Here is a 115,343-nt window from a genome sequence, read left to right as displayed (position 1 = left end):
GTTCGGAGCTGGCTGATCCGCTCGTATCCGACGCAAGCACGCACGGTGATGTGAAGGGGATCGGTGGACAGGTTCCGCACCGCCGCGTCGTCGGCGAGGCTGACACCGTCTTCAGCCGCCGGAGGTGTCAGAGACGACCTCCGCCCGGCCCGCGCATCCTGGCCGATGCGGGAGGGGACCCCGGCCTCGAGCTGGGCATAGCTGCGCTCGGGATGGACGCTGGTGTACGCAGTCACGGCGCGCGCCTCGGCGTCGAGGGCAATCCGGTAGCCGTCCAGGTCGAGGAACCACCCGTCCTCGGAGCGGAGATGACGTCCCCGGGCCAGCAGCGGCGTGAGCATCGCGTGCAGTTCTACAGCCGCCTCGCCCAGGCTGCCCCTGTGCCGCGCGACGAACGATCCGCAGGCCGCCGAGCTGATGCGAATGTCGGCGATGCGCTCCGGCGAGAGCTCCAGCCGTGCCTCGGTCACGGCGTCCTTGGGCACGCGCAGATAGCTGCCTTTGCCGGGAGGCGTTGGTTCCGCCGTGCGGAAACCGCCGCATCCCGGCTGCCTGCACCAACCGTCTGCCTCCCGCGTCTCGTTGTTGCACCGCGTGCCATCGGCCCGGTACCGGGTGCACAGTCCGGAGCCGCCCTTGGGCGTCTTCCGCCTGCTCACCTGAGTCATGAACTGCTTCGGTGTCGGAACCGAATTCACCGGCCCGCCGATCCACCGGGGCAGAGGCCGATGGTGGACAACCGTCAGCGACTGGGTGCATCGGGTCAGCGCCACGTAGAGGCGGCGCAGCCCCGCCGGATCGTCCCCGACGATCGCGGACGGTTCGACCACGACGACGTGATCGAACTCGAGCCCCTTGGCCTCGTCGGCCGTGAGGACCGTCACCGAGTCGTGCTCCGCGACCGCGTCGGCGACGGTCTCCCGCCAGGGTGCCGCTCCGGGAACGATCACCGCGGTGGTGCGGCCCGCCGCCGCGCCACCGGATCCTGCGGCGAGATCCCCGGCCAGCTCGGCGGCGCGCTCGGCGGGGCGGGCTCCCTTCGCGACGGTCACCTTGAGGCCGGTGCGCCTGACGGAGTCGGGAATGGCGATGCCGGGTGCGCAGTGCGCTCCCAAGGAGCGGACGAAGTCCATGACCTCACCGGGCACGCGGAAGCCGGTCAGCAGTTCCGCCAGCCGCCAGCCGTCCCGGCCGGTGAGCGTGGTGCCGAGTTGTTCCCAGTCCTGGTACGGGAACGGCCCCGTTGCCTGAGCGAGGTCGCCGAGTATCGTCATGGAACCGCCGGGACAGCGACGGGCGAGAGAGCGGGCCTGCATCGGGGTGATGTCCTGGGCCTCGTCGACGACCACGTGGCCATAGGTCTGGTCAGGCCGCCCGGACAGGACGTGCTCCAGCTCATCGAGGCAGACGAGGTCCTCAAGACTGTGCTCGCCTGCGGATCGGGGACGCTCGGCGCGCTCGTGGTGCGCAATGAGTATCGCCTGCTCCGCCGGGGTCAAAATGCCCTGTGCCGCCGCGGCCATCGCGACGCCGCTAGCGAACAGTCTGCGCAGGACGTCACGGGCCGTCAGCTCGGGGGCTATTCGGCGCAGCAGTCTTGTGACAGCGCGCAGTTGACGAATCTCGGTGAAGTAGTCGGTGTCGGCAGGCCCGGGAAGCAGCCCAGTATGCGCCTCAGTGAGGCACTGCACGACCCCCTGGGCGCAACGCTCCCGCCGCACCCGGTAGGGGCTGTCCCCGGCGAGGGCGTCACCAGCGATCTCCGCGATCTCCGCGACGGGCACGACCACCTCGCGGCGGCGGAGCTCAAAGGTGAAGACGGAACCCCCGACGAGTGCTTCGAGCCGTTCGCGAGTGCTCGTCGTCTGGTTGTCGACGGCCCGCTGGAGGACACGGCTCATGCGTGCATCGGACTTGAGGAGGGCGACGTGGTGCGGGTCCCGTGGCGCCGTGCCACCCGACCACAGTGCGGGCAGTTCGAGCATGGTCACACCGCTGCCGCCCAGCTCGACCAGGGCTGTCCCCGCGAAGTCCAGGAATCCTCGGTTCGGGCCAACGACCAGTACGTCGTCGGCCGCCATGTGCTCGTTGTCGAGGAGCCAGCTGACCCGGTGCATGCCCACCGCGGTCTTTCCGGTGCCAGGGCCGCCCTGGATGATCAGCACTCCCCTGGGCTGCTCCGTGACGAGCCGGAGTTGATCGCGCTGGATCGTCTCCACGATGTCGTGCATGGCGCCGTCGCGGGCACGGTCGAGTTCGTCGAGGAGCGGGTCCCGCCACTCCTGCTCTTCGAGCGCAGCGGCCTGCTCATTGCCGTCGGCCTCGGCTTCGACGGCTTGCCCAGTGACTTCGTCCGCCTCGTCGGCGGTCTGCGGCACGACCGCGTTCTCCCGCTCGTCCTGCGCGGCCTCGGCCTGCCCGTCGCCATCGCCGGCTCCGTGCAGGTCGAAGTAGCGTTTGACGAGGCGCTCGTCGCAGACGATCTGACGCAACAGACGCACATCGCCGGGATCATGCTCACTCGTCAGCCGCCATCGGATCGCGGCCGGGGCGCTCCAGGAGATGACGGCGGGTTTGCGGTCGGCGTCGAATACCGCTCGCCGGCCGATGTAGAACGTCTCGCGGCCGGTCCCCTCGTCGATATCGGCTCGCATGAACACCAGGGAGTTCCGGCCGAGGTCCAGGCTGTCGAGCTCGCGCTGCCAGGACCGGTTGACGTCGATCGCGTCCTTGCCACTGGCGGAGGCCGCCACTCCCTTGAGTTCGGATGCCTCGCGTCGGGCGCGCTCGAGCCAGTGATAGGCATCGTCGACCGCGCGCTGTTCCGCGGCAAGCACGTCCGTTCGTCGTGCACGCTTCGGCATGCTTCCCCGCCCCCTCTGTTCGTGCGTGTTTCTACCGCCTCGTACCGCCCCGGAACAGGACGCCGAAGACCGGTTCCCCATTTCGACTTCGCTGGCCCAAGTCTAGTTGTGGTGATCTCCGTCACGTGACGGATCGTCACAACTCCTGGTAGGACGCCTGTCTGCGCCTCCCGCTCAACCGACTTTGCGCCACTCCTGGCACCGGTTGGTCTTGAAGTACTCACCGCTGTTGAGCGTCACCCGGCCCGGGCCTTCCAGGTTGCTGTTGGCGATGATCGAGCCGAACTCCCCACTGGCGTCCTTGGCCCGCTCCGAGTAACAGCCGAACTCGTCCTCGGGACCCGCCGTCTTGTACGTGCCGGGCTTGATGTCCTCGCCCACGACGTACTCGCCCTCCCCGGCGAAGCTGCTGGCCGGGCTGGCTTCTTTCGTCTTCTTCGGCTTGGCGGTGACCGTTTCGGTGACGGTCGGACCCGGCTCGGCCGCCTCGGCTCGCGCCGTCTTGGTGACGGTCACCGTGGGCCGGGCTTGGACTTCGTCCCGTCGGAGCTTCCGGCCGTGGTGTCGCTTCCGCCGCCCGCGCCAATGCCGACGCCGACGAACAGGGAGACAAGGGCGATCGCCCCCCCAGGTGATCCACGCTCTTTGGCGGCTCGGGGTCTTGGAAACGAAGGACGGGGCGGGAGGAATCGGGCCTCAGCCTCCTTGCGGGCTCTGGCCGTACTGAGGATCGGGGTTCGGAGTGGTCATGACGGATCTCCGTTCGAGTCAGGTCGAGTCGAGTTGGTTTGGCGGGGCAGGGGGCGAAGCGTGGGGCCGGGCGTCACCACTTGGTCGGTGACCAGCCACCGGTCACCGATCACCGGAATCAGGGCCGCAGACCGCGGATCTTCCGTCCGGCCTCGGTGGCCGGGTAGAGAATGGCGTCGGCCACGCGGCCGCCGGAGTCCTTGACGCCACCACTGAAGTTGAGGCGGCCCGAGGCGCCGGCCTTGGCGGCGATGCCGTCCCAGTACGCCGCTTCGCGCTCCCAGCGGATGTCGGCGAGGAGCCGGTCCAGGCCGTCGGTGTCCAGCGCGGAGGAAGGATCGCTCCAGGGCATGGCCTGGTGGACGGCGATGCCGACTCCGGCGAGGACTGCGGGCGCGGTAAGGGCGCTGCGGTCGGCGAAGTGCGGGAAGTGGTCGGAGACCAGCCGTGCGAGGAGCGGCACCACGACGGCCTCCACCTGCTCCGGGCGGGTACCCGCGGGCAGTTCGTCCTCGTGGACGGTTTCGGCGGAGCGCGACAGACCGGGGCGCCCGTAGACGGCGGTGACGACGAGCGCGCGCAGCGCCGACAGCGTGATGACCTCGCGGTCGCCGCGCGAGACCTGCCGCTTGCTGGCGTTGACGAGCTGGGAGAATTGCACCCGCTTGCCGTCGACTTCGACCTTGACGGAGTCGGCGACGAGGTGGGCGAGCCGCGTACCGAAGTCCCGCTGGTCCATCGACATGGCGAGGTTCTTGGCGACGGCGACGCCCTGGACGTTGCGGTCGTAGAAGATCTGCCGCGCATCTGCGGGCGCGAGATCGACGTACAGCTCGAACGGAACGCGCACCTGGGCGAGTTCGGCGTACGTCAGCCCGTACGCCTCCGGGTTGTCGTAGAGGTCGTGCCAGGCGGTGGCCTGGGTTTCACCGTCGACGGCAATCACCATCGTGCCCGGCGTGATGGTGACGGTCCGCAGACCGCTGCCCGGCACGAGTTCGTCGCTGATGGCGGCGAGGGCTCCGGCGTGCCACAGGGTGATGGGCGGCGTGGACCAGGCGGCGCCGAGCTCCCCCTTGAGGCCGTCGGCGATGTACTCGGCGTACGGGCCGACGTTCTTGCCCTTCTGCGAGGACTTCAGGGTCCGCTGCACGGTCGAGCGCAGCTCGGCGTGCCGGCGTACGAGACCGGAGGCGGCCTTGAGCTTCTTCGCGTCCTCCTCAGCGCGGGGTGAAGGCACGAGCTGGACGAGCGCGGGGACGGACATGGTGCCGATGACCGCGTCCTCGCGGAACGGCATGACGGTGAGCTGAGTTCCTTCGACGACGGCAGTCGGCATCGTGAGGCGCATAGGGACCCCCCTGGGTCTTGATCAGCTGAGGTGCCTTGCGCCGGGGCAGTTGAGCCGCACCGGCGGCAAGGCATGACGATCGAGCGGCCTCCACGGTCAGCCACTCACCAGCGGAAGCATCACCAGATAAGCACAGCCATGAAAGCATCGTCAAACACGTTGACAGATTTGACGGGTGCTGTAAGTTGTTTACTGTTCGCTACCGAGAGGCCCAGGACTCCCGCCATGCCCCAGCCATCCGCACAGGTGACAGCCGCCGAGATCTCCCGTATCGCGGGGGTCACGCGCGCCACCGTCAGCAACTGGCGTCGCCGGCACGACGACTTCCCGGCCCCGTCCGGCGGCACGGACAGCAGCCCGCTGTACGACCTGGAAGCGGTGCGTGACTGGCTCGCCTCGCGAGGTCACGCCTCCGCGGCCAGCCCCTCGGAGGAGCTGCGCACGACCCTCCGCCTGTACGCACAGGGCAGCGGGGGGACATCGGATCTGCTGCTCCTCGTTCTCGCCGCGGCAAACCGCTCGCCCGATGACCTCACCGCACTCGCGGACCTCGCAGACACGGACCTGGTCGCACACGCGGAGGTTGCCGTGACAGATCTCGCCGACGCGGTACCGGGCGCGGACACCGTCCGCTTCACGGCCGCCGACCCCGCCGTCCTGCGCGCACTGCTGTTGTGCGTACGGGACGAGGGCGGCCAGTCCGCACTGCGTGTGCTCGCCGAGCGGGAGTTGGAGGACAGCGCCGCCAGCGGCACCTACCAGACGCCGGAACCGCTCGCGGATCTCGCGGCCCGCCTGATCCCTGACTCCTGGGCCCGCGTCCTCGATCCGGCCTGCGGCAGCGGCACCCTGCTGGCAGCCGCCGCGCGCCACGGTGCGAGCGAGCTGTACGGTCAGGACTCACTTCCCGTGCAGACGCAGCGCAGTGCGGTCAGTCTGATGCTGACGGCACCGGAGACCACGGTCACCGTGCGCGCCGGTGACAGCCTCCGCGCGGACGCCTTCCCCGACCTCGTCGCCGACGCCGTGTTGTGCAACCCGCCGTACGGCGACCGGGACTGGGGTCATGACGAGCTGGCGTACGACCCCCGCTGGGCATACGGCGTCCCGGCCCGCGCCGAGTCGGAGCTGGCCTGGGTCCAGCACTCGCTCGCGCACCTCACCCCCGGCGGCTACGCCGTCCTGATCCTGCCGCCCGCGACGGCTGGTCGTGCCTCAGGTCGCCGCGTACGAGCGGAACTTGTACGCAGCGGCGCGCTGCGGGCTGTGCTCGCACTGCCGGCCGGCGCGGCGGCGCCGCTTCACATCGGTCTGCAGATCTGGGTGCTTCAGCGGCCCGAACCGGGCGGTGCCGAGCGCAAGTCGGTGTTGTTCGTCGACACGGCGCAGGCGACAACGGAGGCAGGCGCGGACGCCGGACGCTCGGGCGCCCTCCAGACGCGTACGCGCGGTGGTGGGCGGGCAGCCGCCCTGGACTGGACCGAGATCACCGGTCAGGCGCTGGGGGCGTGGGAAGCGTTCACTCAGAGCCCCGACGCGTACGAGGGCGAACCCGGGATCGCTCGCGCGGTCGGCGTTGTCGATCTCCTGGACGACCTGGTGGATCTGACCCCGGCACGTCAGGTACGCGCCTCACGGGCCGATGCGGACCCGGCGGAGTTGTCCGCGGAGGTAACCGCCACGCGCCGGGATCTCGTGAAGGCCGCCAGGTCCCTTGGCAGGGCGGCGGATTCTGCGGTCTGGAGCGCCGCGGGCGCTTCGGCGCGGGCATGGCGTACAGCGACGGCGTCGGACCTCGCGCGCGGCGGCGCGCTGACGCTGTTGCGGACCGTGCCGGACGCATCGCGGCAGGCGGAGAAGGGTGCGGGAGAAGCGGGCACGGAGGGTCTCGCGGTCCTCACCGGCGCGGACATCGCCAGGGGTTCGGGCCCGACCGGCTCTCCGGCGGACCTGCGCAGCGAGTCGGCGCCGGTCATCCTCGCTGGGGACGTCCTCGTACGAGGGGTCGCGGGCGGAAGTGGTCCGGGCCCGGCGGGCGGTCCCATGGCCCGGGTCGCGGGCGAGGAGGACGCGGGCGCGCTGCTCGGCCCTCAGGTTCACCTCTTCCGTCCGGACCCGGCACGGCTGGACGCCTGGTTCCTCGCCGGGTTCCTGGGCACCGACGACAACATCGCAGGCGCGTCCTCGGGCAGCACGATCCTGCAGGTCAGCCCTGGCCGCCTGCGAGTGCCGTTGCTGCCGCTGGAGGAGCAGCGGCGGTACGGGGAGGCGTTCCGGCGCGTGCACGAACTGCGGGCGGAGGCAGGGCGGGCGACGCGGCTGGCGGAGGAGACGGCGAGGCTGCTGTCGGGCGGGCTGACCGGAGGCCAACTGCTCCCGTCGAGGGACGACGACAACACGGCAACACGTTCACGGGGTGGCGATTCGCCCCAGTAAGCATACGGACCTTCACACATCGACCACACTTGGACGCACCCGCGCCGCTGAACGGCGCGGCAGGGGCGGGACACGTTTCGGAAGGAACTCGGGGATCGAATTGAACAGCAACAAGCACACGGAGTTGGCGAACCACGCGTGGTCTGTCGCCGACCTCCTGCGGGGGGACTACAAGCAGTCCGACTACGGCAAGGTCATCCTGCCGTTCACGGTGCTGCGCCGCCTGGAGTGCGTCCTGGAGCCGACGCGTGCCGACGTCGTCGAGACCGTGGCCAAGTTCGAGGGCCAGGACATCGACACCGACCGCTTCCTGCGGCGCGCCTCGGGGCACGCCTTCTACAACAAGAGCGATCTGACGCTGCGCAAGATCGCGGCCGACCCGCAGAACGCGGCGAAGAACCTCCAGATCTACGTCGGCGCCTTCTCCGACAACGCCCGCGAGGTCCTGGACAAGTACGAGTTCAACCAGCAGGTGCGCAAGCTCGACGGCGCGAACCTGCTCTACCAGGTGATCGGCAAGTTCACCGACCTCGACCTGCACCCCGATGTCGTGCCCAACCACAACATGGGCTACATCTTCGAGGAGCTGATCCGCCGCTTCGCCGAGCAGTCGAACGAGACCGCGGGTGAGCACTTCACCCCGCGCGAGGTCATCAAGCTGATGGTCAACCTGCTGGTGGCTCCGGACGCGGACGCCCTCAGCCTGCCGGGTGTCGTTCGCACGGTCATGGACCCGGCCTGCGGCACGGGCGGCATGCTCAGCGCCGCCGACGACCGCATCAAGGCCCTCAACCCGGACGCGACGGTCGAGGTGTACGGGCAGGAGCTCAACCCCGAGTCCTGGGCGATCTGCCGTTCCGACCTCATGATCAAGGGCCAGGATCCGGAGAACATCCGCTTCGGCAACTCCTTCTCCGACGACGGCCACGCCCGCCGCAGGTTCGACTACATCCTCGCAAACCCGCCGTTCGGCGTGGAGTGGAAGAAGGTCAAGGAGGAGGTCGAGTACGAGCACAAGTCGCTCGGCGACGCCGGCCGCTTCGGCGCGGGCCTGCCGCGCATCAACGACGGTTCGCTGCTCTTCCTCCAGCACATGATCTCGAAGATGAAGCCGGTGGACGTGAACGGCGGGGGCGGCTCCCGCATCGCCATCGTCTTCAACGGCTCCCCGCTCTTCACGGGCGCGGCCGAGTCCGGCGAGTCCAACATCCGTCGCTGGATCCTGGAGAACGACTGGCTGGAGGCGGTCGTCGCCCTCCCCGACCAGCTCTTCTACAACACCGGCATCTCCACGTACTTCTGGATCCTCACCAACCGCAAGGACGCCGACCACAAGGGCAAGGTCGTGCTGCTCGACGCGCGCGACCAGTGGCAGAAGATGCGCAAGTCACTCGGCGACAAGCGCAAGGAGCTCGGCGACGGGACGAACGGCCGCCCCGACCACATCGCCGACATCACCCGGCTGTACGCGGAGGCCGTCCAGGTCGCGAAGGACCCCAAGCACTCGCTGCAGGGCAAGGTCAAGGTCTTCGCCAACGCGGACTTCGGCTACCAGCGCATCACCGTGGAGCGGCCGTTGAAGCTGCGGTTTGAGGTGACGGAGGAGACCTTGACGGCGCTGGCCGAGGCCAAGCCGGTCGCCAAGCTGGAGCGGAGCGAGGAGTTCGTCGCGGCGGTGCGTACGCTGCTCGGCTCGTCTTGGATGGCGAGGACCGAGGCGTTCATCGCGCTCAAGGACGCGGTGGTTGCGGCCGGCCTGACCTGGCCGTCGGGAGCGCCGTTCGCGAAGGCGGTACGGGAGACGATCGGCGTCCGGGACCCCGAGGGTGAGGTCCAGAAGGTCAAGGGTGCGCCGGAGTCGGATGCGGACCTGCGGGACTTCGAGAACGTGCCGCTGGGGGAGGACGTTGAGGAGTACCTGAAGCGCGAGGTCCTGCCTCACGTGCCGGATGCGTGGATCGACCACACGAAGACCAAGATCGGCTACGAGATCCCGTTCACGCGGCACTTCTACGTGTACAAGCCGCCGAGGCCGCTGGCGGAGATCGACGCGGAGTTGAAGTCGCTGGAGGCGGAGATTCAGGCGCTGTTGGGTGAGGTGACGGAATGAGCGGTATGCAAGCTACTTCGCTTGGATGGGCACCTGCCATCCCGAGCAGTTGGAAGGTTGTTCCTCTCAACTTCGTTGCAAGAATGGGTACGGGGCACACTCCCGACCGGAATAAGAAAGAGTACTGGGAAAGCTGCACAATCCGGTGGGTTACGACCCCTGATGTCACGCGTCGAGCTGACTCTTTGGCTCCTCTCATGGAGACAGAGCAGCAGATTAGTGAACTCGGTATGGCCAACAGTGCTGCCGTGCTGCACCCCACTGATACGGTCATGCTGTCTCGTACAGCCTCGGTGGGTTACAGCGTCCGAATCGGTCGGCCCATGGCCACCACGCAGGCGTTCGTGACGTGGCATGCCGGACCGGATCTCGATCCACGTTACCTGCTTCTCGTCCTCAGGGCCATGAAGCAAGAGTGGCGGAGGTTGGCCTATGGATCGACTCACCTCACGATCTACATGCCAGATCTCGAGTCCATCCGAATTCCGCTGCCTCCGCTGGAGGAGCAACGCCGTATCGCCGACTTCCTCGACGCCGAGACCGCCCGCATCGACGAGATCCGTCGCTGCAGCCAGCGACAAGTAGAACTCCTTGGGCATCGATTCAAGGAGTTCATGCGCCGGGAGACGACGGTCGGCCAGGGGCCCGCGACAGAAACTGGTGTCCCTTGGATGCCTATGATGCATCATGGATGGAAGCTCCATAAAGTCAGCCAGGAATTTCGCACCGCGAGTGGTACTACGCCAACGTCGAGCGATGCTTCATACTTTGATGGCCCCTATCCTTGGGTTAACAGTGCCGATGTTAGAGATGGCTTGATTGGGCGGGTCGAGAAGAGCGTCACAAAGAAAGCACTGCTTGATTTCTCTGCTTTGACGGTACATCCAGCGGGAGCGCTTGTGGTGGCCTTGTACGGCCAGGGTGCCACAAAGGGAAGAGTGGGCATTCTTGGTATGGATTCAACCCTGAATCAGGCGTGTTGCGCGCTAGTTCCCGTTGGAAGAATCTCGACCGAGTTTGCCTACTATTGGTTCCGCGCGCACAAGGATGGGATCGTGGCCCAAGCCGTTGGTGCCGGTCAGCCCAACCTTAGTCAAGAGTTGGTCCGCCAGTTGCGAATTCCGGCACCAAGTGTGGCAATGCAGCTGCAGATCACGAGTCAACTTCGGGATATTGAGAAATCCACCCGGGTGCAGGTGTCGCAACTTGAAAGGCGAGATGCACTGCTCGCCGAGCGCCGCCAAGCCCTCATCACCGCCACCGTAACCGGCCAGTTTGACGTTTCCACCGCCAGCGGACGCAACGTAACGGACGGAGTGAGCGCGTAGCCATGAGCCCCATCCACACGGAGTCCGTCTTCGGTGATGCCATCGTCCTCGCCATGGTCGAGCGGGGCTGGCGCGAGGCGCGTCCGCAGGACTACCGGGCCGATCTCGGCCTGGACACCAACGAGTTGTTCACCTTCATCGGCGCCACCCAGCCCGACGAGTGGAGCGAGCTGATCACCGTCTACGGCAGCGACGCGAACGAGGCCCAGCGCGGGTTCGCCGGCCGCCTCGACCAGGCCATCGCCACCAACGGCCTCCTTGACGTGCTCCGTAACGGCGTCAAGGACCGGGGCGTCCTCCTCCGCGTCGCGTACTTCAAGCCGAACCTTGTCGCCCACGACTCCGTCCTCGACGGATACCGGGCCAACCGCCTCACCGTCGTCCGCGAACTCGAGTACGCGACGAAGCAGGCCGACTGGGGCAACCGGCTCGATCTCACCCTGTTCCTTAACGGCATCCCCGTTGCCACGGCCGAGTTGAAGAACCCGCTGACCAAGCAGGGCGTGGAGCAGGCCAAGGAGCAGTACCGCACCGACCGCGACCCCACCGAGCTGATCTTCACGCGCCGCGTTGTCGCGAACTTCGCCGTCGACCCGGACCTGGTCTTCGTCGCCACCCAGCTCAAGGGCAAGAACACCCGCTTCCTCCCGTTCAACACCGGCTCCAACGGCCCCGGCCAGCCGGGCGGCGCCGGCAACCCGGCCCCGACCGCCTTCGGCACGTACGCGACCTCCTACCTCTGGGAGCAGGTCTGGCAGCCGGACAACTGGCTGGACCTGCTCCAGCGGTTCGTGCACCTGCACAAGAACAAGACGCCCGGCGGCGGCACGACGAAGACGATGGTCTTCCCGCGGTTCCAGCAGTGGGACGCGGTCAAGAAGCTCACCACGCACGCCGCCACCCACGGCGCCGGCCACGACTACCTCGTCATGGCCTCGGCCGGCTCGGGCAAGTCGAACACCATCGGCTGGCTCGCCCACCGCCTCAGTGACCTGCACACCCCCACCGACCCCAGCGCACTCGACGCCGAGGCCGTCGCCAAGGGCCTCAAGCCGGGCGTGCCGGTCTTCGACAAGGTCATTGTCATCACCGACCGCCGCAACCTGGACGCCCAACTCCGGGAAACAGTTGGCAACTTCGAGCAGACCGCAGGCCTCGTCGTGAAGATCGACGAGAAGCACGGGGCGAAGGGCGAGCAGCTCGCCAAGGCACTCTCCCGCGACACCGGGAAGATTGTCACCGTCACGCTGCACTCCTTCCCGGCACTGCTCGACTACCTTCATCGCAACCCCACCGAGATTCAGGGCAGCCGCTTCGCGATCATCGTGGACGAGGCGCACTCCTCGCAGTCCGGCGACGCCGCCACCGCCGTACGGTCCGCCCTGCGCGACCTCGGCCTGGACTCCGACTCGGACGACGCGGGCGCGACCACGGTCAAGGCCCCGGCCGCCGCCACCCTCGACGAGCAGCTCAAGAAGAGGGCCGAGCAGCGTTCCCGCGCCGCGAACCTCTCCTACTTCGCGTTCACCGCCACGCCGAAGGCCAAGACCCTCGAACTCTTCGGCACGTTGCAGGACATCGACGGCAAGGCGACCTACCGGCCCTTCCACACGTACTCGATGCGGCAGGCGATCGAGGAGGGCTTCATCCTCGACCCGCTGCGCAACTACGTCACGTACAACACGTACTGGAAGCTGGTGAACCAGAACCCCGACGAGCGGGAGGTCGACCCGTCGAAGGCGAACGGCCTGCTCGCCCGGTACGCGCTGACCCATGACTCGACGGTCGCCCAGCACGCCACGGTGATCGTGGAGCACTTCGTGGCGCATAGCCGGGGCCGTCTCGGCGGGCGGGCCAAGTCGATGGTGGTGACCGCCTCCCGGCAGTCCGCCGTGCAGATGGCGCGCGCCATCAAGAGCTACATCAAGGACCGGGACTACGACACCAAGTACCCCGACCTGGGTGTCCTCGTCGCCTTCTCCGGCTCGCTCACCGTCGACGGCGAGGAGACCACCGAGCCGAAGGAGAACGGCGGGCTGTCGGAGAGCGCGCTGCCGAAGGCGTTCGCGTACACGCGTGCCGACGACAAGGCCGCCCGCGCCGGCGGGGCGGGACAGCGGGAGTACAGGATCCTGGTCGTCGCGGAGAAGTACCAGACCGGGTTCGATCAGCCGCTGCTGACGACGATGTACGTCAACAAGACGCTGACCGGCATCTCGGCTGTGCAGACGCTGTCCCGGCTGAACCGGACCGCCGAACGCAAGACGCAGGCTGACCTCGCGGTGCTGGACTTCGTCAACGAGGCCGAGGACATACAGGAGTCCTTCCGCCCGTACTTCGAGGAGGCGAACACCCTCCCCTCCGACCCCAACCTGCTCTACACCGCGCAGAGCCGGGTCATGCAGGCGCCGATCCTGTCCGGGCAGGAGATGGACGAGTTCGCCGCCGCGTACTTCGCCGCCAAGGAGAAGGCGGCAGGCTCACAGTCCAAGTGGGAGAAGCTGCACGCCGAGCTGTACCGGCTGCTCTCCCCCGCCGTCGCCCGCTTCACCGCTCTGCTCGAAAGTGACGACGAGGACGATCAGGAGACGGCGGAGGGCTTCCGCGCCGATCTGAACGACTACGTCAGGAAGTACGGCTTCCTCGCGCAGATCGTCCCCTACCGGGACGCCGAGCTGGAGCGGCTGCACCTCTACGGTCGCTACCTCCTCAACCGGCTGCCGCGCCGCGCGGACGGCGGCGTGGACATAGGCGAGGTCGACCTAAGCCATATGCGGGTGGAGAAGACCGGCGAGTACGACGTCTCCCTCACCGCCGAGGGGTCGACGACGATGCAGGGCTTCGGCGACGGCTCGGGCGGCGCGAAGGAAGCGGAGAAGTCGCTGCTCTCCCAGCTGATCGACAAGTTCAACGAACGCTTCGGCACCGAGTTCACCGAGCAGGACGTCATCCGCCCCTTCGAAGAGGCCAAGGCGGACCCGAAGGTGCGGGCGGCGGCCGTCGTCAACGACGAGGACAACTTCGGCCTCGTCTTCGACAACGTCTTCGCGGACAAGATGGCCGACCACATCGACACTATCGCGGGCATGGGCCGCCAGTACTTCGGCCCCGACAAGGGCTTCAAGTCCAGCCTGGACCGCAGCGCGCGGCGCGCCGCGTGGCGCATGATCCGCAGCGAAGAGGGTCTGGACGACGTGTAGTTCCGGACACACCCGTGATTGGCAGATTTGAGCCACTCCATATTCCATCAGGCCTGGTCAGACCCCTGAACACTTGGCCCAAATCTGCCAATCACGGCTCCCTATGCGTCAGCGGCCGGAGGCCAACGCCACGAACCCGGCCCATGCTTCGGCCCCAACGGCCAGTACGGGCCCGGCGAGCTGCTTCGAGTCCCGTATCAGAACGGCTTTCGGTGTCGCGGCAACCTCGACGCATTCGCCGCCTTCGCCACTGCTGTAGCTGCTCTTGAACCAGGCCGCCTCAGAGACGGTCAGCTCGACATCCCGGTGGATCATTTCTCTCCCAGCAGTCCCTCGACGAAGACCAGCGATTCGCGCGGTGTCAGGGCCTGCGCTCGGAGGATGCCGTACTGCTCCTCGGCATCCCGCACCATCGCCCGCTCTGTGTACAGGCGGCTATTTCGCTGGACCTCAACGTAGGCCATCCTCCGTCCCTCGCGGTTCTCGATCAAGGTGAATGGTCCGCCCAACCCGCAGTGCTCTGTTCGTTCATTGGGCATGACCTGGATCTCCACGTTCCTCCGCTGACCATGCAACAGGACCTGTTCAAGCTGGCCTTGCAGTACTGCCCATCCGCCCACGGGCCGCCGCAGGACCGACTCTTCGATGACGAAGCTGAGCGTCGGCAACGGCCTTCGCATGAAGATCTCTTGCCGCGCCATACGAGCCGTCGTGCGCTGCTCCACGGTCTCCTCATCAAGGAGAGGGCGACGCATCGTGAACACGGCGCGCGCGTACTCCTCGGTCTGCAGCAAACCTGGCACAGCCAACGTCGCGTACACGTGGAGGGACACCGCCTCGGCTTCCAGCCTGGCCACGTCCCGAAAGAATGCCGGATACTGCGCCCGCGCCAGCTCCTCCTTCAGCGCCCTCAACACACCCCCGGCATCAAGCACTTCATCCGCCCGGTCCACAAACTTCGACTGCGGAATCCGCCGCCCCTGCTCGATCGACGCGATCGACTCCGCCGCGTACCCCACCAGCTTCCCGAAGGCCGCCCGGTCCAGCCCCGCCCGCACCCTCAGCAGCTTCAACTGCCGCCCGAACGCGGCCACAACACCCGAGCCGGGTTCGTCCTCCGGCCGCTGCCCCACCTCGTCGTCCCTCACGGTCACCATCTCTCCCCGCACCCGCACGTACACCGCCCACCCCGCCACGTACAACACCCCCGCGACGGCGCGTCACCCCTGGTCACGCTACGCCACCCAGCGTCACCGTGAATGCATGACCAGCAATCCCCCACACACCACAGCCACCACCCAACTCCCCACCCCCACCCACCTCTTCGACATGCGCTTCAGCTCGACCCCACGAGGTGCGCGCCTCGCCCGACGCCTCTGCGGCGAACGGCTCAACACCTGGGGTATCCCGTACGGCAGCGACGCACACGGCGCACTCACCCTCATCGCCGCCGAACTGTGCGCGAACGCCGTCCGGCACGGAAACGTCCCCGGCCGTGACTTCCACCTACGCCTCACCGCCGACGACAGGACCGTACGCGTCGAGGTGACCGACACCCGCGGCGAACGACTCCCCGCACCCGCCGACCCCCCGGGCGACCGTACCGATGGACGGGGCCTGCTCCTCGTCGCCGCGCTCGCGGACCTCTGGGGCTGGTCCCCACGCCCCACCGGCCCGGGCAAAACGGTCTGGGCGCAACTGACGATCTCGGCCACCTCCGACCGGTAACCGGCGTAGAGGGCGTACCCGCTGGACGGAAGATCGCCCCAACCACGAGACTTGTCCCCGAACAGTCGGACCGGCGCCGACCCACCGCACGCCGGCGAGGACACTCGACGGGGGCAGGGGTGCCGCAGAAGCAGGTAGCAGGACGTTACGAACTGCTGGAGGAGCTCAGCCACGGGGGCATGGGCGACGTATGGCGCGGTTACGACGCCGTACTGGACCGGCCGGTCGCGGTGAAGGTGATCAGGGGGCAGTCCGTCACCTCCGCGCACCTCGCAGAGGAGTTCGCCAAGCGCTTCAAGCGGGAGGCGCGGATCACCGCACGCATCCAGCACCCGGGCGTGCCACAGGTCTACGACGCGGTGCTCGACGACACGTACGAGCACCTGTTTCTGGTGATGGAACTGGTCGACGGCGTACCCCTGACCGGCTACATCCACCCCGCCAAGCTGCTGCCCGTCAGCTGGGCCGTGGCCGTCACGGCGCAGGTGGCCACCGTGTTGTCGTACGCGCACGACGTGCCGGTCATCCACCGGGACTTGAAGCCGAGCAACATCCTCGTGGCGCGGGACGGGACGGTGAAGGTCCTCGACTTCGGCATCGCGGCGATCCTGCGGACGGATGTCACCAAGCTGACGGCGACCGGCAGTCCGATCGGCACCTACCAGTACATGTCGCCGGAGCAGGTGCGCGGCGGGCAGATCACGCCGAAGGCCGACCTGTACGCGCTGGGGTGCGTACTGCACGAACTGCTCAGCGGGCAGCTGGTGTTCACGGCGGAGAGCGAGTTCCTGCTGATGTCCCAGCACGTGAACGCGGCTCCGACGCCGCTGCGGCAACTGCGCGCCGACGTACCGGCCGAGTTGGAGGAGCTCGTCATCCACCTGCTGCGCAAGGCGCCCGAGGCGCGTCCCGCGGATGTGCAGGAGGTGTATGAACGGCTGCGGCCCTTCCTTCCGGCCGCGGGTGAGCCGCCCGCCCCGCAGGAGGCGGGGCCCGCCGGGGCGCCCGACCCGACCGGCGTGTTCCGCCGCCCGTTCGCACCCCGGGCGCGGGCCGGGGCGGTCGCGCGACCCTGTTCCGCGTCACCCGAGGCGCCTGCCGCACCGGCGCCGCTGCCGGACACGCTGCGCGCGCAAGTCAGAGAGGTCCGTGCGCACTACGACGCCCTCATGGAGGAGGATCGGTTCGCGCAGGCCGCCGAGGTGGTCGGGGAGATGATCGAGCCCGCGGCGCGCGCCTTGGGCGCAGAGAACAAGGTCGTGCTGGCGCTGCGGATGCGGCGGGCGGGCGCCCGGCTGCTCGGCGGCGACTTCCGGGCGGCTCTGCCGGAGTTCGAGGCCCTGGCCGACGCGTACGGCCGGATCAGCGGGCCCAGCAGCCAGTCGGCCCTCGACTGCCGTGCCCAGGCAGCCCGTTGCCGCGCCGAACTCGGCCAGGTGACCGAGGCGATGGCAACACTGCGGGACGTACTCGACGTCGTACGAACCGTCGACAGTGACGTCAGCGAGGAAGCCGTCATGCTGCGCCGGGACATCGGCATGCTGCTGCTCGCGCAGGGCAGCGCGGAGGAGGCCCGGCACTTCCTCGAGCCGCTCCACGACGACCTGTGCCTGGTGTACGGCCCCGCGGACGAACTGACCGTCGAGGTGGCCGAGGCCCTGGCCCTCATCCGCCTGGGCCTGGACGACTCCGGATCCACCGGATCCTGATGAAATTCCTGGTTCGTTCCGGCAGACATGGAATGATCTCGCTGATCAGGGGGCGCACCGGGGTGTGCGTGATCGCACCCCCTAGGAGGGGCGGAGCATGAACAAGAAGAACACCGGCAACGAGGACCTGATCCTTCAAGTCCGTCAGGTCCAACAGGCACTCCGCACTGTCTACCTGGACCCGGGGCTGATCGATGACAGTGACCTGGAGGGAATGCCGACCGACCAGCAGGAGCCGCGCCTGCTGTCACGGGCACTGACCGCACAGGCCGTGCGGATCGTCACCGGGTTCAGCCCGCAGGAGGCGGCTCTCACCGTCATCGACGGCGAGGCCGACAAGGGCATCGATGCCATAGCCGTGGTGGACGGGCCCGATCCGCACGTCTATCTCGTGCAGGGGAAATGGAGTAAGTACGGCACGGCCAAGGGTGAACGGTCGGCCGTCATGGAGCTGCTGGCGGGGCTGAGGCTCATCGACGACGAGGACTTCGCCGCCTTCAATCCGCGCGGCCGGCAACTGGCCGAGCTGGCGAAGACCGTAATGTCGAGGGGCCCCGTCCCCGTCACCCAGGTCGTGGTCCTGATGCGGGCCGACGACGTGGGCGAGGGGTTCCGGCACGCCCTGATAGACGGCGAGAAGGAGTTCAACCGTCACGGGAAGGTCTTGGACCATCAGATCATCCTGGCGCCCGAGGTGTGGGGCTCGGTCCGCAGCGATCTGGCACCTCAGCCCGTCGAGCTCAAGGCCGACCTGTTCCCGTGGTTCGAGGTCAGCACACCGTACGTGTCGTATCAAGGCGTCGTCGAGGCAGAGCAGGTGGCCGAGTGGGTGGGACACGGCTCAAACCTGTTCAACCTCAACATCCGCAACCCGCTCGGCAGGACCCCTATCAACAACGAGCTGATCGACACGCTGACTTCAACACCAGAGAACTTCCTGTACTTCAACAACGGTGTCACGGTCCTCTGCGAGTCGGTGGAGAAGACGCCTCAGTCGATGCGGATGCCGCACACCCGCCCGCTAAGCCTGACCCTGCACAACGCCAGCGTCGTCAACGGAGCCCAGACCGTCCGGTCCGTGGCGGAGGCGGTCGCCGACGACGAGATCGCCGCATCGGCACAAGTGGGCGTCCGCATCATCGTGACGGGCAAGGCAGCGGACTTCGCCAGGCAGACCACCCAGGCCACCAACCGCCAGAACCGCGTGGAGGCACGGGACTTCATCGCTCTCGACTCGGTCCAGGCAGGCATCCTCGAGGAGATGCGGGCCGAACTCGGACTGGAGTACAGCGTCCGCCGCAGCGAGCTGGACCCCCATCCAGACACCGGCTGCTCGGTCGTCGAAGCCGCTTGTGCCCTGGCCTGCGCCCACCCCGACGCTCAGTACGCGGCCCGCATCGCCACCACCCTGGACGTGCTGTGGGAGCGGGGGACACAGGGCATCTACGACGTGCTGTTCCGCCCCCAGCCGAGCGCCTACCTGCTGTGGAACGCCGTGCAGATCCTCAGGGAAGTCCGGCGCAGCCTGCACGACGTGCGTCCGCGTTACGAGGGCCGTGGCGTCGCCCTGATCGAGCACGGGACCTACCTGCTCACCCACCTGGTGTTCCGTCGGCTCGACACCGAGGCCATCGACGAGCCGGACCCGAAGCTGGAGTGGGCCACTCAGGCGGCTGCGCGGATACCACAGCTAGTGGAGGATTTGCTGCCCGCAGTGGCCTCCACGATTGACGGGCTCTCCGACAAACTACCGCAGATCCGCGCCGTATGTGCGGATGTCGATCGGTGCCGCGAGGTCGCAGACCATGTGCTGAAGGCCGCGGCGACACCGGAGGGCCTTGCGGCGCCGGACAAGTACCGTCGTACACCGGCGAAGGGCAAGCGCCGGCGCCCCAACGCGGTCTCGGTGCTGATCGACAAGGCCGTTCTGCCAGAGGGGGAGCCGCTCACGCTCACGACGGGTTACCCGCTGGAGGCCGAGGCTCTGCGGGAATGGCTCGCCGAGGACGAAAAGCGATCGCGGGCGACGTGGAAGCCGCACCGCAGCAAGCCGATTCTCTGGGCTGCCGACGGCAAGCAGTACTCACCCTCCGGCTTGGTCTCCGCTATGTGGGAGCTCGCACAGTGGGAAAAGCGACCTGTGGCGAACCAGGGAACCGCACGGTGGGCGACCGCTTCAGGCGAGACGCTGGCCGACCTCGCCTGGCGCGTCCTCGGAGAACTCGAAGAGCCGGACGACGGCTCGGAGTCGGTCGACGGGACCTGACCCAACACCGGCGGCCCACAGCGCCCCGGCCCTGAACCCGAGGACTGCAACCGACACCCGCTTCTCGTACGCGACTGAGGAGAACCGCGCCCCATGCCCCACCTCGCCTTCGACATAGGCTTCTGCGCCCAGCTCGGCAAGCTCCAGGGCTCGGTGCGGGAGGGGGTGTTCGCGGCCTGGGAGAAGTTCGAGCGCCTCACCCTGGACCAACTCTTCAAGGACCAGGGGCTGAAACTGGAGTCCTTGAAGCAGGCCAAGGATCCGCACATCCGTACCATCCGCATCGACCAGGGCACTCGCGGCGTCGTCCTCGCGCCGGACAGCGGCGACACGTTCGTCCTGCTGCGGGTGATGCCGCATGACAAAGCGATCGCGTGGGCCAGCAAGCAGAAGGCGAGCATCAACACCGTCACGCAGGCCGTCGAGATCCGCGACATCGCCACTCTCGAAGAGATGACGCCGGCCTACGAACGGATCGCGCCTGCCCCGGACCAGCGGCTGTTCTCGAAGGTCTCCGACGGGGACATGGCAGCGCTCGGCATCGACGAAACCACGCTGCGCCAGGCACGCGCCCTCACCAATCTGGAACAACTGGAGGTGTTCGCACCGTACTTCCCGCAGGATCAGCGGGAGGTATTGGAGTACCTCGCCGCGGGCTTCTCCGTGGAGGAGGTATGGCGCGACGTGGTGGCCGTCAGCCTCGCGGGCGCCTCCTCGACGGAGCCCGTGGACACCACCGACTACGCGACCGCCATCCACCGGACCCGCACCCGCTTCGCCGTCGTCACGGACTCCGACGAGCTGCGCGACATCCTCGACAAGCCCTTCGCGGCCTGGCGGGTCTTCCTCCACCCCTCGCAGCACAAGGTCGCCTACCGCCCCTCGTACTCCGGGCCCGCCCAGGTCACCGGCGGTCCCGGCACCGGAAAAACTGTCGTCGCCCTGCACCGCGTACGCCACCTGCTGCGGCACCTGCGCGACGGCGACCGCATCCTGCTGACGACGTACACGAACGCGCTGGTCGCCGCGTTGCGCGCCGGGCTCGAAGCACTCGTCGAGGACGAGGCGCTGCGCGACCGCGTGGACATCATGACCGTGGACGCGTTCGCGGGGCGGGTGGTGTCCACCTCGCGCAGGCCGCTGCGCGGTGGCGAGGAGGAGTCCCTCTGGGAACAGGCCGCCCGGGCCGCCGGGTTCACGGGCACGGCTCAGTTCTTGGCGCAGGAGTACAAGCATGTCCTCCTCGCCCAGAACGTGCGCACCCAGGAGGCGTACGAGACCTGCGACCGGCGTGGGCGCGGCAGCGCGCTGAACGCGGCGAAGCGGCCGCTGGTGTGGCGCACGGTCCAGGAGTTCACCGACCGGCTCGCCGCGGACGGGCTGCGGACGTACCTCGGCACCTGCGCGGAGGCCGCCGACCGGCTGGAGGCAGAGGGACCGCGCTACCGGCACGTCGTGGTCGACGAGGCCCAGGACCTGCACCCCGCGCAGTGGCGCCTGCTGCGCGCCGCAGCCCCGGCACGCCCCGATGACCTGTTCGTCGCGGGCGACCCGCACCAGCGCATCTACGACTCCAAGGTGTCGCTGAAGGCCGTGGGCATCCAGGTCGCGGGGCGGTCGACGAAGATGCGCAAGAACTACCGCTCCACGCACGAGATCCTCAGCTGGTCCACCGCCCTCCTCATCGGCCGACCCTTCGACGACCTGTCCGACGACTCACGCAACGACACCCTGCTGGGCTACCGCTCGGCACTCCACGGCAGCGGTCCCGACACGCACGGCGCGGCCACAGAGGAGGCCGAACTCGACGCGCTGGTCGAGCGCGTGCGCGGCTGGCTCGAGAGCGGTGTCGCGCCCGGCGAGATCGGAGTCAGCGCCCGGTTCAACAAGACCTGCGACAAGGCGGCCGACCGCCTCAAGTCTGCGGGGATTGCGGCAGCCCGCCTGCGCGGGAACACGGCGCCGAACGCCGACGCGGTGAACGTCGGCACCATGCACTCCTGCAAGGGCCTGGAGTACCGCTGCGTAGCCGTCATCGGCGCCACCGACGCCGCTCTTCCCTACCCCCGAGCGGTCACCCCGGCCGACGTCGACCGTGTGCAGCACGAGGCCGACCTGATGGCGGAACGCTGCTTGCTGTTCGTGGCGTGCACGCGGGCCCGCGACGGGCTGTACGTCTCGTGGTCGGGGGAACCGAGCCCCTTCTTGCTCGACGCCGGATTGTGAGCTGGGCGCACAACGGGGAGCACGGTGTCGACGTGTGCGCCCGTTGCGCCGCATATACCGATGGAAAAGGCGTGCAGCCCTGCTGACAGCTCCTCCATAAGGCCTCAAAAATGGTGCAGTTGAGGCTGACGGCCATCACCTACAGCGGCCTCTTCCTGGGGGGCCTGTGCACAGAGACGAGTACAGCTGGCTGCGCTCTGCCGTGACACGGTTCGGCGCCTCGTGCAAGCTGAAACTGTCGGGCGGAGGCAGTCCGGAGGCCGCGATACGTGGCCCCCTGGAAGTCCTGCTGCAGGCGGTCGGCGAACATCACGAACAGCACGAGGTGACCTGGCACGACGAGTACCGGCTGCCTGACCTGGGAGTACGACCCGATTACGCGGTGCGCGCGGGACAGGACATCATCGGTTACATCGAGCTGAAGCGGCCCGGCCTGTCCGTGGACCCGGAAACCTTCGGCAAGAGCAACCGCGAACAATGGGAGAAACTCCGGGACTTGCCCAACCTGCTGTATTCCAACGGGACGGAGTGGCGGCTCTTCCGGGACGGGCGACAGATCGGCAACGCGGTCTTCTTTTCAGGGTCCCTCAAGGGTTCGGGCGACAAGCTGGCCATGGGTGATCCTGCTGCCTTCGACATCCTGCTCAAGCAGTTCCTGATGTGGAAGCCCCAGCCCATCGCGCAGGTCGCTCGCCTCGTGCAGCACGTCGCGCCGCTGTGCCGGCTGCTGCGGGCCGCCGTGTTGGAACAGCTGGCCGCCGAGGACAGATCGAGCGCTGCGGACGACGACATGCGGGCGCGGCCGTTCACGGGGCTCAAGAACGACTGGCGCAGGTATCTGTTCCCGTCCGCGGACGATGCCACCTTCGCCGACGGCTATGCGCAGACCGTCACCTTTGCTCTCCTCCTGGCCCGCACCGAGGACATCCCTCTCGCACCGGACTCCTTCCACGAGATCGGCCGGCATCTCGACGCCGACCACGCCCTCATGGGCAAGGCGCTCCAACTGCTCACGGACAACGTCAACGCCCGCTTCACCGTCACGCTCGACCTACTGACCCGCACGATCGCCAAGGTGGACTGGCCTGCCATCCGGAGCGGCAACCGGGATGCCTACCTCCACCTGTACGAGCACTTCCTCACGGTCTACGATCCTGCGCTCCGCCAGCAGAGCGGCTCGTACTACACGCCTCGCGAGGTCGTCGCGGAGATGGTCCGCCTCACCGAAGAGGTGCTCCGCACGCGGCTGGATCAGGAGTTGGGCTTCGCGGCGGACGACGTCAGGATCGTCGACCCCGCCATGGGAACCGGCACTTTCCTCCACACGATCATCGAACGGGTCGCCGAGCAGGCCGTCGAGCGGCACGGCCCGGCGATGGCCCGTGATGCCATCTCCCGGCTCGCGTCACGGTTGTTCGGGTTCGAGTTGCAGATGGGGCCCTTCGCCGTATCCGAGTTACGTGCCTCGGATCTGCTGAAGAAGTACAAGGTGCCGTTGCCCGAGGGCGGGCTCAATCTGTTCGTCACCGACACCCTGGACAACCCTTATGCCGAGGAGGAGTACCTGGCCTCGACCTACGGGGCGCTGTCCCTCTCACGCAGACGGGCCAACCAGGTCAAGGCCAACGTCCCCATCACGGCGGTCACCGCGAACCCGCCTTACGACGACAAGGCTGAGGGCCGCGGCGGCTGGATCGAAAAACGGCCGGAGGGGAAAGAGCCTCCCGTTCTGGATGCCTTTCGGTACGAGGGCAACGGCCGCTATGAGCACGTACTCAAGAACATGTACGTGTACTTCTGGCGCTGGGCCACCTGGAAGGTCTTCGACGCCCACGACGAGGACCGGCACGGTGTGGTCTGTCTCATCACCCCCTCCGGGTGGGCCACCGGGCCCGGCGGCCGTGGCATGCGGGACTATCTGCGGCGCACCTGCGACGAGGGCTGGGTCATCAACCTCTCGCCCGAAGGCCAGCGGCCCGACATCGCGACCCGCGTGTTTCCCGGAGTCGCCCAGCCGCTCGCCATCTACATCTTCGTACGCAAGGCGGGCATGGAACGCGGACCGGGACACCGGGCCCACATCCACTACCGGGCCGTGACCGGGACGCGTGCCGACAAGTTCAGGCAGCTCCAGCACATGCATCTCGACGACAGCGAATGGCGTGACACCCATACGCAAGGAGCACGCCCGTTGACTCCGGTCACGGAGTCCGGCTGGGAGGAATTTCCCGAGCTGAACGACCTGTTCCCTTGGGGGAGTCCGGGAACCAAGGCCAACCGTTCATGGGTGAGTGCGCCGTCCGCCGAGATCCTGCGCCGCAGATGGGCACGGCTGATCCGCGAGTCCGACCGGGTGCAGAAGGCCGAGCTGTTCAAAGAGACTCGCGATCTCAAGCTCACCGACAGAAGACAGCCGTTACCCGGCACATTTTCCCCGACCCGCCCTCTCAACGAAGAGACGCACACCACCCCGGATCTCGTACGCATGGCCCTGCGCAGTTTCGACCGCCAGTACCTCATCGCCGACAACCGTGTCATCGACTTCCCGCGCCCAGATCTTTGGGCAGCGCTCCACGAGGGCCAGCTGTTCCTCAACCAACAGTCGTCACACGAGATCAGCTCTGGTCCGGCCGTGGTGGCGACACATCTGATCCCCGATACACACCACTTCAACGGCCGCGGTGGGCGCATCCTGCCGTTGCTGCACCCCGACGGCTCCTCCAACACTCCTCACGGCCTCCTGCCGTACCTCGCCCGAACTCTCGACCGCACGAGCGTCGGCCCAGACGAGCTTGCGGCCTACACCATCGCCGTCGCCGGGCATCCCGGCTTCACCGAACGGTTCACGGAAGAGCTGCTCACCCCCGGCGTACGCCTGCCCCTCACCCGGAGCAGTGGTCTCTGGGACAGGGCAGTGGCACTTGGCCGGGAAGTGCTGTGGATCTCCACCTTCGGCGAGCGGTGCGCCGATCCGGCCGCCGGACGCCCCTCCGGGAACATCACGTTCGCCCCGGGGGACACACGGCAGGTGAAGTACCTGACCCACATCGGTGATGTGCTGCCCTCCCGGATGCGATACGAGCCCGAGTCCGACACGCTTCGCGTCGGTGACGGCGCGTTCGGTCCGGTGCCCGAGGCGGTGTGGACGTACGACGTCGGCGGCATGGAGATCGTCAAGAAGTGGTTCGGCTATCGCAAGGCGTCACCGAACAGCAAGAGGACCAGTCCGCTGGACGACATCCATGTCGAGAGCTGGGATTCCGAGTGGACCGGCGAGCTCATCGAGCTGCTCTCCCTGCTGCGCCGGCTCACCGGTCTCGCCCCGGCTCAGGCCGAGCTGCTCTCCGAGATCCTGGCCGGTCCGACCACGACACAGGAAGACCTGAAGAGCGGAGGGGTCCTGCCGATACGCCCGGCGGCTCGCAAGGCGAGGCTGCGTGCGACCGGCGGGCTGTTCCACGACTCGGATGAAGGAGGCGCCAGCGGCGGATGAGGCCGGCGCGGGTCCAGTTCTACTGGTCCACACTCGCGAGCGCCTGATCGAGCGAGACGTCACCCTGCGCCAACTTCCGCACGGCGCATGCCAGACGAGGGTGGCCGTCCTCAACAGCCTCGGCCAGTCGCACCACATCCGCGAGTCTCAACTCTGCGGCTTCGTGGAGCGCCTCATAGTGGACCGCCGTGCCCAGATCAGTCGCAGCCACCGCACCGTCCTCTTTCACGGCCAGCCCGAGGAAGCCGAGTTCCCGGACGTCCGCAAGAACCTCGGTCACGTCAAGTCCCCGGCCGTAGATCACCGCTCCCGCTTCCTCGCCTTCGGTCGGATCCGGGAGCGGCTGGAGCACCAACTCCGCCAGCAGGCGGCGCTGCGAATCGGTGAGCACAAATCGCGGGAGGGGCATGCACACATGCCTAGCACAGCGCCGCACCCGCTTGGCCTGTGCCGTGCGCGGTGTTGCGAGTCTTGCCCCTCCCCCGTCTCAATCAGTGAGCACCTCCGCCCTGACGGCAGGGACAGAACGTTCTCACGGCTGTCATGGAGTTCCACATAGGTCACCAGCAGGTCGGACACGCGTACCCGGTGCCTCACAGCGATGTCATCACGTGCTTGATGCGCGTGTAGTCCTCGAAGCCGTACGCCGACAGGTCCTTGCCGTAGCCGGACTTCTTGTAGCCGCCGTGCGGCATCTCGGCGACCAGGATCATGTGGGTGTTGATCCATAGGCAGCCGAAGTCGAGGCGCTTGGACATGCGCATCGCGCGGGCGTGGTCCTTCGTCCAGACCGAGGAGGCGAGGGCGTAGTCGACGCCGTTGGCCCACTCCACGGCCTGGTCCTCGTCCGCGAAGGACTGGACCGTGATGACCGGGCCGAAGACCTCGTTCTGGATGATCTCGTCGTTCTGCTTGAGGCCGGAGACGACGGTCGGCGCGTAGAAGTAGCCGATCTCGCCGACGCGGTGGCCACCGGCCTCGACTTTGGCGTGCGAGGGGAGTCGGTCGACGAAGCCGCTCACCTGGGCGAGCTGGTTGACGTTGTTGAGTGGGCCGAAGAGCACGTCCTGCTCGTCGATGCCACCGGTCTTGACGTCGGCGGCGGCCTTGGCCAGCGCGGCGACGAACTCGTCGTGGATGGACTCGTGGACGAGGACGCGGGTGGCGGCCGTGCAGTCCTGGCCGGCGTTGAAGAAGCCCGCCGTCGTGATGCCCTCGACAGCCTGCGCGACGTCCGCGTCGTCGAAGACGACCACGGGTGCCTTGCCGCCGAGCTCCAGGTGGACGCGCTTGACGTCCTTGGCGGCGCTCTCGGCGACCTGGATGCCGGCGCGCACGGAACCGGTGATGGCGGCCATGGCCGGGACCGGGTGCTCGACCATGAGCTGCCCGGTGCTCCGGTCGCCGCACACGACATTGAGCACACCGGCGGGCAGATCCAGCTCCTTCAGTACGCCACCGACGATCCCGGCGAGCAGGACCGTGGACGCGGGGGTGGTGTCCGACGGCTTGAGGACCACGGTGTTGCCCGCGGCGATCGCCGGTGCGAACTTCCACACCGCCGTCATCATCGGGTAGTTCCAGGGCGCGACCTGCGCGCACACACCGATCGGCTCCCGCCGGATGATGGAGGTCAGGCCCTCCGCGTACTCTCCCGCCGCCTTGCCCTCCAGCAGACGCGCCGCGCCCGCGAAGAAGCGCAACTGGTCGACCATGGGGACGATCTCTTCGGTCCTGGTCACGGCGCGAGGCTTGCCGGTGTCGCGGCACTCCGCCTCGACCAGCTCCTCGGCGCGCGCCTCGACGGCGTCCGCGATCTTCAGGAGCAGCTTCTGCCGGGTGCTGGGGGTGGAGTCGCGCCACGCAGGAAAGGCCGCCGCCGCGGCTGCCATCGCCGCGTCCACGTCTGCCGCCCCCGAGAGCGGTGAACTCGCGTACACCTCACCGGTGGTGGGGTTGACGACCGGCAGCGTGCGACCGTCCTTCGCGTCGACGAAATCACCGTCGATGTAATTGCGCAGCGTAAGGATTTCGCTCACGACGTTCCGTGCTCCTCGTGGCTTGAGAATCGTAGGGATACAGGAGATCTGCTGGGGCTGACTTGAGGATGGCGATGACGCAGCGCCCCAGGGGTGGAGGGCGGCCGTGGGATTGCGTTCCGGTCGTGCCGGGTGAGAGGGCCGAACCGAACGGCGCGGAATTGGCGACTTCCGCGCCGACGGGCCATGCCTGAGGGACAGCAGCTGAGGCACGGATGACCTGACCAGGCCAGGTCTCCGTCCCAGGCCAGTGACGCTATCCGCCACCCGAACAGCCAAGAAGTGGTGGATTCATCCACCGTCCCGACGCCGTATGGATGATCTGCACACCAAACGAGGTCATGCGGTCCGGGCAGCGCGAAGCGACATCTGTCTCCTGGACATGGGCGCGTCCGCTGGGAAATCACTCATTGACGCGCAGAGGACATGTCCCTACTGTTGCGCCACGCGGTCGCCGGGCTGAGGCAGACCGCGTGTACCGGATCGTTCCCTTTCCGCGGATCGCCTGATCGTGATGGCGGATGCGAACGAGTTCCGGAATGTCATGGCCGTTGGCGACGGCTATTGGCTCCTCAGGTCATATTTCGACCTGGTCGCTCATGATGCGGATCGCAGATCGCCCATCCCCTGTTTTTCCCTCTGGCACTGATCCCTGCCGCGCCCCATATTCATCGCGCCCCGCACCCGTCATGGGTGTGCTCTGACGCGCGCCGTCGTGTTCCAAGAAAGGCATGGCCACAATGAATGAGCAGTCGCACAGAAGCATGAGCCGCCGGTCGGTCCTGCGGGCGGCCGGAGCCTCCGCGCTCGCGGCCCCCCTGGCGGGGAGTCTGCTCACCGCGTGCAGCACCAAGTCGGCCCCGTCGGCCAAGCCGAACACCACGGTGACCGTCACCTCGTACGGCGGCTCGTACAACGACCAGCTGACGAAGACCCTGCTGAAGCCGTTCGAGAAGAAGTCGGGTGTGCGTCCGTCGCTGCTGGCCAACACCAGCCTCGCCGGGCTGAAGGCCCAGGTCCAGTCCGGCGATGTCCAGTGGGATCTGGTGGAGTTGACGGCACCGGAATACCTTCAGGCCGTCGACGAGGGACTGTTGGAGAAGCTGGACTACGGCGTCATCAGCGACAAGGGGCTGCCCGCCTATGCGAAGGCCGACTATGGCATCAAGTATCTGAGCTTTCTTTTCGTGATGGCCTGGGATCAGAAGCACATCCCCGACGCCCAGGCGCCCAAGAATTGGGAGCAGTTCCTGGACCAGGGGCGCTACAAGGGCAAGCGATCCGTCTACGCGCAGTTGTCCGACAGCTCGATCCTGGAGGCGGCACGACTCGCGGCGGGCGTGCCGTTCGACAAGATCTACCCCCTCGACGTCGATGCCGCGCTGAAGTACCTGGCCCAGCACCCCGGGCGGGACGGACTGATCTACCACACGGCCAATCAGGAGCCGATCCAGCAGCTGACCTCCGGCGAGGTCGCGCTCTCGACCAGCTTCAACAACCGGATCAGCGCCGCCCGCAAGGACGGCGCGAGGCTCAACTTCACCGCCAGCAACAGTGTCGTGGCGGGTGACTACTTCGTGGTCCCCAAGGGCGCCAGGAACAAGGAGGCGGCCTTCCGGCTCCTGGACTTCATGAGCAACGACGCCGCGGCCGGCGCCGACTTCATCCAGACCACCAACCTCACCCTGGCCAACACCCCAGCCCTGGCCAAGCTGCCCTCCTCGGTGGCCGATTCGCTGCCCACCAGCCCCAAGCTGGCGCACTCCATCCTGGTACGCGACGACGCCTGGTGGGCCAAGAACCTCAAGGCGACCGAGCAGCGCTTCAAGCTGTGGCAGGCGGGCAGCTGATGACGTCCACCGTCACGCCTGCCGCGGCGACCGCATCCGCTTCCGCCGGGGCCGACGCGCCGCGGCGGCGCCGGCGCCCGCGCGGCACGTGGTTGCTGCTCCTGGCACCCGTACTCGCCTTCGACGCCGTACTCTTCCTGACACCCCTCGGCAAACTCGTTGCGGCCAGCACTCACGGCCACGCCTACCAGCGAGTGCTGAAGGACCCGCTGGTGTCGCGGTCGCTGCTCAACACCTTTGAGATCAGCGCACTGTCGACGCTCGCCACGGTCGTGCTCGGCTACCTGCTGGCCGTGGTGATCTGGCGGCGCGGGCCGCTGGCGCGGGTCATCCTCTTCGCTCTGGTGCTGCTGCCCTTCTGGACGGGCGTCCTGGTGAAGAACTTCGCCTGGGCGGTCCTGCTGCAGGACAACGGCCTGGTGAACACCGCACTGCAGGGGCTCGGAATCACCGACGCCCCCGTGGCCCTGCTCCACAACCGTTTCGCCGTGGTGCTCGGCATGGTGCACTACCTGCTGCCGTACGCCGTCTTCCCGATCTTCGCGGCCCTGGCCGCGATCGACGACCGGCTCGAACTCGCGGCCCGGTCGCTGGGGGCGGGCGAGGCGTCGATCTTCCGCCGGATCATCCTGCCTCTGACCGTGCCGGGCGTCTCCGCAGCCGGTCTGCTGGTGTTCATCATCAGCACGGGATTCTTCATCACGCCCGTCGTGCTCGGTGGTCCCGGAGACATGATGATCGCCAATCAGATCGATTTCTACGCAAGGCAGTTGACCGATTTCGCCGGTGCCTCGGCACTCGCGCTGCTACTGACCGTCATCGTCAGCGTGCTCGTCGCGATATACCAGCGGATCCTTCGTGCAGGAGGCGAATATGAGGCCGGCTAGACCTCGACATGTGTCCTCGCTGATCGCCTCGGTGCCGGTCTTCGTCTTCCTGGTCGTGCCGACGCTGATCGTGCTGCCGATGGCCTTCACCGGCAGCCGCTACATCACCTTTCCACCCCAGCAGTTGTCCGCCGAGGCGGTCACCGGGTTCTTCCGCGACCAGGCGTGGATGTCGGCCCTGTCCGCCAGCCTCCAAGCGGCAGGTGTCGCGGTGGCGATCTCGGTCCTGCTCGGTGGGACGGCCGCGGTGGCGCTGCACGGGCGCACGTTTCCCGGGAAGGCCGCGATCACAGGCCTGCTGCTGGCACCGATGATCGTGCCCGCGGTGGTACTGGCTCTGGCGTTCTACCAGTTCTTCATCTCCGTCGGCATGGTGGGGACGGTCCTGCCGATCGGCCTCGCCCATGCCGTGATCGCCGTGCCGTACGCCTTCCTCACCGTGCGGGCCAGCCTCGCCGGGCTGAACCCGGCGCTGGTCCGCTCGGCGAGCAGCCTGGGCGCGGGAGCGTTCTCCGTCATGCGGTTCGTCTATCTCCCGGTCATCCGGCCGGGGCTCATCGCGGGAGCCCTGTTCGCCTTCTCGGTGTCGATCGACGAGACGGTCATCGCGCTGTTCCTGCAGTCCCCGAACGCGACGACGCTGCCGGTGAAGATGTTCACCGACATCCAGTACAACCTGACCCCGAAGATCGCCGTGTCCTCGGCGATGCTCGTCACCGTCGCCACGCTCGGTCTGCTCGTACAGGTCTGCTTCACCATCCGCCGCCGCTCCGTCGCACGGCTGCTCCCCTTGACCGCCCCCGAACAGACAGGGTGATCCATGACGACCACGACCACACAGCAGACATCCGCCTCGGCTCCCCACGAGGAGCGGCGTGGCGCCATCGAGCTGCGCGGCGTCCGCAAGATGTACGGGAATGTCGCCGCCGTCGATGATCTCGATCTGTCGGTCGAACCCGGCGAGTTCGTCACCCTGCTCGGGCCGAGCGGTTCGGGCAAGACCACGACGATGATGATGGTGGCCGGCTTCGAGGAACTCACCTCCGGCACCGTACTGATCGACGGCGAACCGGTGGACCGGCTGCCTCCCAAGGACCGCAACCTCGGTGTCGTCTTCCAGAGTTACGCCCTGTTCCCGCACATGAGCGCCGCCGAGAACGTCGAGTTTCCGCTGCGCATGCGAGGGGTCCAGCGTGGCGAGCGGCGGGGGCGCGCGGAAGAGGCGCTCGCCCGCGTCGGTCTGGCCGGGCTAGGCGACCGTCGTCCGCGTCAGATGTCCGGCGGCCAGCAGCAGCGCGTCGCGCTCGCGCGTGCCCTGGTGTTCAACCCCGCGGCCCTTCTCCTGGACGAGCCGATGGCCGCCCTGGACAAGCGGCTGCGCGAGCAGATGCAGGACGAGGTCAAGACACTGCAGCAGTCGCTCGGTATCTCCGTCCTGTTCGTCACCCACGACCAGGACGAAGCCATGTCCATGTCCGACAGGATCGTGGTCATGCGCGACGGCAGGATCGTGCAGGAGGGCGCCCCCGAGGATGTCTACGCACATCCGCGGACCGACTGGGTGGCAAACTTCCTCGGCGACACCAACCTGGTGCCCTGCACGGTGCTCGAGCGCAAGGACGGCGAGGCCATCGTCGACCTCGGCGCATGGGGAGTCGGCCGGGTACGGGACCGCGGGGCCAAGGGCGACGCGTACGCGGTCTCCATCCGCCCCGAGCATCTGCGGTTCGTCGACGCCGACCGCGCCGAGAACCGTGGCTCCGGCCGGGTGTTGTCGTCCACCAGCCTCGGCGCCACGATCCGCCACCGGCTGCACGTGGGCGGCCAGGACGTGGTCATGCGTGAACTCGGCACGGGTTCGCGCGCCACGGGCATCCTCGACAGCGAGGTGACGGTCGGCTGGTCCCCGGAGGAGGCTCAGCTGCTCGTCCTGGAGCCCTGAGGGCCACTGGTACGGGGCGCTTCGAGGTGGTTGTGCAGCGGGCCACTTGGGCCCATCGCAGAACTCATCGCAAGGAGGTACGCCCGTCCTTGGCCCGTGCGGCCACCCACAAGGCGATCTGCGTGCGCGATCGTACGCCGAGCTTGTCGCGGACCTTGTCCAGATGAGTGGCGACCGTACGTATCGAAAGACCGAGCCGGTCCGCGATGTGCCGGTTGGTCAGTCCGTCGGCGACCAGTTCGGCCACCATGAACTCCCTTGCGGTGAGCGTGGACTGGTCGTCGACGAGCTGTACGGCGTCCGTCGCCGTTCGGTGGCCACCGCTCCTTTTCCGCAGGGCGTACGCGACAAGCCGGTCCCCGAGCAGCCGGTGGCCGCCGCTGACGGCCGCGTCCCGCGCGGCCGCCGACAGCCGTGTCCTCGCACGAGTCGCCGTCTGTTCCACCTGGCGTCGCCATGGAGCCTCGGGCTCGGTGTCCAACCGGCGCCGTGCCTGCGCAGTCGCCTCGTACAGTCGCAGGGCTCGCTGCAGGTCGCCACTCTCGGCGGCCACGAGGGCCAGGCCCTCAATGGGGTACAGAGCGTGGAAACTTGCTTCGGGGACGATCCGCAGCACTTCGGTGAACAGAGCCTCGGCACTTTCCAGCCGGCCCAGAGCCAGCCGGACGGCGCCTGCGGTGTGCAGAGCGGCCGCGACCCGGCTCCACGGCGCGTGCTCCCTGAGCACCGGCAGGCAGCGGGACATGAGCGCGTCGGCCTCGAGTTCCCGGCCGGCCTGGAGCAGCGCCCAGGCCAGGTGATGGGTGCACCACGCGGTGTCGTGCGGTTTGCCGAGCGCGGCGACGATGTCCAGGCACTCGCGCAGGTCCGCGACGGCCGCGGGGAATTCGCCGCGGCACAGCCGTGCCGCGGCTCGCGCGTCCAGGGCATTGGCAAGACCGGCGGGGTGGTTGCGGGTGCGCTCCGTGTCGACCGCCTGCTCGCCCAGGCACAGTGCTTGTGCCAGGTCGGCCTGCTGGCAGGCCACGCGCGCGGCGAGCGCCGGCACCGCACCGCCGAGCTCCCGGCCGTCGGCTTGCTGTAGAAGTCCGCTCAGCAGCGAACGGGCTGCCGACGGCTGCTCCTGCTCGAAGTGCACCCGGGCCAGTTCCAGCGCCAGCCGCAGGTGTGAGGAGCCGTCGCGGCCGGTCGTCCACGCCAGGGCCGCCGCGAGATTGTCCCGTTCGACGGTCAGCGGACCGCCGGCCTGGTCGGCGAACACCTCGTCGCTCACCCGGTCCGCCAGATCGATCAGCCACTCGGTGGCCCGTTCCCGAGTGGTGTGCAGCTCGCCGGATGCGTGCAGGCGCTCCATCGCGTAGACACGGATGGCGCCCAACTGTCTGAATCGCGCGGGCTGCGCGTCTCCTGGCACACGTGCGATGAGGGACTTGGCCTCAAGGGCGCACAGGACGCGGAGTATCTGCCGCGGTGCGATGCCGTCGCCGGCGCAGACCGCCTGCGCCGCAGCGGTGTCGAAGCCGCCGACGAGGACCGCGAGTCGCCGGAAGACGGCCTGCTCCGCCGGATCAAGCAGCCGGTGGCTCCAGTCGATCACGGCGGCCAGTCCGCTGTGGCGCGGCGGCCCGATTCTGCTTCCGTCGGTCAGGAGAGACAGCTGGTCGTCCAGTCCGGCCAGGATGTCACTCAGCGGAAGGGTGCCGGCCCGGCGAGCCGCCAGTTCGATGGCAAGTGTCAGGCCGTCCAGCCGGCGGCAGATCTCGGCAACGGCTCGGCCATTGCCGCGGTGGAGTGTGAATCCGGGTGCGCAACTCGAGGCACGTTCGACGAACAGCCGCACTGCATCCGACCGCAGCAGGGCTACCGGGTCCTCACCGGCGCCGGCCGGCGGCAGGGACAACTCGCCGACCCTGAACACGATCTCGCCGGGTACCCGCAGGGCCTCCCGGCTGGTGGCCAGGATCCGCAGCCGAGGGCAGTGGCTCAGGAGGTCCGCGGTCAGTCGGGCACACGGCTCGGCCAGATGCTCGCAATTGTCCAGAATCAACAGCCGGGAAGCGTCACCGATCGCGCGGACCAGTACATCGAGGCCGGATTGTCCCGCCCCTTCGCCCACGGCCAGCGCGGCGGCCACGGACTGCGCGAGCAGCGCGCCGTCCTGAAGCGAGTCGAGTTCGACCAGGTCGACACGTCCGTCGCGGGCGGGCAGGCCCTTGGCGAACTCCATTGCCAGGCGCGTCTTTCCGACGCCGCCGGCACCGGTCAGGGTGACCAGCCGCGACGTCCTCGGCAGGGTGCGCAGGCGCGACAGCTCCTGCCGTCGGCCGACGAAGGAGTCGAGCGCGCGTGGCAGGTCGCGGCCCTGGGCGATCGAGGAGACAGCGGTCGACGCGGGGGGTGAGGCAGGAGACGCGGTCGCCAGGGGCCGACGGGAATCCGCGCGCGCCGCCCGTTGCCTGAGCGCCCGTTGTCTGCACGCGTTGGAGCAGTAGCGAGCCGGTCGACCGCCGTGCGGTCTCGGGGTCAGCGCTGCACCGCACACCTCACACGTTCGACTCCGGCTCATCCCCGATTCCTGGCCGCACATTCCGTGGACGAAACCATCGCGTCCATCTACGTGTCCCTTCGCACGCCCACGGCGGCCATTGACGACACACCAGCGGTAGCCGGGACCTTCGAAGCGAACCGACTACCGCTCGTGGGATGCCGTCAGGGTGTGGCGGCGGGATCTATACCGAGCACGACGGTCCCCGTCACTCCCTTATTGAGGTCGCTGCCCACCGGTGTGATGGTCAGCAGGGTCGAGGATCCGCCGTTGCGGTAGATGCCGTCTCGCGCGTTGAGCGTGCGGGTGGCCGTGTTGCTCCGGTAGGGGGCCAGGGCGGCGACCCTGCTGTTGTACGTCTCCGGGAAGTACAGCTGGCCGGTGTGGGACACGTGGCCTCCCCGGTACACCCCGCCGGAAACGGTCCCGCCGACATGTGTCTTGACGTGGATGTGCAGGGCACGGCCGACGTACCAGCCAGGGTAGACCGTGGTGAATTCCGCGACACCGGCGGAGTCGGTCAGTTGCACGCCGCGCAGGAAGGTCGTATCCGGGGTGGAGCCGCCGGCCACGTAGCCCGAGTAGATCCCCAGCGCGTCGCAGTGCCAGATGTCGACCGCGGTGTTGGGCAGAGGGGTGCAGGTCGTGGTGTCGATCACCGTGACGCGGAGGGTGAGCGGCACGCCGGCCTTGCCCTCGGTGATGTTTTTGCGGACCGTTTCCAGGTCCAAGTAGTAGGGCCCCTCGGTCTGTTCGGGCGTGAGGACGCAGGCGGCGGCTGGCCGGGCGGGTAACTGGGCCGCCGCGTTCCGGTCCGTGGCAGCGGCTGCCTGTGCGGTCGCGGAGCCCGTGAGCCCGAGGGCGGCCACTCCGAGGGTCGCGCCGCCCAGCGTGGCGATGACGGATCTGCGGGTGGCGCGGGCCGGACCGTCGTCGGGCTCAGGGGCGCGCTCCGGTTCCGCGGGTATGGGGTGGGGGGTATCAGTCATGCTTCGACAGTGGCGCGTGTGGCGGTCCAGGGGATCGATCAGATGACCGGTGAATTGGGCGCGTTACGAAACTCAGCGCGCCGACGTCCGACCGCCTGCGGACGGGTCCAGGTGTGCGGCCACGGAGCTGCCGCAAGGGGTCATGTCCCGCTGGATGGTGTAGTCACGGCAGCTGTTTCGGTTCCGGTTGTGGGGTGATCTGTGGTTCGGGCGGGGTCGGCTTGGTGGTGAAGAGCTCGGCCATGGAGGCTTCGGAGAGGTAGCGGCGGTCGAAGACCTGCCATTCGTCGTGGAGTTCGGCCAGGACCGCGGCAGCGAGTCGGTCCAGGGCGGCGGGGTTGGGAAAGACCTGGACGACGTCGGCCCTTCGTTTGATCTCCCGGTTGAGCCGTTCCAGCGGGTTGGTCGACCAGATCTTCTTCCAGTGCGCCGGCGGGAAGTCCGCAAACGCCGTGATGTCCGCTGCGGCATCCAGCAGCATCTTCTTGACCTGCGGGAACTGTCGTCCGAGCATACCGGCCACCACATCCAGCTGGGTGCGGACGGCCGCGGCGGTGGTCTGCGCGAAGATGGTGCGGATGGTGGCCGCCACCATCTCTCCCGAGCCCTTTTCGATCACCGCGAAGACGTCGCGGACGAAGTGAACGCGGCACCTTTGCCAGGCCGCGCCGAGGAAGACGGTGCGGATCGCGGCCACCAGCCCGCTGTGGCTGTCGGAGATCACCAGCTGGACGTTCTCCAGGCCGCGGGCACGTAAGGAACGCAGGAACTTCGTCCAGAACGGCTTCGACTCACTGTCGCCGACCATCAGCCCGAGGATCTCGCGGTGCCCGGTGACGGAGATCCCGGTCGCGATGACCACGGCCTGCGAGACGATCCGGTGATTCACCCTCGCCTTGCAGTAGGTGGCGTCCAGGAAGACGTAGGGGAAGACGGTGTGATCCAGCGGGCGCTCCTTGAACGCGGTCAGTTCCTCGTCCAGCTCGCCACAAATCCGGGAGACCTCAGACTTGGAGATCCCGCTGTCCGCACCGAGTGCTTTGACCAGGTCATCGACCGAGCGGGTCGAGACCCCGTGCACATATGCCTCCATCACCACGGCGAACAGCGCCCGGTCGATGCGCCGGCGCCACTCCAGCAAGGAGGGGAAGAACGACCCGGTCCGCACTTTCGGGATCTGCGCACTTGCGCCCACGACCCCACAGCCGCCGACCATCTGGTTGAGCGGACCTTCTCACACGTCTTCGACGCAACCACCCGCGGCGCCTTCCCCGCCGGATCCTGGCGGCTCCATCTGCTGACCACCGCCCGCAACCTGGCTCTACGGGAGTGGGTGTACCAGCCGGACGGGCCGTTCGATCCGGACTTCCGCCGCTGGGCCTCGACCGGCGGCACCTGGTCACTCACACAGCGCTCTCGGCTGACCCAGGCGTACCGCATGCTGCCGGAGCGCCGGCAGACCTTCGCCCGCACCCTGCAGGCGGTACGTGCCGGACACGGCCCCGAGTCCGCATGGCGCCCGTATCTCTTGTCAGTGGTCCGCCGAACCGCCGCCGACTGGGCGAGCACCGCTCGTCGCACCGACCTGTCACCGGACTTCGAACGCTGGCTGGAGACCGCCCCTACAGAGGAGAGCGGCGAGGAGTACGTGCTCCGTCAGGAGGACGATGCCTTGATCGTCCGTGGCTTCCGCTCCCTGCCGGAGCGCTGGCGGGCGGTGCTGTGGCACACCGTCATCGAGGGCGAGTCGGCTGAGCAGGTCGGTACGCTGCTCGGCATCAGCCCCAGCGGCGTCGGTTCGCTGGCCGCCCGCGCACGCGAGGGCCTGCGTGAGGCTTACCTCACGGCGCACATCGAGTACGTCGAAACCGCGGACCAGCCGGAGTGCCGGCACTTCAGCCGTCTCCTCGCGGCCGCGATACGCCGTCCCGGCCGGCGCCTCAACAAGGATCTGGCCAGACACCTCGACGGATGCGCCCGCTGCCGCAACGCCATGATGGAACTGACCGACCTCAATGAGCGTATGCGTCTGGTCCTGCCCGCCGCGCTGCTGTTGTGGGCGGCCCCCGCCTACCTCGCCTCCCGGCTGGCGGAGGCGGGAACGGCGGCCAGCGGCGCGGGGACCGCTGGGACACACCTGCCGAAAGTCAAAGTGAACCCGCTGGGCGCGGGCGTGGCGGCGGGAATCATGGCAGTGGCGGCCGTAGGAGCCTTCCTGCTCCTCAACGACACAGGAAACGACATCCGGACAGCACCACCCGCACCCACACCGACTCTCAACACCGCCCCTGAGCCCTCACAGTCCACTCCATCGCCCCCGAGCCCAACCCCCCGCGTCACTCGGCCAGTCCACACCCCGCCCCCGTCCCCGACCCGGACACCGACGCCAAAGCCTCCCAAAGCGGACGGCACCACCCGGCTGCGCATCAAGTCCACGGGCCAGTGCATGGAGACGACCGGTGCCTCCGGCGCCCAGCCCCGCGAAGCCGCCTGCAACGGCTCTGCGAACCAGACCTGGGAACTGGTACGCAACGCAGTCGGTCGACTGCAACTCCGGAACCAGGCGAGCAAGCTGTGCCTGACGTATCCCGAACAGCTCCCCGACGGCGCTGTCGTACGACAGCTCGACTGCGGCAACGTCACGCGCGGCCAGTGGTGGGACTACTCCCACTCGCAGGAGAACGGCGACATCATCTTCAACCCACTCGGCGACAACAGCAGACGCCTCGGCCTCAACGAGTGGAATTTGGCGGACGGAGCGCACTCCCCGACAATCGGCATCACCCTCAACTACTACAACACAACGTCTCTGGTCTTCCTCTTCGACGGAAAGCTCTTCACCTGAAGGCTGAGATGCGCATGCCCGTATTCCATGCGCCTGGTAATCCAGCAGCCTTTCGCTATTCCTGCTGGTCAGGGGCCTGATTTTGAGTGTAGTGGGCTGATGGCGGGTCGGGTGCGGGGTTGGCGGATGTGTGTTGCGTACCGGTCCGGCGGAGGTAGTGGCAGTGGCGGGCGACGGCCTGGTGTCGGCGTCTCCCTCTCGACCAGCTCATCGCGTGAACGCGTAGGCGGTGCTGGGGAAGGGCGGTTGTGCATCTGCCGGCCACCGCCATCGAGGAGGGCCGGGACCTGTCCTCGATGACGGCATCCTGGCCGACACCGCCTACCGTCTGCTGCCCGCCAGACGGCCCGGCCTCACTTCAGGTGTCGGTCCAAGAACCGGCAGCCGTCCTCCAGCTCGAACCACGGGGTACCGGTGTGCCCTCCCAGATTGGCGTGCAGCGTCTTCTCCTTGCTGCCGAAGGCGTCGAACAGGTCCAGGGCCCGTTGCCGGGGGTTCCCTTCGTCGTCCCACTGCAGCAAGAACAGCAGCGGAATGGTGACCTGCCGGGCCTCCTCGCGCTGGGCACGGGGCACGTACCCCCCGGCGAAGAAGCCTGCGGCCGCGATGCGCGGCTCGACCACCGCCAGCCGAATGCCGAGGGCGGTCCACCCCCCGGAGTACCCGACCGGGCCGCCGATCTCGGGCAGCTCAAGGAGGGCGTCCAGAGTGGTCTGCCATTCCGGGACCGCGTTTTCGACCAGCGGGCCGATGAAGGACTCGAAGATCTCGTCGACCGGCTCGCCGGCCTGCATCGCCCGCCGGAGGTCGGCACGGGCCTGCTCGTCGGCGGCGGAACGGGGACGGTCACCGCACCCGGCGGCGTCGATGGTGGCCACCGCGTAGCCGCGCGCCGCGGTGTACCGGGCCCGGGCCACCAGCCGGGGTTCCGCCTTGGGCAGGCCGTTGTTGTGGGCCATCAGGATCAGCGGGGCCGGTGCGGATCCGGGCGTCCACAGGGTGCCGGGGATCTCGCCGAGGGTGAATTCGCGCTCGAGGACGCCGTCGTCGAGGCGCTGTTCAGAAGTGAATTGCATGGTCGTGCCTTTCGGGAGGGCTCTTGAACGGCGCTCCCGGACGACCTATCGCCCGACCGTGACCCCGGAGGGGAGCACCCATGTCGATACTGCGTTCACGGGTACCACCTCCTCGTTCTCTCGCACGGCCTCCGGGAGATTAGCAACGGTCGCCGTGGTCCGCCAACGGGTTTTTGCGGAGGCGCTTGAACTGGTGGAGCCAGGCGGTTGGGTGGGCCGCGCGGCGAGGTGCTCGTCGAGGACGAGTCCTTTTCCGCACGGCCTCCCGCCGAACCGGACATGACGGTTTCCCTGTCATCCGGCTCTCCAGTGACTACTGCGTGAGTGGTTTGGCAGGACGTTCTGAATGGATTCGGTCATGGCAAGTACCGCAAGCCACAACCGTTTTGCGACGTCGGTGAAGCATGACGCGCGCCCAGTCAGAAGGCTGCCATCCGGCATGTGCCAGATCGGCGAGCGCACGGACATGGTGCACTTGCACGTTGCCCTTGCTTCCGCAGATCTCGCAGATATCCGCAAGGAGCCTCGTGATGAGTTCCTTCTGCGGATAGTCCACCCGGACTGGCTCATGGTCGGCGATTTCTGCCGTCCGTTGCCGTTGGAGTGGAATCCCACCGAACCGTGCGACCAGTGGTTTCCTGTTCTTCCGTTCAATTCGGGCCTCAAAAGCGGTGCGAGGCCCGTTCGCTGTTTCGAAGGTGGACTTGTATTTCGTTGCCATCTTCGACACTGTTGAACGGTGCTTTCCTGCCAGGGTCTTGAGCATTGAGGTCTCCATGACCCATCGCAAGCGGTGCAGCCGGTGGACGTCACCGGCCAGCAGGTAGTACTGGACGATTCCCCGATAGACGGTCCCGAAGGTGGCGACGATCGCGTGGTCGTCGCTGTTCATCAGGGCTGCCTGCTTCGCGGGTTTTCCGTGAGCAAGGTAGGGGGAACATTTGGCCTTGACCACATCCAGTGGGACACGCAGCGCGATTTGCCCGTTGACCACACGGCGGCCGCGGGTGATTTTGCTGCTGTTCTGCTGAGTTGTGATCTCGTAGCCGAGGAACCGTGCCGCCTGGGTTCGGGCATGGGTGATCAGCGTCTTTTCCTCGGAGAGCTCCAGCTTGAGTTCTTTACGCAGGAACATCGCCAGTCGCTGTTTGATTTCCTCGGCCTCGACCTTCGGCCCGGTGAACCCGAGCAGGTGGTCATCTGCATAGCGGACATAGCGAAGCCGCCTGAACTCCGGATCATCAGGATCGGAGCTGGGCAGGCTGTGCATTTGCTGACGCAGTCGTCGGACTTCAGCCCTGTCACCGCGCCGGCGTGCCCTTGCCAGCGTGTTGGCCACCGCGAGGTATTCCGGGTTGCGAGCCCGGCGTTCCCCTCGGGTGTATTCCGGAATCAGAACGTTCTCGACGAACTCGTCCAACTTGTGCAGGTAGATGTTGGACAGGACCGGGGAGGCCACTCCGCCTTGCGGTGCTCCGGAGAGCGTGGCTCCCCGCCTCCAGTCCTCCACGTATCCGGCCGTCAGCATGTTGCGCACCAACCTCAGGAACCGGTTGTCGTGGATCTTCTCGCCAAGAATCGAGAGCAGGACCTGGTGATCCAGACTCCCGAAGCAGTCGGCGATATCACCCTCAACGAACCAAGAAGTTCCGGTCCAGGTGTGAGCCACCTCGCGCAGGGCGGTGTGGCATCCCTTCCTGGGCCGGAACCCGTGGGAGTGGTCGGAGAATGTCGGCTCGTAATACGCTTCCAGTAGAAGACGTACGACTTCACCGACAAGCTTGTCCGACCATGTCGGCAGTCCCAGTGGCCGCGTTGACCCGTTCTTCTTCGGGATGTTCACGCGGCGTACTGGACGGAATCGGTAGCGCTCGTGGCACATCGCATCGATGATGCGTCCGATCTTCCGCTGAGACATGCCGTCCACGGTTTCCTGCGTGACTCCGGGCGTCATCGCGCCGTGGTTGGCGTAGATGCGCCCATAAGCCAGCAGATATAACTGCGGGTTGGACATCTGTCGATATAGTTCATTACACGGCAGGCCACGCCTGCCGCGCTCACGCAGGACACCCAGCACCGTTTCGGCGCTCTGCATTTCGCATACCTCCCGGGTCTCGGTGTCCGAATCACCTAGCCCCCTTCGCCCAATGTGGACGGCCTTCCCGTCCTCCCTGGCCGGTCGTTACTCCGACGACTACTACGGGGCCTCCGTCGCCCTAGGACTCGCGTCCCGTAGGCGATCCCACGTTCGTCTCTGTCTGTACGTTCTAGCGCGGCTTAGGCGTCCCACTCATCTCCTTGAATGCCCTCGTTGGGCATCGCTCCGCGCTCCGGAAGTGCACCGGACAACCTTCGAATCCAGTACAGAGCGTGGCGCCGGTTTCAGTAGTCTTTCCGGCGGATGGGAGCTTGCATCTGCTGGAGATTGGGCTTCAAACAATCCAGTCTTCGCCATATCGCGCGAGCCACCCAGCACACCGTCCCTGACAACTGAGCCCGGTCACTGGTTTTCTGACATGCTGTTGTCCCCTTCACCTTTCGGATCCAGGTAAGTCATCAGGCCCAGGAACCTCCTTCCGAGTTCCTCCCGGCTGAACCGGGGATACAAACAGAGCGCCTCGTGGCGCACAAGGCGCGCTCGACCACCCACCGGGTCTTGCCCAGTCCAGAGCCGTGCGGGGTGCCGCGTCGGGCGATCTTCGGAGTGATTCCCTCGGCCGCGCAGGAGTCGGCGGTACTTGTCGTAGCCGTAGCCCCGGTCGGCGAACAGCCGCCGGGGACGGCGGCGAGGCCGGCCGCGCAGACCGGTGGGCGTCCCGCTCGCCCAACGCCGTTGCGCCGTCCGGCTGCCAGATGGCAGGCCTGACGGCGCAACGGAGTTGAGCGTGTGTGTCAGTGCGCCGCGGTTGCGGCGCCGGTCGTCGTGCCGGTGGTGGTGGCGGCCACCGGACGAGGGGACAGGAGACGTTCGGCGAGGTGGCCGAAGACCAGGCCGAAGGACACCCACAGAGTGGCCTGGATGGCCAGGGCCGCCAGGCGGAACTGCCACAGCAGGGTCGCCGAGAAGTCCTTGGGCACCTCGTTGATCGCGGGCAGGAAGGCGTAGGCGAGACCGACGGCCGCGACGAAGGCCGCCGCCGCGGCCACCGTGGCGTACCAGTTGCCCAGGCGCGGGGCCAGACGCTTGCCGAGGATCGTCGCCGCGACGGCGAGGAGCACGCTCAGCGCGACCATCAGGAAGTACAGCGTGGTGCGCTTGCCGATGGTGTCGGGGTCTCCCACCGAGGGCGGGTTGGCCGGGTACTTCAGGAACGGCACGACGTATACGGCGATCAGCGCGCCCATGGAGACCAGGGCTGCTGTGGCGCGCGGGCCGAAGCGGCCGATGCGGCCCAGGGCGACGCAGACGGCCAGGCCCGCGATGCCGCCGATGGCAACGCCGTAGATCAGGACACCGGTGGCCAGACCGGCGGTCGACTGCATGGTGCGGCTGACGAGTTCCACGCCGTGCTCATGGCTGTGGCCCTCCTCGTAAGCGATGGCAGAGTCCACGCGGGGCTCGCCGAGCAGGTAGGCGACGATCAGCGCCAGCACGCCGGCGGCGAGGCCGGCGAGCATGCCGCGGACGAGTAGCGCCCTTACCGATATGGAGTTCATGATTTTCTTCGATTCCCCTGGGGACGAGGCCGAGACTTGAGCGGTGTCAGCTGTGTCAGTGGCAGGGGAAGCCGAGCAGGTGGCGGCCGTCGTGCACCCACTCGTGCACGTTCTCGCCGGAGATCAGGGCGGTGGCGCCCTGCTCGGCGCCGACGAAGTACAGGAGGATCAGCGCGAGGATGCCGATGAAGGCCGCCCACGGCGCGATCGCCTTGAGGGAGATGGGGGTGATCTCCGACACCTGGGGTGCGCTCGGCGCGGGAATGGCGGACTGGGCCATGGCAGAACCTCCTGGGAACAACGCGTCCCGGTCATTGGTGCACTTCCGACGGCCTGGGTCTGACTCGCCCGGCGGTGGCCCCGGGAGTGCGGGTCCTGTGCCGGACATACAGTGGCGCGACCGTGCCGGATTCTCACCGGACTTCCATACGCCGTCGATGTCCATGAGACCGTAGCGCGCGGCGGCCACGGCCGCTACGGCGCACGTGGCCGAATGTGCGCCCCTACATGGGCGAACTGGTACAGATGAAGGGAATGTTGGTGGCGCGTATCACCCTGGTGTCGCCGGCGGTCAACGCGGCCCTGCGACAGGTCCGTTTCGACGACGCGCCGCTGGACGAGTCGGCCGCGCGGCGGGCCCGTGCGGCCGCGAGTGCTCTGCCGTCGCATCAGGTGCTGTTCACCGCCCCGTCGGAACGGTGCCGCGGCACCGCCGAGGCCCTAGGCCTGGATGCCGCTGTGGTACTGGAGTTGCGGGATCTCGATGTGGGGCGTTGGCGTGGCCGATCGCTGGACGAGGTCGCCCAGGCGGCGCCGGAGGAGATGGCCGAATGGCTGGCCGATCCGGCCGGGGCGCCGCACGGCGGTGAGTCGGTGCTGGATCTGGTGGACCGCGTGGGGACTTGGCTGGAGTCGTGGTCCGGGCACGACGGGCGGATCCTCGCCGTCGCCGAGCCCGCCGTCGTGCGGGCGGGCCTTGTACATGCGCTCGCGGTCCCGGCGCAGACCTTCTGGCGGCTCGACGTGGCCCCGCTGAGTGTGACGGAGCTCAGCGGCCGGTCGGGGCGGTGGAATCTGCGCTGCGGGCGGCCGTTGACCGCAGCGGAGTAGCGGGCGGAGTAGCCGGGGCGAGGGGCCGCCGTGCGTGCGTTCCCGCGCGACGGCCCCTCGCATGTCAGGACTCGGCGCCGGTCAGGGTGGAGCGGACCTGGCGGGCGGCGGTGACGAGGTTCTCCAGGGAGGCGCGGACCTCGGGCCAGCCGCGGGTCTTCAGGCCGCAGTCGGGATTGACCCAGAGTCGTTCCCTCGGGATGGCCTCAAGTCCCTTGTACAGCAAGGTGGTTGTCTCGGCGGTGCTGGGGATGCGCGGTGCGTGGATGTCGTAGACGCCGGGGCCGACCTCGCGCGGGTATCCGGCCGCGGCGAGTTCGTCGGCGACCTGCATGTGGGAGCGGGCGGCCTCCAGACTGATGACGTCGGCGTCGAGGTCGTCGATGGCCTGGATGATGTCGCCGAACTCGGCGTAGCACATGTGCGTGTGGATCTGGGTGTCCGGGCGCACTCCGGACGTCGTCAGGCGGAACGCCTCCGTGGCCCACTCCAGGTAGCCGGGCCGGTCGGCCGCCCGCAGCGGGAGCGTCTCGCGCAGCGCCGGCTCGTCGACCTGGATGACCGAAGTCCCGGCCGCCTCGAGGTCGCCCACCTCGTCCCGCAGGGCCAGCGCGACCTGGCGGGCGGTGTCGGCGAGCGGCTGGTCGTCGCGGACGAAGGACCAGGCGAGCATGGTGACCGGACCGGTGAGCATGCCCTTGACCGGGCGGTCGGTGAGGGACTGGGCGTACGTCGTCCAGCGCACCGTCATCGGCTCAGGGCGGGAGATGTCGCCGGCCAGGATCGGCGGGCGTACGTAGCGGGTGCCGTAGGACTGGACCCAGCCGTGCCGGGTGGCGAGGTAGCCGGTGAGCTGTTCGGCGAAGTACTGGACCATGTCGCTGCGTTCGGCCTCGCCGTGGACCAGGACGTCGAGGCCGGCCTTGTCCTGGAAGGCGATGACCTCGCGGATCTCGGTCTCGATGCGCTGTTCGTATGCCGCCGCGTCGATCCGCCCGGCCCTCAAGTCCGCGCGGGCGGTGCGCAGTTCGCCGGTCTGCGGGAAGGAGCCGATGGTGGTCGTCGGCAGCAGAGGCAGGCGTAGGCGGGCACGCTGAGCCGTGACCCGTTCGGAGTACGGCTGGGAGCGGCGGGCGTCGCCGCCGGTGATCGCCGCGGCCCGGGCGCGCACGGCGGGATCGTGAGTGAGGGCCGACCCGGCTCGGGATGCCAAGTCGGCCTGGTTAGCCCGGAGTTGGGAGGCGATCGCGCTGGTGCCCTCGGTGAGGCCCCTGGCCAGGCCGGCGATCTCGATGGCCTTCTGACGGGCGAAGGCCAGCCAGCGGGCGATCCGCGGGTCCAGGCCGGGTTCGTCGGCGGCGTCCAGGGGGACGTGCAGGAGGGAACACGAGGCGGCCACGTCCACGCGGTCGGCGAGGCCGAGGAGGGTGCCGAGGGTGGACAGGGACCTTCCGAGGTCGTTGATCCAGACGTTGCGGCCGTCGACGACGCCCGCGACCAGGCGCTTGCCGGGCAGGCCGCCGACGGACGCGAGCTCGTCGAGGTTGACCGCGGCGGGTCCGGTGAAGTCGAGGGCGAGGCCGTCGACCGGGGCCTTGACCAGGACGGGCAGGGCTTCGCCGAGCCGGTCGAAGTAGGAGGCGACCAGGAGTTTCGGCCGGTCGGCGAGGGCGCCGAGTTCACGGTAGGCGCGGGCGGCGGCGTTCAGTTCGGCCGGGGTGCGGTCCTGGACGAGGGCGGGCTCGTCGAGCTGGACCCACTCGGCGCCGGCCGCCCGCAGGTCTGCCAGCACTTCGGCGTACGCGGGGAGCACCCGGTTCAGCAGGGTCAGCGGCCGGAAGTCCGCCGCGACGCCGGGGGCGGACTTGGCCAGCAGGAGATAGGTGACCGGGCCGACCAGGACCGGACGGGCGGCCAGGCCGAGCTCCAGAGCCTCCTTCAGCTCGCCGACCTGCTTGGCCGATTGGGCCGTGAAGACCGTTTCAGGGCCCAACTCCGGTACCAGGTAGTGATAGTTGGTGTCGAACCACTTGGTCATCTCCAGCGGCGCCACCTCCTGGGTGCCGCGCGCCATCGCGAAGTAGCCGTCCAGCGGGTCGGCCTCGACGGCGGCGCGGTGACGGGCCGGGATCGCGCCCAGCATGACGCTGGTGTCCAGCACATGGTCGTAGTACGAGAAGTCGCCGGTCGGGACCTCGTGGATGCCCGCGTCGGCGAGCTGCCGCCAGTTGGCACGGCGCAGACCGGCCGCGGTCTCCCGGAGGGCGTCGGCGGTGACCCGGCCCTTCCAGTAGCCCTCGATCGCCTTCTTCAGTTCACGGTTCGCCCCCTGGCGGGGGTAGCCGTACACGGTGGCCGTGGCCGCCGCGGCTGCGGACTTGGCTGTCACGGAACTCTCCTTCGCGAGCACTCGTCATGGGGTTCCCGGGACGGGACGAGGGCGCGAAGGGATGGCAAGGACAGCGAGCCACGCCATGGACATGTGCTCGCTCCTACCGTCGACCCGCCCTCGAGGTCACCGAGATGCCGTACGTGTTGGGCACGCACGGGCAGTGGCAGGTCTTCGGACTCGCGGGCACGCCTCGTGTCGTACGAGGCCCCTACTGGCCGTCGCTTCCCAGACCCGGTTTCCAGGTCCAGTGCGTATGACGGCGGTCGTTCCCACTCACCGCTGCGGGGCAGTCCCGGATTCCCACCGGGTTCCCTCTTGCGACGCGCCTGCCTGGCGGGCAGGGCGAACCAGCTGCGTCGGCCAGCCTATCTGCCGGGTCGCCCCTCGGGCAGCACTATTCACCTACCGGACGACGACTTCGCGTCGCCCGGCGTGTGGGCGGCAGCGCCGGAACAGGCGGCACGGCGGGCCAGCTCCGCCAGGTGCTCCTCGGTCAGGGCAGCCGTCTCGCCGTTGAGGATCCTGGTCACCGTTTCACGGGTGATGGCACCGTGGCGCGGCCACTGCCAGACCTCGCATCGGGCGACCTCGGCGGTGGCTGCGTCGTCCATCAGCCCGTACAGAGCGACCGCGCCGTGGCCGCGCAGCCAGGCGTCGAACCCGCGCCCGCGACATGCGCCGAGGAGCCCCGCAGCCTCCCCCACGTCGCCATCGACCGGAGCGGCTCAGTGGGTCAGGGCGGCGCGAGCTTCCTTGATCCCGTAGTAGACGATGACGTAGCCGGCCAGCGGGTCGGCCCACCAGAGGCCGAGGGCCGAGTTCAGGACCAGGCCGAGCAGGACGGCGGTGGCCAGCAGACCGTCGATCAGGGTGACACGGCCTTCGGTCTTGAGTACCGGGTTGTCCATCGCCGCGCCGGTGCGGGCCTTGCCCCAGGCCAGGGCGAACATCACCGCGGCGGTGACCGCGGTCCACGTGATCCCTGCCGGGCTGTGGCGGGCGTGAAAACCAGTGGCCAGGACCCACGTCGACTGCACCAGCAGGTAGAGCGCCAGCGCAACGAATCCCGCGCCGATCAAGCGCATGGCCTTGCGCTGCCGGTCCAAGCCGGTGCCCGACAGTTCCCAGATCACCACGGTCGAGGCGCCGATCTCGATCAGGGAGTCCAGGCCGAAGCCTGCCAGAGCCACTGAGCGCGCCTCGACTGCGGCGAACGCGAGCACGACGATGCCGATGACGTTCCAGGCCAAGGTGGCCCATTCGAGGGCGAACCCCCTCCGCAGCAGGCGGTCGGTGCCCGCGGATGCCGCAGGAGAATTCGAGGCCATGACGGGCATCTTCGCAAACCCTTGGGTGATCAACGGGGCAAAGTCTGGGTGATACGCCACAGGCGACGGGGCAGGTCGCCTTCCTCGAAGGGGAAGACCTCCTCCAGAGTCCACCCGTCGGCGAGCGCGTCGACCAGGTCGCGGGAGAAGTAGTGCACGGCGAAGCCTCCGTGCTCGTAGGTGTCGTCGCCGTGAGCGGTTCCGGCACCGTAGTGGGCGTCACCGGTGTGCCGCACGGTGTAGACGAACACCCCGCCCGGTCGCAGGACGCGGCGGACCTCGCCGACGAGAGCGCGGATCTCCGCGGTCGACAGCGCCATGCACAGCAGCATGTGCGCGAAGACCGCGTCCACCGAGGCGTTCCGAAGAGGCAACGGGTCACGGACGTCGTCCACGACGGTGGTGACTCGCCCCATGACGTCCTGGGCCTCGGCGCTTGCACGGAGCTGGTCAAGGCCGGTGGCGCTGAAGTCGGTGGCCCGCACGGTGAAGCCTTCGCCCGCGAAGTAGAGGGCGTCGCGGCCGTGGCCGGCACCGAGCTCCCATACCTCCCTCGCCCCTGCCGCACGAAACACTCCGCAGGCGTGGACCGCGGGCGCGGACGGCTGCTCACCGTACATCCCCGGATGCGCGGTGTATGTGTCCTGCCAGTGCACACGCTGGACTTCGGCCAGATCGTCTGCCATGACTCCTCGATTCCCACGTCTGCCTGGATGCCAGTCAGGAGCCGGGCCGCCTCGCCGCTACCGTGCCAGCAGGGCCCTCAGTGCTGCGGCGATGTCGGTCGGTGCCTCCTCGGCCATGAAGTGGCCGCACAAGACTGTGGCATGCCGCAGGTCGGGCGCCCACGCTCCCCACAGGGAAGCGGCCTCAAAGCCGAGCGCGGCGCCCCAGTCCTGCTGAAGGACGGTCACCGGCATGGTCAGCTTGTTACCGGCCGCGCGGTCGTCCTGGTCGTGTTCGACGTCGATCCCGGCGGATGCGCGGTAGTCGGCGACGATCGAGGGCACCGCGTTGCGGCAGGCCCGCAGGTAGGCGCCGCGGATCTCGCTCGGAATGGCTTCGGGGTCGTTGGCCCACAGATCGAGGAAATGACCGAAGAACGCGTCCGCGCTGGCGGCGATCATCCGCTCGGGCAGGCCGGCCGGCTGGGCCATGAGGTAAAGGTGGAAGCCGACGGCCGCGGTCGTGCCGTGCAGCGCTTCCCACATGTCGACCGTGGGCAGTACGTCGAGGCACGCCAGGTGAGTGATCACGTCGGGGTGGTCCAACCCCGCCCGGAAGGCCACCAGGGCTCCGCGGTCGTGACCGGCCAGAGCGAAGCGGTCGTGTCCCAGCTTCCTCGCCAGGGTGACGATGTCGCGGGCCATGGTCCGCTTGGAATAGGTGTCGGGACCGTCGTCCACGGGCTTGTCACTGTCCCCGTAGCCGCGCAGGTCGGGGCAGATGACGGTGTGCTCGGCAGCGAGGTCCCTGGCGACGTGGCGCCACATCAGATGGGTTTCGGGGAAGCCGTGGAGAAGCACGATCGGCGACCCGGAGCCGCCCACGGCGACGTTGAGGGAGACATCGTCGGCCACCGCTACGCGCTGATGGTCGAAACCGGTGATGGTGGGTTCCATGGCTGGGCTCTTTTCGTTCCGATGGGGCTTGGTCATCCGGTCGTCCGCGACGTGTCCCGGTCACCCGATGAGTCCAGCGTGCGGGGCCTCAATGAGCAGCCAATGAACGACGGACACGCTGTACGTTGAGCAGAAGCGGGAGCGTGAGAGAAGGACGGACGCCGGCATGCGCATGGACTTCGGGGTCCTGGGGCCTGTCCTGGCCTGGGACGAGACCGGAGAAACCGTCTCCCTCAAGGGCCCCATGCACCGCGCGGTGCTGGCCCGTCTCATCGTGGCCCGCCGCCATGTCGTACCGGTCTCGCGGCTGGTGGAGGATCTGTGGGAGGAACCGCCCGCGGACGCGGTCGGCACGATCCGGACCTTCGTCGCCGGCCTGCGCCGCTCCCTCGAGCCCGACCGGCCGCCTCGGGCCCCGGCCCGGCTTCTGGTCACCGAAGGCCCCGGCTACGCGCTACGGGCGGCGCACGACGATGTCGATGCCTGGCGGTTCGAGAAGGCCGTGGGTTCCGGGGCCGGTCTTCGTCCCGCAGACCTCGTGTCCCGGCTCACCGACGCGTTGGGATCATGGCGGGGGCCGGCCTACGCCGACTTCGCGGACGAGCCGTGGGTCCGCGTGGAACGCGCCCGCCTGACCGAACTCCGCCTCCAAGCCGTTGAGCGCCGTGCCGAAGCCCGGATCGCCCTGGGCGCGGCCGCCGAGGCCGTACCGGATCTCGACGCGCATGTCGCGGAACATCCCTGGCGCGAGGAGGCCTGGCAGCTTCTCACACTTGCCCTGTATCGCTCCGGACGGCAGGCGGATGCGCTGTCCGTGGTCCGTCGCGCGCGGCAGATGCTCAGAGATCACCTGGGAGTGGATCCCGGCCCGAGGCTGCGCCGTCTGGAAGCGGACGTGCTGCAGCAAGCCGATCACCTGGACCCGGGGCCCGGCGGAACGGCGGACCAGGTCTGGGCTCAGGCGGCAGCAGCCTACGAGAGCGCCGTCGCCTCCCGTGCCCGGACGCGGCTGGAGTCCACCGTCGGCCTGATGCGCGACCTGGCGGTGACGGGCGGGGGCGGACTGGAGGCCGCCCGACGCCACCGGGTGGCGGCCGTGGCCGCGGCGGAGCAGCTGGGCGACCCCGAACTCACGGCCCGCGTGATCGGCATCTACGACGTGCCCGCGATCTGGACCCGGTCGGACGACCCGGTGCAGGCCGCGTGGCTGGTGGGCGCGGCGGAACGGACCTTGCGGCTCCTGCCCGCCACGAACCAGGGTGCGGCACATGGGCGACTGCTCGCCACCATCGCCGTGGAGTCCCGCGGAACACTCCCCACCGAACCCGCGACCGAGGGGGCAGGTGCGCGCGCATTCCAGGCCGCCCGGCAGGCCGAGCAGATCGCACGGCGCCTCAACAACCCCTCACTGCTGGCCTTCGCCTTGAACGGCGTCTTCATGCAGACGTTTCACCGGGCCGGTCTGGCCGCCCGACGCGACGCGATCGGCGCCGAAGTGGTGTCCCTGTCCGCGCGCGACAACCTCGTCACGTACGAGGTACTGGGCCACCTCATTCGCCTTCAGTCACGATGCGCCCTCGCCGACTTCTCCGGAGCCGACCGCCACGCGGCGGCTGCGAACACACTGTCCGAACGACACGAGCTGCCCCTCGTGTCCGTCTTCACCACGTGGTACCAGGCGTTGCGCGATTCACTGACGCAGCCCCTGCGGGCGGCCGAATCCGCGTACGAGAAGGCTGCCGACCGCTTGGACGGGGCCGGTATGCCGGGGCTGCAACGCGGACTGCTGCCGCTGGCCCGGCTGAGTCTCTACGTCCGCCACGGCAAGCCCGGACTCATCGGCGAGATGGACGGGCAGACCGATTGGGGCCCCTACGAACCCTGGGTGCGTCCGGTTCTGCTCGTATCCCAAGGACACGACGACGCTGCCCGCCACGCACTGCGGGACATCGCTTCGCCGCCGCGCGATCTGATGTTCGAGGCACTCTGGTGTCTTCTCGCGCAGGCAGCGATCCGTGTGGGCGACCGGTCGGTGATGCGGCGTGCCTACACACAACTGGAGCCGGCTTCCACCGAACTCGCCGGAGCCGGCAGCGGCCTGATCACCCTCGGCCCGGTGACCGGGCAGCTGAACGCGCTGGCCTCGGCGCTAGCCCGTCCGTAGCGCCTCGGTTTGGGCTCAGTGGACGGAGAACCCGCCGTCGACGAAGATCGCCTGCCCGGTGACGTAGCCGGAGGCGCGTCCGGCCAGGAACACCGCCGCTCCGGCGAAGTCCTCGGCCAGGCCGTTGCGCCCGACCATCGTGCGCGCGGCCAGCGCCGCCACCTTCTCCGGGTCGGACGACAACCGCGCGTTGAGCGGGGTCATGACGAAGCCGGGCACCAGCGTGTTGCAGGTGACGCCGTGTGGCGACCACGCCTCGGCCTGAGAGCGGGCCAGCGACTCCAGCGCCCCCTTGGAGACCCCGTAGACGCCGCTCTGGACGAACGCCCGGTGTGCCTGCTGGGAGGTGATGTGGATGATCCGCCCGAAGCCCCGCTCGGCCATGCCGGGCCCGAAGCGCTGGCCCAACAGATACGGCGCCTCCAGGTTCACCGCCATCGTCGCGTCCCACGTCTCCTCGCCCAGCTCGCCCATCGGCGGCCGCACGTTGATCCCGGCGCTGTTGACGAGAATGTCGGGCTCGCCGAACACCTCGGCTGCCTGCTCCGCCGCTGCGCGCACCCCGTCCCGGGTGCTCAGGTCGGCGCTCACCCAGGCCGCCCGGCAGCCGTCTGCCGTCAGCTCGTCGACCGTGGCGGCCAGTTCCGACTCCTTGCGCGCCACGATCACCACGCTCGCCCCCGCCCGCGCGAGAGCCCCGGCGATCGCTCGGCCGATGCCGGAACTGCCGCCCGTCACCACGGCGACCCGGCCGTCCAGCGAGAACAGTTCGGAGAGGTAGCTTTGCGAGACCATGTCCGCACCCTAGACGGCGCGTCCAGGGCGAGAGTGCCCGGGGCGAACGCACGGGGTGGGAAGATCAACTGCCCAGCTTGGCCATCCCCTGAGCGCCGCGTGGGGAAAGCCGCCCTCCGCCTCCCGGCGAGGGACCCGACCATGGTCTCCCATTCCCGGGAACTCCCTCAGAGATGGTCGTTCGCAGAAACTCCCTCAGAGATGGTCGGCATTCAGCACGTCCCACTCCTGCGCCGGGATGTGGAGGAGCCGTTCCCTCTCTTCGGCCCCGGGCAGGGCGCCGTGATCTCCCGTCACTTTGAGCGCGGACACGGCGGTGAGGTGACCAAGGCGGAGGGCTTGCGTCATCGTCACTCCTCGTACCAGGCCCGCGAGGAAGCCGGCCGCGAAAGCGTCACCGGCGCCGACCGGCTCCACGACCGTCGTCCGCAGGGCCGGCACCGTCCAGATGCCGTCCACGGTGAGAGCGGACGCGGCGTGCGCCCCGTCCTTGACGACCAGGATCCGTGGATGCGGGAGCACCTCACGGATGCCGGTCGCCGTCAGCTTCGCGCCCCACAGGTCCTGCGCCTCATCGAGACCGACGAAGACGATGTCCGCCCGGTCCGCCAGCTCACGCAGCAGGGCCGGAGCTGTGCCGGCCGGCCACAAGGCGGCGCGGTGATTGACGTCGAAGCTGACCGCGTACGGCCGCTCACCGGCGGGAACGGCGAGGGCACGCGTCACCAGATGCCGACAGGACGGGGACAGTACCGGTGTGATGCCGGTGAAGTGCAGTACGGAGGCTGTGCGCACCGGTTCCTGCTCCAGGAGTTCGGGGCCGAGGGCGGAGGCTGCCGAGTTGCTCCGGTAATAGTGGACGCGGGTACCGGTGGAGAGCGGGTTCTTCACGAGCAGGCCCGTGGGGCGGTGGGGGTCGGTACGCACGTGCGAGACGTCGACTCCGGCGGCTGCGACGGCAGTTCGGACGCGGAGTCCCAGTGCGTCATCCCCGAGGGCCGAGAGCCAGGCGACGGGGATGCCGTGGTCCGCCAGATACATGGCGACGTTCGACTCGGCGCCGGCAACCGACAGGTGCAGAGCCTCGGCGTCCTGCAAAGGCCGGGGCGGGTCGGGGGCCAGGGCTGCCATCGTCTCGCCGATACACACGACCGGTCCGTTGAGGGGAGGCCAGGGGGTGTTCATGCCTGCTCCGCCGCGACCGTCGGCCGCGGCCGCCCAGCGGTGTCGAGCCGGCAGGCGGGCGCCGGTGTTCCCGGTACGTCGACCGGCACGGCGAAGAGCGCGCCATCGTGCGGGCCCGGTGCGGCAAGACCTACGCGGGCGGTGGTGACGTGGAGGACGTCGTGTTGGAGGCACACACCGGCGGGCTGACGCGCCGGCAGCTTCAGGGTGCGGTCGAGTCGGCCGTCCGGCAGATACCGGCGTACCTCTCCGGTGCCCCACACGGCGACCCAGACGGCTCCTTCCACATCGACCACCATGCCGTCGGGGCTGCCCTCGTCCACGGTGACAAACACCTCCGGTGCGCCGAGGTGAGCGGTCACCGGGTCGACGGGGAATCGCCGGATGATCCCCCGGGCACTGTCGGCCAGATAAATGGTGCGGCCGTCGGCCGTGAACGCGGGCCCGTTCGGCACCGTGATGCCGTCGAGGACGCGGACCACCGTGCCGTCGTGGTCCACCCGGTAGAGCGCGCCGGCACCCTCGTCGGCCTCGTAGGCCATGCTGCCCGCCCAGAACCGGCCGGAGGGATCGGCGCTGGCGTCGTTCATGCGCATGGGCAGCGGAGCCGCCGCCTCGGGGCGCGCCAGCCACGTCGTGGAGCCGTCGGGCGCCAGCAGGCGGATCCCCGTCCCGGCCGCGGCGATCCAGGTGCCGGGAGAGTCGGCCACGGGCGCCACCGCTCCCAGCGGTTCCGGCAGTTGCGCCAGTTCCTTCAAGGCCGCGCCGGGATCTTCGGGGGCGGTCAGCAGCCGGCCCGCGAGGATGTCCACGAGCACGATGCCGTTTTCCGTCCAGCGGATGCCTTCGCCGAGTTCCAGTCGGTCGGGGCGGCGGGCTTCGATCACTGCGCGACCTCCTGTACGGCGGCTCGAAAGGCGCGGGCCCGGGCACCGAGGTCGGTGAGGCTGCCGCCGTCGGCGGCGTCGCCGACGAGGGGTGAGCCGACGCCGACGGCGGTTGCTCCTGCGGCCAGATAGGCGCGGGCGGCCGGTTCGTCGATGCCGCCCACCGGGACGAACGGGTCGTGCGGGAACGGTCCGCGCAGGGCTCTGAGGTAGGCGGGGCCGCCGGCCTGGGCAGCGGGGAAGATCTTCAGCGCTGCGGCACCGAGGGCGCGTGCGCTCAGGATCTCGGTCGGAGTCATGACGCCGGCCAGGACGGGCATGCCCAGTTCCCGTGCGGCCTCGGCACCGTCTCCCAGCGCGGGTGTGACCGCGAAGTCCGCCCCGGCCCGGTGGGCAGCCCGGGCGTCGTCGGCGGTCAGGACGGTGCCAACCCCGAGGGGCCGGTCGGGGCCGAGGTCCCGCCGTGCCCGCTCGATGACGGACAGGGCGTCCTTTCCGGTCAGCGAAACCTCGATCAGCTCGATGCCCGCGTCGGCCAGGGTGAGCACCGTGCGCAACGCGGCGTCGGGGTCGGCGCCGCGCACGATCGCGACCAGGCGGTGGGCGGCCAGGGCCGCTCGAAGATCCATCAGATTCCTTTCGAGGGGACCACCGGCTTTTAGCCGGTGGGGGAATCGAATTGGCGAGTTCGCTGCGGAGCAGCGCAGGGTCTGGTCCTGGACGTGAGCTCTCGTCAAAATTGGTAGCATTTTGGTTGTGGCTAGAGGAGATCGCCGGGAGTCGCTGAACCTTCGCATTCCCCCCGAGTTGAAGCGGCAGATCGAGGAGTACGCCCACCGCACGGGCGTCTCGCTCAACGCAGCCGCGTGCGTTCTCCTTGCCGACGCCTTGCGTATCGACCGGCGGCGCCAGTCGTGATCCGCGCGTACAAGTTTCTCCTTCGCCCCACAGCCCGCCAGGAGCAGGCCCTGCGCGAGATGCTCCGCGACCACTGCTCGCTCTACAACGGGGCCCTTCAGGAACGCCGGGACGCCTGGCGGCACAGCTCGAAGACGAGCATCAAGTACGTCGACCAGTCCGCCCAGCTCAAGGAGATCCGCGCGTTCGACTCGGAGCGTCAGGGCCGCTGGTCCTTCTCCGCCCAGCAGGCGACGCTGCGGCGCCTGGACAAGGCGTTCGCAGCGTTCTTCCGCCGCATCAAGGCAGGCGAGAAGCCCGGATACCCGCGCTTCCAGGGCGTCGGCCACTTCGACACCGTGATCTTTCCCAAGGACGGCGACGGCTGCCGCTGGGACTCCACCCCGCACGATCCGCACACCCGCGTCCGGCTGAAGGGTGTCGGCCACATCCGCGTGCACCAGCACCGGCCTTTGAAGGGCCGCGTGAAGACGATCGCCGTCAAGCGGGAGGGAAGCCGCTGGTACGTGGTCCTGTCGTGCGACGAGGTGCCCGCCGAACCGCTGCCCCGGACGGGAGCAGCCGTCGGCATCGACATGGGAGTCACACACTTCCTGACCACATCGGACGGCGAGCACATCGCCAACCCACGCTTTCTTCAGGCGGCGGCCGGGGAACTCGCCGAGGCGCAGCGACACCTGGCGACATTCCCCAAGCGCACCCGCCGCCGCACGAAGAAGCACCGTGCCGCCGCACGGAAGGTCACCAAGATCCACGCGCAGATCCGGCGCCAGCGCCTGGACCACGCGCACAAGACCGCCCTCACCCTCGTGCGTGACCACGACGCGATCGCGCACGAGCGGCTGAACACCGCGGGCATGACCCGCGCCCCCCGGCCCAAGCCCGACCCCGAACAGCCCGGTGCGTTCCTCCCGAACCAGCGGGCTGCGAAGGCAGGGGTGAACCGATCGATCCTCGACGCGGGTTGGGGGGTGTTCCTCGCGATCCTCGCAGGCAAGGCTGAAAGCGCCGGTCGGACCGTCGTCGCGGTGGACCCCCGCAACACCTCCCGCACCTGCCCCGACTGCGGGCACATCGCGAAGGAGAACCGCACCACCCAAGCAAAATTCCAGTGCACCGCCTGCAAGTTCGCAGCCAACGCAGACCACGTCGGCGCACTGAACATTCTCAACAGGGCCGGGCTGGTCCTCTGTGACGTAGCCTAGCCACCGACACAGGAAGCCCGCGCGTTTACGCGTGGGTGGAGTCACGGACGAGGCTCCTTGTTCACAGGTCGGTTCAGGGGCAGCGGCAGTCCGCGGTCAGCGTGAGCCGCCAGCGGACTTCCCCGGACTCCGGCACGCTGGCGGCGTCACCGGGGCCCGCCTCGGCGAGGTCGAAGACCCGGCCGAGCATCGGCTCAACTCCCGTACTGCGATAAGGCCGTTCGGCGGGAAAGCCGCCGAGGTTGCGCCACAGGCCGATCGACAGAGGCTGCCCCTCGGCTTCGAGAGCCAGTGCGAGGCGGTCCTCGTGGTCATGGACGCAGCAGCGTGCCGCGTCCACGACGGCACCGACCGCGGTGCCGTCGTCCGGTCCGAGTCGGTCCAGGCTCAGTCCGCAGGGGGTGGGCCAGCTTCCCTCCACCCAGGGGGCGCCGGCCGGCCATGTCCGGCCCAGCAGCGTGGCCGCCTCCGGGAAGAGACGGGTACTCGCCCCCGCGCGGGCGTGCAGGACAGCGTGCTCGGACAGGTCGAGCAGGGCGTGGGCGGCCCAGACGAAGCGGAAACCCGGGTCGGCGGTCAGGACGTAGTCGGCCTCGGCGCCGTCGGCCGTGGGCCGCATCGTGCGCGTCAGAACGAATCGGCTCGCACGCACGGTTTCCGTGCCGTGCCTGTCCCGTGTCCAGGGCCGTGACCAGGCTGCACCGTGGTCGGGTGCACCCCGCACGGTGGGAACGCATTCCTCCAGGCCTCCCGCATCCACGAAGGCATCGCCGGGGGACACGCTCTCGCGTTCCGGGGCCTCGCGCCTCCACAGCCATTCGCGGCCGCCTGCCCGCAGCGATGTCCAACGGCCGCCGTGCGCAGGGTCGGTGACGATGTCCAGGGGCACCGTCACCACTCCGTGAAGGAGCCGTCGGCGTGCCGCCACACCGGGTTGCGCCAGGTGTGGCCGGTGCGGTCGGCCGCGCGTACGGCCGCCTCGTCCACGGTGATGCCCAGGCCGGGTGCCTCGCTGCGCGGTGCGTACCCGTCCACGAACCGGAACGGTTCGGGGTCGACGAGGTAGGAGAGCAGGTCGGCGTCCTTGTTGTAGTGGATACCTCGGCTCTGCTCCTGGATCAGGAAGTTCGGTGTCGCGAACGCGATCTGGAGGCTGGCCGCCAGTGCGATCGGGCCGAGGGGGCAGTGCGGGGCGAGCTGGGCGCCGTAGGTCTCGGCGAGCGAGGCGATGCGGTGCACCTCGGAGATGCCGCCGGCGTGGGACAGGTCCGGCTGGGCGACGGCGATGCCCGCGGCGAGGACGGGCAGGAACTCGCTGCGCCCGTAGAGCCGTTCGCCGGTGGCGAGCGGTACGTCGGTCGCCGCGACAAGCCCGGGCAGCAGGTGCCCTTGTTCGGGGACGACGGGTTCCTCGACGAACAGCGGGTGCAGACTGGCGAGTTCGGCCAGGACCCGGCGGGCGCTGGCGGCGGTGAAGCGGCCGTGGAAGTCGACGGCGACGTCGCGGTCGGGGCCGAGGACCTCGCGGGCGGCTGTCACGCGGGCGACGACCGCCGCGGTCTCGGCCGCGGTGGCCACCGGCGATGTGGCTCCGGCACCGTTCATCTTGACGGCGGTGAAACCAGCTTCCACCTGGGCGGATATCTGCTCGGTGAGCTCGGCGGGTTCGTCGCCGCCGACCCAGGCGTAGACCCGGACCCGGTCGCGCACGGGGCCGCCCAGCAGAGCGTGCACCGGGGCGCCGTACGTCTTTCCCGCGATGTCCCACAGGGCCTGGTCGAGGCCGGCGACGGCGCTGGACAGGACGGGGCCGCCGCGGTAGAAGCCGCCCTTGGTGAGTACTTGCCAGTGGTCCTGGATGCGCAGCGGGTCCTGGCCGACGAGGTATTCGGCCAGGACGTCGACGGCGGCGCGGACGACCTCGGCGCGTCCCTCGACGACGGGTTCGCCCCAGCCGACCACGCCGTCGTCGGTCTCGATGCGGCAGAACAGCCAGCGTGGCGGGACGAGGAAGGTTTCGATGCGAGTGATCTTCACTGAGCGCGGGAGCCTTCCGTCTCGTCGGAGCCGCCGATGCGGTCCAGATCGCGGCCGGCTTGGTCGAGCAGGGCACGCATCGCGGCCTCGGCGGCCAGCGGGTTCTGCTCCCGTACGGCGTCCAGGACGGCGTGGTGGGCCGGTACCGGGTCCTCGCTGTGGGGGTGGCTGTGCACGATCCGGTCGCGGTGGGCCAGGCCCGACTCGATCACCATCTCCATGCGTTCGAGGAGTTCGTTGTGGGTGGCGGCGAGCAGGGCGCGGTGGAAGGCGAGGTCGGCCTCGACGGCGTGTGCCGCGTCGGTGCCCTGCTCCCCCATCGCCTCCAGGGCCTTGTCGAGGGCGGCGAGGTCGGTATCGGTGCGCCGCTCGGCGGCGAGGCGCACGGCGGCCGGTTCGATGATGGCGCGCACCTCGGCGAGGTTGCGCAGCAGCGCGCGGTCGGCCTCGGTGGTGCGGCCGCCCTCGAACTGCCAGCGCAGTACGTCGGCGTCGAGCAGGTTCCAGTCGGCCCGGGCCCGTACGAAGGTGCCGCGCTTCTGCCGGGCGTCGACCATCCCCTTGGCGGCGAGCACTTTGAGGGACTCGCGCAGCGCGGTGAGGCTCACGTCCAGCTCGCTCTGCAGTGCCACCAGGTCGAGCGTGGCTCCCTCGGGGATCCCGCCGCTCAGGATGCGGCGGGCGAGGGCTTCCACGGTCTGACCGTGCACGCCGCGACGGGCGTAGGGCGTCATGTCGTACAGCCTTTCTGCTTCAGAGGTGAGCGTGGTCATGCGGAGGCCTTGACGACGCTCCAGCCGCCATCCACGACGAGACTCGTCCCCGTGATGTAGGAGGCTTCGTCGGCGGCGAGGAATGCGATGGCCGCTGCCACCTCCTCGGGAGTGCCGAAGCGGCGGGCGGCCGTCTCGGTGATGCTGCGCTCCCGGTCCTCGGGGCGCACCCTGTCCCAGGCGGCGGTCAGGATCGGCCCGGGCACGACGGCGTTGACACGTACCTCGGGCCCGTATTCGACGGCGAGTTGACCGCACAGGGACAGCAGGGCGCCCTTGGAGGCCGCGTAGGCAGGATGTCCGGGGATGCCCTTGTAGGCGTGGACGGACGACGTCAGCACCACCGCCCCCGAGCGGGCCCGCAGATCGGGTACGACCGCTTGGAAACCGAGGAAGCCGCCGGTGACGTTGACGGCGAACTGCCGCTGCCACGAGGCGAGGGACATCTCGTGAGCCGGGGTGACGTCGACGGTGTAGGCGTTGCTGACGAGGACGTCCACGGGTCCGAAGTCGTGGGCGGCGGCCACGATCCGTGTCCAGTCGTCCTGCGCGGCGACGTCGGCTCCGACGAACCGGGCGAGGCCGCCGGCCTTGGTGATCTGCTCGGCCACGGCCTCGCCGCGCTCCTCGGCGATGTCGGCGAGCACGACGGCGGCTCCCTCCAGGGCGAGGCGTTCGGCCGTGGCGGCTCCGATCCCGGAGGCCGCGCCGGTGACCACGGTCGTGCGGCCGGTGTAGCGGGCACCGTACCGTCGTGCGGACTGGTCCATCGTGGGGTTCGACTCCTTGGTGAGAACGGAACTGCTGGTCTGCCGTGCTGGGCAACCTATGCCGGACCGGGGTTACTGCCGTGTCAGCACCACCAGTTCGGCGTCGTGGCCGGCGCTCCAGGTGAACGGGAGTCCGTAGTGGAGCAGATGGGCTCCGCTGTACGTCGTTCCCGTGGCGTTGTCGCGGTAGCGGGCATCGGGGTCCAGGCCTCGCAGCCGGAGCCGGTCGGCACGGCCGGGCACGAGCGGAGCGCCGTCGAGGCGTCCCGTGCCGAGCGCGGCGACGACCGTGCGGCCCGCGTCCGGGGCGTCGCACTGCACACCGCAGGTGGAGTCCTCGGGGGTGCCGAGCAGCCGGGCCTCGCCCTCGTGGATGACCTGGCGCACCTCCTTGTAGCGGGCGATCCACCGGGCCGCCTCGGCTTGCTGTTCCCCGGTCCAGGCACGCAGGTCGGCACCGATGCCGAGCACGCCGCACATGGCGTTGACGAAGCGGAAGGCGAGGCTGCGAGGACGCGGGTCGAACACTCCGGGGGCATCGGTGACCCAGGAACTCATGACGTGCGGGGCGTGGGCGTGCAGGAAGCCGTACTGGATGGACAGCCGGTCCAGTGGGGCGGTGTTGTCGCTGGGCCAGACGACATCGGTCCGCGCGAGGGTGGCGTGGTCGATGCGGCCGCCGCCGCCCGCGCAGCCCTCGACGGTGACAGCGGGGTGGGTGGCGCGCAGGTGGTCCAGGACGCGCAGATATCCGCTGACGTGCCGGGCGTCCAGGTCGAGCCGGTCGGCGCGTTCGGTGCCCGGGCGGCCGCGTTCGGTGGGCGGCCGGTTCATGTCCCACTTCAGGTAGCCGATGTCGTACGCGGTCAGCAGCCGGTCGAGTGTGCTGATGACGAAGTCCTGGACGTCGGTGCGGCCCAGGTCCAGCAGCAGCTGGTTGCGGACCAGGCGGGCCGGGCGGTCGTCGATCCGGTAGACCCAGTCGGGGTGTTCGGCGTAGAGGCGACTGTTCGGGCTCACGGCTTCCGGCTCGACCCACAGGCCGAAGTCCAGGCCCAGGGCTCGTACGTCGTCGACGAACCGGTCGAAGCCCTGCGGGAAGGCCGCCGGGTCCGGGTACCAGTCGCCCAGTCCCCCGGTGTCGTCGGCGCGGCCGGGGAACCATCCGTCGTCCACGACGAACAGTTCGACTCCGATGTCCGCGGCCGCCTCGGCCAGCTCCAGCTGGCCTGCCGCGTCGACGTCGAAGCCGGTGGCCTCCCAGGAGTTGTAGAGGACCTTGCGGGGGCGGTGCAGCCGCTCGCCGGAGAGGTGACGTTCGTAGCGGTGCCAGACGCGGGAGAGCCCGTCAAGGCCGTCCGGACTGAACGCGCACGCGAGGCGGGGCGTCACCAGGGTGTCGCCAGGAACCAGACGCACCGCACCCTCGTGCGGGACCCGCCCGGCGCGCACGCGCACGGCGCCACCCGGCTCGGCCTCGGCCGTGATGTGCCAGTTGCCCGGCCATTCGAGGGCGACGCCGTACGCGGCCTGCGCATCCCCGTCCTGCACGGCGAGCCAGGGTGCGTACGCGTGTCCGGGCACACCCTGGAGGCTGCCCATGCTGAACGTGCCTCTGCTCAGGTCGAGTTGGGTGCGCTGGAACTCCTGCGACCACTGGCCGGTGAGGTAGGTGAGCCGGGCCGCGCCGGTGACGGGGATGTTCACGGCGGCCGAGTCGAATCGCTCCAGGCGCAGTTCCTCCACGCCGGTCAGCTCGGTCCAGCGGAGGATCACGTCCGTGTCCGGCACGGTCTCGTAGCAGAGGACCGTACGGAGGCCCAGCACGGCGTCGGTGAAGGCGAGCCGCAGCGTCCCCTCCCCTTCCTCCGCGCCGTCGAAGTCCCACCACACACCCCGCTCCTCGCCCGGGCGAGCGGCCACGAGCTCGGCGCCGGTGAAGGGCCGTAGCCCGTACGGCAGATACTCGGCGGGGGCCGCGTCGGCGGGCGTGATGAAGTGCGTGCGCCTCGACCAGTCGAGGGCCGAGGGACCGTGCTCGACACCGAGCGGCCCCCAGGCGTCGAGCTCGGCCCACGGGCCGTCCGGGGAGAGGCGGACGGTGTAGCTGGTGTTCTCGGTGCGCAGGGTCCAGCGCCGGTACGAGGTCACTTCACCGCTCCCAGGTTGAGTCCGGCCACGAAGTGCCGCTGGAACCGCAGGAACACGGCCACGGTGGGCGCGGCCGCGATGACTGACCCGGCGGCGATCACGTTCCACATCGACACGTACTGCCCCTGGAGCCCGATGAGGGCGGCGGTGATCGGCATCTTGGTGTCGCTGCGCAGCACGGTGATCGCCCAGAGCAGGTCGTTGAAGATCCAGGTGAAGGACAGGGCGCTGAGCGCGGCGAGCGCGGGGCGGGTCAGCGGGAGGATGATCCGCCAGAAGATCTGCCAGGGACCTGCGCCGTCGACGACCGCCGCCTGCTGGATCTCGGCCGGTATGGCGCGCATGAAGCCGTGCAGGACGAAGACGTAGAAGCCGACGCCGAAGCCGATCTGCACGCCGATGAGGGCGGGCAGGGTGTCGAAGATGCCCATCAGCTCGCTCAGCTTGGAGACCGGGATGAGCAGGATCTGCGGCGGGAGCAGGTTGCCGCCGAGCATGAGCAGCAACAGAAAGCGGCGGAAGGGCAGTTCGTAGCGGCTGAGGGCGAACGCGGCCATGGCGGCCAGGGCCAGCGTCACCAGGACACACGGCACTGTGACGACCAGGCTGTTGATCAGGGCGCGTTGCTGGCCGCCGTCGACCCAGGCCTGGCGGAAGTTGCCGAGGGTGAAGGAGCGGGGCCAACTGCCCAGGCCGTGTGCCGCGACGTCGTCGAAGGAGCGCAGGCTGGTCACCAGGACAAGGGCGATGGGCAGCAGCCACAGGACGGCCAACGCACCCGCGCCCAGGTGGAAGCCCGCGGTCGCGGCTCGTTTGCGGCGCAGCGCCGTGGACGTGGCGGACATCAGTCGGCCTCCCGGAAGGCACGGACGAGGTAGGAGCAGATGACGCCGAAGGCGAGGACGAAGATGACGACGGCCAGGGCGGAGCCGTAGCCGAGGCGCAGGGACTGGAAGGCGGTGGAGTACATGTACGTGCTCAGCAGCTCGGACGAGTGGTAGGGGCCGCCGCGGGTCAGCGACCACACGACGTCGAAGGAGCGCAGCGAGTCGATGACGATGACGGACAGGACGACGGCGTTGACGCTGCGCAGTTGGGGCAGGGTGACGTGGCGGAAGCGCTGCCACGCTCCGGCGCCGTCGACCTTGGCCGCCTCGTACAGGGCCGGGTCGATGCCCTTGAGACCGGCGAGGTAGAGCACCATGACGTAGCCGATCTGCCGCCACAGTGCGGGCACGATCACGGCGTACAGGGCGGTGTCCTGGTCGGCGAGCCAGGCGTGGCGCAGGCTGCCGAGGCCCACCGATTCCAGGAGTTGGTTGAGGACGCCGTCGGGCTGGTAGATCGCCTGCCAGACGAGGGCGGTGGCGACCAGGGAGAAGACGACGGGCAGGAAGAGGGCGGCCCGGTAGAAGCCGACGCCGCGCCGTTCCTGCTGGAGCAGGAGTGCGGCGGCCAGGCCGAGGAGCGCGGACAGGCCGCCGAACAGGAGCAGCCACAGCACGGTGTGGCCGGCCGCGCCGCGGAAGGTGTCGTCGTGGGCCATCTCCCGGAAGTTGTCCAGGCCGATGAACTTCGGCGCCGAGACGCCGTCCCACTGGGTGAGGGCGAGGTAGAAGCCCTGCAAGGCGGGCCAGAACACCCACAGCGCCTCGGCGAGCAGCGGGACGAGGACGAAGGCGAGCACCAGCGGGGGTGTGCGACGGGGTCCCCGGCCCCGCTTGACGCCAAGCGGCGTCGGGGCCGGGGACTTCCGTTCGGGGGCGGTCAGGACGACCACGTCAGGCCTGCCAGATCTTCTCGGCGTCGCGCTGCCAGTCGGTGAGGATGGAGCCGATGGACTTCGGCTTGGCCAGGAACTTGGTCAGCGCGGTGTCCGCGGTGGGCTGGAGGGCGTCGCTGGAGTCGCGGTTGAAGAACTGGGTGATCTCGACGGCCTCCTCGATGTGCTTGCGGCCCTTCTTCACCAGGGCGGTGCCGGCGTCCTTCGCGTCCGGGTGGCACGGCAGGACGGTGCCCGACGATCCCTTGATGTAGATCTCCTGGGCCTCGGCCGTGGCGAGGTAGCGCATCAGGTCGACGACCTGGTCGTGGCGGCCGGTGCGGGCGCTGGCGAAGTAGCCGTCGGCGGGCGCTTCCTCGGCGAGCGGGACCTTCGCATCGATGACGGGGAAGCGGAAGAAGTCGATGTCGTCGAGGGCGTCCTTGGGTGCGGCGTCGGCGAAGAAGGTGCCGATCAGCATCATGCCGCTACGGCCGTTGAGCAGCGTGGTCGTGGCGTCCTGGAAGGCGACGGCGGTGCCGTTCGGGTCGAAGTAGGGCAGCACCTCCTGCCAGCGGTCGAAGACCTTGCGTACCTCGGGGTCGTCGAACCGGTGCTTCCCGGCGAGGAGTTGACGGTGGTAGTCGGCACCGTTGATCCGGATGTCGAGGTAGTCGAACCAGGCCGAGGCCACCCAGGGCGTGTTGCCGCCCGCGCCGAGCCCGATGGGGGCGATGCCCTTGCTCTTGAGCTTGTCGCACAGGTCGAGGAAGTCGTCCCAGCTCTTCGGCTCGCTCACGCCCCACTTGGCGAAGTTCGACTTCCGGTAGAACATGCCCCACCAGTAGTAGGTGGTGGGGACGAAGACCTTCTTGCCGGAGCTCGCGGTGCACAGCGAGTTGAGCGCCTTGGAGTAGCGCTTGAGGTCGGGCGAGGTCCAGACGTCGTCGAGATCGAGCAGCAGGTTCTTCTTCGCGTAGGCGTCCGCCACCGAGCCGGGGTACCAGGTGTACACGTCCGGCGGGTTGGCAGAGGTCAGATACGTCGGCAGCTGGGTGCGGAAGGTCTCCGCGGCGACGGTGTTGAGGCTGGCGTGCCCGGATCCCTGCTTGGCGTAGGCGGCGACGATGTCCTCCATCGCGGCCTTGGCCTGCGGGGCGGAGAGGTTGGACTGGAGGGTCACCGCGCCTTTGGAGGAGCTCTTGCCGGAGGAGGTGGAGGTGACACAGCCGCTGAGGAGTGCGGCCGTCCCGGCGGCACCAAGTCCGGCGAGCAACCGGCGTCGGCTGGGCTGATGGTTCGTCATGAAGGACTCCCTGTGGCTCCGCGCGGCGGGGCCGGCCCTCCTGACGGCCGGGGCCCCGCTCGCGGCGGATCCAGATTCGCGTGGCACTCCGGCCACGTCAAGAATAATTACTAATTTATTTGAACTGGGTCCGGTAGACGTAGCCGTCGACGCCACGGAAGACCGCGTCGACCGTGCCCTCCGGCCCGGCAACCGCACCCAGCACACCGTCGAAGGCGGCACTGGGGAACTCCTGCCGCTTGGTCCAGCCCTGCCAGGCACCGTCCTGGTAGCGCTGCTGCCAGAGCGTGTAGTCGGCGGCTCGCGCGTACAGCACCACGCCGTCTCCCGCGGCGACCAGCGTCGGACTGCCGCTCACGGTCCCGCCGAGCGAGCTCCATGCCGACCACTCCCCCGACGTCTCCCGCGTCCGCGTCCATACGTCGTCCGCCGCGGTGCGCACGGCAACATGGACGCGTCCCTGGGCGTCGACGACGGCGGACGGGCGCCCGTACATCGGCCGGTCACCGGGTGCGCCGAGGGACGTCCACCCGGACGACGGCCCGCGCTGCACGATCCGCCCGTCGGCACCGCGCGCGAACAGCGTCCAGTGCGCGGGGTCGGTGAAGGCCACGGACGGCGCGTCGGTCAACTGCTCGCCCAGGCTCTCCCATTGCCCCCAGCGCCCGTCGGCGAAGATCCGCCGGTACGCCCGGGAGTCGGTGCCGCGCACGAAGACGTCGATCCGGCCGCCCGCGGAGGCATACGCGGCGGGCTGGCCCAGGATCCTGCCCTGCGCGGGACCGCCGAGGTCCCTCGTCCTGCCGTCGGTCTGCTGGACGAGGGAGCCGTGCGGGCCCCGCAGGAAGGTGGTCAGCGTGTCGCCGTCGCGCACGACGGCCGGGCTTGCCGTGGTCTTCTCGCCCAGGCTCGTACCGGGCAGGGCGTCCGCCCCGGTCAGCTTCAGGAACGCGGTGCCGTGCGCGGGAACCTCGACGGTGTACGACTCCGTATGCGTGCCCCGGTCGGCGCGTGCCCGCAGGTCGCGGACCTGGACCGGCCCGCCGAGCCCGACATCGGCGAACCGCACCGTGCGCTCGGCGGGTTGGTCGGAACGGTTGAGCAGCACGACCGCGCGCCGTCCGTGCCCCTGGAGGACCTTGCTGTACGCGTCGCCGACCGAGTCCGTCGCCACCCGTACGCCCTGGACGGCGAGCGGATCCTGGTCGACGGCGATGATCTCGGGGTTGCGGAGCGTGCCGATCATCGAGTCGGACAGGGTGCGCGGGTCGGAGCCGAGCACGAGCGGTGAGCCCATCTCGGCCCACATCACGAACTGGGTGGTGGACTCCTCCTGCGTGAGTTCGAACGACCCGTCGGTCATGCGGCGCATGGGGATGAGGTAGTCCGGGTCGTTGTAGTGTCCCGGCCCCTGCGCCTCTGGATGCCAGGCGTTGGCGTCCATGTTGCGCAGCACGTTGGGCCACTGCCCGGGGCTCGGGGTGCCCCAGGCGATGTCGGTGCCGGTGCGCCAGGAGTCGGCCATCGTCGGGGCATAGACGTACGTGTTGTGCGCGTCCTGCTCGGGCGTGTGCGGCAGGCCCCAGTCGTCGGTGAGCGGGTTGCACAGATTCAGCAGCATCCGGCGGCCGGACTTGGCGACCGCATCGCTGAACTCCTTGAACGCGGGCCCCGGATCGAGCTTCGCCCCGATCCCGCACAGGAAGTCGACCTTGATCGCGTCGATCTTCCAGCCCGCGAACTGCCGTGCGTCCTCGGTGTAGTGGCCGCGGCTGCCGAGGCCGCAACTCTTGCCGCCGTCGTAGGCGCCGGCATCGGTGTAGATGCCCGCCCGCAGACCGCGCTCGTGCAGGTAGGACACGAGCGCCGGGATGCCGGAGGGGAAGCGGTCCGGGTTGGCCACCAACCGCCCCTGAGCGTCACGGGGGTTGTCGGCCTGCCAGCCGCCGTCGAGCCAGACGATGTCGTAGCCACTGTCGCGCAGACCGCTGCTGACCAGCTTGTCGGCGACGGCCCGTACCTCCTTCTCCGTGGGCGCGCCCAGCCCGTAGTACGTGTTCCAGCCCATGTAGGGCGTCGGCGCGAGACCGCTGTCGTAGTAGTCGGGCGCGCCCTGGTCGACGGCGGTCTGCGCCGTGGCGGTGGGGGCCGCGGTCACGGCGAGGACCGTCGCGATCGCGGCCGTCGTGGCACGGCGCCTATGTCTGAGACCTGCGGATGTGCGGGCCTGCGGGTGTGAAGTCACTTGCCTCTCCCGGGGGTTGGGAAGCAGGAGGACGTGACGCGGGCCACGCTGCAACGGGGGCCGTCGGCGTCACGGCGACGACTGTGGCGCGCGTCCGAAACCCTGTCAATATTTATTACTAATTTATTCAAAGACCTCTCGCGGTCAGGCCGGAATCCTTGACAGCCCTCCTCCCGGGGTGCAGTGTTCGGCAACGTTGTCAGAGGCGCTTTGGTAACGTTGTCTTCCGCATGTCGCAGGTCTCCCATTTCCTCGAACTTCCCTGATCGGAGCCATAGTTGATGTCTGATCAGTTACCCCGTCCGTCCCGTCGGACCGTCCTCTCCGCCGGCACCACCCTTCTCGCGGGCTTCGGGCTCGGCATGGCCCTGCCCTCCGAGGGATTCGCGGCCGAATCCGGACAGCTGAACCGGCCCGCCGCGCCCGGTGAACTCGCGGCCTACCGCCCCATCTCCGTGTCGTCCACGGACTACGCCCCCACACCGGGTGAGTTCGTGGTCGACAAGGTCAACACCGTCGGAGTGCGCGGCACGGGATGGCGCGCCGCGCCCGGCGATCCCCAGTGGATATCCGTCGACCTCCAGGCGCCGTGCGAGGTCGACTCGCTGCGCCTCACCTTCGAGGCGACGGCGGGCGACCCGCCCTACACCGACGCCCCCGGCGGCAACCCGCGGGACAACACGACGGGGCAGGAGATCCTCTCCAGTTGCGCGGTCGACTTCGTCATCGAGACCTCTCGGGACCACAAGGCGTGGACGGCCGTCTACCGCACCGACTCCGGTACGGGCGGGGTCATGGAGATCACCCTGGCGAAGCCCGTGACCGCTCGCTGGGTGCGCATGACCGTGCACAAGCGGTCCAACACCAACCCGCTGGGCCTCAACGGCCTTCAGGTCTACGGCACCTGCCGCACCGCCCGGCCCGACGCCACCGGCTGGACCGACTGGGGCACCCACCACCGGACCCCGCCGGCTCTGGAGATCGCCGAGGACGGCACCGTACCGCTGGAGTCCGGCTGGGACCTGACGATGGACGACTGGGCCGGCGGCGACGGCGCCGCGCTGTCGGGGCCATCGGCGGACACCAGCCGCTGGCTGCCCGCGACCGTCCCCGGGACCGTCCTGTCCTCACTCGTGGACCAAGGACATCTGCCCGATCCGGTCGCCGGGTTCAACAACCTCCACATCCCGGAGGCCCTCTCGCGCCACGCCTGGTGGTACCGGCGCGCCTTCCGTCTCCCCAAGGACCTGCGCACCGGCGAGGGACGCCGCGTCTGGCTCGAGTTCGACGGCATCAACCACACCGCCGACATCTGGTTCAACGGCAGCAGAGTCGGCGACCTCACCTTCCCCTTCGCCCGCGCCGCATACGACGTGACCGAGCTGCTGACCGACGGCGAGCAGGCCCTCGCCGTGCAGATCACCCCCATGCCGTACCCGGGCAGTCCCGGCGACAAGGGCCCGGCCGGCCTCGCCTTCGTGGACGCCGGCGCGAACATGATGAACCGCAACTCGCCCACCTACCTGGCTTCGTCGGGCTGGGACTGGATGCCGGCCGTACGGGACCGGGCCGCCGGCATCTGGAATCACATCCGGCTGCGCTCCACCGGAGCGGCCGTTCTCGGCGACCCCCGCGTCGACACCAGGCTCCCGGACCTGCCCGACACCCGTACGGCCGAACTGACCGTCGTGGTTCCCGTGCGCAACGCCGACGCGGACGCCAGACCCGTCACCGTATCGGCAGCCTTCAACGGCATACGACTGAGCCGGACGGTCACCGTGCCGGCCGGCGAGAGCGTCGACGTCACTTTCACTCCCGCTACCCACCCCCAACTACGGCTGAATGAGCCGAAGTTGTGGTGGCCCAACGGCTACGGCTCCCCGGACCTGCACGAGCTGACCCTCGCCGCCTCCGTCGCGGGCGAGGAGAGCGACCGTCGGACCACCCGCTTCGGGATCCGCCAGTACGGCTACGAGTACGACGTGCCGCTGACGTTCCAGTCCGGCAGCGACGCGTACGCGCAGACCGTGAACTTCACCCGTCAAAAAGCCCGCTACGTCAGGATCATGTGCCGTACGCGCGCCACCAGTTGGGGATCGTCGCTGTGGGGTCTGACAGTCTCGGACAGCTCCGCACCCGACACCGACCTGGCCCTGCACAAGGAGGCCGCCGCCTCCTCCGTCGACGACGCGGCCAACCAGCCCGGCAACGCGACGGACGGTGATGCGGGCACCCGCTGGTCCTCGGCCTTCGAGGACGACCAGTGGATCCAGGTCGACCTCGAGTCCTCGCTGTCCTTCGACCGCGTCGTCCTCACCTGGGAGCAGGCCTACGCCAAGACGTACACCATCCAGGTCTCCGACGACGGCGACACCTGGACGGACGTGACAGCGGTCGACAACACGGCGGTGCCGCTTCCCTTCCGGACGGCGGGTGCGGCGAGCCTGCAGAGCGTGGAGTTCGCCACCACCACCGCACGGTTTCTGCGTATCTTCTGCCGTACTCGGGCGACCAGTTGGGGGGCGTCGATGTGGGGGCTGTCGGTCGTCGACAGCGCTTCGCCGGACGCCGATCTGGCCCTGCACAAGCCGGCCACCGCCTCCTCCATGGACGACCCCGGGAACCAGCCGGGCAACGCGGTCGACGGAAATCCCGCGACCCGCTGGTCCTCTGCCTTCGAGGACGACCAGTGGGTCCAGGTCGACCTGGGGTCCAGGGTCTCGTTCGACCGCGTCGTCATCCTGTGGGAGCAGGCCTACGCCAAGACGTACACCATCCAGGTCTCCGACGACGGCGACAGCTGGACGGATGTGAAGTCGGTCGACAACTCCCCCGTGCCACTCAAGATCAGTGTCAACGGGGTCCGTGTCTTCTGCCGCGGCGGAAACTGGGGCTGGGACGAACTGCTGCGGCGCATGCCCGCCGAGCGGATGGACGCAGCCGTGCGGATGCATCGCGACATGAACTTCACGATGATCCGCAACTGGGTGGGCAGCAGCAACCGCGAGGAGTTCTACGCCAGTTGCGACGAGCACGGCCTTCTGGTGTGGAACGACTTCCCCAACGCCTGGGCCATGGATCCACCCGACCACAAGGCCTTCCTCGACCTGGCGCAGGACACCGTGCGGCGCTACCGCGTCCACCCCAGCATCGTCGTGTGGTGCGGGGCCAACGAGGGCAACCCTCCGGGCCCGGTCGACGACGGTATGCGCGCCGCGGTGCGGGCCGAAGCACCCGATCTGCTCTATCAGAACAACTCGGCCGGCGGAATCGTGTCCGGCGGCGGCCCCTACGGCTGGGTCGAGCCGGAGCGGTACTACTCCGCGTCCACCTACGGCAGCGGGAGCTTCGGCTTCCACACCGAGATCGGCATGCCGGTCGTGTCGACGGCGGAGACGATGCGCCGCCTCGTCGGCGACGAGCCCGAGTGGCCCATCGGCGGCCCCTGGTACTACCACGACTGGAGCACCAGGGGGAATCAGGCGCCGCAGAACTACCGGGCCGCCATCGAAGGCCGGCTCGATGCCGCCGAGGACCTCGAGGACTTCTGCCGCAAGGCGCAGTTCCTCAACTACGAGAACACCCGCGCCATGTTCGAGGCGTGGAACGCCCACCTGTGGGACGACGCGAGCGGGCTGATGCTGTGGATGTCCCACCCCGCCTGGTACAGCACCGTGTGGCAGACGTACGACTACGACTTCGACGTCAACGGCACCTACTACGGCGCCCGCAAGGCCAACGAGCCCGTCCACGTGCAGGCCGCCCCCACGGACGGGCGAGTGGTCGCGGTGAACCACACGCCCAGGGCCATCGCCGGCGCCACGGTGTCCGCGCGCTGTTACGACCTCTCCGGCCACCGGCTCGCCCCCGAACAGCGCAAGACCGTCGACATCGCCCCCTCCGCCACCACGTATGCGTTCACCGCCGGCTGGACGGACGACCTGCCGGACTTCCATGTGCTGCGAGTGCGCCTCACCGACGCACGCGGCGGATCGTTGTCCGAGAACACGTACTGGCGCTACCGGGGTGCCCACGACATGCGGGCGCTGAACAACCTCGAAAGGGCCCCGGTGTTCCTCGACATCACCGAAACGGACCACTCGGGCGAACGCCATGAGCTCACGGCCCGGCTGCGCAACCGAGGTTCGTCGGTTGCGGCCATGGTGCGTGTCTCGCTGCGCGACGCCATGACCGATCACCGGGTGCTGCCGACGCTCTACAGCGACAACTACCTGTGGCTGCTCCCCGGTGAGTCCAGGACCATCACCGCGTCATGGCCCGCCACTGCTCTTTCATCGAACAAGCCGAAACTCCGGATCGAGGGCTACAACGTGAAACAGACCTCCGCACGACCGTGATACCGAGCGCACCGAGCGCGTGCCCGAGTCGCCCCAGGACTGTCCGAACACTATGAACAGAATTGATCGAGCCATGGTCCAGTGCCGCACCCGTTCCTAGCATCGCAGCGCAAAGACGCGCCAACGCATGCGAGGGGGCCAACCTTGATCAGGCGAAACCCATCACGGCAAACAGGCAGGCGACGCAGGAGACTTGGCGCGGCATTGACCGCCGCCTCATTGAGCATGACCATCAGTGCGCTCGCCGGAACAACGCTTGCGACAGCGGACACCCAAGGCCCCGCGACCGTGGCGTGCCCATCCGGTCTCGATGGAACGGTCAAGTGCTACACCGGCCAGGACGTCGACGGCGCCTACTACGCCATCGCCGTCCCCGAGCACTGGAACGGATCGCTGGTCGTGCATGCCCATGGTGGGCCCGACCTGGGCGACGGCTCCGACCCCGGGCGCAGTCTCGACGACTTGGGCCGGTGGGCAGTCATGGTCGATCAGGGCTACGCCTGGGCCGGTTCGTCCTACCGCCGCGGCGGCTACGGCACTCGCATGGCCGCGGCCGACACCGAGAACGTGCGCCGCCTGTTCGTCTCCCGCTTCGGCACACCGAAGCGGACCTACGTGCATGGCCAGTCCTGGGGCGGAGACGTCGCAGCCAAAGTCGTCGAACTGTTCGGGAAGAAGAACGGCCCCTACGACGGGGCTCTGCTCACCAATGGGGTTCTTGCCGGCGGTTCCCGCGGCTACGACTACCGTGTCGACCTGCGAGTGGTCTACCAGTACTACTGCCAGAACCATCCCAGGCCCACCGAGCCGCAATATCCGCTGTGGCAAGGGCTGCGGGTCGACTCCACCATGACCACCAACGGTCTGCGCACCCGCCTTCAGGAGTGCACCGGCTTTTCCTCCGCCCCGCAGGAGCGGACCGCACAGCAGCAGCGCAACCTCGATGACATTCTCGCCGTCACAAAGATCCCGGAGCGCACCCTGGAGTCCCACCTGCGCTTCGCCACCTTCACCTTCCGCGACATCGTCCACAACCGCCTCGGCGGCCGTAACCCCTTCAGCAACCAGGGCGTTCGATACTCCGGCTCCCATGACGACAAGGCCCTCAACGCGGGTGTCGAGCGCTTCTCCGCCGATCCGACCGCCGTACGGGACTTGTCCTACGACAGCGACCTCACGGGCAAGGTCGACATCCCGGTCCTCACGCTCCACGCGATCGACGACCCGACGGCATTCGTCGAACACGAGGCGGCATACCGCGCCACACTGCAAGGCAGCCACCGGGACAACTATCTGGTGCAGACGTTCACCGGGGAGCACGACCACAGTCAGCTGAGCAACTCCGAATACGCCGACTCCATTTCGGCCCTGGACACGTGGGTGCGTACCGGGAAGAAGCCAACCCCGAAGTCGATCGCGGCGTCGTGCGCGACATTCGACAGCCTCTACGGAACGGGATGCTTCTACGACTCGAATTTCCACCCCTCGCCCTACGCCTCGCGGGTCGCCGCCCGCCCGGGCGGACGCGACTGGCCGGCCATGACCCCGGCACAGGAGAAAGCCTGGAGCCGTATCGAGGGTGTCGGTATAGCCCCGTAGGACGTCACGCCCCGGGGGGGTGCGCCGGCACATCAAGCGACGGGACGCTCCGGCGGCGACCACTTCGCACGGATCACCCGACCGGCCGTCGCTTGCCCTGCTTGGCGTCACTGATCCTGCGCAGGCCCCGGCCCGGGCAGATACTCGCGACGACGGGGTACGCGGGCGCCGGGCGACGGGAGGTGTGCGAGCGGATGCAGACATCCGGCCGGGGCCTCAGGTGGCTGCGCACCCACGATCCGGAGCTGGCCGCGACCCGCCGAGCCGCACGTACCGCGCTGGTGATGCCCGCCCTGTTCGCACTGTGCAGCCAGGTGCTGCACGCGCCCACCATGGCGACCTTCGCGGCGTTCGGCTCGTTCTCGATGTTGTTGCTGGTCGAGTTCACCGGCCCGATGGTGCAGCGGTTGCGCGCCCACGTGGGCCTCGCGGTGGCGTGGGCGGCGCTCATCTGCCTGGGCACGCTCGTGGCCCGCGAGACCTGGCTCGCGGTCGCCGTCACCGTCGTGGTCGGGTTCCTGGTGCTCTTCTCGGGCGTGGTCAGTTCCGTCCTCGCGGGGGCGACCACCGCCCTGCTGCTGGCCTTCATCCTGCCGGTGACCTCGCCCGCACCGCTGTCGCAGCTACCCGACCGGCTCGCCGGAGCGGGCCTTGCTGCCGCCGGCGCCATGCTTGCGATCTCCCTGCTGTGGCCCCGGCCCACCGCCGACCCGCTCAGCGCGCCCGCCGCCCGGGTCTGCCGCGCGGCCGCGGCACAGCTACGCGCCGACGCATCCCATCTGGCCGGAGAGCCTGACGCACCGAGCGCCCAGCAGTGCGAGGCCACCGCCGATCAGGCCACCGCCGCGGCATTGGACCTCCGTACCGCCTTCGACGCCACGCCCTACCGGCCCACCGGACTGTCCACCAGCTCCCGGGCCCTGGTCCGCCTGGTCGACGAGCTCACCTGGCTGTGCACCATCGTGGCCGACAGCGGCCCCGCGAACAGAGACCACCCGACCTGCGACCCCGGGGCACACGTCGTTCGGCGGGTCGCCGCCGCGGTACTGGACCAGGCGGCCGACCTGCTCGACGATCCCTACGGCTCACCCGACGCGCTCCGCACCGCATCGGAGGACCTGGACATGGCCATGACCGGCATGGAGCGCAGCGCCACCACCCGCCTTTCCATGCCCCCACCCCGACCTGGCGCTGAGTGGGAACCCGGCGCCTTCATCGAAACCCTGGACTTGTCATTCCGCGCCCAGGAATTGGGTTTCGCGACCCTCGAGATCGCAAGCAACGTGGGCCTGGCCGCGGCGGCGCAACAACGCGGCTGGCCGGACCGGCTGCTCGGCCGCGAACCCGGCGCCCTGGCCCGACCGCTGGCGTCGGCCCGCGAACGGGCCGTCGCCCACCTGAAGCCGCACTCGGTCTGGCTGCACAACAGCCTCCGGGGAGCGGTCGGCCTGGGCATCGCGGTTGCCCTGTCGAACCTGACGAGCGTTCAGCACTCGTTCTGGGTACTCCTGGGGACCCTCTCGGTGCTGCGCTCGAACGCCCTGAACACCGGGCAGAACGCGGTCCGCGCCTTGGGCGGCACGATCGTCGGGTCGCTCATCGGGGCTGGACTGCTGCACCTCATCGGCCGGCACGGCACCGTGCTCTGGTTCCTGCTCCCCCTCGCCGTGCTGGTCGCCGGCATCGCCCCTGCCGTCATCTCCTTCGCCGCCGGCCAGGCAGCCTTCACCATCACCCTGGTCATCCTGTTCAACATCGGCCAGAACCCGGACTGGCACATCGCGCTGCTGCGCATCCAGGACATCGCCATCGGCGGCGCGGTGAGCGTGCTGGTGGGCCTGTTCTTCTGGCCGCGCGGCGCCGCGGCCGCCATCAACCAGGCGCTCGCCGAGGCGTACACCGACAGCGCCCGCTATCTGACCGGCGCGGTCGATTACGCGGTCGGTCGCTGCGGCTCCAGCCCCGCGCCGGCCGATGTCCCGCTGCAGGAGAGACGCCAAGCGGCCGCCGCGGCCCGAAGACTTGACGACGCCTTCCGCAGCTACCTCGCCGAACGCGGCCCGAAACGCCTGCCGCTGGCGGACATGACGACCCTGGTCACCGGCATCGTCGGACTGCGCCTCGCCGCCGACGCGGTGCTGGGACTGTGGCAGCGCTGCGAAGAGCGGTACACCGAAGCGGACCGGACCGAGGCCCGGCTCGTACTGCTGAGCTCCGCCGGTCAAGTGTCCGGCTGGTACCGCGACCTGGCCACGAGTCTCGGTCGGCACACCACACTCCCCGATCCACTGCCGCCCAACCCCGCGGCCGAGGCACGCCTGGTCGACTCGCTCCGCCGCGACCTGTGGGACGAAAGCGGACAGGCCACGGACACAGCCGTCCGCATCATCTGGACCGCGGACCACCTCAACGCCGCCCGCCGCCTCCAGCCGAGCCTGGCCGCGGCTGCGAGGTCGCACAGTCCGTCCTGACCAGCCGAAAGGCCCCACTCCCATCTCGTGAGACGTGGGCCCGACTCACTCGCCAGTCGGCGGGAAGCATGCCACGGGAGACGGTTTCCTCCGAAACCCCTGCGGCGTACACCGTCTGATGGAGAAGGACATGCACCACTTCGCCGACGCCGTGCGCGCCGCGGACGGAGGCGCCCCCCCGAGGTGCTCGAGCGCGGCCTTGTCGGCACCGCCCGCATGGTCGCCCGCGCCCGGCAGGCCGCGGTACCCGAGCCTGGTGTCGCCTGACCAGCGTGCTCCCGGCGACCAGCCGCGCCGCCGCTCTGATCCCCCGAGCGGCGCTGGAGGTGTTCGACGCGGAGATCCCCACGGTCATCGAGCGGGACGTGCTGCTGGTCCGCATGACCACGGGGTACGAGGACCCCGGGTCGTCGGCGAACAGGCGGCCCTCGCGGGCGAGGGTCAGGCGGCCTGTTCGGTTGCGGCCGCGGCAGCGGTCCGCGCGCTGATCACCGTCCGTCCACGGTCCGATTCCGGGAAGCGGTTGAGCATCGCGCGCAGTTCCCCGGCGTCGACATCGGCGCCGAAAGGCTCGGTGCCCGGTTCGAGCCGTACCCCTTCGGCGAGGGGGCCTGCCATGACGGGGTCGAAGCCGACAGCGTTGACGAGGCGCGCGACGGTGGCGAGGTCATCCGGATCGTCGCCGGCGACCGCGATCGCCTTGCGTCCCGTGGTCCCCGCAAGCTGGGCCTCGTCCTCGAGATCGTGGTATCCCATGTGGTTGAACGCCTTGATCACACGCGCTCCGGACAGGTACGCCTGCACGATCTCGCTCGAGGAGGTGAGCGGGTCGGTGAGGTCCTCGCGGATGCCGTCGACCTCCCACCAGTAGTTCATCGCGTCGATGACCAGCTTGCCCCGCAGTGCTTCGGCGGGAATGCTGCGGTACTTGCCGAGCGGGAGCGCCAGGATGACGACGTCTGCCTCCGCCGCGGCATCAGCGGCCGTGACCGGGACGGCGCCGGGGGTGAGGACTTCTATGGTGAGGGCGATCTTGGCCGGGTCGCCGGATCCGGCGACGAGCACGCGATAGCCGGCTGCCAGGGCGAGTCGAGCCAGGACGGTGCCGACCTTCCCCGCACCCAGGATGCCGACGGTGTGCACGGCAGTGGTGTCCATGTCTTCTCCGTTCATGGCGTCAGCCTGCGAGGATGTCGCGGACCATCGGGATCACCTTGGTGCCGTACAGCTCGACGGCGCGCAGGCGGGCGCTGATCGGCTGTGCCCCCGCGGTGTAGATGAGGTCGAACCGGCCGACGCCAAGTGCCTTGATGGCGCGGGCCATCTTGCGGGCGACCGTTTCGGGAGAGCCGATGTAAAGGGAGCCGTGCTCGATCTCGGCGTCGTACTCTTCCTTGCGGATCGGCGGCCAGCCCCGCAGCGCGCCGATGCGGTCACGGATGACCCGGTAGTGCGGCCAGTGCAGCTCCCGGGCCTCCTCGTCCGTGTCGGCGATGAAGCCCGGCGAGTGCATCCCGACCGGATGAGCAGTCGTGCCGAACTTGTCGGTGGCGCGCTCGTAGAGGTCGATGTAGGGCGCGAACCGTTCCGGGGTGCCGCCGATGATGGCGATCATGAGCGGGAACCCGTAGTGCGCGGTGCGGATGACCGACTGGGGTGAACCGCCGACTCCGACCCAGGTGGTCAGGTGCCCGGACTCGGTCTTGGGGAAGACGTCGGCATTGTCGAGCGGAGCCCGCTTGGTGCCGCTCCAGGTGACGGGCTTCTCCTCCAGCAGCTTGGCGAAGAGCTCGATCTTCTCTTCGAACAGCACGTCGTAGTCGCTCAGGTCGTATCCGAAGAGGGGGAACGACTCCGTGAAGGAGCCGCGCCCGAGGATGACCTCGGCCCGGCCGTTCGAGAGCGCGTCCACGGTGGAGAAGCGCTGGAACACACGGACCGGATCGTCGGAACTCAGCACGGTCACGCCGGAAGACAGACGGATGCGGTGGGTACGCGTGGCGATGCCGGCAAGGACGGTCTCCGGAGCCGAGATCGCGAACTCCGGGCGGTGGTGTTCACCGAGGGCGAGGACGTCGACGCCGGTCTCTTCCGCGAGAACGGCCTCGTCGACGACCTGCCGGATGGCTCGCGCGTCGGACACCGGGTTGCCGGAGTCGTCCTCCGGCACATCGCCGAACGTGTCCAGACCGAAGACGAGATCAGACATGGGTGGGCTCCATCGTTAGCAGTTGCTTCACCCGCGGGGCGACTTCGCGGCCCAGCAGCTCGATGGTGCGGGCTCGGGCTTCGCGGGGCAGGTTCATGACGTCGTACTTGAGGTCGAAACGGCTCAGGCGCAGGTCGCGGGCCATCGTGGCGATCTTGCGGGCCACGGTCTCGGGTGAGCCGACGAAGAGCGCGCCCGTCTCGACTTCCGCCAGGTAGCGCTCACGGGTCGGCTGGTAGAACCCGCGCTCCTTCGCGAGTTGGGCCACCAGCGGCTGCCAGTACTTCCACCAGGTCTCGACCGCCTCCTCGTCGGTGTCCGCGACGATCCCCAGCGAGTGCTGGGCGACCGGTCGCCTGGCGTGCCCGAACTGTTCGAGTGTGCGGTGGTAGAGCTCGACGTGGCCGGCGAAGCGCTGGGGGCGCCCGCCGATGATGGCCAGCATGAGCGGCAGGTCGTAACGGGCCGCGCGGACCACGGAGTTCGGGCTGCCACCCACACCGATCCAGGTGGGGATGCCGCCCGGCGGCATCCGGGGATGCAGCTGTTGCTCGACGAGCGGCGGCCGGAACTTCCCCGACCAGGTCACCGTCTCCTCGCGCTGGAGACGCATGAACAGGTCGAGCTTCTCCTCGAACAGTTCCTCGTAGTCGGCGAGGTCGTAGCCGAACAGCGGGAACGAGTCAGTGGCCGATGCCCGCCCGAGTACGAGCTGGGCGCGCCCGTTCGAGACGGCGTCCAGGGTGGCGAACTCGTGGTACAGCCGCACCGGATCGTTGGTGCTCAGTACGGTCACCGAGGTGCCGAGCCGGATGCGCTGCGTCGCGGTGGCGATCGCGGCGAGCAGCACGGGGGTGGCGCTGTCGTTGTGGCCCCGTCGGTAGTGCTCACCGACGCTGAACACGTCGAGCCCGACGGCTTCGGCGAGCTTGGCTTCCTCGACGATCAGGCGAACGGTCTCGGCGTCGCTCAGTGCGCCGTCGGCATCGGTCGCGACCTCCCCAAACGAGTTGAGCCCCAGTTCGAAGCCTTGGGCCGTCATGGACTCCTCCTGCTGCGCTCCCCGGCCGTGCGGCACGGCCCGGTTCGTTGACACGTCAATCATTACGCCCATATGATTGACGTGTCAACTACAGAGGACGGCGACACCATGACAGGGCGACGGAAAGCACTTCCCACCGCTGAGGAACTGCGGATCTGGCGGGACTTCATCGAGACGACGGAAGCGCTCCGTTCCGAGCTCTCGTCACGCCTGCAGAGCGAGTCCTCCTTGTCGCCGGGCGACTACGCCGTGCTCCTCGCACTGCGAGAGGCGGAAGGGCGGCGACTACGCCCCTCCGAACTGGCGGCCCGCATCAGCTGGGAGCGCAGTCGACTCTCGCACCAGATCGGGCGCATGGAGCGGCGAGGGCTGATCCGGCGCGAGGAGTGCGTCACCGACAGCCGAGGCGCCGAGGTGGTGCTCACGCCCGAGGGTGCGGAGGCGTTCCGGACCGCGTCCCTGCCCCACCTGCGTGCCGTACGTGAACTGTTCGTGAGTGCCCTCACGCCGGACCAGCTTGCCGCGGCCGAAGAGATCGCGACGGCGCTTCGGACCCGTCTGAAGGTGCCGCGCGACACCTGAGGAGGGCTTCCCGCCCACCGGCCGAGACCGCATACAGCGTCCGGGCCCATACAGGCGAGCCGGCCGGTGTCGCGGCGGAAGACAACCCGGACCTGCTCACCCGGTGCCCATCGGCCCTGTCGGCGGACGGTGCCGACGTCGGCTCCTCCCTCGCATCGGATCGCCCGCATGGCCCCGAGGCGCCATCCAGCACATCCACCAGTACGAGGGCGGCCTCATCGGATTCGTCACCCGTGCAGGCGAGTTCACCACGAAATACGGCGAGAGGTTCGCACCGTCGGCCTGCTGGGCGACCAAGGCCGAACATGGCGAGATGCACGAGCGAGAGCCGAAATGATCATGGCTCGATACACCCCATGGAAGTTGACGCATCAACCAGTCGCAATTTAGTTGACGCATCAATTACTTCCTCCGACAGGGGTAGCTGGCATGAACGACAAGAAGGTCATCGCGGTCGCCGGAGCAACGGGCGCGCAGGGCGGCGGCGCCGCCCGGGCGATCCTCGCTGATCCCGCCTCCGGCTTCACGGTGCGCGCGCTCACGCGGACCCACGACTCGCCCGCCGCCAAGGAACTCGCCGAACTCGGGGCGGAGGTCGTACAGGCGGACTTCCACGACGAGCCGACCGTGCACAAGGCGTTCGAGGGTGCCTACGGCGCATTCCTCGTCACCAACTTCTGGGCACACGGCTCGGCGGCCAAGGAGACGGCGGAGATCGAGGTCCTCGTTCGGGCCGCCAAGGCCACGGGTCTGCGGCACGTGGTGTGGTCGACGCTGGAAGACACCCGCGAGCTGCTGCCGCTGGACGACGACCGGATGCCCGTGCTGCAGGACAAGTACAACGTGCCGCACTTCGACGCCAAGGGCGAGGGCAACGAGCTCTTCAGGCAGGCCGGAGTGCCGACCACCTTCCTGAACACCACCTTCTTCTTCCAGGGCTTCCTGCAGGCCCTGGCCCCCAAGCGCGCCGAGGACGGCGTACTGACACTCACCCTGCCACTGGAGGACGGCAAGCTCCTCGCCGGGGTGGACGTGGCGGACATCGGCCGGACGGCTCACGCCATCCTGAAGGGCGGCGAGCCGTTCATCGGCAGTACCGTCAACCTGGCGGGTGACCATCTGACCGGTGCGCAGTACGCGGAGAAGCTGGGGGCCGCGCTCGGCGAACCGGTGCGCTTCCAGTCGGTGCCCTACGACGTCTTCCGCGCCCTCGACATCCCGGCGGCCGAGGAAATCGCCAACATGTTCCAGTACTACGGTGACTTCGACCGGGAGTTCACGGGCGCCCGTGACCTGAACCGGCTGCGAGAGATCAACCCGGGGCTCAAGGACTTCGACACCTGGCTGGCCGAGAACGCCTCGACGATCCAGGTGGGCTGACCGGCGCGACGCTGAAGATCGACGGCAACCACAGCGTCTGAGAGCGGCAACACACGGGGCCCGGGTCGTTGACCCGGGCCCTTGTCGTAGCCGCCTCGTGGTCGGCCTCCTTCGCGGCCTCGCGGGGACGGCGGTTTCGCAGCGAAGGAACGGGCCGAAGAGGCCAACCGGCGCCTCGACGAGGCCCACGGCGACACACGGACGGCCATCGGCCGCCCCTGACGGGCTTGTCGAACACCATCGTCGTACTGCGCATCACTGTGTGCGAAAGCGGCGGGTTCCTCGGTCCAGTCGCCGTCGAACAGGGACTCCACCCAGGAGTGTCTCCGGGTGTGCCGCGCCCGACCCTCGCGGGCTGTCGGTGGCGGCGGCCCGCAGGGCCTCGGTGGCGGCACCGCCGAGACTGTCGGGCTTCAGCGACGCCGAGTCGCTGGTGTGGTCAAACCGGGGCACGGCGATGCGCAACCGGCCCTGGGCGGCGCGAGGTACGACACGTCCCGCGCGAGCCGGGTCGCCATGCCCTGTGCCGCTGCTCAGGCGCAGTCTTTGTCCAGCTCTTCGAGGAGCCGGTTGGAGATCTGGTCGAGCATGGCGAGTTCTGCCGGGCTGAGCGGGTCGATGAACAGGCGGCGGACAGATTCGACGTGGCGGGGGGCCGCGGCTGCGATGGCTTCGCGCCCGGTGGGAGTGACGGCGATGAACGCCACGCGTCCGTCGGTGGGGCAGTCCTCCCGGACCACCAGGCCGCGTTTGGCCATCCGGTTGATGTGGTGGGACATCCGGCTCTTCTCCCATTCCACCGCCTTGGCCAACTCCATGACAGGCAGCCGGCCCTCGGGCACCTCGGTGAGGTGCACAAGGACGCCGTAGTCGGCCCCGGACAGGCCTGACTCGGCCTGCACCTCGCGGGCCAGCCGGCCGACAAGTTTCTCCTGGAGGCGAATGAAGCTGCGCCAGGCGTGTTGCTCCGTTTCGGTGAGCCAGCGCGTCGTCTCAGTCATACGTACCAGTGTAAATGCTTTGTTGACGCGTCATCTTGCGGTGACACCTCGGATGCAAGAAATGAGCCCTGATGCGCCGTCACCCCCGTCGTGCGTGAGACGCACCGAGATGCCGTGTGCCGCCGAGACGTTGCTCTCGGCGGCGTACCCACCACGAGCTGCACCCTTCCGATCGACACCGGCGAAGGGATGGCGGACCAGGGCGAGTTCAGCCGCGGCGTGGTAACCGAGGGAGACGATGAGGCCGCCGGGACGGCCGCGCCTGCGGCGGCGCGCACGGCCCATGCCTCGTTGGACGCGATGACGGATTCGGGAATCGCGCGCATGCCCTCCAGGTGACTCTAGTTGACGCATCAACTATATTGGGTGGCGTGCTCGTGCCCCGATCCCAGGACAAGCACTTGACCCCCATCCGCGACGGCAACCGAGGAGGAGTAATGGAACCGCTAATATCGGACAATCCGGACCAGTCGCGCTTCGAAATCTTCGAAGCGCAGGAGATGGCCGGTTTCGCCCAATATCACCGTTTCAAGGATGAGATCGCCTTCATCCACACCGAGATCGATCCCCGCTTCGAGGGACGCGGCCTGGCGGGGAAACTCGCTCGGGCAGCCCTCGACTCGGCCAGGGAGCAGGGGCTTGCCGTGCTTCCGTTCTGCCCGTACATCCGTGGCTGGATTTCCAAGCACCCTGAATATGTCGACCTGGTGCCCGAGGGGCAGCGGGCCCGGTTCGGGCTGTGAGCCGGTTGATCCCGGAGATGGCGGAGACACACACGGCGGACGCGGCCATCACCTACGTTCGGGCAGCTGCGGCGGTGGTCACCAGTAGCGATACCGACTACCGGGTGGACATACGGGCCGGCCGACACCCGGTCGCCGCAGACGAGCCCGTCGCACTCGGTGGCGCCGACACCGCGCCGTCCCCCGCGGGCCTGTTGCTGTCCGCGCTGGGCTCCTGTACGGCCATCACCCTCCGGATGTACGCCCAGCGCAAGAGCTGGCCCCTGGACGGTGTCCGCGTGCACCTGGCCTACGAGGAAGGCCCGGAGAAGGCGGTCCGGATCACCCGGCGCATCGACCTGATCGGCGCCCCCGACGAGGTGCAGCGCGCGAGTCTCCTGGAGATCGCCGAGCGAAGCCCTGTCACCCGCGCCGTACGCGGCGGCACCCCCGTGATCGCACTGGATACCCGCCATGAACAACCGCTGCAACAGCCGGAAAGACCCACTGACACCCACTGACGGAAGGGGCCAAGGCCCATGAGCAATCTCGACCTCCACCCACCGGCCCGCCTGTGCGGCGGGCGGTCCGACGTCTCCGCCCGCCCGGTCCGAGAACTCCTCAGCCCCCGGGAGGCCGACATCGGCGGCTCCACCGTGGTCCGCCGGTTGCTGCCCAATCTCGGGCGCCGGATGGTCGGTGCCTGGTGCTTCGTGGACCACTACGGTCCCGACGACATCGCAGACGAGCCCGGCATGTGGGTCCCGCCGCACCCGCACACCGGTTTGCAGACAGTCAGCTGGCTACACGCCGGCGAAGTGCTGCACCGTGACAGCATCGGCAGTGAGTCGACCATCCGGTCTCGCGAACTCGGCCTGATGACAGCCGGCCGAGCCATCGCCCACGCCGAGCAGAGCACTCAGCCCCATCCCCGCTTCTTGCATGGCGCCCAGCTGTGGGTCGCCCTTCCCGATGCCCACCGCGACGTCACACCCGCCTTTGAACACCACGCCGACCTGCCCGTCGTCACGGCCTCGGGCCTCACCGCCACCGTCATCCTGGGCGAGCTGGACCACACGGCCTCGCCGGGCACCACGTACTCCCCGCTGGTCGGCGCCGACCTCGCACTCGCCGAGGGCACCGACGTACGACTGCCGGTCGATCCCGATTTCGAGTACGCCGTGCTGACGATGTCGGGAGCCACCGAGGTCGACGGAGTGCGTCTGGACCCGGGATCGATGCTCTATCTCGGCTGCGGGCGGACCGAACTTCCCCTCCGCGCCCTCAGCGACAGCGGACTGCTGCTGCTCGGGGGTGAACCCTTCGAGGAGAAGATCGTCATGTGGTGGAACTTCGTCGGGCGTTCCCAGGAGGACATCGCACAGGCCCGCTCCGAGTGGATGACCGGCACCCGCTTCGGTGAAGTGAAGGGGTTCGACGGGGCACCGCTGCCCGCTCCCGAACTGCCGCCGGTGCCACTGAAAGCACGGGGAAGGGTCCGCTGACCTGAGCAAATGAGGACCGGTGCGTCGCCCGAAGGCGCTCCGGCGCTGCTGTCCGCCCATCGCCCCGGCCGTGACCGTCAGGCGCCCGGGATCTTTCGCGGCTGACGGGCACGGCACTCCGAACGCGGCGTTCCCCGTGCGGCCTTCGCGTCCGTGGTGTACCGCGTGCTCAGCGGTGGCGAGCCAGGCCGGCAGCGCCGATCAAGCCGACGTCCTGCCCGACGGTGGCGAAGACCACGTCTGCGCGGATGCGGTGGTTTCCACCTCCGAGACGATCGTGATGCGCCGCTTCGGCCGGCAGGCGTAGCAGGTCGCCGGTTTCGCCGAGACCGCCGCCCAAACTCCGCGGGGAGCGCCTTCCGGCCGAGGAACCGATGGCAGGCAGCGCAAGCCGCGCAATCGGCGAAACACTGGTGAGCCGATCCGGAGATGGGCGAGCAGGAGCGGCAGAGCAGCGCACGGGCACGTAGTACCTCGCACTCCACGGATCAACGGCCGGGCCGAGACCGGCCCCGGCCTACTCCACGCCATCAGCTCAGAGCAGCATCCTTCTGCAGCGCGCCCCGCCCGGCGGCCCCCGCGATGGTGACGCGGCGCGTGACCTTGCGCTGGCCCGGACCGGCGGGGATCGCCTTGTGCATGACCGAGGTGTTGTCCCAGACGAGCAAGTCGCCAGTGGTCCAGCGGTGGCGGTACACGTTGGAGGGCGCCGTCGCGGTGCCGTACAGGAGTTGCAGCAGTTCCGCGCTCTCGGTGTCCGTCCTTCCCTCGATGTTCCGCAGCCAGTGCTGGTTCAAGTGGAGGGCCTTGCGTCCGGTCACAGGGTCCGTGCCGACCAACGGGCGAGTGAAGTCGCGCAGTTGGTCGAGCTTTCTGCGACGGTCCTCCGCGGAGAGGGTGACCGTCCTCATCGCGACGGCCCGTTGCATGTCCCGGGCGGCGATCTCGCGGCACGGGTAGTTGCCCAGCAGTCCGGGCAGGGACTCCCGCACCGGATCGGGCAGCAGCTCGTAGGCGGTGCGCATGTCCGCGAAGAGCGTCTCCCCCTCGTCGGCGGGCGCCTCCTCGCAGAGCAGGAGCGTCACCGACGTGGGGACCTCGGCGAAGGAGCCGTCGGCGTGCCAGTACTGGCCACCCGCGTTCGCGCCGAGGCCCCGTACATTCGTCTGCAACCGCATGTACTCCTGACCGGGCACCCGGTGCTCGGCCGGGAACACCGGCTCGGGCCGGCCGAACCAGCGCGCGAAGTCGCCGTACACGTCGTTGTCGTCCGGGAAGTCCACGAAGTGGAGGACTCCGAACTCCTTCAGCAGCGCCCGGACCGTCGGCCGGGTCAGGGTGGCTCGGCCGGGGCCGCCCGGTGAGAAGCCTTCGACACGCAGTCCGAGACCGAACGCGGTGAGCCCAGTCATCTGCGTGGGCGAGCCGTTCATCAGCATGTGCGAGCCATTCATCGAGGAGGTACGCGGATCAGCACGGTGTGATAGCCGGGCGGGTAGGGCTCGTCGACGGGCATGCCGTCGACCTCCACCCAGGCGTGGGCCAGGAAGGGTACGACGCGCACGCCCGAACACCACGTGGGCCAGGAGCCCTGGGCTCGGCACAGCAGCGCGGTGGCGATCGACCGCTGGACGCACCCTTCGCCCGCGCAGCTGACGCTCACCGCAACGACCGCCCTGCGGTTGCGCAGCGCTTCCTCGACGGTCGCGGGCCGCGCGCCCCGGCTCACGAAACGCAGCACCTTGCGGATACGGGCGGGTGGCTGGTGCATGAGCACTCGGGCGGCGACGGTGGCGAGCCACGGCAGCGGCCGGCGGTGCAGCGGAAGTCGGCGGCGTTCCGTGAGGGCGACGGGCATGCTCATCGCAGAACCAGCCCCGCCTGCCGCAACTTGTCGAGCAGGGCATTCGCGTCCCGTTCGGCCCGCTCGGCCGGCACGCCCGCTCCGCCCGCCGCCGCGGCCGCGGCCTCGGCCGGTGTGCCGCCCGCCAGCAGCTTCTGCAGGACGCGGGCTCCCGAGCCGTTGAGCTGCCAGTAGCGCCCGGACCGCTCGTCGAGCAGCACGGCCCCGCCGTCGGTCTCGGCGAGGGTCACCCCCTCAGCCAGGCTGATTGACACGGTGGTCCTCCCTGTCGAATGTCCATTGCCGCGTCTGCGCCTGCGCACGCAGCCAGTTCTCGGCCGCCATCGTGGCGTCGAGCGCCGACCAGGGCAGGCCGGGCGGATAGGCGGCCAGCGCCATGTGCCGCAGGATCCCGGTGTCGATGAGCCCCAGCTCGGCGAGGAGGGGCTCGTCGAACAGTTCCGCCATCTGGTCCCGGTGCCGCTTCTGTCCCTTGAAGAAGTCGTCCGAGAACTCGCCCTTCGTCGCGCGCTTCAGGGACTCGGCGGGCATCGTGCCGCGCATCGCCTCGACCATGAGCGGCTTGTACGTCCACGGGGAGCTGCGTTCCTCCGGACGCACCGCCAGACATGCCTCGATGACGCGGTCGTCCAGGTAGGGGGCCTGCAGCACCGCGCCCTCGCGCGCGGTGAGGGTTTCCGCCAGCCGGACGGCTGAGCCCAGCTGACGCGCCAGGTCGATGGTGGTGTGACCGGACCTGGTCGGTGCGTAGGGTTCGGCCCCCTCGGCGCGCCGGCGGATGCGGCCCGCGAGGTCCGCGACGGCGTCCTGCTTCACCCACGGCGGCAGTCGCAGCGGGTACTCCCAGCCGAACAGGGGCTGGTTGCCCGCGGGGAAGGGGGTGGCCAACTGCTCCGCCTGCCGGGCGAGCCAGGGCCCGTAGGGACTGCGCTCCGCCAGCGCCCGCATGGTGGCGGACAGGGGCCAGCGTCGCAACGCCCGCATTCCGGCGAGGTGTTCACGGGCAAGGGCGGGTCGCCTGCGCATCAGGTCGTGCAGATAGTTCGGTTTGACCGGCAGGACCTCGTCCCCGCCGTGCCCCGTGAGATGGACCACCGCGCCGCTGTCCCCGAGTCGGCGCGCCGTCTCCCGGAGCCTGGCGACGGGGCGGATCCAGCGGGTCGGCTCGTCGAGACCGGTGACGGGCCGGGCGATGCGCGCGAACATGTCCGGGAGTTCTCCCGGCTCGAACACCGTGTGCGTGACATGGTCGCCGTCGAGCAGTCGCTGCGCCTGCGCGGCCCAGATGTGGTCGTCGTGCGTGGGGTCTGCCACGCCGATGCGTACGGTGATGAGCTTCCCGGCGGCGGATGCGGTCGCGCGGGAGGCGAGGAAGCTCATGGGGGTGGAGTCCAGTCCGCCGGACAGGTCGGACCCGACGGTCACGCCCGCGCGTACTCGGGCGGCCACCGCGTTCTCCAGCGCCTGCGCAAGGGCGGGCGCGCCCTGAGCGCGGCTGAGTTCCTGGGGCGGCGGCTGCCACCAGTGCCTGAGCCCTGTCTCTCCGCGCGCGCCGAGGTGGAGCCAGCTGTCGGGTGGTACGGCCTCGATCCCGGACCAGAGCGGTTCGATCAGGGCGGAGGGGGTGATGGCGAGCAGACGGGCCGTGAGCCGGGTGGTGTCCAGGGGTGCCCGGGTCAGGGCTGCCAGCAGATCGGCCCGGTCCGCGGCGACCGTCACGCCGTCGACGGAGGCGTGGAAGACCCGCCGTACGCCGGAGACGCTGCCCTGTACGCGGACCTGTCCGTCGACCGACGCGACGACATGGACGGAGCCGGCCAGGGATGCGGCGAGCCGGTCGACGTCGGTCAGGTGCCGGATGCGTCGGGCCCAGACCGCGAGCTCCGCCTCCGTGACGGAGTGCGTGCCTGTCACCAGCAGTCTGGTGGCTCCGTGTTCCGCGTGGACGGCGGACTCGATGCCGTGGCCCGCATCCGGGGCCGAGCCGATGATCCAGGGGCGCCCCGAGGCGTGGGCGCGCGTGAAGCCCGTGCGGGAGCGCAGTCGGCGGACCACCTCGGCCGCGGACTCGCTGTCCGGCAGGGCCATGAACCAGGTTCCAGGGGTGGCCGATACCGCTTCCATCGTTCCTCCGCGATTCCGTGAGCTCGCATGGGGTCGAGCTCCGCAATTGAGTGGGCGGGGACGCGGCGTGCCGCGAATTCCGGGGAGTGCACGGCGGTGCCGCGTCCCCACCCCTTCATGGCGCGATTACTTCAGTCGGCCTTCGACCTAGTCGAAGTGAATGAAGAAATCGGCCAGCGGAATACCGACGCCCCTGGTCAGGTCGTCGTAGTCACCGAGCTCCACAAGCTCCGGGACCTCATACGCCGTCTCCGGCTCCATGTTCTCCATCGGAATTCTCCTCTCATCGTTGCGCACTGATTCGACATACCGGCACACCAACTCCCAGAAATTTCAAGGGACTTGACCACCGATGAATCGAGGCTAACCCGACCGGAATTTCAGAGTCAACGAAATCCCCGCGTTGGCATTTTGCTGTCAGCAGGCGCCCCACGATTCCCTATTTCGGCCCGGTCAGCCGGTCCCAGGCGGCAGGATCCGTCTGGAAAACCTGGTCCTTGACCTCGGGCGGCCGCATACCGGAGGCCACCCGGCGGTACCAGTGGTCCTTGAAGGCGTCGGATCGGACCGGGAGCACGCGAGCGGGAGCGAGCATGTCGGCCGCACGTGCCGCCCGGTAGTCGGGGCTCACCCGGCACAACTCCTCGTCCAGCAACCGCTCAAGGCGCGACACACCCCCTTGCGGGGAACCGGGTTGCAACGCCACGGCCATGGCGTAGCAAGGCACTCCGCCCTTCCACTGAGGCCGGCACGTCATGTTCGCCACGTCGACTCCCGTACGCCGCGCGGCTTCCCGCAGCGCACGGACCACCTGGAACTCATGGAGCCGCTCGCCCGCGACATCGGACAGCCCGGCCCGCCCGGCGTACTCGACCCGCGGGACCGGTCCGACGCGGTCGACGACATGCGTCAAGTCCCCCAGCACATAGCGGTAGAGGCCCCCGACGTGCGAGAAGACGACGTGATAGTCGCGGCCCGGTTCCAGTTCGTCGTACAGCAGCGTCGGGCTGTCGGGGCGTATGTCGGCCGTCGCCTCCACGAATTCGTACAGCGCGGTCGAGAGGGCCAGCGGCCCCGCGGTGGGGTGCGGGTCGACCGGCACGCCCACGGGTCCTTCCGAGGCGGCGGACGGCGTGGGGAGCACGGTGACTCCTTCGCCGTACGCCTCTTTCAGCCGGGGCAGATAGAGCGAGGCCACGCCGCTGGTCCAGCAGTAGAGCAACTGGACGCGGGGCCAGACGACGGCCGGTGAGGGAGCTCCCGCACGCTCGGCGCGGCGCTCCAGTGCGGTGGCCACGCCCGGATTCGGTGTACCGCCGGGCAGGCCCAGAAACGTCCCGTCGCGAACGTCCCGCAGGATGTCCGGCCACCAGTCGACGAGCAGCTCCGGCAGCATGGCCAGCAGAGCCGGGTTGTGGCCGATCACGCAGCGCACATCGTGCTCGACGGCCATCCGGACACGGACGTACAGCTTGGCCAGGTAGTCCTGTTCGTCCATGGGTATGGGGAGTTCGGCCCAGGGGGCTTCGCTGCCGGGCTCCTTCAGGGTGACCCCGAAGCCGCCGCGCAGATCGGCCTGGCTGGGGCCGAGACTGGGGCGTCCGGACCCCGTGGTGGCGGGACGCGCCAGCCGGTCGTGCCGCAGGTTGAGCGTCGCGGATCCAAGTGAGAAGGCGCTCGGAAAGTGTTCGGCCGGCACCCCCATCGCCGCCCGGAAGAAGGGGAGATAGACCTTGCTGAGGAAGGTCTCCGTGACCGGGATCCGCTTGCGAGAGCCGGTGCTGCCGCTGGTCGTGAAGAACAGCCTGGGTTCGTCGCGGGTCAGTACCTTGCGCTCGCCGTCGGCCGAACGCGCCAGCCAGGGTTCGTAGTCCTGGTACGTCCGCAGCGGCACGGCAGCGCGGTATTCGTCGACCGTACGGACCGAGGCCAGCCCGTGCTCCGCGGCGAACGCGGTGTCCGCGCTCTGTGCGAGCACGTCCTCGAGAATGCGCCGGGGCCATCCGGCGGCGTCGTCCAGGGTCCGCGCCATGCGGTGTGTGGCCCCGGCCAGCTCCTGCCGGAAGGCCGCATCGGCGTCGTGCATGGCGGCGGTCATGGTCACTCCTTCATCGCGCGCAGGACGTGGTCGGCCGTAGCGGACACGCTCAGACCGGTCGGAACGTGCTCCACGCACAGATGCCGTACCGCGTCGAGGAGTGCGGTCCGCAGATCCCGCTGGAAGGCCACGAAGCCCGCCTTGGTGGATGAACGTCCGTAGTATTCAAGGGGGTTGAGCAGCTCACCACGGCCGGCCCGCTGCCATGCCGTGTCGGTGTCGACGTCCAGGAAGATCACTCCGGCCGGATCGGGCAGGGACTCCCAGTACGGCTGCCACGGACCGTCCCCGAGGCCGAGAAGCCGGGACTTGGCGAGGATCTTGTAGTAGTAGGAGTCGAGGAGCAGGGTGCGGCCGTCCGGGGCCATGAAGATCCGGTCCCATTGGTAGGACACGGCGACGTTCAGCAGCGCCATGACGTAGTCCGGCGAGTGCGGTCCCGACACCGCGGTGCCGAGCAACTCCCTGAGTGCGACAAGGGGTTGGTACTGCTCGGTCAACAGGGAGGTGTCGGACGACACGGGCAGGACATGCGTCTCGCGTGCCGAAATCTCCTCGAGGAGTGAGGACTTGCCGACGTAGTCGGTGCCCAGCAGGACCCAGAAGTCAGTCACGGCGGCCCTGCTCGGTGATACCGGCGTAGGCGCGCAGCCGTTGCGGGTCCCCCTCATCCTGATGGACCCTCAAATAGGCGTACTCTCCGTCGAGGCCCGACAGGTACGGCACATGATGTACCGTCAGCCGGTCGCCGGGAGCCAGCACACCGGTCAGCCGGGCCTCGGCCAGCGTGTGACTCACGTGGACGAGGTAGCGCGGCAGGGACAGTCCGGCAGTGCCGACCGCCATCAGCCACTGTTTCGGCTCTCGTGACCGGGCTTGCGCGTGCGGCGGGACCTCGACGCCGAACCGCTCGGGCAGGTCCGGGGGCAGTTGCCCGCGTACAGCACGCAGCAGCAGGCGCAGTTCTCGCTGCCGCGGTCCGGAGCCGCTCGGATACCAGGCCACGTCCCCGTCGTCCGACACGACGGCGGGCGGCAGCCGGCCCGCCAGGTTCCGCGGGTTGCCCGCGAGAAACGCGGCGCGGGTGAAGTCCGCCTGCCAAGCGTGTCGCTCCGCCGAGGGCAGCCAGGCGGTGAAGTCGAGGACGGACCGAACGAAGCCGCACGGATCGAAGGTCCGCAACACCGCGATGGCGGGCGCCGCCCGCGGCCTCCGCGGGCCCGCGGCACGTATGCGGGCCTGCAGGACCCGGTGGAGTTCTTCCTGCGTGAACATTCAGAGGTACACCTCTTGGAGCAGGTCCCTGCCGACCGGTTCACGGCCGCGGGTGAGCAGCGCGGTGGTGAGTCGGTAGGGATCGACGTGGCTGTACGGGCGGGCATGCCGGTGCAGCAGGAGGGCGGACGCGCCGGCGTCGTCGGTCTCCGCCTCCAGCAGCCGGGCGGCCCGAGCCATGCAGCGCCAGACGAGATCGGTGCGGTGGATCCCGCGGTCGCCGCGGCCGAGCGTCGCGATGAAATAGATGCGCAGGCCCAGCCGGTACACGCGCGGGCCCACCCGGTCGAGGAAGCGGTCGGCCAGGGCGGCCGCCGTGTGCCCTTCCCAGCCGCCGTGTCTGCTGGAGCGCGGCGGGCCGGACGCTGCGGGGTCGGTGCGCACCCGGCCGAGCGGAACGACCGTGACGGCGGGTGCGCCGAGCCGGGTCAGGACGTAGCGGACGAGGGTGTAATCGGGCAGGGACTCCCTGTCGCAGGTGAGGACGAAGGCGTCGTACTCCGCGACAAGCGGGACGAGTTCGCGCAGCACCCCGGCGAGGTAGTTGGGCTGTCCGCCGGTGTCGACGAGTTGACGCAGCGGCAGACCGTGGGCGGTGCCGTCCAGGTACAGCGGGCCGCTCCAGGCGCGGTGGTCGACGCCGAGGCCGTGCTCCAGGAGCAGCCGCACGAGGTCGTCGAGAGTGAGCAGCGGCTTCCGGTCGGCCCGCAGCCCCGGATCGGGGATTCCGAGCTCCCGCAGCCGCCGTGACCAGAGAGCAAGGATGCGAGCGCCCGCCGGATGTACGCCGTCGAGGTTCTGGGCGGCGCTCCGCCGGGCGGTGAGATCCCTGGTGCCGTGGAGAGAGCGCTCGCGCTGGTAGGCGACGTAGAGGCGGCCTATCTGCTCCTCGTCGAGGGCGGAGAAGTCCATGTCGGGGTGTACGTCGTCGAGATGGGCCCAGAATCCCAGGGTCTGTGCGTTGACGACGCCGACGGTCCAGCTGTAGAGCAGGTCGGCGCTGTGCAGCAGTCCGGTGGCCCGGTGTGTCACATCGTTCCAGAGCAGACCTTTGACATGGCTGAGTGTGAGCGGCTTGGTCGGCGCGACGGGCACGGGGGCGAAAAGCACACGGCGACGCGCGGATTTCGGGTTCAAGTCGTCGGGTGCTGTCATTCCCCTCCTCCGCGGCATTCTCGGAATTCCGCTGTGCCGCCGGGCGCGGCGCTCCGTCATTCCCCGGTATCCATGCGACCGGGCGCCGTTTCCTGATCGTTCAGCAGGGGACTCTACAACCGTGCGACCAGGGCCTCGGGGCGCCTTTCGCAGGAGTGCAGGAAGGTGCCACGGGCATTGCCGCGGGGACGACGAGCGGCTAAGCGGACCCGCACCCTGCGGAAAACCGCAGGGTGCGGGGTACGGAAAACCGCAGGGTGCGGGGTACGGAGAACCGCACAAGTTCGACGGCAATCCTCATACCGCCGCTGATCTGCGATTTCTAGCGTTGTCGGTGAATCGCGGCGTGCGCCTGCCGTGTCCCGCCCCGTCAGCCTGGAGAATTCGTATGGACCTCATCACCCTGGCTCTGCCCCAGGAGCCCGCCGGCGGCATCGCGGGGTGGGCCGCCGACCTCGTGGACGCCATGGGCGGCCCCGGAGCGGGTCTGGCCATCGCCCTGGAGAATCTCTTCCCGCCGCTGCCCAGCGAGGTGATCCTGCCACTGACGGGGTTCGCGGCGGGACAGGGCGTCATCAGCCTGTTCTCCGCGCTGTTCTGGACGACGCTCGGCTCGGTGGTGGGCGCCGCGGTCCTCTACTGGATCGGAGTCCTCTTCGGCCGCGAGCGCATGCACGCGATCTGGGCCCGGCTTCCGCTGGTCAAGGCCTCCGACCTGGATCGGACGGAGGAGTGGTTCGCCAAGCACGGCACGAAGGCCGTCTTCTTCGGCCGTATGGTGCCGATCTTCCGCAGCCTCATCTCCGTGCCGGCCGGCGTGGAGCGCATGCCGCTGCCGATCTTCCTGCTGCTGACCACGCTGGGCAGCCTGGTGTGGAACTCGGTGCTGGTCATGGCCGGTTACTGGCTGGGCGACCAGTGGGACCTCGTCGAGACCTACGTCGGGGTCATCACCAAGGTCGTGATCGTGCTGGTCGTCGCCGCCCTCGCGGTGTACCTGGTGATGCGTCTGCGCTCGCGCAGCAGCGCCCAGCACCGTCGCACGTCGTGAGCACCGACACCGTCGCGCACCTTCCCGCACACTCCGGTCGATCTTGCCCGGGCTGTGCGGCCGGACTAGTGTCGACCTCCGTGCAGGGGGACTCGGCGAACATCACCACCCATCACCACCCGGAAGAGCTCGGACCGGAGCAACCGGGCGGGGCGGCGCCGATGGTCTCGCCCCCCGCACTGCCGCGCCGGGCCGCCGGCGTGCTGCTCGGCTGCTGCACGGCGTGGATCGGATTCCTGTATTTCGTCGTGGTCGGCACACTGCTCGGCCCGCTCCTGCTGTGGCCCCGCACCCGGCGGCGCGCGCTCATCGCGCTCGCCGCCGGGGCCCGCAGACTGACGTCGGTGGAACGGCTGCGCCGCTCCGCCTTCTTCGGAGACCGGTTCCCCGAGCGCCAGGTGTCCGACCCGCGGCTGCTGCGCTACCTCGCGACCCGGACGTACACGGGCCTGCTCAGCAGCATCGTGGTCGGACTGCTCGGCTTCGGGGTCGTGCTGGCCGGACTCCTCGTCGCGGGGCTGGCCCGGGGCACCCTCGGCTGGGAGGAACTGCTCACCCAGGTGCTGCTCGGCGGTGTCCTGCTCTTCCTCGACGTGCAGGGGCTCTTCTCGCTGGACGCGCTCGACGCGCGGCTCGCGCGCGAGTGCTTCGGCCCCTCGGAGCGGGAGTTGCTCCAGCAGCGCATCGACGAACTGGCCACCAGCCGGGCCGCGGTGCTGCAGGCGGTGGACACCGAGCGCCGCCGCATCGAGCGCGATCTCCACGACGGCGTCCAGCAACGGCTGGTGGCGCTGGCCATGCTGCTCGGCCGGGCCCGCCGGGGCCGCACGCCGGAGCAGGCCGACGCACTGCTGCAACAGGCCCACAAGGAGTCGCAGGAGGTCCTGACCGAGCTTCGCGAGGTGGCCTGGCGGGTCTATCCGACGGCGCTCGACAATCTGGGGCTGCACGAGGCGCTCGGCGGGGTCTCCGAGCGGTGCAGCATCCCCATCCGTATGGAGTTCGGCCTCACCGAGCCGCTGCCCCCGTCCGTCGAGACCGCCGCCTACTTCGTCGTGTCGGAGTCCGTGACCAACGCCGCCAAGCACGCGTCGGCGACGGACATCGTCGTGAGCGTGCGGCAGTACGGCACGATCGTCGTCGTCCGGGTCGAGGACAACGGCGTCGGTGGCGCGGACCCGGCGGGCAGCGGACTGACCGGGCTGCACAGCCGCGTCGGCGCCCTCGACGGCCGACTGCACGTCCACAGCCCCCTCGGGGGGCCCACCACCATCACTGCGGAGCTGCCGTGCGTGTAATGCTCGCCGAGGACTCGACCCTGCTGCGTGAGGGGCTGATCCGGCTGCTCATCGAGGAGGGCCATGACGTCCTCGCCGCGGTGGGCGACGGAACCTCCCTCATCCGGGAGGTCGAGGCCCAGCCCCCGGACATCGTCGTCGTGGACATCCGGATGCCGCCCACCCACACGGACGAGGGGCTGCGCGCGGCGCTGGAGATCCGCAAGCGCTGGCCCGCGATCGGCGTGCTGGTCCTGTCCCAGCACGTGGAGCGCAACTACGCGGCCCAGCTGCTGACCTCGAACGCCGAGCGGGTCGGCTATCTCCTCAAGGACCGGGTGGCGCAGGTCGAGGAGTTCCTCGACTCGCTGGAGCGGATCCACGCGGGCGGGGCTGCCATCGACCCCGAAGTCGTACGGCAGTTGGTGATCCGCACAACGCACAGCGACCCACTGGCCCGGCTGACACCGCGCGAGCGGAGCGTCCTGGAGGCGCTGGCCCAGGGGCACACCAACGCGGCCATCTCGCAGAAGCTGCACATCTCCATGAGCACGGTCGAGAAGAACCTGAACACGATCTTCGACAAGCTGGAGCTCACGCACACCACGGGATACAGCCGCAGGATCCTGGCCGTTCTGCGCTATCTGGAGTCGTAGCCGGAAGCCACACCGCGGAGCGTCCCCGTCCGAGCGGCCCGCGCAGGGTCTCGGACGGGTACCCACACCGCGGAGCGCCCCCGTCCGAGCGGCCCGCACGGGGTCTCGGACGGGGACGCTCCAGTCGTCCAGGGGCGGTTCACCGATGTCGGCTCACTGGAACGAGTAGGGATTCAGCGCGTCGTCCGGCAGGTGCTCCAGCTGCACGCGGTCGCCGATGCCGGCCTCCTCCGCGAGTTCGAGGAGCACATCGAGCGCCACGTGGTCCTCGAGCGCGAACCCGGTCGAGTCGAAGACGGTCGTACGGTCCCGGGAGCGGGCCGCGGTCTCCTGGTCGGCGCACAGGGTCATCAGGTCGGGGCCGAGATCGTCGCGCTCCAACTGCTGGCTCTCGCCCTCGCGCAGCGCCTGGGCGACATGGTCCGCCGTCACGAAGGCAGACTTCAGGAGCGTCCTGGGCAGCTCGAACTTGCCGATGAGATCGGCACCGATGGCGTTGATGTGCACGTGCGGCCGAAGGCGTTCACCGCTCAGGACCGGGCCCTCGCCGACGCCGACCGAGGTGACGGTGCAGATGATGTCCGCGTTCGCCTCGACTTCCGCGAGTTCAACGGCCCGGACGTCGAGTCCCAGGAAGTCCACCCGGTCCGCGAAGGAACGTGCGTGGGCCGGCTCGATGTCGTACACCAGGATCTGTTCCAGCGGGAACACCCGGCTGAGCGCGTGCGCCTGGGTCACCGCCTGGGCGCCGGCGCCCACGAGGCCCAGCACCCGGCTGTCCGGGCGGGCCAGCAGCTCGCTGGCGATGGCCGACGCCGCCCCGGTGCGGATCGCCGTGGGCAGGATGCCGTCGCAGACCGCCAGCAGACGGCCCGTCACATCGTCGTAGCGCGTGAGCGATCCGATGATGGTGGGCAGTTGGAACGTGGCCGGGTTCGACGGTGTGTACGCCACCGTCTTGATCGTTATCGAACTCCCTGGGTCATGGTGTGGCATCCACTCGAGGATGGCCGTGTCCCCGGGGCCACGGACGAATCCGTCGCGAGTCGGGGTCACCCCCTTGTCGTCGGCGGTGAACGCCGCACGGAGCCGGACGATCATCCGGTCCATGAAAAGGTCGATTCCTTTCTCCTTGACGAGTTTGGCAACATGCTGCCGGGTGAGGACCGCGGTTTCCATTTTCTCCCCTCGACCTGCTTCGCATCATGGCAATTTCCTGCCACAGAATAGGGATGCGCCGTTCAACGGGTTACGCTCCGCGATCGGCCGACATTCCAATCGAGAGATAATTCTCGATCCATTCGCGGGCGCCGCCGATCCGCAGCTCGAACGTAACCTTCAGAAATTTCGAGGTCAAGATTTTCCAAGGCCGGTACGGTTTTCCGCAGGTTTCTTCCTGCGGTTTTCCGCAGGGCCGAACCTGCGGTTTTCCGCATACCGAACCTGCGGAAAGCAACGGACACTGCGGCGGTTTACCTCGTATCCCTGCCCGAGGCGGCGGACCTAGCGTCTTCCCCATCGAGATCGGTCCGGCTCCTTGGCCGGGACCTGCAGCAACGGAAGGAAGCAAGGTGCGAAAGAAACCGGCAACGGTACGGATTGCGCGATGGAGTGCCACGCATCCGTGGTCCGCCATCGGTCTCTGGGTCGTGTTCGTCGCCCTGTGCCTCTTCCTCGGCGGGGCGGCCGGCACCAACAAGATCAGCGACGACGAGTCCGGGGTCAGGGAGTCGGGCCGCGCGGGCAAGATCGTGCACTCGGGCCACTTCACCGAGAAGCCCGAGGAGAACGTGCTGATCACCGCCGAGGACGGCGGGAAACTGGATCAGCGGGCCGCGCGGACCGTGGCCGCGGACGTCGCCCGGCGCATGAAGGCGCTCTCCGGGGTGGAGAGCGTGGGGCAGACCGTCGCCGCACCGAACGGCAGGGCCCTGCTCGTCCCGGTCACCATGAAAGGCGAAACCGAGAACGCCGACACCAGGGTCCAGCCGCTGCTCGACGCGAGCGCCGCGGCCGAGCGGGCCCATGCGGGGTTCAGGATCGACGAGGTCGGCACGGGGTCGACGGCCAAGGGGCTGTCCGAGACCCTCGGCAAGGACTTCGAGAAGGCCGAACTGATCAGCCTTCCGCTCACCCTGCTGATCCTGCTCGTCGTCTTCGGCGCGATCATCGCCGCCGGGGTGCCCGTGGTGCTCGCACTGTCCTGTGTCGGCGCCGCCATCGGCCTGTCGACGCTGGCCTCCCACGTGCTGCCGGAGACCAGCGCGGTGAGCAACGTCATCCTGCTGATGGGCATGGCCGTGGGCGTGGACTACTCGCTCTTCTACCTCAAGCGGGAGCGTGAGGAGCGCCAGAACGGCAAGTCCCACATCGACGCGATCGAGATCGCCGCGGAGACCTCCGGGCATACCGTCGTGGTGTCCGGCACCACGGTCATCGTGTCGATGGCCGGTCTCTATCTGGCGAGTGAGGCCACCTTCGCATCACTGGCCACCGGCTCGATCATCGTCGTGGCGGTTGCCGTGCTCGCCTCGCTGACCGTACTGCCCGCCCTGCTGGGCAAGTTGGGCCGCTGGGTCGACCGGCCCCGCGTGCCGTTCCTGTGGCGGCTGACGATGCGCTCCGGTGAGTCGCGGGTGTGGCCCGCGCTGCTGCGCCCCGCGCTGTCCCGGCCGGTCGTCACGCTGGTCGTGTCCGTGGGGGCGCTGGTGCTGCTCGCCCTGCCCGCTCTGGACATGAAGCTCAAGCAGCCAGGCTCGGACGACCTCTCCCGGAACATCCCCGTCGTGCAGGCGATGGACCGGCTGACCGGGGCCTTCCCCAGCAAGGGCACCGTGCATCAGGTCGCCGTGCGTGCCCCCGCCTCGGAGGCCGGCGAAGTCAGGACGGCGCTCAAGGCACTGCTCGAACGCACCGCGGACAACAAGCTCTTCGCCCACGACGAGACGCCGGCCATCAAGGAGTCGGCGGACCACCGGGTCCACACCGTCGACGTGGGCACGCCGTACCAGCCCAAGAGCGACGGGGCCAAGAAGTCCCTGGACGTGCTGCGCACCTGGGTGCCGCAGGCGATGGCCGACGTGCCAGACGCCGAGTCCGCCGTCGGCGGCAAGGTGGCGCAGGGCGTGGACTTCACCGGTCATCTGGAGGAGCGCATGCCGTGGGTGGTGGGCTTCGTCCTGCTGCTGACCTTCGGCGCGATGGCCTTCATCTTCCGGTCCCTGGCCGTGGCGCTCTCCGCGATCCTGCTGAACCTGCTGTCCGCGGCCGCCGCGTTCGGTGTGCTGGTGGCGGTGTTCCAGCACACCTGGGCGGAGAGTCTGCTGGACTTCCACAGCTCGGGCGCGGTGGTGTCCTGGCTGCCGCTGTTCCTCTTCGTGGTGCTCTTCGGGCTCTCCATGGACTACCACGTGTTCGTGGTCAGCCGGATCCGGGAGGCCGCGCTCACGGGAGCGTCCACCAAGGACGCCGTCCGTGAGGGGATCACGCGCTCGGCCGGTGTCGTGACCAGCGCGGCGATCGTCATGGTCGGCGTCTTCGCGATCTTCGGCACCCTGAGCATGGTCGAGTTCAAGCAGCTCGGTGTGGGCCTCGCGGCGGCCATCCTGCTCGACGCCGTGGTCATCCGGATCTTCGTCCTGCCGGCCCTGATGACGGCGCTCGGCAAGTGGAACTGGTGGCCGGGCGGGGTCTCCAGGGGCCGCCGCGGCCGACCCGTCACGGGTCAGGGCGCGCCCGCGCCGCAGCAGCCCCAGGAGCAGCCGCAGTACGCCCGGTTCGCACCCCAGCAGTCGTACGGGCCGCAGGCCGACCAGCAGGCGCGTCAGCAGCCGTACCAGCAGGCTCCCCAACAGCCGTACCAGCAGGCCCCGCAGCAGCCGTACCGGCAGGCCGCCCCGACGGCATACCCGCAGCAGCGGCCGGACGGCACCTGGGCTCCGCTGCCGCACCGCGATACCACGCGACCTGACTACTACCAGCAGTAGATCCAGGTCCCTCCGCCGAGGAGGGAGGGTCGTCCGGCACCCCCGGTCGGACACCCTCCCTCCTCTCTTCGTTCCCGGGCGGCAACTACCTGCCACCGCAGGCGACTTGGGCCACACCAGCCGCGAGGGTGGGCACAACAGACGCCGACCCGGACGGGAGTGGAGATGCGGATCACGGCCAGAGGCACGAGCGGGCTGCTGACGGTGCTGCGAAGGGTGGGTGCGCTCCTGCTCGTCCTGGCGGCGTCCCTCGTACAGGCATCGCCGGCGGGGGCGGCTTCCGGGTGGCAGTCCGTGCCGGCTCCGGCACCCCAAGGTTTCAGCGCGTATGTGCCGTTCGACGGGTCGTCGGCCGTGGCGCGCACCAGCGTGCCGACCGGCACGGTGTGTCTGCCCTGTACGTACGATCACACGCTGTGGACCCGGCAGGCCGGCACCTGGCGCACCCTGCCACTTCCTGTGGGTGGTGGGGCCGATGTACTGGCGGGCACCGCCACTGACGATGTGTGGGCCTTCGGCCGGGGCGAGCGCGGGCAGCTCGGCGCGCACCACTGGGACGGCTCCGTGTGGTCCGACCGGACCGTGCCCGACATGGAGGTGCTGGCGGCGCGCGCCGTGTCCCGTGACGACGTGTGGGCGGTGGGCCGCCATCGCGAGGACGGTGCGGAGATTCCCGCCGCGGTCGCCCACTGGGACGGTGCGGCGTGGACGGTGACGCGGCTTCGGGTGCCGGGCCACTGGACCACGCTCAAGGCCGTGCATGTCGCGTCGGCGGACGACGTCTGGGCGGTGGGTTCGACCACGGAACGCACGCTGGACGGTGTGTCGCGTCCGTACGCGGCGCACTGGGACGGTTCCTCGTGGCGCGAGGTCCAGCTGCCGACCGTGTCCGCGCTGTCGGGGAGCGCGAACGCCGTGGTGACGCGCGGCAGCGAGGTGTGGATCGGCGGGGTCGACCGCGATGCGGTGGCCGACGCCGGCACCGGGGCCGTCAAGGCGTTCTCGCTGCGGTGGGACGGCGCCGCGTGGAAGCTGACGTTCGTGCCGGTGGCCGCCTGGACCGGGAACGACGGCAAGGACAGCCTCTCCCTCAACGCCCTCGCGTACCACGACGGGACGCTGTGGGCGGGGCTCACCGCTGATCCGGCCAAGGACCAGGCGCTCGCCCGGTGGAACGGCTCCGGGTGGGAGGCGGCCCCCGGTCCGGGGACTTCGCCGGTCTCCGACGTGTCGGCCCTGTACACCACGGCGGACGGCATGCTGTGGGCACAGGGCCTGAACGCTCCGCGGCGGCAACTGGCCGGTTACGCGGCGTCGTTGGCACCGGGCACGGTGCGGTGACGGGCACGGGGCCGGTCCGGCGGATCACGCCGGACCGGCCCTAGCGGGCCGCGTCGGCGAAGAACTCCACGATCACCTTGTTCACCACTTCGGGGTCCTCGAGATAGCCGTAGTGGCCGCATCCCTCGATCAGTTCGTATCGCGCCTGCGGGATGGCGTCGGCGACCTCGCGGCCCAGATGGGGCGGGGTGATGAGGTCGTCCGCGAAGGCGATGACCTGGCAGGGGACGCGGATGTCCCGGTAGGCGTCGAGCCGGTTCTCCAGCCTGCCGACCTCCATCTGGGCACGCTGTCCCGGCCCTGCCGGGGACGACAGCTCGAAGAGGTCGATCCAGTCGGCCATCGCCGCGTCGTCGTCGAGCGTGCGCGGGGACAGCGATTTGAGAGCGCGCAGCACGGCTGCGTACCGGGCCGGCAACCGGATGCCCGAGTCATGGAGTTCGATCTCGGCGCTGGTGAGGGCGGCGCGCAGTGCGTCGGTACGGCCCCGCGTTGCCATGAGGACGGCCTGGCTCACCAACTCCGGCCTCTTCAGGGCGATTTCCTGCGCGATCAGTGCCCCCATGGAGGTGCCGACGACCCGGCAGGGCCCGAGGTCCAGACGCTCGATGAGCCCGGCCACATCGTCCGCCATGTCCTGCAGCGTGAAGCCCTCCGGGCACTCGGAGGTCGGCGGTATTCCCCGGTTGTCGAAGGTGATCACGCGGAATCCGGCGGCGGTGAACGCGGGAACCTGATGCAATTGCCACACGGTACGGCCGCCACCGGTTCCCTGGATCATCACCACCGGTTCGCCCGCTCCTGCGTCGTCGTACGAGAGCCGAATTCCGTTCACGGGAATGACCGGCACGGTGGACTTCCCCCTCTCTCTGCGGGATGGGCGCGCCTTCACCGAAGAGCGCGTCTGCACATGAATGCGGGGCCCGCGCACCGAGCGACCTGGTGCGCGGGCCCCGCGAAGGTCGGCTCAGGCCGCGCCAGCGCCTTCCATGGCCTCGATGAGGCTCTTGGGACGCATGTCGGTCCAGTTCACGTTGATGTAGTCGAGCGCCGCGTCCCGGGTGGTCTCCGCGAGCACGGTCCGCCAGCCCGCCGGCACCTCGACGAACGCGGGCCACAGCGAGTGCTGCCCCTCGTCGTTGACGAGAACCAAATAGGTGCCCTCGGGGTCCTCGAAGGGGTTGCTGCTCATTCGATCGCTCCTTCTCCGCGAATTGGGTTTCTCTTGGAATTCGGGACGTTTCACAGCCTGTCCGCGAGGAAACGGCCGATTCGGGCCACATGACGGGCGTCCGTCATCAGATTTCCGTGTGTCGAGTCTATAGCGCACACTTCGATCGCCCCGCCCACAAAGGCTTGCCACAAGCTGACATTCAGGCGGGTTTCCCGGTCGGCTTCCGACTTTCGCTCGGCGGAGACGAAGAGTACGTCGCCGTCGAAGAACTGAGGCGTGAACCTGCGCATGATCCGGACATTGTTCACATAGACATCCTTGAGGGCCAGCATGTCCTGGGCCTCCAGATGTGCCAATGCCTGGTTTCCGGACTGCAGGAACTCCCGGAAACGCAGAAGAACACCTTCCTGGTCTGCTATGAGCTCGGCCATGTCGAATTCGAACCCCATGGCCTGGAGGTTGTGCGCGACGACCTCGTGCTCGACCGGATCCGAGGTGTCCGCGTTCTCACCCGGCGGATAGGCGTCGAGCAGGGCCAGCAGCGAGACCTCCTCGCCCTCGGCGCGGAGCCGGGTGGCCAGGGCGTGCGCGGAGAGACCGCCGAAGGACCAGCCGGCCAGCCGGTAGGGGCCGCGGGGCTGTACCGAGCGGATGCGAGCGAGGTGGTCCTCGGTCATCTCCGCCATGGACGCGGGGAGTTCACCGGAGCCGTCGAGGCCACGTGCTTGGATGCCGTAGACCGGGACATCGGCGCCGAGGTGCCGGACGAGTCCCGAGTAGCACCAGCTGAAGCCGCCTCCGGGGTGCAGACAGAACAGGGGCGCCGCATCGCCACGCGCTCGAAGGGGCAGCAGCACGCCGGTGGAGTCGCGGCCGGAGACCGCGGTCGCCCCGCTCAGCACCGCGGCGAGGCCCGCCGGGGTCGGGGTGTCGAAGACGGCTCGTACGGGCAGGTCGCCGCCGAGGTCCTCACGGATGCGGGCGACCAGACGGGCGGCGAGGAAGGAGTGGCCGCCGAGTTCGAAGAAGTCGTCGTCGGCACCGGCCCGTTCGACGCCGAGCACCTCGGCGAACAGGGCGCACACCGCGTGTTCCTCGGGTGTCCTCGGGAGCCTCGACTCCTCGCCCGCGGCATACGCGGGTGCGGGCAGCGCGGCCCTGTCGAGCTTGCCGTTGGGTGTCAGCGGGAGGGCGTCCAGGGTGACGAGGGCGGCCGGGACCATGTGGGCGGGCAGTTGCCGGGCGGCGTGTTCGCGCAGTGCGGCCGGATCGGGTGCCGCGGCACCGGCGACGACGTAGCCGACCAGGCGCCGGTCCCCCGGCCGGTCCTCACGCACCACGACGGCTGCCTGCGCGACGCCGGGTTCGGCGGTGAGGACGGCCTCGATCTCGCCCGGCTCGATGCGGAAGCCCCGGATCTTCACCTGGCTGTCGGCCCGGCCCAGGTACACCAGCAGCCCGTCGTGCCGCTGCCGGGCCAGGTCGCCGGTGCGGTACATCCGGCTGCCGTGCGGCCCGAAGGGATCGGCGACGAACCGTTCCGCGGTCCGGTCCGGACGGCCGAGGTATCCGCGCGCCAGGGCGGCTCCGCCGATGTACAGCTCTCCGGGGACGCCGGGCGGGACCGGGTTCAGCCAGGGGTCGAGAAGGCGCACGGCCGTGTTGTCCACCGGTGAGCCGATCGGGGGCGCGGTCGGGGCCCACTCGGCTGTTCCCGGCGGGAGTTGATGGGCCGTCACCACATGGGTCTCGGCGGGGCCGTAGTGGTTGTGCAGCCGCCGGCCCGGACGGGCGGCGCAGAAGGCGCGGATCGCGCCGTGTGGGGTGAGTGCCTCACCGGCCTGTACCAGGTCGGTGAGTTCCGGTAGTTCGAGTCCCGAGGCGGTGGCGGCCTCGCAGACGGCGTCGATGACGAGGTTGGGAGCGTACAGCTCCTGGACTCGGTGGTCCCGCAGCCAGCCGGCCAGCCGCACCGGGTCCCTGCGTACGTCCTCGGGGCAGACCACGAGCGTCTTGCCCGCCAGCAGCGAGGAGAGCATTTCCTGGACGGAGACGTCGAAGCTCACCGCCGTGAACTGCGCGACCCTGGTGCCCGGGCCGCCGGGGAGCGCGCGGTCGTGCCAGTCGAGGAGGTTGGCGAGGGCGCCCGCGGGCATGGTGATGCCCTTGGGCCGGCCGGTCGAGCCGGAGGTGTAGATCACGTACGCGGTGTGGGCGGGGTGGAGTGGCGCGATCCGCTCGCTGTCCGTCACGTCGGCCGCCGGCTGCGCGCGGAGCGCCTCGCCCGTGCCGGGGTCGTCCACCACGACCGTGCGTGCGGTGAGCGCCGGCGGGAGCGTGCCGACGAGGTCCCGGGTGGTCAGGACGCAGGCCGGGCGGGCGTCGTCGAGCATGTACGCGATGCGCTCGGCCGGGTATTCGGGGTCGACGGGCATATAGCCGGCTCCGGCCTTCAGGACGGCCGTCAGGGCCGTCACCAGCTCGGCGGACCGGTGCATGGCGACCGCGACGACGCTCTCGGGACCCGCGCCCCGGTCGATGAGCAGCCGGGCAAGCCGGTTGGCTCGTGCGTTCAACTCCTCGTACGACACGGTGCCTTCGGGTGCCTCCACGGCCGCGGCGCGCGGAGCCCGGGCGGCGTTCGTCTCGAACCGCGCGGGCAGCGAGGCGCGTGGTGCGGGGCGTGCGGTGCCGTTCCAGTCGGCCAGCACCCGATTCCGCTCGACGTCGGACAGGAGCGGTACGTCACCGATGGCGCCCTGGGGCTCGGCGGTGGCGGACTCCAGCAGCCGCAGGAGTCGGGCGACGAGTGCCTCGGCGGTGTCCCGGTCGAACAGGTCGGTACTGAATTCCAGGCCGGCGCCGAGCCCCGCGGGGCTCCCGTCGGCGTCGTATCGCTCGGCGAACGAGAGCAGGAGGTCGAACTTGGCCGAGCCGGTTTCGGACGCCACCGGTTCCACGGTGAGTCCGGGCAACCGCAGACCGGCGCCCGCGGAACTCGGCCGCTGATCGGTGTTGTTGAAGGTGATCATGGTCTGGAAGAGCGGGTGCCGGGAGAGCGAGCGCTTCGGGTTGAGCTCCTCCACCAGCCGTTCGAAGGGCAGGTCCTGGTGGGCGTACGCGGCCAGATCAGCTTCGCGGACGCGCGCGACCAGTTCACGGAACGTGGGGTTGCCGGAGGTGTCGGTGCGCAGGACCAGGGTGTTGACGAAGAAGCCGACGAGACCGTCCAGGGCGTCATCGGTCCGTCCGGCGATGGGCGTGCCCAGCGGGATGTCGGTGCGCGCGCCGAGCCGGGTGAGCAGCGCGGCGACCGCCGCCTGGACCACCATGAAGGGGCTGGCCTGACAGGCGCGGGCGAGGGCGACGATCCGCTCGTGCAGCGCCTTCGGCACCTCGTAGAGGACGCGGTCGCCGCGGCTTCGCGACGTGGCGGGCCGGGGCCGGTCCGCGGGCAGCGGGAGTTCGTCCGGGAGTCCCGCCAACGCCTGCTTCCAATAGGCGAGTTGCTGGGCGATGAGACTGTCCTCGTCACTCTCGGACCCGAGGGCGGCGCGCTGCCAGAGGCTGTAGTCGGCGTACTGGACGGGCAGCGGGTGCCAGTTCGGGGCGGCGCCGGTGTGCCGGGCCGTGTAGGCGATGGTGAGGTCGCGGGCGAGGGCCGGCACCGACCAGCCGTCGCCGGCGATGTGGTGGACCAGCAGGAGAAGGACATGCTCGCGCTCCCCCGTCCCGAACAGCCAGGCACGCAGCGGCACTTCGGCCGACAGGTCGAAGGCGTACGTCGCGGCCGCCGCGAGCTCCCGATCCAGCCGCTCCGGCGCCACCTCGGGCACGACGGTCAGTTCGGGACGGGCCTCAGCCGGGGGCAGCACGATCTGGCAGGGTCCATCGGCGTCCTCGGCGAAGACGGTGCGCAACGCCTCGTGGCGCTCGGCGACGTCGGCGAGCGCCGCGCGCAGGGCCGCCGCGTCGAGGTCGCCGGTGAGCCGCAGCCCGAGCGGGATGTTGTACGTAGGGCTCGGGCCCTCGAAGCGATGCAGGAACCACAGCCTGCGCTGGGCGTAGGAGGCCGGTATCCGGTCCGGGCGCGGCCTTACGGCCTCCAGAGCGGGGCGTGCCGCGCCCGCGGTGTCGAGGGCGCGGGCGAGCGCGGCCACGGTGGGTGCTTCGAAGAGCTGTCGCACGGTCAGTTCGGCGTCGAGCACCGAGCGGATGCGGCCGACCAGACGGGTGGCGAGGAGCGAGTGTCCGCCGAGCGCGAAGAAGCTGTCGTCGATGCCGACCCGGGGCACCCCGAGGAGCTCGGCGAACAGGCCGCACAGGATGTCCTCCTGCGGGGTGCGCGGGGCGCGCCCCGTGCTCTCGGTGGGGGTGGATTCGGGTGCGGGCAGTGCCTGGCGGTCGATCTTTCCGTTGCCGGTCAGCGGCAGCGCGTCGAGGGCGAGGAACGCCGACGGGACCATGTAGTCGGGCAGTTCGGCGGCGACGTACGCGCGCAGGTCCGCGGGGGCCGGTCCGGTGCCTCGCTCCGTGACGAGATGGGCGACCAGGCGTTTGTCGCCGGGTTGTGCCTCCCACACGGTGACGACGGCCTGGGCGATGTCGGCGTGACGTCCCAACACCGCCTCGATCTCGCCGAGTTCGATACGGAAGCCGCGGATCTTCACCTGCTCGTCGGCGCGTCCCAGGTACTCGACGGTGCCTTCCGATGTCCACCGTACGAGGTCTCCGGTGCGGTACATGCGGGCGCCGGGCGGGCCGTACGGGTCGGCGACGAACCGTTCCGCTGTGAGTCCGGGGCGCCGCCAGTAGCCGCGTGCGAGTCCCGCACCCGCGATGTACAGCTCGCCTGCCAGACCGCGCGCCACCGGACGCAGTGCGGCGTCCAGGACGAGGAGCCGGGTGTTGTCCAACGGGGTGCCGATGGGGACGGCGGCCGGGACCGCGCTGCCCGCGGGCAGCCGGTGGCGCACCGCGAAGGTGGTCGTCTCGGTGGGCCCGTATCCGTCGACGACCGTCGTGCCGGGGCAGGCCTCCCTCACTCGGCGCACGGAGGTCGCCGGTACGACGTCACCGCCGGTCCACACCTCCCGTACGCCCGCGAGGTGTTCGGGTGCCTCCTCCGCGATGAGCTGGAAGAGCCCGGAGGTGAGCCACAGTCCGGTCACCTCGTGCTCGGCGAGTGTCTTGCCGAGCAGGTCCGCGTCGAGGTCGCCGGGCGGGGCGACGACGGCGGTGCCGCCGGACAGAAGCGGTACCCACAGCTCGTATGTCGAGGCGTCGAAGGCGTGCGGCGAGTGCACGAGCACCCGTGTGTGCGCACCCCCCGTGAAGGACCGGTCGCGGGCGAGCTCGACGACGTCCCGGTGGGTGACGGCGACTCCCTTGGGCGTGCCGGTGGATCCGGAGGTGTGCATGACGTAGGCGAGTCGGTCGGCGGGGATGCGGCTGTCGGACAGGCGCACGGGGCCGTCGGCCGACGGGGTGTCCGCCCGCACACCCTTGAGCCCGAGTTCCGCCGCACGCTCCGCGTGGGCCTCGTCGGTCAGGACAAGGGAGACACCCGCGACTGCGGTGACCTGACGCAGCCGGTCGGCGGGGTCGCCCTGCCGCAGCGGCACATAGACGCCGCCCGCCTTGAGCACGCCGAGCACGGAGACGACCAGGTGCTCGGAGCGCTCCATGAGCAGCCCCACCGGGGTTTCGGCCTGCACACCGAGCTCGGTGAGCAGGTGGGCCAAGTGGTCCGACCGCGCGTCGAGTTCGGCGTAATCCAGCACCGCGTCCCCGCACCGGACGGCGACGGCGTGCGGGGTGTGTGCCGCTTGGGCGCGGAACGCCTCGGGCAGGCTCACCTCGGAGGTGTCGGTCTCCGCGCCACGCCCCAGCTCCAGTGCGGCGCGCCGCTCGTCCTCGGACAGCAGGTCCAGCTGTCCCACCGGCCGCTCGGGATCGGCGGCCATGCAGCGCAGCAGGCGGACGAGGCGGTCCAGGGCCGCGCGGGCCGTCTCCCCGGGGATCAGGTCGGGCTGGTGGTCCAGGCGCAGCCGCAGTCCGCCGCGGCCGACGGCGACCAGCGCGAGGGGGTAGTGCGTGGCGTCCCGGTTGCGGGCGCCGGTGACGGAGAGGCCGCGGAAGCCGCCCGGTTCGTCGTGCTCGGCGCCGATGTCGACCGGATAGTTCTCGAACACCATGGTGGTGTCGAAGAGTTCGGTCGCGCCGGCGAGCCGCTGGACTTCGGCGAGCCCCAGTTGCTGGTGTGCCTGCAGCCGGCTCTGCTCGTCCTGGATCCGGCGCACGGTGTCCACCAGCGGCTCGTCGGGGCGCAGCCGCACCCGGACCGGCAGGGTGTTGATGAACAGGCCCACCATGGTCTCGATCCCGGCGATCTCCGGGGGGCGCCCGGAGACGGTCGTGCCGAACACCACGTCGTCGCGGCCGGTCAGCCCACTCAGCACGACCGCCCAGGCGCCCTGGACCAGCGAGTTGAGGGTCAGGGACCGCTCCCGGGCCACCGCGCCGAGGGCTTCGTACGCGGCCGTGTCCAGCTCCGTCTCCAGGCGGCCGGGGACGACCGGGGTGTGCTCCGCCGCCTGCGGGGCGACGAGCGTGGGCCCGTCGAGGCCGGCCAGCGCCTCGCGCCAGGCGGCGAGCGCCGTCTCCCCGTCCTGCCGGGCGAGCCACTGCAGATAGTCGCGGAACGGCTGCACCCGAGGCAGTCCGCTGTCGTCGCCCTTCGCCGCGTACAGGGCGAGCAGTTCGCGTACCAGCATGGGGCGCGACCAGCCGTCCAGCAGGATGTGGTGGTTGGTCAGCACGAAGCGGTGACGCCGCTCGCCCAGGTTCATCAGCGTGAAGCGCATCAGGGGCGGCTTTCCGAGGTCGAAGCGGCGCAGCCGGTCCTCCTCCAGTGCCCGGTCCGCCGCCCCGGCACGCTCCCGCTCGGGCAGCCGTGTGAGGTCCAACTCCTCCCAGGGCAGCTCAACATGATGAGGTATCAGCTGGACGGGACGCTGGAGTCCCTGGTAGCGGAATGCCGCGCGCAGGTTGGCGTGACGGCGGAGCAGGGTCCGGCACGCGGCGCGCAGGGCCGCCGCGTCCAGGTCTCCTTCCAGGTCGATGGCCTGCTGCACCAGATAGACGTCCGGCGCCGCCTCGTCGTACACGCTGTGGAAGAGCAGGCCTTCCTGCAGCGGGGCCAGCGGCAGGATGTCCTGCAGTCCGGACTGCTTCGCCATTACGAGGTCCTCCACTCGTCTTCCAGCAATTCGATCTCGTTCTGGCTCAGCAGGCTCAGGGACACGTCCGAGACGGTGAGCCCGCCGGCGTCGGGGTGTTCGGCATGCTCGGCGAGCGCTTCGAGCGCCCTGAACCACAGCTCGGCCAGTTCCCCGACCTCGGACTCGTCGAGGATTCCGGCGGCCCAGGACCAGGTGGCGGCCAGCTCGGGTCCGCGCGGCCCGTCGTTGGTGCGGGCGTTGAGCTCCAGGGCGTGGGCGAGCGCCACCCTGGGGTCGCTGCCGCCGATGCCGGCTGCGGTGGCCAGCACGGTCCAGTCGGGGATCGCCGCGCTGCCCGCGTCCTCGATCCCGGCGGTGGTGAAGCGGCCCAGGTAGTTGAAGGCCACCTGGGGTGTCGGCAGCCCGGCGAATCCGTGCGCCGTCCGCGGGTTGAGGTGGCGGACGAGCCCGTACCCCATGCCCTTGTCGGGCACGCCCCGCAGCTGCTCCTTGACCCGTTTCACCACCGCGCCGGCCGCGGGGCCGCCCGCGAAGGCGTCGGCGAGATCGACGGCACCGGCATCCAGGCGTACCGGATAGAGGCTGGTGAACCATCCGACGGTGCGGGACAGGTCCGCCCCGTCGACGATCTCCTCCTCACGTCCGTGCCCTTCGAGGTCCAGCAGTGCCCCGGGTCCCCGGCTGCCGCGCCGGCGGGCCCAGGCCAGCGCGAACGCCGCCAGCAGTACGTCGTTGACGTCGGCCTTGAACACGGACGGCACCCGGGTCAGCACCTGCTCGGTCACTTCGGCGGGCAGCGTGCGGGTGAGATGCCCCGCCGTGGCATAGGTGTCGCGGGCCGGGTCGAGCGGCCTGCTCCCGAGCTGTGGGTCCCCGGGCCGCAGCACCTCCTGCCACCAGGCGGCCTCCGCCGTGTGGGCGGGCTGCGCAGCGGCCTCGACGAGCCGCTGGGCCCAGCGTCGCAAAGAGGTTCCCACGGGCTGGAGCTCGGGGTCCCGGCCCGCCGTGACGGCCCGGTACGCCTCCGCCAGGTCGGGTACGAGGATCCGCCAGGACACGCCGTCGACGACCAGGTGGTGGATGAGCACGAGCAGCAGACCGGGAGCCTCGACTCCCCTGTCGCACCAGACCACTTGCAAGAGCCGTCCCTCGGCCGGGTCCAGGCGCTCGCGCGCGGCCACGGTCTCCCGCCGTACGAGATCCTGCTGAGCGCTCTCACCGAGGCCCGAGGCGTCCACTCGACGTACGAGCGAGGCCGCGTCGACGGTGCCCGGTTCCCGTACTTCCAGGCGCCACTCCGGCGTGTCCGTCAGCCGGGACCGCAGGGCGTCGTGGCGGTCCAGGACCGCACGCACAGTGGCCGTCAGGTGCTCGTACCGCAGCCCGGCCGGCACCTGGATCAGCCGCGACTGGTTGAACTGGCCGACAGGGCCACCGCGTTCGAGGAACCACCGCATGATCGGTGTGAGGGGTACGTCGCCGACACCGGCCCCCGGCTCCTCCACCGCCACGCCGGCGCTCTCGGTCACGACCTCCGCCAGCGCGGCCACCGTGCGCTGCTCGAAGATGTCCCGCACCGACAGCTCAAGACCGGCCCGCCGAGCCCGGCTGACCAACTGGATCGACATGATGCTGTCGCCGCCCAGATCGAAGAACCCGTCGTCGATCCCCACCTCGGCCAGACCCAGCACCTCGGCGAACAGACCGCACAACACCTTCTCCCGCTCACCGCGCGGGCCCCGACGACTGCTCTCCGCACCGTAGTCGGGGGCAGGCAGCGCACGCCGGTCGAGCTTGCCGTTCAGCGTGAGGGGCAACTCGTCCAGCGCCACCACCGCGGACGGGACCATGTACTCCGGCAGCGCGGCGGCGACATGCCCGCGCAGCGCGGCAGGGTCGGCCCCCGCGTCGGCAACGACGTAGGCCACGAGCCGTTTGTCGCCGGGCCGGTCCTCGCGCAGGATCACCGCGGCCTGGGCCACCTCCGGGTGCTGCGCGAGGACGGCTTCCACCTCTCCGAGCTCGATGCGGAAGCCGCGCAGCTTGACCTGGTCGTCGATGCGGCCCAGGAACTCCAGGCGCCCGTCGGACAGCCATCGCACCACGTCGCCGGTCCGGTACATGCGCTCACCGTCGCCCGCGAACGGGTCGGCGACGAAGCGCTGCGCCGTCAGCCCTGCCCGGCCCAGATAGCCGCGGGCCACACCGGCACCGCCGATGTACAACTCGCCCGCGACGCCGGGCGGCACCGGCCGCAGCCCGTCGTCGAGGACATGGACGCGGGTGTTCCACAGGGGCCGCCCGATCGGGACGACCGCCTCGGGCACCTCGTCCGGGGTCCGCAGCGGGTTGACGGTGGAGAACACCGTGGTCTCCGTCGGCCCGTACTCGTTGGCAACGACGGTGCCGGGGCAGGCCTCGAGCACCCGGCGGACCGCGGCCGGCGAGACCACATCACCGCCGGCCCAGATCTCGCGCACACCGCGGAAGCACTCGGGCCGCTCCTCGGCGAGCACCCGGAACAGTCCGGCACTCACAAAGAGGCCGGTGACCTCCTGCTCGGCGATGACGGCGGCCAGATCGGCGGCGTCGAGCCGCCCGGCCGGAGCGACCACGATCCGGCCGCCCGTCAGCAGGGGCGTCCAGATCTCGAAGGTCGAGGCGTCGAAGGCGTACGGCGAGTGCATCAGCACCCGCTCGTGACGGCCGCCGCGCCAGTACCGGTCGGCCGCCAGATGGACGACGTTGTGGTGAGTGTTGGCGACGCCCTTGGGGGTGCCGGTCGAGCCCGAGGTGTACATCACGTACACGAGCTGCTCGGCGTCCGTCGGCACTCCGGGATCGGTGTCCCGTTCACCGGAGAGGTCCGTCCCGGTGCCCACCCTCAGGACCGGGGCGTCGACGGCGAACCCGAGGTCGTCGGGGTCACGGTCGGTGAGCAGGGCCACGGCACCGGTGTCCTGGAGGATGAACTCGGATCGTGATGGGGGCTGTTGGGGATCGATGGGCACATACACGCCACCCGCCTTGAGCACGGCCAGCGTCGACACGACCAGTTCGAGGGAGCGCTCCTGGAACACCGCCACCCGGCTCTCCGGGCCGACGCCCTGCCGGAGGAGCAGGTGCGCGAGGCGGTTGGCGCGGCCGTTCAACTCGCCGTATGTCAGCGAGTCTTCACCATCGACCACCGCGATCGCGTCGGGATCGGCGGCCACCCGCTCCTCGAAGAGGACGTGCACCGGGGTCCGGTCGGGGTGTTCAACGGCGGTGTCGTTCCACTCGACGAGCATCCGCCGCCGCTCGTCCGGCGCGAGGATCTCCGCCTCGCCGATGCGCCGGTGCGGATCGGCGGCCAGCGCGGTCAGGACACGTACGAAGCGCTCGGTGACGCGCTGCGCGGTGACCCGGTCGAACAGGTCCGTGCTGAAGTCCAGCGCACAGTGCAGCCCGGCGTCACGTCCGGGAGTCGCGGGACGCTCGGCGATCTCGAAGGAGAGATCGAACTTCGCGGAGGGCGCGCCGAGGGGCCGTCCGGTGACGGTGAGCCCGTCCGGGCCCGCACCGGCGGATCCGCCTCGTCCCGCGTTGTCGAAGCTGAGCATGGTCTGGAAGAGGGGGTGCCGGGACAGCGAACGCTCCGGGTTGACCACCTCCACCAGCCGCTCGAACGGCAGGTCCTGATGCGCGTACGCCGCCAGGTCCTGCGCCCGCACACGCTCCAGCAGTTCCGCGAACGTCGGATCACCGGACGTGTCCGTCCGCAGCACCAACGTGTTCACGAAGAACCCGACCAGATCATCCAGCGCGTCATCCGTACGCCCCGCGATCGGCGTCCCAATAGGAACGTCCGTCCCCGCACCGAGCCGCGTCAGCAACGCCGCCAGACCCGCCTGAAGCACCATGAACAGACTGGAGCGGCTCTCGTGGGCCACCCGCGTGAGCCCCTCATACACACTCGTCGGCAGTTCGAAGGTGACCCGGTCACCCTCGTACGAGGACACCGCCGGCCGCGGACGGTCGAACGGGAGCGACAGCTCCTCCGGAAGCCCGGCCAACGCACCCTTCCAATAGGCGAGTTGGCGCGCGATCTCACTGCTCTCGTCTTCCTCGGAGCCGAGGAGTTCACGCTGCCACAAGCTGTAGTCCGCGTACTGAACCGGCAACGGAGACCACGACGGTGCCTCGCCTGTGGCGACGCGCGCCGCGTACGCCGCCGTCAGATCGCGCACAAGAATGCCGCGCGACCAAGCGTCACCCGCGATGTGATGGGTCAGCAGAAGCAGGGTCCGGCGGTCCGCGTGGCCCTGCAGCGCGAACACCGAGGCGCGCAGTGGGATTTCGGAGGCGAGGTCGAAGACGTAGCCGGCGGCACGTCGCATCAACCGGTCGACATCGGCCTCGTCCACCGTCTCGACGGTGAACGGCACGTGTGCCCTCTCCGGTTCCAGGACCACCTGATAGGCACCGCCGTCGCGCTCCTCCGCGAGGACCGTGCGCAGGCTCTCGTGGCGGGCGACGACGTCCGCGAGCGCCAGACGCAGGGCGTCCGTGTCCAACGGTCCCGACAGGTCGAGGGAGACGGGCATGTTGTACGCATCGCTCGGACCCTCCAGATGCTGCAGGAACCACAGCCGCTGCTGGGCGTGCGAGAGCGGGACCCGAGCGGGCCGCGCCGTGGACGCCACCCGGCCGCGGACGACCGCCGATCCGTTGAGCTCTGCGGCGAGTTCGGCGACGGTGGGCGCCTCGAAGAGACGGCGTACGGCGATCTCGACGTCGAGTACGGAGCGGATGCGGCTGACCAGCTTGGTGGCGAGCAGCGAGTGGCCGCCGAGTGCGAAGAAGTCGTCGTCGATCGTCACGGTGTCGACGCCCAGGACCTCGGCGAACAGACCGCAGAGGATCTCCTCGCGCGGTGAACGCGGGGCCCGGCCTTCGCTCTCCGGACCGTAGTCGGGGGCGGGCAGGGCACGGCGGTCCAGCTTGCCGTTCGGGGTGAGCGGGAACGAGGTGAGGGACACGTAGGCCGACGGGACCATGTAGGCCGGGAGTTGGGCCGCCATGTGTTCACGAACGCCGGCGATGTTCAGAGGTCGGGTCGCTCCGGAAGCGGTCGGGATGGTGTAGGCGACGAGGCGTTTGTCGCCGGGGCGGTCCTCACGGACCAGGACGGCCGCCTGCGCGACGCCCTCGTGGCCGGCCAGCACCGCCTCGATCTCACCGAGTTCGATACGAAAGCCGCGCAGCTTGACCTGGTCGTCGACGCGGGCGAGGTACTCCAGCTCACC

The 115,343-nt window shown here is 69.3% G+C and carries 81 protein-coding genes, 2 pseudogenes and 1 riboswitch (1 of these 84 running past the window's edge); of the genes and pseudogenes, 32 read left to right on the top strand and 51 right to left on the bottom strand.

All coding sequences use genetic code 11. From position 1 onward, the window contains the following. The 3 genes from ACZ4RZ_RS37495 to ACZ4RZ_RS37485 form a co-directional block, all read right to left on the bottom strand. Positions 1-2,864: the 5' portion of a HelD family protein gene (locus tag ACZ4RZ_RS37495; RefSeq protein WP_467751488.1), read on the bottom strand. Its footprint begins 715 nt before the window's first position; only the first 2,864 of its 3,579 coding nucleotides appear in the window; its start codon is at positions 2,862-2,864; its stop codon lies off the left edge, out of view. Positions 2,865-3,038: 174 nt separating this feature from the next. Continuing rightward, the gene (locus tag ACZ4RZ_RS37490; RefSeq protein ID WP_467751486.1) at positions 3,039-3,380 is read right to left on the bottom strand and encodes a hypothetical protein; all 342 of its coding nucleotides are present in this window, start codon (positions 3,378-3,380) and stop codon (positions 3,039-3,041) included. 352 nt (positions 3,381-3,732) lie between these two features. Further along, complete coding sequence (locus ACZ4RZ_RS37485) at positions 3,733-4,953, bottom strand: DNA sulfur modification protein DndB (RefSeq protein WP_467751485.1); 1,221 nt, start codon at positions 4,951-4,953, stop codon at positions 3,733-3,735. A gap of 237 nt (positions 4,954-5,190) precedes the next feature. Between ACZ4RZ_RS37485 and ACZ4RZ_RS37480 the strand changes: the two genes are divergently transcribed. The 4 genes from ACZ4RZ_RS37480 to ACZ4RZ_RS37465 all read left to right on the top strand — a co-directional run bounded on the left by ACZ4RZ_RS37480 (position 5,191) and on the right by ACZ4RZ_RS37465 (position 14,039). Then, positions 5,191-7,401, top strand: coding sequence for an N-6 DNA methylase (locus ACZ4RZ_RS37480; RefSeq protein ID WP_467751484.1), 2,211 nt, complete (start codon positions 5,191-5,193; stop codon positions 7,399-7,401). 100 nt (positions 7,402-7,501) lie between these two features. After that, positions 7,502-9,511 carry a type I restriction-modification system subunit M gene (locus tag ACZ4RZ_RS37475; RefSeq protein ID WP_467751482.1) on the top strand — a complete coding sequence of 670 codons (2,010 nt, stop codon included), beginning with the start codon at positions 7,502-7,504 and terminating at the stop codon, positions 9,509-9,511. After that, the gene (locus ACZ4RZ_RS37470) at positions 9,508-10,839 is read left to right on the top strand and encodes a restriction endonuclease subunit S (RefSeq protein WP_467751480.1); all 1,332 of its coding nucleotides are present in this window, start codon (positions 9,508-9,510) and stop codon (positions 10,837-10,839) included. Before ACZ4RZ_RS37475 ends, ACZ4RZ_RS37470 begins: the two co-directional genes overlap by 4 nt. A gap of 2 nt (positions 10,840-10,841) precedes the next feature. After that, the gene (locus tag ACZ4RZ_RS37465; protein WP_467751478.1) at positions 10,842-14,039 is read left to right on the top strand and encodes a type I restriction endonuclease subunit R; all 3,198 of its coding nucleotides are present in this window, start codon (positions 10,842-10,844) and stop codon (positions 14,037-14,039) included. Positions 14,040-14,147: 108 nt separating this feature from the next. Here ACZ4RZ_RS37465 and ACZ4RZ_RS37460 read toward each other — a convergent pair whose 3' ends face one another. Both ACZ4RZ_RS37460 and ACZ4RZ_RS37455 read right to left on the bottom strand, forming a co-directional pair. Then, on the bottom strand, positions 14,148-14,354 hold the full coding sequence (locus ACZ4RZ_RS37460; protein WP_467751476.1) for a DUF397 domain-containing protein: 207 nt from the start codon (positions 14,352-14,354) through the stop codon (positions 14,148-14,150). After that, complete coding sequence (locus tag ACZ4RZ_RS37455) at positions 14,351-15,196, bottom strand: helix-turn-helix domain-containing protein (protein WP_467751475.1); 846 nt, start codon at positions 15,194-15,196, stop codon at positions 14,351-14,353. Before ACZ4RZ_RS37455 ends, ACZ4RZ_RS37460 begins: the two co-directional genes overlap by 4 nt. A gap of 106 nt (positions 15,197-15,302) precedes the next feature. On the opposite strand from ACZ4RZ_RS37455, the gene ACZ4RZ_RS37450 reads away from it, so the two are divergent. The 5 genes from ACZ4RZ_RS37450 (at position 15,303) to ACZ4RZ_RS37430 (ending at position 25,461) form a co-directional block, all read left to right on the top strand. Further along, entirely contained in the window at positions 15,303-15,767 is a 465-nt protein-coding gene (locus tag ACZ4RZ_RS37450) for an ATP-binding protein (protein WP_467751473.1), read from the top strand. Between the two features lie 119 nt (positions 15,768-15,886). Next, complete coding sequence (locus tag ACZ4RZ_RS37445) at positions 15,887-17,476, top strand: protein kinase domain-containing protein (RefSeq protein WP_467751472.1); 1,590 nt, start codon at positions 15,887-15,889, stop codon at positions 17,474-17,476. A 97-nt stretch (positions 17,477-17,573) separates the two neighbouring features. Further along, the gene (locus ACZ4RZ_RS37440; RefSeq protein ID WP_467751470.1) at positions 17,574-19,742 is read left to right on the top strand and encodes an AIPR family protein; all 2,169 of its coding nucleotides are present in this window, start codon (positions 17,574-17,576) and stop codon (positions 19,740-19,742) included. A 93-nt stretch (positions 19,743-19,835) separates the two neighbouring features. Continuing rightward, positions 19,836-21,968, top strand: coding sequence for a UvrD-helicase domain-containing protein (locus ACZ4RZ_RS37435; RefSeq protein WP_467751468.1), 2,133 nt, complete (start codon positions 19,836-19,838; stop codon positions 21,966-21,968). Positions 21,969-22,134: 166 nt separating this feature from the next. Further along, positions 22,135-25,461: a type ISP restriction/modification enzyme gene (locus ACZ4RZ_RS37430; protein ID WP_467751466.1), complete on the top strand. Its 3,327-nt coding sequence runs from the start codon at positions 22,135-22,137 to the stop codon at positions 25,459-25,461. Between the two features lie 19 nt (positions 25,462-25,480). Here the strand turns inward: ACZ4RZ_RS37430 and ACZ4RZ_RS37425 are convergent, their stop codons facing one another. Both ACZ4RZ_RS37425 and ACZ4RZ_RS37420 read right to left on the bottom strand, forming a co-directional pair. Beyond that, positions 25,481-25,870, bottom strand: coding sequence for a hypothetical protein (locus tag ACZ4RZ_RS37425; protein ID WP_467751464.1), 390 nt, complete (start codon positions 25,868-25,870; stop codon positions 25,481-25,483). 184 nt (positions 25,871-26,054) lie between these two features. Beyond that, complete coding sequence (locus ACZ4RZ_RS37420) at positions 26,055-27,500, bottom strand: gamma-aminobutyraldehyde dehydrogenase (RefSeq protein ID WP_467751462.1); 1,446 nt, start codon at positions 27,498-27,500, stop codon at positions 26,055-26,057. Between the two features lie 764 nt (positions 27,501-28,264). Between ACZ4RZ_RS37420 and ACZ4RZ_RS37415 the strand changes: the two genes are divergently transcribed. From ACZ4RZ_RS37415 to ACZ4RZ_RS37400, 4 genes are read left to right on the top strand one after another with little or no spacing between them, the layout of a single operon-like run. Then, positions 28,265-29,350: an extracellular solute-binding protein gene (locus ACZ4RZ_RS37415; protein ID WP_467751460.1), complete on the top strand. Its 1,086-nt coding sequence runs from the start codon at positions 28,265-28,267 to the stop codon at positions 29,348-29,350. After that, positions 29,350-30,237, top strand: a complete 888-nt coding sequence (locus ACZ4RZ_RS37410; RefSeq protein ID WP_467751458.1) for an ABC transporter permease — start codon at positions 29,350-29,352, stop codon at positions 30,235-30,237. Before ACZ4RZ_RS37415 ends, ACZ4RZ_RS37410 begins: the two co-directional genes overlap by 1 nt. Positions 30,238-30,247: 10 nt before the next feature. Continuing rightward, positions 30,248-31,054, top strand: a complete 807-nt coding sequence (locus tag ACZ4RZ_RS37405) for an ABC transporter permease (protein WP_467751456.1) — start codon at positions 30,248-30,250, stop codon at positions 31,052-31,054. A 3-nt stretch (positions 31,055-31,057) separates the two neighbouring features. Then, the gene (locus tag ACZ4RZ_RS37400; protein WP_467751455.1) at positions 31,058-32,179 is read left to right on the top strand and encodes an ABC transporter ATP-binding protein; all 1,122 of its coding nucleotides are present in this window, start codon (positions 31,058-31,060) and stop codon (positions 32,177-32,179) included. A gap of 64 nt (positions 32,180-32,243) precedes the next feature. Here the strand turns inward: ACZ4RZ_RS37400 and ACZ4RZ_RS37395 are convergent, their stop codons facing one another. The 3 genes and pseudogenes from ACZ4RZ_RS37395 to ACZ4RZ_RS37385 all read right to left on the bottom strand — a co-directional run. Then, positions 32,244-34,745, bottom strand: coding sequence for an ATP-binding protein (locus tag ACZ4RZ_RS37395; protein WP_467751453.1), 2,502 nt, complete (start codon positions 34,743-34,745; stop codon positions 32,244-32,246). A 143-nt stretch (positions 34,746-34,888) separates the two neighbouring features. Next, on the bottom strand, positions 34,889-35,713 hold the full coding sequence (locus tag ACZ4RZ_RS37390; RefSeq protein ID WP_467751451.1) for an intradiol ring-cleavage dioxygenase: 825 nt from the start codon (positions 35,711-35,713) through the stop codon (positions 34,889-34,891). Between the two features lie 163 nt (positions 35,714-35,876). Next, positions 35,877-36,893 (bottom strand): annotated as a pseudogene (locus tag ACZ4RZ_RS37385) (IS256 family transposase); the annotation flags it as partial. Positions 36,894-37,046: 153 nt separating this feature from the next. Here ACZ4RZ_RS37385 and ACZ4RZ_RS37380 point away from each other — a divergent pair. Further along, the gene (locus ACZ4RZ_RS37380; protein WP_467751449.1) at positions 37,047-38,558 is read left to right on the top strand and encodes a sigma-70 family RNA polymerase sigma factor; all 1,512 of its coding nucleotides are present in this window, start codon (positions 37,047-37,049) and stop codon (positions 38,556-38,558) included. A gap of 353 nt (positions 38,559-38,911) precedes the next feature. On the opposite strand, the gene ACZ4RZ_RS37375 is transcribed toward ACZ4RZ_RS37380, so the two are convergent. The 5 genes and pseudogenes from ACZ4RZ_RS37375 to ACZ4RZ_RS37355 form a co-directional block, all read right to left on the bottom strand. After that, positions 38,912-39,634, bottom strand: a complete 723-nt coding sequence (locus tag ACZ4RZ_RS37375) for a dienelactone hydrolase family protein (RefSeq protein WP_467751447.1) — start codon at positions 39,632-39,634, stop codon at positions 38,912-38,914. Between the two features lie 313 nt (positions 39,635-39,947). Beyond that, positions 39,948-41,729 (bottom strand): reverse transcriptase/maturase family protein, encoded by a 1,782-nt coding sequence (locus tag ACZ4RZ_RS37370; protein ID WP_467751445.1) that lies wholly within the window; start codon positions 41,727-41,729, stop codon positions 39,948-39,950. Between the two features lie 539 nt (positions 41,730-42,268). After that, positions 42,269-42,440: pseudogene (locus tag ACZ4RZ_RS37365) on the bottom strand (IS5/IS1182 family transposase); the annotation flags it as partial. An 86-nt stretch (positions 42,441-42,526) separates the two neighbouring features. Further along, a complete protein-coding gene (locus tag ACZ4RZ_RS37360; protein ID WP_467751443.1) occupies positions 42,527-43,291 on the bottom strand; it encodes a CbtA family protein in 765 nt (254 codons plus the stop codon). 55 nt (positions 43,292-43,346) lie between these two features. Then, positions 43,347-43,571, bottom strand: a complete 225-nt coding sequence (locus ACZ4RZ_RS37355; RefSeq protein WP_189192273.1) for a CbtB domain-containing protein — start codon at positions 43,569-43,571, stop codon at positions 43,347-43,349. A gap of 257 nt (positions 43,572-43,828) precedes the next feature. On the opposite strand from ACZ4RZ_RS37355, the gene ACZ4RZ_RS37350 reads away from it, so the two are divergent. Beyond that, complete coding sequence (locus tag ACZ4RZ_RS37350; RefSeq protein ID WP_467751553.1) at positions 43,829-44,401, top strand: histidine phosphatase family protein; 573 nt, start codon at positions 43,829-43,831, stop codon at positions 44,399-44,401. A 64-nt stretch (positions 44,402-44,465) separates the two neighbouring features. On the opposite strand, the gene metE is transcribed toward ACZ4RZ_RS37350, so the two are convergent. The 5 genes from metE to ACZ4RZ_RS37325 all read right to left on the bottom strand — a co-directional run bounded on the left by metE (position 44,466) and on the right by ACZ4RZ_RS37325 (position 49,743). Further along, positions 44,466-46,790, bottom strand: a complete 2,325-nt coding sequence (gene metE / locus ACZ4RZ_RS37345; RefSeq protein WP_467751441.1) for a 5-methyltetrahydropteroyltriglutamate--homocysteine S-methyltransferase — start codon at positions 46,788-46,790, stop codon at positions 44,466-44,468. Positions 46,791-46,954: 164 nt separating this feature from the next. After that, positions 46,955-47,143, bottom strand: a riboswitch (cobalamin riboswitch). 48 nt (positions 47,144-47,191) lie between these two features. Next, a complete protein-coding gene (locus ACZ4RZ_RS37340; protein ID WP_467751440.1) occupies positions 47,192-47,497 on the bottom strand; it encodes a hypothetical protein in 306 nt (101 codons plus the stop codon). Between the two features lie 21 nt (positions 47,498-47,518). Next, entirely contained in the window at positions 47,519-48,121 is a 603-nt protein-coding gene (locus ACZ4RZ_RS37335) for a cation efflux transmembrane domain-containing protein (RefSeq protein WP_467751438.1), read from the bottom strand. A 29-nt stretch (positions 48,122-48,150) separates the two neighbouring features. Further along, positions 48,151-48,807, bottom strand: a complete 657-nt coding sequence (locus tag ACZ4RZ_RS37330) for a class I SAM-dependent methyltransferase (RefSeq protein ID WP_467751436.1) — start codon at positions 48,805-48,807, stop codon at positions 48,151-48,153. A gap of 57 nt (positions 48,808-48,864) precedes the next feature. Continuing rightward, positions 48,865-49,743 carry an alpha/beta fold hydrolase gene (locus tag ACZ4RZ_RS37325; protein WP_467751435.1) on the bottom strand — a complete coding sequence of 293 codons (879 nt, stop codon included), beginning with the start codon at positions 49,741-49,743 and terminating at the stop codon, positions 48,865-48,867. Positions 49,744-49,909: 166 nt separating this feature from the next. Here ACZ4RZ_RS37325 and ACZ4RZ_RS37320 point away from each other — a divergent pair, with 166 nt between their 5' ends. Then, positions 49,910-51,907, top strand: a complete 1,998-nt coding sequence (locus tag ACZ4RZ_RS37320) for an AfsR/SARP family transcriptional regulator (protein WP_467751433.1) — start codon at positions 49,910-49,912, stop codon at positions 51,905-51,907. 15 nt (positions 51,908-51,922) lie between these two features. Here the strand turns inward: ACZ4RZ_RS37320 and ACZ4RZ_RS37315 are convergent, their stop codons facing one another. The 4 genes from ACZ4RZ_RS37315 to ACZ4RZ_RS37300 all read right to left on the bottom strand — a co-directional run bounded on the left by ACZ4RZ_RS37315 (position 51,923) and on the right by ACZ4RZ_RS37300 (position 55,403). Then, entirely contained in the window at positions 51,923-52,702 is a 780-nt protein-coding gene (locus ACZ4RZ_RS37315; protein ID WP_467751432.1) for an SDR family NAD(P)-dependent oxidoreductase, read from the bottom strand. A gap of 195 nt (positions 52,703-52,897) precedes the next feature. After that, positions 52,898-53,887 (bottom strand): sugar kinase, encoded by a 990-nt coding sequence (locus ACZ4RZ_RS37310; RefSeq protein WP_467751430.1) that lies wholly within the window; start codon positions 53,885-53,887, stop codon positions 52,898-52,900. Continuing rightward, complete coding sequence (locus ACZ4RZ_RS37305; RefSeq protein WP_467751428.1) at positions 53,884-54,774, bottom strand: SMP-30/gluconolactonase/LRE family protein; 891 nt, start codon at positions 54,772-54,774, stop codon at positions 53,884-53,886. The genes ACZ4RZ_RS37310 and ACZ4RZ_RS37305 overlap by 4 nt, the downstream gene beginning before the upstream one ends. Further along, positions 54,771-55,403, bottom strand: a complete 633-nt coding sequence (locus tag ACZ4RZ_RS37300) for a bifunctional 4-hydroxy-2-oxoglutarate aldolase/2-dehydro-3-deoxy-phosphogluconate aldolase (protein WP_467751427.1) — start codon at positions 55,401-55,403, stop codon at positions 54,771-54,773. Before ACZ4RZ_RS37300 ends, ACZ4RZ_RS37305 begins: the two co-directional genes overlap by 4 nt. A gap of 127 nt (positions 55,404-55,530) precedes the next feature. Between ACZ4RZ_RS37300 and ACZ4RZ_RS37295 the strand changes: the two genes are divergently transcribed. Together ACZ4RZ_RS37295 and ACZ4RZ_RS37290 are read left to right on the top strand one after the other, a co-directional pair. Then, positions 55,531-55,692, top strand: a complete 162-nt coding sequence (locus ACZ4RZ_RS37295) for a toxin-antitoxin system HicB family antitoxin (protein WP_467751425.1) — start codon at positions 55,531-55,533, stop codon at positions 55,690-55,692. Next, positions 55,689-56,897: an RNA-guided endonuclease InsQ/TnpB family protein gene (locus ACZ4RZ_RS37290; RefSeq protein WP_467751423.1), complete on the top strand. Its 1,209-nt coding sequence runs from the start codon at positions 55,689-55,691 to the stop codon at positions 56,895-56,897. Before ACZ4RZ_RS37295 ends, ACZ4RZ_RS37290 begins: the two co-directional genes overlap by 4 nt. 73 nt (positions 56,898-56,970) lie before the next feature. Here the strand turns inward: ACZ4RZ_RS37290 and ACZ4RZ_RS37285 are convergent, their stop codons facing one another. From ACZ4RZ_RS37285 to ACZ4RZ_RS37245, 9 genes are all read right to left on the bottom strand, one after another. Beyond that, positions 56,971-57,792: a hypothetical protein gene (locus ACZ4RZ_RS37285; RefSeq protein WP_467751422.1), complete on the bottom strand. Its 822-nt coding sequence runs from the start codon at positions 57,790-57,792 to the stop codon at positions 56,971-56,973. After that, on the bottom strand, positions 57,789-58,934 hold the full coding sequence (dgoD, locus tag ACZ4RZ_RS37280) for a galactonate dehydratase (RefSeq protein WP_467751420.1): 1,146 nt from the start codon (positions 58,932-58,934) through the stop codon (positions 57,789-57,791). The genes ACZ4RZ_RS37285 and dgoD overlap by 4 nt, the downstream gene beginning before the upstream one ends. After that, entirely contained in the window at positions 58,931-59,668 is a 738-nt protein-coding gene (locus ACZ4RZ_RS37275; protein WP_467751552.1) for a FadR/GntR family transcriptional regulator, read from the bottom strand. The genes dgoD and ACZ4RZ_RS37275 overlap by 4 nt, the downstream gene beginning before the upstream one ends. Before the next feature lie 35 nt (positions 59,669-59,703). Next, complete coding sequence (locus tag ACZ4RZ_RS37270; RefSeq protein WP_467751419.1) at positions 59,704-60,477, bottom strand: SDR family NAD(P)-dependent oxidoreductase; 774 nt, start codon at positions 60,475-60,477, stop codon at positions 59,704-59,706. Between the two features lie 72 nt (positions 60,478-60,549). Further along, positions 60,550-62,628: an alpha-galactosidase gene (locus ACZ4RZ_RS37265; RefSeq protein ID WP_467751417.1), complete on the bottom strand. Its 2,079-nt coding sequence runs from the start codon at positions 62,626-62,628 to the stop codon at positions 60,550-60,552. Further along, positions 62,625-63,473 carry a carbohydrate ABC transporter permease gene (locus tag ACZ4RZ_RS37260; protein WP_467751415.1) on the bottom strand — a complete coding sequence of 283 codons (849 nt, stop codon included), beginning with the start codon at positions 63,471-63,473 and terminating at the stop codon, positions 62,625-62,627. The genes ACZ4RZ_RS37265 and ACZ4RZ_RS37260 overlap by 4 nt, the downstream gene beginning before the upstream one ends. Further along, positions 63,473-64,408, bottom strand: a complete 936-nt coding sequence (locus ACZ4RZ_RS37255; RefSeq protein WP_467751414.1) for a carbohydrate ABC transporter permease — start codon at positions 64,406-64,408, stop codon at positions 63,473-63,475. Before ACZ4RZ_RS37255 ends, ACZ4RZ_RS37260 begins: the two co-directional genes overlap by 1 nt. A gap of 1 nt (position 64,409) precedes the next feature. Further along, on the bottom strand, positions 64,410-65,696 hold the full coding sequence (locus tag ACZ4RZ_RS37250; RefSeq protein WP_467751412.1) for an ABC transporter substrate-binding protein: 1,287 nt from the start codon (positions 65,694-65,696) through the stop codon (positions 64,410-64,412). Positions 65,697-65,811: 115 nt separating this feature from the next. Beyond that, positions 65,812-67,941: a DUF8189 domain-containing protein gene (locus ACZ4RZ_RS37245; protein WP_467751411.1), complete on the bottom strand. Its 2,130-nt coding sequence runs from the start codon at positions 67,939-67,941 to the stop codon at positions 65,812-65,814. Positions 67,942-68,222: 281 nt separating this feature from the next. On the opposite strand from ACZ4RZ_RS37245, the gene ACZ4RZ_RS37240 reads away from it, so the two are divergent. The 3 genes from ACZ4RZ_RS37240 to ACZ4RZ_RS37230 all read left to right on the top strand — a co-directional run bounded on the left by ACZ4RZ_RS37240 (position 68,223) and on the right by ACZ4RZ_RS37230 (position 76,369). Then, a complete protein-coding gene (locus ACZ4RZ_RS37240) occupies positions 68,223-72,299 on the top strand; it encodes a discoidin domain-containing protein (protein WP_467751409.1) in 4,077 nt (1,358 codons plus the stop codon). 225 nt (positions 72,300-72,524) lie between these two features. Further along, complete coding sequence (locus tag ACZ4RZ_RS37235) at positions 72,525-73,898, top strand: hypothetical protein (protein WP_467751407.1); 1,374 nt, start codon at positions 72,525-72,527, stop codon at positions 73,896-73,898. 101 nt (positions 73,899-73,999) lie between these two features. Further along, a complete protein-coding gene (locus tag ACZ4RZ_RS37230) occupies positions 74,000-76,369 on the top strand; it encodes an FUSC family protein (RefSeq protein ID WP_467751405.1) in 2,370 nt (789 codons plus the stop codon). 441 nt (positions 76,370-76,810) lie between these two features. Here the strand turns inward: ACZ4RZ_RS37230 and ACZ4RZ_RS37225 are convergent, their stop codons facing one another. From ACZ4RZ_RS37225 to ACZ4RZ_RS37215, 3 genes are read right to left on the bottom strand one after another with little or no spacing between them, the layout of a single operon-like run. Further along, entirely contained in the window at positions 76,811-77,542 is a 732-nt protein-coding gene (locus ACZ4RZ_RS37225) for an NADPH-dependent F420 reductase (protein WP_467751403.1), read from the bottom strand. 4 nt (positions 77,543-77,546) lie between these two features. Continuing rightward, positions 77,547-78,578, bottom strand: coding sequence for an LLM class flavin-dependent oxidoreductase (locus tag ACZ4RZ_RS37220; RefSeq protein WP_467751401.1), 1,032 nt, complete (start codon positions 78,576-78,578; stop codon positions 77,547-77,549). Then, the gene (locus ACZ4RZ_RS37215) at positions 78,571-79,620 is read right to left on the bottom strand and encodes an LLM class flavin-dependent oxidoreductase (RefSeq protein WP_467751399.1); all 1,050 of its coding nucleotides are present in this window, start codon (positions 79,618-79,620) and stop codon (positions 78,571-78,573) included. The genes ACZ4RZ_RS37220 and ACZ4RZ_RS37215 overlap by 8 nt, the downstream gene beginning before the upstream one ends. A gap of 108 nt (positions 79,621-79,728) precedes the next feature. Here ACZ4RZ_RS37215 and ACZ4RZ_RS37210 point away from each other — a divergent pair, with 108 nt between their 5' ends. Beyond that, the gene (locus ACZ4RZ_RS37210; protein WP_467751397.1) at positions 79,729-80,202 is read left to right on the top strand and encodes a MarR family winged helix-turn-helix transcriptional regulator; all 474 of its coding nucleotides are present in this window, start codon (positions 79,729-79,731) and stop codon (positions 80,200-80,202) included. 429 nt (positions 80,203-80,631) lie between these two features. Beyond that, positions 80,632-81,582, top strand: coding sequence for an NmrA/HSCARG family protein (locus ACZ4RZ_RS37205; protein WP_467751395.1), 951 nt, complete (start codon positions 80,632-80,634; stop codon positions 81,580-81,582). A gap of 533 nt (positions 81,583-82,115) precedes the next feature. Here the strand turns inward: ACZ4RZ_RS37205 and ACZ4RZ_RS37200 are convergent. Beyond that, positions 82,116-82,583 carry a MarR family winged helix-turn-helix transcriptional regulator gene (locus ACZ4RZ_RS37200; RefSeq protein ID WP_467751393.1) on the bottom strand — a complete coding sequence of 156 codons (468 nt, stop codon included), beginning with the start codon at positions 82,581-82,583 and terminating at the stop codon, positions 82,116-82,118. A gap of 437 nt (positions 82,584-83,020) precedes the next feature. Here ACZ4RZ_RS37200 and ACZ4RZ_RS37195 point away from each other — a divergent pair, with 437 nt between their 5' ends. The 4 genes from ACZ4RZ_RS37195 to ACZ4RZ_RS37180 all read left to right on the top strand — a co-directional run bounded on the left by ACZ4RZ_RS37195 (position 83,021) and on the right by ACZ4RZ_RS37180 (position 85,117). After that, positions 83,021-83,326, top strand: coding sequence for a GNAT family N-acetyltransferase (locus ACZ4RZ_RS37195; RefSeq protein ID WP_467751550.1), 306 nt, complete (start codon positions 83,021-83,023; stop codon positions 83,324-83,326). 17 nt (positions 83,327-83,343) lie between these two features. After that, the gene (locus ACZ4RZ_RS37190; protein ID WP_467751391.1) at positions 83,344-83,826 is read left to right on the top strand and encodes an OsmC family protein; all 483 of its coding nucleotides are present in this window, start codon (positions 83,344-83,346) and stop codon (positions 83,824-83,826) included. Between the two features lie 18 nt (positions 83,827-83,844). Beyond that, entirely contained in the window at positions 83,845-84,810 is a 966-nt protein-coding gene (locus ACZ4RZ_RS37185; RefSeq protein ID WP_467751389.1) for a pirin family protein, read from the top strand. Positions 84,811-84,985: 175 nt separating this feature from the next. Further along, entirely contained in the window at positions 84,986-85,117 is a 132-nt protein-coding gene (locus ACZ4RZ_RS37180) for a hypothetical protein (protein ID WP_467751387.1), read from the top strand. A 223-nt stretch (positions 85,118-85,340) separates the two neighbouring features. Here ACZ4RZ_RS37180 and ACZ4RZ_RS37175 read toward each other — a convergent pair whose 3' ends face one another. From ACZ4RZ_RS37175 to ACZ4RZ_RS37135, 9 genes are all read right to left on the bottom strand, one after another. Continuing rightward, positions 85,341-86,264: a TauD/TfdA dioxygenase family protein gene (locus ACZ4RZ_RS37175; protein ID WP_467751385.1), complete on the bottom strand. Its 924-nt coding sequence runs from the start codon at positions 86,262-86,264 to the stop codon at positions 85,341-85,343. Then, positions 86,261-86,674 carry a lasso peptide biosynthesis B2 protein gene (locus tag ACZ4RZ_RS37170; protein ID WP_467751383.1) on the bottom strand — a complete coding sequence of 138 codons (414 nt, stop codon included), beginning with the start codon at positions 86,672-86,674 and terminating at the stop codon, positions 86,261-86,263. The genes ACZ4RZ_RS37175 and ACZ4RZ_RS37170 overlap by 4 nt, the downstream gene beginning before the upstream one ends. Next, complete coding sequence (locus ACZ4RZ_RS37165; protein ID WP_467751381.1) at positions 86,671-86,928, bottom strand: lasso peptide biosynthesis PqqD family chaperone; 258 nt, start codon at positions 86,926-86,928, stop codon at positions 86,671-86,673. Before ACZ4RZ_RS37165 ends, ACZ4RZ_RS37170 begins: the two co-directional genes overlap by 4 nt. Next, positions 86,909-88,798 (bottom strand): asparagine synthase-related protein, encoded by a 1,890-nt coding sequence (locus tag ACZ4RZ_RS37160; protein WP_467751379.1) that lies wholly within the window; start codon positions 88,796-88,798, stop codon positions 86,909-86,911. The genes ACZ4RZ_RS37165 and ACZ4RZ_RS37160 overlap by 20 nt, the downstream gene beginning before the upstream one ends. A 147-nt stretch (positions 88,799-88,945) precedes the next feature. Next, entirely contained in the window at positions 88,946-89,068 is a 123-nt protein-coding gene (locus ACZ4RZ_RS37155; protein ID WP_467751377.1) for a lasso RiPP family leader peptide-containing protein, read from the bottom strand. A 169-nt stretch (positions 89,069-89,237) separates the two neighbouring features. Next, positions 89,238-90,896 (bottom strand): GH3 family acyl-acid amido synthetase, encoded by a 1,659-nt coding sequence (locus tag ACZ4RZ_RS37150; protein WP_467751375.1) that lies wholly within the window; start codon positions 90,894-90,896, stop codon positions 89,238-89,240. Between the two features lie 2 nt (positions 90,897-90,898). Further along, positions 90,899-91,510: a hypothetical protein gene (locus ACZ4RZ_RS37145; RefSeq protein ID WP_467751374.1), complete on the bottom strand. Its 612-nt coding sequence runs from the start codon at positions 91,508-91,510 to the stop codon at positions 90,899-90,901. Next, complete coding sequence (locus tag ACZ4RZ_RS37140) at positions 91,503-92,171, bottom strand: DUF6182 family protein (protein WP_467751372.1); 669 nt, start codon at positions 92,169-92,171, stop codon at positions 91,503-91,505. The genes ACZ4RZ_RS37145 and ACZ4RZ_RS37140 overlap by 8 nt, the downstream gene beginning before the upstream one ends. Next, positions 92,172-93,326: a hypothetical protein gene (locus ACZ4RZ_RS37135; protein WP_467751370.1), complete on the bottom strand. Its 1,155-nt coding sequence runs from the start codon at positions 93,324-93,326 to the stop codon at positions 92,172-92,174. It lies immediately after the preceding gene. 388 nt (positions 93,327-93,714) lie between these two features. On the opposite strand from ACZ4RZ_RS37135, the gene ACZ4RZ_RS37130 reads away from it, so the two are divergent. The 3 genes from ACZ4RZ_RS37130 to ACZ4RZ_RS37120 all read left to right on the top strand — a co-directional run bounded on the left by ACZ4RZ_RS37130 (position 93,715) and on the right by ACZ4RZ_RS37120 (position 96,310). Beyond that, complete coding sequence (locus tag ACZ4RZ_RS37130; protein WP_467751369.1) at positions 93,715-94,377, top strand: DedA family protein; 663 nt, start codon at positions 93,715-93,717, stop codon at positions 94,375-94,377. Positions 94,378-94,457: 80 nt separating this feature from the next. After that, complete coding sequence (locus tag ACZ4RZ_RS37125) at positions 94,458-95,675, top strand: sensor histidine kinase (RefSeq protein ID WP_467751367.1); 1,218 nt, start codon at positions 94,458-94,460, stop codon at positions 95,673-95,675. Next, positions 95,675-96,310 (top strand): response regulator transcription factor, encoded by a 636-nt coding sequence (locus ACZ4RZ_RS37120; RefSeq protein ID WP_467751548.1) that lies wholly within the window; start codon positions 95,675-95,677, stop codon positions 96,308-96,310. The genes ACZ4RZ_RS37125 and ACZ4RZ_RS37120 overlap by 1 nt, the downstream gene beginning before the upstream one ends. Positions 96,311-96,463: 153 nt before the next feature. On the opposite strand, the gene ACZ4RZ_RS37115 is transcribed toward ACZ4RZ_RS37120, so the two are convergent. Next, positions 96,464-97,489 (bottom strand): ornithine cyclodeaminase family protein, encoded by a 1,026-nt coding sequence (locus ACZ4RZ_RS37115; protein ID WP_467751365.1) that lies wholly within the window; start codon positions 97,487-97,489, stop codon positions 96,464-96,466. 392 nt (positions 97,490-97,881) lie between these two features. Between ACZ4RZ_RS37115 and ACZ4RZ_RS37110 the strand changes: the two genes are divergently transcribed. Together ACZ4RZ_RS37110 and ACZ4RZ_RS37105 are read left to right on the top strand one after the other, a co-directional pair. Beyond that, positions 97,882-100,296, top strand: a complete 2,415-nt coding sequence (locus tag ACZ4RZ_RS37110) for an MMPL family transporter (RefSeq protein WP_467751363.1) — start codon at positions 97,882-97,884, stop codon at positions 100,294-100,296. A 165-nt stretch (positions 100,297-100,461) separates the two neighbouring features. Next, complete coding sequence (locus ACZ4RZ_RS37105; protein ID WP_467751361.1) at positions 100,462-101,637, top strand: hypothetical protein; 1,176 nt, start codon at positions 100,462-100,464, stop codon at positions 101,635-101,637. Between the two features lie 40 nt (positions 101,638-101,677). Here ACZ4RZ_RS37105 and ACZ4RZ_RS37100 read toward each other — a convergent pair whose 3' ends face one another. From ACZ4RZ_RS37100 to ACZ4RZ_RS37085, 4 genes are all read right to left on the bottom strand, one after another. Further along, positions 101,678-102,487 carry an alpha/beta fold hydrolase gene (locus ACZ4RZ_RS37100; RefSeq protein WP_467751359.1) on the bottom strand — a complete coding sequence of 270 codons (810 nt, stop codon included), beginning with the start codon at positions 102,485-102,487 and terminating at the stop codon, positions 101,678-101,680. Between the two features lie 117 nt (positions 102,488-102,604). Next, positions 102,605-102,829 carry an MbtH family protein gene (locus tag ACZ4RZ_RS37095; protein WP_467751357.1) on the bottom strand — a complete coding sequence of 75 codons (225 nt, stop codon included), beginning with the start codon at positions 102,827-102,829 and terminating at the stop codon, positions 102,605-102,607. Positions 102,830-102,879: 50 nt separating this feature from the next. Continuing rightward, entirely contained in the window at positions 102,880-110,052 is a 7,173-nt protein-coding gene (locus tag ACZ4RZ_RS37090) for an amino acid adenylation domain-containing protein (RefSeq protein WP_467751356.1), read from the bottom strand. Then, on the bottom strand, positions 110,052-115,343 hold a 5,292-nt coding region (locus ACZ4RZ_RS37085; RefSeq protein ID WP_467751354.1), incomplete at its 5' end, for an amino acid adenylation domain-containing protein. The genes ACZ4RZ_RS37085 and ACZ4RZ_RS37090, both read right to left, overlap by 1 nt.

The organism is Streptomyces sp. NPDC027189 (assembly GCF_055566975.1).
This window is presented reverse-complemented; position numbering and strand designations above follow the sequence as displayed.

Bases quoted from the DNA above. Each gene is read 5' to 3' on its own strand.
- ACZ4RZ_RS37485 (WP_467751485.1), bottom strand. From the start codon at position 4,953: ATGCCGACTGCCGTCGTCGAAGGAACTCAGCTCACCGTCATGCCGTTC.
- ACZ4RZ_RS37480 (WP_467751484.1), top strand. From the start codon at position 5,191: ATGCCCCAGCCATCCGCACAGGTGACAGCCGCCGAGATCTCCCGTATC.
- ACZ4RZ_RS37470 (WP_467751480.1), top strand. From the start codon at position 9,508: ATGAGCGGTATGCAAGCTACTTCGCTTGGATGGGCACCTGCCATCCCG.
- ACZ4RZ_RS37465 (WP_467751478.1), top strand. From the start codon at position 10,842: ATGAGCCCCATCCACACGGAGTCCGTCTTCGGTGATGCCATCGTCCTC.
- ACZ4RZ_RS37460 (WP_467751476.1), bottom strand. From the start codon at position 14,354: ATGATCCACCGGGATGTCGAGCTGACCGTCTCTGAGGCGGCCTGGTTC.
- ACZ4RZ_RS37455 (WP_467751475.1), bottom strand. From the start codon at position 15,196: ATGGTGACCGTGAGGGACGACGAGGTGGGGCAGCGGCCGGAGGACGAA.
- ACZ4RZ_RS37450 (WP_467751473.1), top strand. From the start codon at position 15,303: ATGACCAGCAATCCCCCACACACCACAGCCACCACCCAACTCCCCACC.
- ACZ4RZ_RS37440 (WP_467751470.1), top strand. From the start codon at position 17,574: ATGAACAAGAAGAACACCGGCAACGAGGACCTGATCCTTCAAGTCCGT.
- ACZ4RZ_RS37435 (WP_467751468.1), top strand. From the start codon at position 19,836: ATGCCCCACCTCGCCTTCGACATAGGCTTCTGCGCCCAGCTCGGCAAG.
- ACZ4RZ_RS37425 (WP_467751464.1), bottom strand. From the start codon at position 25,870: ATGCCCCTCCCGCGATTTGTGCTCACCGATTCGCAGCGCCGCCTGCTG.
- ACZ4RZ_RS37415 (WP_467751460.1), top strand. From the start codon at position 28,265: ATGAGCCGCCGGTCGGTCCTGCGGGCGGCCGGAGCCTCCGCGCTCGCG.
- ACZ4RZ_RS37410 (WP_467751458.1), top strand. From the start codon at position 29,350: ATGACGTCCACCGTCACGCCTGCCGCGGCGACCGCATCCGCTTCCGCC.
- ACZ4RZ_RS37400 (WP_467751455.1), top strand. From the start codon at position 31,058: ATGACGACCACGACCACACAGCAGACATCCGCCTCGGCTCCCCACGAG.
- ACZ4RZ_RS37395 (WP_467751453.1), bottom strand. From the start codon at position 34,745: ATGAGCCGGAGTCGAACGTGTGAGGTGTGCGGTGCAGCGCTGACCCCG.
- ACZ4RZ_RS37390 (WP_467751451.1), bottom strand. From the start codon at position 35,713: ATGACTGATACCCCCCACCCCATACCCGCGGAACCGGAGCGCGCCCCT.
- ACZ4RZ_RS37375 (WP_467751447.1), bottom strand. From the start codon at position 39,634: ATGCAATTCACTTCTGAACAGCGCCTCGACGACGGCGTCCTCGAGCGC.
- ACZ4RZ_RS37370 (WP_467751445.1), bottom strand. From the start codon at position 41,729: ATGCAGAGCGCCGAAACGGTGCTGGGTGTCCTGCGTGAGCGCGGCAGG.
- ACZ4RZ_RS37360 (WP_467751443.1), bottom strand. From the start codon at position 43,291: ATGAACTCCATATCGGTAAGGGCGCTACTCGTCCGCGGCATGCTCGCC.
- ACZ4RZ_RS37355 (WP_189192273.1), bottom strand. From the start codon at position 43,571: ATGGCCCAGTCCGCCATTCCCGCGCCGAGCGCACCCCAGGTGTCGGAG.
- ACZ4RZ_RS37335 (WP_467751438.1), bottom strand. From the start codon at position 48,121: ATGGCCTCGAATTCTCCTGCGGCATCCGCGGGCACCGACCGCCTGCTG.
- ACZ4RZ_RS37330 (WP_467751436.1), bottom strand. From the start codon at position 48,807: ATGGCAGACGATCTGGCCGAAGTCCAGCGTGTGCACTGGCAGGACACA.
- ACZ4RZ_RS37325 (WP_467751435.1), bottom strand. From the start codon at position 49,743: ATGGAACCCACCATCACCGGTTTCGACCATCAGCGCGTAGCGGTGGCC.
- ACZ4RZ_RS37320 (WP_467751433.1), top strand. From the start codon at position 49,910: ATGCGCATGGACTTCGGGGTCCTGGGGCCTGTCCTGGCCTGGGACGAG.
- ACZ4RZ_RS37315 (WP_467751432.1), bottom strand. From the start codon at position 52,702: ATGGTCTCGCAAAGCTACCTCTCCGAACTGTTCTCGCTGGACGGCCGG.
- ACZ4RZ_RS37310 (WP_467751430.1), bottom strand. From the start codon at position 53,887: ATGAACACCCCCTGGCCTCCCCTCAACGGACCGGTCGTGTGTATCGGC.
- ACZ4RZ_RS37300 (WP_467751427.1), bottom strand. From the start codon at position 55,403: ATGGATCTTCGAGCGGCCCTGGCCGCCCACCGCCTGGTCGCGATCGTG.
- ACZ4RZ_RS37275 (WP_467751552.1), bottom strand. From the start codon at position 59,668: ATGACGCCCTACGCCCGTCGCGGCGTGCACGGTCAGACCGTGGAAGCC.
- ACZ4RZ_RS37270 (WP_467751419.1), bottom strand. From the start codon at position 60,477: ATGGACCAGTCCGCACGACGGTACGGTGCCCGCTACACCGGCCGCACG.
- ACZ4RZ_RS37260 (WP_467751415.1), bottom strand. From the start codon at position 63,473: ATGTCCGCCACGTCCACGGCGCTGCGCCGCAAACGAGCCGCGACCGCG.
- ACZ4RZ_RS37250 (WP_467751412.1), bottom strand. From the start codon at position 65,696: ATGACGAACCATCAGCCCAGCCGACGCCGGTTGCTCGCCGGACTTGGT.
- ACZ4RZ_RS37240 (WP_467751409.1), top strand. From the start codon at position 68,223: ATGTCTGATCAGTTACCCCGTCCGTCCCGTCGGACCGTCCTCTCCGCC.
- ACZ4RZ_RS37235 (WP_467751407.1), top strand. From the start codon at position 72,525: ATGACCATCAGTGCGCTCGCCGGAACAACGCTTGCGACAGCGGACACC.
- ACZ4RZ_RS37225 (WP_467751403.1), bottom strand. From the start codon at position 77,542: ATGAACGGAGAAGACATGGACACCACTGCCGTGCACACCGTCGGCATC.
- ACZ4RZ_RS37220 (WP_467751401.1), bottom strand. From the start codon at position 78,578: ATGTCTGATCTCGTCTTCGGTCTGGACACGTTCGGCGATGTGCCGGAG.
- ACZ4RZ_RS37215 (WP_467751399.1), bottom strand. From the start codon at position 79,620: ATGACGGCCCAAGGCTTCGAACTGGGGCTCAACTCGTTTGGGGAGGTC.
- ACZ4RZ_RS37210 (WP_467751397.1), top strand. From the start codon at position 79,729: ATGACAGGGCGACGGAAAGCACTTCCCACCGCTGAGGAACTGCGGATC.
- ACZ4RZ_RS37205 (WP_467751395.1), top strand. From the start codon at position 80,632: ATGAACGACAAGAAGGTCATCGCGGTCGCCGGAGCAACGGGCGCGCAG.
- ACZ4RZ_RS37200 (WP_467751393.1), bottom strand. From the start codon at position 82,583: ATGACTGAGACGACGCGCTGGCTCACCGAAACGGAGCAACACGCCTGG.
- ACZ4RZ_RS37195 (WP_467751550.1), top strand. From the start codon at position 83,021: ATGGAACCGCTAATATCGGACAATCCGGACCAGTCGCGCTTCGAAATC.
- ACZ4RZ_RS37190 (WP_467751391.1), top strand. From the start codon at position 83,344: ATGGCGGAGACACACACGGCGGACGCGGCCATCACCTACGTTCGGGCA.
- ACZ4RZ_RS37185 (WP_467751389.1), top strand. From the start codon at position 83,845: ATGAGCAATCTCGACCTCCACCCACCGGCCCGCCTGTGCGGCGGGCGG.
- ACZ4RZ_RS37175 (WP_467751385.1), bottom strand. From the start codon at position 86,264: ATGAATGGCTCGCACATGCTGATGAACGGCTCGCCCACGCAGATGACT.
- ACZ4RZ_RS37170 (WP_467751383.1), bottom strand. From the start codon at position 86,674: ATGAGCATGCCCGTCGCCCTCACGGAACGCCGCCGACTTCCGCTGCAC.
- ACZ4RZ_RS37160 (WP_467751379.1), bottom strand. From the start codon at position 88,798: ATGGAAGCGGTATCGGCCACCCCTGGAACCTGGTTCATGGCCCTGCCG.
- ACZ4RZ_RS37155 (WP_467751377.1), bottom strand. From the start codon at position 89,068: ATGGAGAACATGGAGCCGGAGACGGCGTATGAGGTCCCGGAGCTTGTG.
- ACZ4RZ_RS37150 (WP_467751375.1), bottom strand. From the start codon at position 90,896: ATGACCGCCGCCATGCACGACGCCGATGCGGCCTTCCGGCAGGAGCTG.
- ACZ4RZ_RS37140 (WP_467751372.1), bottom strand. From the start codon at position 92,171: ATGTTCACGCAGGAAGAACTCCACCGGGTCCTGCAGGCCCGCATACGT.
- ACZ4RZ_RS37135 (WP_467751370.1), bottom strand. From the start codon at position 93,326: ATGACAGCACCCGACGACTTGAACCCGAAATCCGCGCGTCGCCGTGTG.
- ACZ4RZ_RS37130 (WP_467751369.1), top strand. From the start codon at position 93,715: ATGGACCTCATCACCCTGGCTCTGCCCCAGGAGCCCGCCGGCGGCATC.
- ACZ4RZ_RS37120 (WP_467751548.1), top strand. From the start codon at position 95,675: ATGCTCGCCGAGGACTCGACCCTGCTGCGTGAGGGGCTGATCCGGCTG.
- ACZ4RZ_RS37115 (WP_467751365.1), bottom strand. From the start codon at position 97,489: ATGGAAACCGCGGTCCTCACCCGGCAGCATGTTGCCAAACTCGTCAAG.
- ACZ4RZ_RS37105 (WP_467751361.1), top strand. From the start codon at position 100,462: ATGCGGATCACGGCCAGAGGCACGAGCGGGCTGCTGACGGTGCTGCGA.
- ACZ4RZ_RS37095 (WP_467751357.1), bottom strand. From the start codon at position 102,829: ATGAGCAGCAACCCCTTCGAGGACCCCGAGGGCACCTATTTGGTTCTC.
- ACZ4RZ_RS37090 (WP_467751356.1), bottom strand. From the start codon at position 110,052: ATGGCGAAGCAGTCCGGACTGCAGGACATCCTGCCGCTGGCCCCGCTG.